Annotated in this window: 104 protein-coding genes (2 of these 104 running past the window's edge); 44 read left to right on the top strand and 60 right to left on the bottom strand. The window is 58.9% G+C overall.

Features of this window, described 5'->3' with window-relative positions; all coding sequences use genetic code 11:
• A protein-coding gene (locus C7H10_RS04810; RefSeq protein WP_106693964.1) for a DUF1631 family protein crosses the window boundary here: on the top strand, positions 1 to 3270 show its 3' portion. The gene continues 483 nt to the left of window position 1, outside the view; the window shows 3270 of its 3753 coding nt (coding positions 484–3753); its start codon lies beyond the left edge, outside the window; the stop codon is at positions 3268 to 3270.
• 18 nt (positions 3271 to 3288) lie between these two features.
• Positions 3289 to 4155 (top strand): phosphoribulokinase, encoded by an 867-nt coding sequence (locus C7H10_RS04805; RefSeq protein ID WP_072676143.1) that lies wholly within the window; start codon positions 3289 to 3291, stop codon positions 4153 to 4155.
• Positions 4156 to 4158: 3 nt separating this feature from the next.
• Here C7H10_RS04805 and C7H10_RS04800 read toward each other — a convergent pair whose 3' ends face one another.
• The 3 genes from C7H10_RS04800 to C7H10_RS04790 form a co-directional block, all read right to left on the bottom strand.
• Positions 4159 to 5019: a pirin family protein gene (locus C7H10_RS04800; RefSeq protein ID WP_106693963.1), complete on the bottom strand. Its 861-nt coding sequence runs from the start codon at positions 5017 to 5019 to the stop codon at positions 4159 to 4161.
• A 133-nt stretch (positions 5020 to 5152) separates the two neighbouring features.
• The gene (gene speD / locus C7H10_RS04795; protein WP_106693962.1) at positions 5153 to 5944 is read right to left on the bottom strand and encodes an adenosylmethionine decarboxylase; all 792 of its coding nucleotides are present in this window, start codon (positions 5942 to 5944) and stop codon (positions 5153 to 5155) included.
• Between the two features lie 144 nt (positions 5945 to 6088).
• Positions 6089 to 6511 (bottom strand): OsmC family protein, encoded by a 423-nt coding sequence (locus tag C7H10_RS04790; RefSeq protein WP_106693961.1) that lies wholly within the window; start codon positions 6509 to 6511, stop codon positions 6089 to 6091.
• 280 nt (positions 6512 to 6791) lie between these two features.
• On the opposite strand from C7H10_RS04790, the gene crp reads away from it, so the two are divergent.
• Positions 6792 to 7433 (top strand): cAMP-activated global transcriptional regulator CRP, encoded by a 642-nt coding sequence (crp, locus tag C7H10_RS04785; protein WP_007153756.1) that lies wholly within the window; start codon positions 6792 to 6794, stop codon positions 7431 to 7433.
• Positions 7434 to 7507: 74 nt separating this feature from the next.
• Here crp and C7H10_RS04780 read toward each other — a convergent pair whose 3' ends face one another.
• From C7H10_RS04780 to C7H10_RS04765, 4 genes are all read right to left on the bottom strand, one after another.
• Positions 7508 to 8398 (bottom strand): alpha/beta fold hydrolase, encoded by an 891-nt coding sequence (locus tag C7H10_RS04780; protein WP_425269115.1) that lies wholly within the window; start codon positions 8396 to 8398, stop codon positions 7508 to 7510.
• Positions 8399 to 8488: 90 nt separating this feature from the next.
• Positions 8489 to 9424 (bottom strand): alpha/beta fold hydrolase, encoded by a 936-nt coding sequence (locus tag C7H10_RS04775; RefSeq protein WP_106694077.1) that lies wholly within the window; start codon positions 9422 to 9424, stop codon positions 8489 to 8491.
• Entirely contained in the window at positions 9390 to 10364 is a 975-nt protein-coding gene (locus C7H10_RS04770) for a sterol desaturase family protein (RefSeq protein ID WP_106693960.1), read from the bottom strand. The genes C7H10_RS04775 and C7H10_RS04770 overlap by 35 nt, the downstream gene beginning before the upstream one ends.
• A gap of 126 nt (positions 10365 to 10490) precedes the next feature.
• A complete protein-coding gene (locus tag C7H10_RS04765; RefSeq protein WP_106693959.1) occupies positions 10491 to 11228 on the bottom strand; it encodes a glutathione S-transferase family protein in 738 nt (245 codons plus the stop codon).
• 109 nt (positions 11229 to 11337) lie between these two features.
• On the opposite strand from C7H10_RS04765, the gene C7H10_RS04760 reads away from it, so the two are divergent.
• A complete protein-coding gene (locus C7H10_RS04760) occupies positions 11338 to 11778 on the top strand; it encodes an META domain-containing protein (RefSeq protein ID WP_106693958.1) in 441 nt (146 codons plus the stop codon).
• A gap of 403 nt (positions 11779 to 12181) precedes the next feature.
• Positions 12182 to 13159: an META domain-containing protein gene (locus C7H10_RS04755; protein ID WP_106693957.1), complete on the top strand. Its 978-nt coding sequence runs from the start codon at positions 12182 to 12184 to the stop codon at positions 13157 to 13159.
• On the opposite strand, the gene C7H10_RS04750 is transcribed toward C7H10_RS04755, so the two are convergent.
• Positions 13132 to 13986 (bottom strand): substrate-binding periplasmic protein, encoded by an 855-nt coding sequence (locus tag C7H10_RS04750; RefSeq protein ID WP_106693956.1) that lies wholly within the window; start codon positions 13984 to 13986, stop codon positions 13132 to 13134. The two genes, C7H10_RS04755 and C7H10_RS04750, sit on opposite strands and share 28 nt — an antisense overlap.
• A 151-nt stretch (positions 13987 to 14137) precedes the next feature.
• Between C7H10_RS04750 and C7H10_RS04745 the strand changes: the two genes are divergently transcribed.
• The 4 genes from C7H10_RS04745 (at position 14138) to C7H10_RS04730 (ending at position 17288) form a co-directional block, all read left to right on the top strand.
• A complete protein-coding gene (locus tag C7H10_RS04745) occupies positions 14138 to 15238 on the top strand; it encodes a M14 family zinc carboxypeptidase (protein WP_106693955.1) in 1101 nt (366 codons plus the stop codon).
• A gap of 1 nt (position 15239) precedes the next feature.
• A complete protein-coding gene (locus C7H10_RS04740; RefSeq protein WP_106693954.1) occupies positions 15240 to 15977 on the top strand; it encodes an alpha/beta fold hydrolase in 738 nt (245 codons plus the stop codon).
• 74 nt (positions 15978 to 16051) lie between these two features.
• Complete coding sequence (locus C7H10_RS04735; RefSeq protein WP_106693953.1) at positions 16052 to 16669, top strand: glutathione S-transferase family protein; 618 nt, start codon at positions 16052 to 16054, stop codon at positions 16667 to 16669.
• A gap of 19 nt (positions 16670 to 16688) precedes the next feature.
• Complete coding sequence (locus tag C7H10_RS04730; protein WP_106693952.1) at positions 16689 to 17288, top strand: DUF4202 domain-containing protein; 600 nt, start codon at positions 16689 to 16691, stop codon at positions 17286 to 17288.
• A gap of 19 nt (positions 17289 to 17307) precedes the next feature.
• Here the strand turns inward: C7H10_RS04730 and soxZ are convergent, their stop codons facing one another.
• The 4 genes from soxZ to C7H10_RS04710 form a co-directional block, all read right to left on the bottom strand.
• Positions 17308 to 18039, bottom strand: a complete 732-nt coding sequence (gene soxZ / locus C7H10_RS04725; protein WP_167392877.1) for a thiosulfate oxidation carrier complex protein SoxZ — start codon at positions 18037 to 18039, stop codon at positions 17308 to 17310.
• Positions 18040 to 18121: 82 nt separating this feature from the next.
• Positions 18122 to 19186 carry a YeeE/YedE family protein gene (locus C7H10_RS04720; protein WP_106693950.1) on the bottom strand — a complete coding sequence of 355 codons (1065 nt, stop codon included), beginning with the start codon at positions 19184 to 19186 and terminating at the stop codon, positions 18122 to 18124.
• A 9-nt stretch (positions 19187 to 19195) separates the two neighbouring features.
• On the bottom strand, positions 19196 to 20518 hold the full coding sequence (locus tag C7H10_RS04715) for an FCSD flavin-binding domain-containing protein (RefSeq protein ID WP_244178180.1): 1323 nt from the start codon (positions 20516 to 20518) through the stop codon (positions 19196 to 19198).
• A gap of 28 nt (positions 20519 to 20546) precedes the next feature.
• The gene (locus C7H10_RS04710; protein ID WP_058091478.1) at positions 20547 to 20870 is read right to left on the bottom strand and encodes a c-type cytochrome; all 324 of its coding nucleotides are present in this window, start codon (positions 20868 to 20870) and stop codon (positions 20547 to 20549) included.
• A 224-nt stretch (positions 20871 to 21094) separates the two neighbouring features.
• Between C7H10_RS04710 and C7H10_RS04705 the strand changes: the two genes are divergently transcribed.
• The 7 genes from C7H10_RS04705 to C7H10_RS04675 all read left to right on the top strand — a co-directional run bounded on the left by C7H10_RS04705 (position 21095) and on the right by C7H10_RS04675 (position 28549).
• Positions 21095 to 21799: a response regulator transcription factor gene (locus C7H10_RS04705; protein WP_106693949.1), complete on the top strand. Its 705-nt coding sequence runs from the start codon at positions 21095 to 21097 to the stop codon at positions 21797 to 21799.
• Positions 21796 to 23142, top strand: coding sequence for a sensor histidine kinase (locus tag C7H10_RS04700; RefSeq protein WP_106693948.1), 1347 nt, complete (start codon positions 21796 to 21798; stop codon positions 23140 to 23142). Before C7H10_RS04705 ends, C7H10_RS04700 begins: the two co-directional genes overlap by 4 nt.
• 88 nt (positions 23143 to 23230) lie before the next feature.
• On the top strand, positions 23231 to 25204 hold the full coding sequence (locus tag C7H10_RS04695) for a TonB-dependent receptor domain-containing protein (RefSeq protein WP_106693947.1): 1974 nt from the start codon (positions 23231 to 23233) through the stop codon (positions 25202 to 25204).
• 8 nt (positions 25205 to 25212) lie between these two features.
• The gene (locus C7H10_RS04690; protein WP_106693946.1) at positions 25213 to 26361 is read left to right on the top strand and encodes an ABC transporter substrate-binding protein; all 1149 of its coding nucleotides are present in this window, start codon (positions 25213 to 25215) and stop codon (positions 26359 to 26361) included.
• Complete coding sequence (locus tag C7H10_RS04685; RefSeq protein WP_106693945.1) at positions 26358 to 27452, top strand: FecCD family ABC transporter permease; 1095 nt, start codon at positions 26358 to 26360, stop codon at positions 27450 to 27452. Before C7H10_RS04690 ends, C7H10_RS04685 begins: the two co-directional genes overlap by 4 nt.
• The gene (locus C7H10_RS04680) at positions 27449 to 28234 is read left to right on the top strand and encodes an ABC transporter ATP-binding protein (protein WP_106693944.1); all 786 of its coding nucleotides are present in this window, start codon (positions 27449 to 27451) and stop codon (positions 28232 to 28234) included. Before C7H10_RS04685 ends, C7H10_RS04680 begins: the two co-directional genes overlap by 4 nt.
• A 24-nt stretch (positions 28235 to 28258) precedes the next feature.
• On the top strand, positions 28259 to 28549 hold the full coding sequence (locus C7H10_RS04675) for a DUF2218 domain-containing protein (RefSeq protein WP_061330791.1): 291 nt from the start codon (positions 28259 to 28261) through the stop codon (positions 28547 to 28549).
• Here the strand turns inward: C7H10_RS04675 and C7H10_RS04670 are convergent.
• The 13 genes from C7H10_RS04670 to rpe form a co-directional block, all read right to left on the bottom strand.
• Positions 28525 to 29400 (bottom strand): sugar phosphate isomerase/epimerase family protein, encoded by an 876-nt coding sequence (locus C7H10_RS04670; protein WP_106693943.1) that lies wholly within the window; start codon positions 29398 to 29400, stop codon positions 28525 to 28527. The genes C7H10_RS04675 and C7H10_RS04670 overlap by 25 nt on opposite strands.
• Entirely contained in the window at positions 29397 to 30416 is a 1020-nt protein-coding gene (locus C7H10_RS04665; protein WP_106693942.1) for a DUF6005 family protein, read from the bottom strand. Before C7H10_RS04665 ends, C7H10_RS04670 begins: the two co-directional genes overlap by 4 nt.
• A complete protein-coding gene (locus C7H10_RS04660) occupies positions 30413 to 30682 on the bottom strand; it encodes a phosphopantetheine-binding protein (RefSeq protein WP_106693941.1) in 270 nt (89 codons plus the stop codon). The genes C7H10_RS04665 and C7H10_RS04660 overlap by 4 nt, the downstream gene beginning before the upstream one ends.
• Positions 30679 to 31980, bottom strand: coding sequence for an AMP-binding protein (locus C7H10_RS04655; protein WP_106693940.1), 1302 nt, complete (start codon positions 31978 to 31980; stop codon positions 30679 to 30681). The genes C7H10_RS04660 and C7H10_RS04655 overlap by 4 nt, the downstream gene beginning before the upstream one ends.
• A complete protein-coding gene (locus C7H10_RS04650) occupies positions 31977 to 33815 on the bottom strand; it encodes an IucA/IucC family protein (protein WP_106693939.1) in 1839 nt (612 codons plus the stop codon). Before C7H10_RS04650 ends, C7H10_RS04655 begins: the two co-directional genes overlap by 4 nt.
• A complete protein-coding gene (locus tag C7H10_RS04645; protein ID WP_106693938.1) occupies positions 33802 to 35634 on the bottom strand; it encodes an IucA/IucC family protein in 1833 nt (610 codons plus the stop codon). The genes C7H10_RS04650 and C7H10_RS04645 overlap by 14 nt, the downstream gene beginning before the upstream one ends.
• 74 nt (positions 35635 to 35708) lie before the next feature.
• Entirely contained in the window at positions 35709 to 37082 is a 1374-nt protein-coding gene (locus tag C7H10_RS04640) for an MATE family efflux transporter (RefSeq protein WP_106693937.1), read from the bottom strand.
• A gap of 27 nt (positions 37083 to 37109) precedes the next feature.
• Positions 37110 to 37922, bottom strand: coding sequence for an indole-3-glycerol phosphate synthase TrpC (gene trpC, locus C7H10_RS04635; RefSeq protein WP_106693936.1), 813 nt, complete (start codon positions 37920 to 37922; stop codon positions 37110 to 37112).
• 164 nt (positions 37923 to 38086) lie between these two features.
• Positions 38087 to 39115, bottom strand: a complete 1029-nt coding sequence (gene trpD / locus C7H10_RS04630; protein WP_061330782.1) for an anthranilate phosphoribosyltransferase — start codon at positions 39113 to 39115, stop codon at positions 38087 to 38089.
• A 15-nt stretch (positions 39116 to 39130) separates the two neighbouring features.
• Positions 39131 to 39709 carry an aminodeoxychorismate/anthranilate synthase component II gene (locus C7H10_RS04625; protein WP_106693935.1) on the bottom strand — a complete coding sequence of 193 codons (579 nt, stop codon included), beginning with the start codon at positions 39707 to 39709 and terminating at the stop codon, positions 39131 to 39133.
• 16 nt (positions 39710 to 39725) lie between these two features.
• On the bottom strand, positions 39726 to 41213 hold the full coding sequence (trpE, locus tag C7H10_RS04620; protein ID WP_106693934.1) for an anthranilate synthase component I: 1488 nt from the start codon (positions 41211 to 41213) through the stop codon (positions 39726 to 39728).
• Positions 41214 to 41449: 236 nt separating this feature from the next.
• The gene (locus C7H10_RS04615; RefSeq protein WP_061330779.1) at positions 41450 to 42139 is read right to left on the bottom strand and encodes a phosphoglycolate phosphatase; all 690 of its coding nucleotides are present in this window, start codon (positions 42137 to 42139) and stop codon (positions 41450 to 41452) included.
• The gene (gene rpe, locus C7H10_RS04610) at positions 42136 to 42822 is read right to left on the bottom strand and encodes a ribulose-phosphate 3-epimerase (RefSeq protein WP_072676164.1); all 687 of its coding nucleotides are present in this window, start codon (positions 42820 to 42822) and stop codon (positions 42136 to 42138) included. Before rpe ends, C7H10_RS04615 begins: the two co-directional genes overlap by 4 nt.
• A gap of 95 nt (positions 42823 to 42917) precedes the next feature.
• Here rpe and C7H10_RS04605 point away from each other — a divergent pair, with 95 nt between their 5' ends.
• On the top strand, positions 42918 to 43841 hold the full coding sequence (locus C7H10_RS04605) for a DUF3530 family protein (protein ID WP_106693933.1): 924 nt from the start codon (positions 42918 to 42920) through the stop codon (positions 43839 to 43841).
• A 4-nt stretch (positions 43842 to 43845) separates the two neighbouring features.
• Here the strand turns inward: C7H10_RS04605 and C7H10_RS04600 are convergent, their stop codons facing one another.
• From C7H10_RS04600 to C7H10_RS04590, 3 genes are read right to left on the bottom strand one after another with little or no spacing between them, the layout of a single operon-like run.
• Positions 43846 to 44601 carry a co-chaperone DjlA gene (locus C7H10_RS04600; protein ID WP_106693932.1) on the bottom strand — a complete coding sequence of 252 codons (756 nt, stop codon included), beginning with the start codon at positions 44599 to 44601 and terminating at the stop codon, positions 43846 to 43848.
• A complete protein-coding gene (murU, locus tag C7H10_RS04595) occupies positions 44598 to 45290 on the bottom strand; it encodes an N-acetylmuramate alpha-1-phosphate uridylyltransferase MurU (RefSeq protein ID WP_106693931.1) in 693 nt (230 codons plus the stop codon). The genes C7H10_RS04600 and murU overlap by 4 nt, the downstream gene beginning before the upstream one ends.
• Positions 45287 to 46333 (bottom strand): aminoglycoside phosphotransferase family protein, encoded by a 1047-nt coding sequence (locus C7H10_RS04590; protein ID WP_106693930.1) that lies wholly within the window; start codon positions 46331 to 46333, stop codon positions 45287 to 45289. The genes murU and C7H10_RS04590 overlap by 4 nt, the downstream gene beginning before the upstream one ends.
• 237 nt (positions 46334 to 46570) lie before the next feature.
• Here C7H10_RS04590 and C7H10_RS04585 point away from each other — a divergent pair, with 237 nt between their 5' ends.
• The 9 genes from C7H10_RS04585 to slmA all read left to right on the top strand — a co-directional run bounded on the left by C7H10_RS04585 (position 46571) and on the right by slmA (position 55108).
• A complete protein-coding gene (locus C7H10_RS04585; protein WP_106694075.1) occupies positions 46571 to 48892 on the top strand; it encodes an LPS-assembly protein LptD in 2322 nt (773 codons plus the stop codon).
• Between the two features lie 69 nt (positions 48893 to 48961).
• Complete coding sequence (locus tag C7H10_RS04580; RefSeq protein WP_106693929.1) at positions 48962 to 50305, top strand: peptidylprolyl isomerase; 1344 nt, start codon at positions 48962 to 48964, stop codon at positions 50303 to 50305.
• Positions 50302 to 51312 (top strand): 4-hydroxythreonine-4-phosphate dehydrogenase PdxA, encoded by a 1011-nt coding sequence (gene pdxA, locus C7H10_RS04575; protein WP_106693928.1) that lies wholly within the window; start codon positions 50302 to 50304, stop codon positions 51310 to 51312. Before C7H10_RS04580 ends, pdxA begins: the two co-directional genes overlap by 4 nt.
• Positions 51309 to 52142 carry a 16S rRNA (adenine(1518)-N(6)/adenine(1519)-N(6))-dimethyltransferase RsmA gene (gene rsmA, locus C7H10_RS04570; protein WP_106693927.1) on the top strand — a complete coding sequence of 278 codons (834 nt, stop codon included), beginning with the start codon at positions 51309 to 51311 and terminating at the stop codon, positions 52140 to 52142. The genes pdxA and rsmA overlap by 4 nt, the downstream gene beginning before the upstream one ends.
• Positions 52135 to 52938, top strand: a complete 804-nt coding sequence (locus C7H10_RS04565; protein WP_106693926.1) for a symmetrical bis(5'-nucleosyl)-tetraphosphatase — start codon at positions 52135 to 52137, stop codon at positions 52936 to 52938. Before rsmA ends, C7H10_RS04565 begins: the two co-directional genes overlap by 8 nt.
• A gap of 34 nt (positions 52939 to 52972) precedes the next feature.
• Positions 52973 to 53323: a DUF423 domain-containing protein gene (locus tag C7H10_RS04560; RefSeq protein ID WP_106694074.1), complete on the top strand. Its 351-nt coding sequence runs from the start codon at positions 52973 to 52975 to the stop codon at positions 53321 to 53323.
• Positions 53324 to 53340: 17 nt separating this feature from the next.
• Positions 53341 to 53541, top strand: coding sequence for a sulfur carrier protein ThiS (gene thiS, locus C7H10_RS04555; protein WP_058091456.1), 201 nt, complete (start codon positions 53341 to 53343; stop codon positions 53539 to 53541).
• 51 nt (positions 53542 to 53592) lie between these two features.
• Complete coding sequence (locus C7H10_RS04550) at positions 53593 to 54402, top strand: thiazole synthase (protein WP_106693925.1); 810 nt, start codon at positions 53593 to 53595, stop codon at positions 54400 to 54402.
• A 118-nt stretch (positions 54403 to 54520) separates the two neighbouring features.
• Complete coding sequence (gene slmA, locus C7H10_RS04545; protein ID WP_106693924.1) at positions 54521 to 55108, top strand: nucleoid occlusion factor SlmA; 588 nt, start codon at positions 54521 to 54523, stop codon at positions 55106 to 55108.
• Between the two features lie 520 nt (positions 55109 to 55628).
• Here the strand turns inward: slmA and C7H10_RS04540 are convergent.
• The 3 genes from C7H10_RS04540 to C7H10_RS04530 form a co-directional block, all read right to left on the bottom strand.
• Positions 55629 to 56453: an inositol monophosphatase family protein gene (locus C7H10_RS04540; protein WP_061330768.1), complete on the bottom strand. Its 825-nt coding sequence runs from the start codon at positions 56451 to 56453 to the stop codon at positions 55629 to 55631.
• A 50-nt stretch (positions 56454 to 56503) separates the two neighbouring features.
• Positions 56504 to 57799 (bottom strand): pyridoxal phosphate-dependent aminotransferase, encoded by a 1296-nt coding sequence (locus C7H10_RS04535; RefSeq protein WP_106693923.1) that lies wholly within the window; start codon positions 57797 to 57799, stop codon positions 56504 to 56506.
• Between the two features lie 130 nt (positions 57800 to 57929).
• On the bottom strand, positions 57930 to 59246 hold the full coding sequence (locus C7H10_RS04530) for a substrate-binding domain-containing protein (RefSeq protein ID WP_244178179.1): 1317 nt from the start codon (positions 59244 to 59246) through the stop codon (positions 57930 to 57932).
• A gap of 207 nt (positions 59247 to 59453) precedes the next feature.
• On the opposite strand from C7H10_RS04530, the gene C7H10_RS04525 reads away from it, so the two are divergent.
• A complete protein-coding gene (locus C7H10_RS04525) occupies positions 59454 to 60116 on the top strand; it encodes a response regulator transcription factor (protein ID WP_106693921.1) in 663 nt (220 codons plus the stop codon).
• On the opposite strand, the gene C7H10_RS04520 is transcribed toward C7H10_RS04525, so the two are convergent.
• From C7H10_RS04520 to C7H10_RS04500, 5 genes are all read right to left on the bottom strand, one after another.
• On the bottom strand, positions 60085 to 61440 hold the full coding sequence (locus C7H10_RS04520; RefSeq protein ID WP_106693920.1) for a sensor histidine kinase: 1356 nt from the start codon (positions 61438 to 61440) through the stop codon (positions 60085 to 60087). The genes C7H10_RS04525 and C7H10_RS04520 overlap by 32 nt on opposite strands.
• A 74-nt stretch (positions 61441 to 61514) precedes the next feature.
• Entirely contained in the window at positions 61515 to 62609 is a 1095-nt protein-coding gene (locus tag C7H10_RS04515; RefSeq protein ID WP_106693919.1) for a lipase secretion chaperone, read from the bottom strand.
• Positions 62610 to 62616: 7 nt separating this feature from the next.
• Entirely contained in the window at positions 62617 to 63543 is a 927-nt protein-coding gene (locus C7H10_RS04510) for an esterase/lipase family protein (protein WP_061330763.1), read from the bottom strand.
• A 116-nt stretch (positions 63544 to 63659) separates the two neighbouring features.
• Positions 63660 to 63971: a DUF3301 domain-containing protein gene (locus tag C7H10_RS04505; protein ID WP_058091449.1), complete on the bottom strand. Its 312-nt coding sequence runs from the start codon at positions 63969 to 63971 to the stop codon at positions 63660 to 63662.
• A gap of 67 nt (positions 63972 to 64038) precedes the next feature.
• Positions 64039 to 65670 (bottom strand): methyl-accepting chemotaxis protein, encoded by a 1632-nt coding sequence (locus tag C7H10_RS04500; protein ID WP_106693918.1) that lies wholly within the window; start codon positions 65668 to 65670, stop codon positions 64039 to 64041.
• A gap of 230 nt (positions 65671 to 65900) precedes the next feature.
• Here C7H10_RS04500 and C7H10_RS04495 point away from each other — a divergent pair, with 230 nt between their 5' ends.
• Together C7H10_RS04495 and C7H10_RS04490 are read left to right on the top strand one after the other, a co-directional pair.
• Entirely contained in the window at positions 65901 to 67559 is a 1659-nt protein-coding gene (locus tag C7H10_RS04495) for a putative bifunctional diguanylate cyclase/phosphodiesterase (RefSeq protein WP_106694072.1), read from the top strand.
• 136 nt (positions 67560 to 67695) lie between these two features.
• On the top strand, positions 67696 to 68655 hold the full coding sequence (locus tag C7H10_RS04490) for an AraC family transcriptional regulator (RefSeq protein ID WP_106693917.1): 960 nt from the start codon (positions 67696 to 67698) through the stop codon (positions 68653 to 68655).
• Between the two features lie 58 nt (positions 68656 to 68713).
• On the opposite strand, the gene C7H10_RS04485 is transcribed toward C7H10_RS04490, so the two are convergent.
• Both C7H10_RS04485 and C7H10_RS04480 read right to left on the bottom strand, forming a co-directional pair.
• Positions 68714 to 71809, bottom strand: a complete 3096-nt coding sequence (locus C7H10_RS04485; RefSeq protein WP_106693916.1) for an efflux RND transporter permease subunit — start codon at positions 71807 to 71809, stop codon at positions 68714 to 68716.
• Positions 71809 to 72906, bottom strand: coding sequence for an efflux RND transporter periplasmic adaptor subunit (locus C7H10_RS04480; protein ID WP_061330759.1), 1098 nt, complete (start codon positions 72904 to 72906; stop codon positions 71809 to 71811). Before C7H10_RS04480 ends, C7H10_RS04485 begins: the two co-directional genes overlap by 1 nt.
• A 321-nt stretch (positions 72907 to 73227) precedes the next feature.
• Here C7H10_RS04480 and C7H10_RS04475 point away from each other — a divergent pair, with 321 nt between their 5' ends.
• A complete protein-coding gene (locus C7H10_RS04475) occupies positions 73228 to 73728 on the top strand; it encodes a DnaJ domain-containing protein (RefSeq protein WP_106693915.1) in 501 nt (166 codons plus the stop codon).
• Here C7H10_RS04475 and C7H10_RS04470 read toward each other — a convergent pair whose 3' ends face one another.
• On the bottom strand, positions 73729 to 74514 hold the full coding sequence (locus C7H10_RS04470) for a secretin N-terminal domain-containing protein (protein WP_106693914.1): 786 nt from the start codon (positions 74512 to 74514) through the stop codon (positions 73729 to 73731).
• Between the two features lie 363 nt (positions 74515 to 74877).
• Here C7H10_RS04470 and C7H10_RS04465 point away from each other — a divergent pair, with 363 nt between their 5' ends.
• Entirely contained in the window at positions 74878 to 75930 is a 1053-nt protein-coding gene (locus C7H10_RS04465) for a 3-deoxy-7-phosphoheptulonate synthase (RefSeq protein ID WP_106693913.1), read from the top strand.
• On the opposite strand, the gene C7H10_RS04460 is transcribed toward C7H10_RS04465, so the two are convergent.
• Positions 75875 to 76546, bottom strand: a complete 672-nt coding sequence (locus C7H10_RS04460) for a LysE family translocator (RefSeq protein WP_082780480.1) — start codon at positions 76544 to 76546, stop codon at positions 75875 to 75877. The two genes, C7H10_RS04465 and C7H10_RS04460, sit on opposite strands and share 56 nt — an antisense overlap.
• Before the next feature lie 153 nt (positions 76547 to 76699).
• Between C7H10_RS04460 and C7H10_RS04455 the strand changes: the two genes are divergently transcribed.
• The gene (locus tag C7H10_RS04455) at positions 76700 to 78139 is read left to right on the top strand and encodes a dihydrolipoyl dehydrogenase (protein WP_106693912.1); all 1440 of its coding nucleotides are present in this window, start codon (positions 76700 to 76702) and stop codon (positions 78137 to 78139) included.
• A 46-nt stretch (positions 78140 to 78185) separates the two neighbouring features.
• On the opposite strand, the gene C7H10_RS04450 is transcribed toward C7H10_RS04455, so the two are convergent.
• Positions 78186 to 78452 (bottom strand): DUF2061 domain-containing protein, encoded by a 267-nt coding sequence (locus C7H10_RS04450; RefSeq protein WP_197463799.1) that lies wholly within the window; start codon positions 78450 to 78452, stop codon positions 78186 to 78188.
• 224 nt (positions 78453 to 78676) lie between these two features.
• Between C7H10_RS04450 and C7H10_RS04445 the strand changes: the two genes are divergently transcribed.
• The 3 genes from C7H10_RS04445 to C7H10_RS04435 all read left to right on the top strand — a co-directional run bounded on the left by C7H10_RS04445 (position 78677) and on the right by C7H10_RS04435 (position 82401).
• Entirely contained in the window at positions 78677 to 79150 is a 474-nt protein-coding gene (locus C7H10_RS04445) for a Dps family protein (protein ID WP_072676187.1), read from the top strand.
• A 164-nt stretch (positions 79151 to 79314) separates the two neighbouring features.
• Complete coding sequence (locus C7H10_RS04440) at positions 79315 to 81216, top strand: choice-of-anchor I family protein (protein ID WP_106693911.1); 1902 nt, start codon at positions 79315 to 79317, stop codon at positions 81214 to 81216.
• Positions 81217 to 81393: 177 nt separating this feature from the next.
• Positions 81394 to 82401, top strand: coding sequence for a porin (locus tag C7H10_RS04435; protein WP_244178178.1), 1008 nt, complete (start codon positions 81394 to 81396; stop codon positions 82399 to 82401).
• A gap of 58 nt (positions 82402 to 82459) precedes the next feature.
• On the opposite strand, the gene C7H10_RS04430 is transcribed toward C7H10_RS04435, so the two are convergent.
• From C7H10_RS04430 to C7H10_RS04405, 6 genes are all read right to left on the bottom strand, one after another.
• Entirely contained in the window at positions 82460 to 83584 is a 1125-nt protein-coding gene (locus C7H10_RS04430; protein WP_106693909.1) for an NAD(P)/FAD-dependent oxidoreductase, read from the bottom strand.
• Positions 83584 to 84897, bottom strand: coding sequence for an SAM-dependent methyltransferase (locus C7H10_RS04425; protein ID WP_106693908.1), 1314 nt, complete (start codon positions 84895 to 84897; stop codon positions 83584 to 83586). The genes C7H10_RS04430 and C7H10_RS04425 overlap by 1 nt, the downstream gene beginning before the upstream one ends.
• 162 nt (positions 84898 to 85059) lie before the next feature.
• Positions 85060 to 86358, bottom strand: a complete 1299-nt coding sequence (locus tag C7H10_RS04420; RefSeq protein WP_061330750.1) for a TRAP transporter large permease — start codon at positions 86356 to 86358, stop codon at positions 85060 to 85062.
• Entirely contained in the window at positions 86355 to 86900 is a 546-nt protein-coding gene (locus C7H10_RS04415; RefSeq protein WP_106693907.1) for a TRAP transporter small permease subunit, read from the bottom strand. Before C7H10_RS04415 ends, C7H10_RS04420 begins: the two co-directional genes overlap by 4 nt.
• Positions 86901 to 87000: 100 nt before the next feature.
• On the bottom strand, positions 87001 to 88077 hold the full coding sequence (locus C7H10_RS04410) for a TRAP transporter substrate-binding protein (RefSeq protein WP_061330748.1): 1077 nt from the start codon (positions 88075 to 88077) through the stop codon (positions 87001 to 87003).
• Between the two features lie 171 nt (positions 88078 to 88248).
• Positions 88249 to 88707, bottom strand: a complete 459-nt coding sequence (locus tag C7H10_RS04405) for an ATPase (RefSeq protein ID WP_106693906.1) — start codon at positions 88705 to 88707, stop codon at positions 88249 to 88251.
• Positions 88708 to 88803: 96 nt separating this feature from the next.
• Between C7H10_RS04405 and C7H10_RS04400 the strand changes: the two genes are divergently transcribed.
• The gene (locus tag C7H10_RS04400; RefSeq protein WP_106693905.1) at positions 88804 to 89613 is read left to right on the top strand and encodes a motility protein A; all 810 of its coding nucleotides are present in this window, start codon (positions 88804 to 88806) and stop codon (positions 89611 to 89613) included.
• Positions 89606 to 90325: an OmpA/MotB family protein gene (locus tag C7H10_RS04395; protein WP_106693904.1), complete on the top strand. Its 720-nt coding sequence runs from the start codon at positions 89606 to 89608 to the stop codon at positions 90323 to 90325. The genes C7H10_RS04400 and C7H10_RS04395 overlap by 8 nt, the downstream gene beginning before the upstream one ends.
• Here the strand turns inward: C7H10_RS04395 and C7H10_RS04390 are convergent.
• Positions 90297 to 91460: an acyltransferase family protein gene (locus tag C7H10_RS04390; RefSeq protein ID WP_244178177.1), complete on the bottom strand. Its 1164-nt coding sequence runs from the start codon at positions 91458 to 91460 to the stop codon at positions 90297 to 90299. The two genes, C7H10_RS04395 and C7H10_RS04390, sit on opposite strands and share 29 nt — an antisense overlap.
• Positions 91461 to 91532: 72 nt before the next feature.
• On the opposite strand from C7H10_RS04390, the gene C7H10_RS04385 reads away from it, so the two are divergent.
• On the top strand, positions 91533 to 92600 hold the full coding sequence (locus tag C7H10_RS04385) for a beta-N-acetylglucosaminidase domain-containing protein (protein ID WP_106693902.1): 1068 nt from the start codon (positions 91533 to 91535) through the stop codon (positions 92598 to 92600).
• A 7-nt stretch (positions 92601 to 92607) separates the two neighbouring features.
• Here C7H10_RS04385 and C7H10_RS04380 read toward each other — a convergent pair whose 3' ends face one another.
• Genes C7H10_RS04380 through C7H10_RS04370 form a run of 3 tightly spaced genes read right to left on the bottom strand, consistent with a single transcriptional unit; the run spans position 92608 to position 94562 of the window.
• Positions 92608 to 93315 (bottom strand): SIMPL domain-containing protein, encoded by a 708-nt coding sequence (locus C7H10_RS04380; protein ID WP_106693901.1) that lies wholly within the window; start codon positions 93313 to 93315, stop codon positions 92608 to 92610.
• A gap of 29 nt (positions 93316 to 93344) precedes the next feature.
• Positions 93345 to 94364, bottom strand: a complete 1020-nt coding sequence (locus tag C7H10_RS04375) for a ChaN family lipoprotein (protein ID WP_106693900.1) — start codon at positions 94362 to 94364, stop codon at positions 93345 to 93347.
• 9 nt (positions 94365 to 94373) lie between these two features.
• Positions 94374 to 94562, bottom strand: a complete 189-nt coding sequence (locus tag C7H10_RS04370; protein WP_072676199.1) for a CopG family transcriptional regulator — start codon at positions 94560 to 94562, stop codon at positions 94374 to 94376.
• A 98-nt stretch (positions 94563 to 94660) separates the two neighbouring features.
• Between C7H10_RS04370 and dauA the strand changes: the two genes are divergently transcribed.
• Positions 94661 to 96406 (top strand): C4-dicarboxylic acid transporter DauA, encoded by a 1746-nt coding sequence (dauA, locus tag C7H10_RS04365; protein WP_106693899.1) that lies wholly within the window; start codon positions 94661 to 94663, stop codon positions 96404 to 96406.
• 5 nt (positions 96407 to 96411) lie between these two features.
• Here the strand turns inward: dauA and C7H10_RS04360 are convergent, their stop codons facing one another.
• A complete protein-coding gene (locus tag C7H10_RS04360; RefSeq protein WP_146136797.1) occupies positions 96412 to 97590 on the bottom strand; it encodes a hypothetical protein in 1179 nt (392 codons plus the stop codon).
• Positions 97591 to 97715: 125 nt separating this feature from the next.
• Between C7H10_RS04360 and C7H10_RS04355 the strand changes: the two genes are divergently transcribed.
• The gene (locus C7H10_RS04355; protein ID WP_106693897.1) at positions 97716 to 99662 is read left to right on the top strand and encodes a CASTOR/POLLUX-related putative ion channel; all 1947 of its coding nucleotides are present in this window, start codon (positions 97716 to 97718) and stop codon (positions 99660 to 99662) included.
• A gap of 20 nt (positions 99663 to 99682) precedes the next feature.
• Here the strand turns inward: C7H10_RS04355 and C7H10_RS04350 are convergent, their stop codons facing one another.
• From C7H10_RS04350 to C7H10_RS04340, 3 genes are read right to left on the bottom strand one after another with little or no spacing between them, the layout of a single operon-like run.
• On the bottom strand, positions 99683 to 100072 hold the full coding sequence (locus C7H10_RS04350; protein ID WP_106693896.1) for a CBS domain-containing protein: 390 nt from the start codon (positions 100070 to 100072) through the stop codon (positions 99683 to 99685).
• A 13-nt stretch (positions 100073 to 100085) separates the two neighbouring features.
• Entirely contained in the window at positions 100086 to 100436 is a 351-nt protein-coding gene (locus C7H10_RS04345; protein ID WP_106693895.1) for a transcriptional regulator, read from the bottom strand.
• A complete protein-coding gene (locus tag C7H10_RS04340; protein ID WP_106693894.1) occupies positions 100433 to 101920 on the bottom strand; it encodes a DUF1538 domain-containing protein in 1488 nt (495 codons plus the stop codon). The genes C7H10_RS04345 and C7H10_RS04340 overlap by 4 nt, the downstream gene beginning before the upstream one ends.
• Positions 101921 to 102227: 307 nt before the next feature.
• On the opposite strand from C7H10_RS04340, the gene C7H10_RS04335 reads away from it, so the two are divergent.
• Positions 102228 to 103820, top strand: a complete 1593-nt coding sequence (locus tag C7H10_RS04335) for an isocitrate lyase (RefSeq protein WP_106693893.1) — start codon at positions 102228 to 102230, stop codon at positions 103818 to 103820.
• Between the two features lie 122 nt (positions 103821 to 103942).
• On the opposite strand, the gene C7H10_RS04330 is transcribed toward C7H10_RS04335, so the two are convergent.
• Together C7H10_RS04330 and C7H10_RS19405 are read right to left on the bottom strand one after the other, a co-directional pair.
• A complete protein-coding gene (locus C7H10_RS04330; protein ID WP_244178176.1) occupies positions 103943 to 105391 on the bottom strand; it encodes a phospholipase D family protein in 1449 nt (482 codons plus the stop codon).
• A gap of 88 nt (positions 105392 to 105479) precedes the next feature.
• Positions 105480 to 106082, bottom strand: coding sequence for a TetR family transcriptional regulator (locus C7H10_RS19405; protein WP_106693891.1), 603 nt, complete (start codon positions 106080 to 106082; stop codon positions 105480 to 105482).
• A gap of 168 nt (positions 106083 to 106250) precedes the next feature.
• On the opposite strand from C7H10_RS19405, the gene C7H10_RS04320 reads away from it, so the two are divergent.
• Positions 106251 to 107417, top strand: coding sequence for an efflux RND transporter periplasmic adaptor subunit (locus tag C7H10_RS04320; protein WP_106693890.1), 1167 nt, complete (start codon positions 106251 to 106253; stop codon positions 107415 to 107417).
• Positions 107417 to 110530: an efflux RND transporter permease subunit gene (locus tag C7H10_RS04315; protein ID WP_106693889.1), complete on the top strand. Its 3114-nt coding sequence runs from the start codon at positions 107417 to 107419 to the stop codon at positions 110528 to 110530. The genes C7H10_RS04320 and C7H10_RS04315 overlap by 1 nt, the downstream gene beginning before the upstream one ends.
• A gap of 13 nt (positions 110531 to 110543) precedes the next feature.
• Here the strand turns inward: C7H10_RS04315 and C7H10_RS19175 are convergent, their stop codons facing one another.
• Positions 110544 to 110702, bottom strand: coding sequence for a hypothetical protein (locus C7H10_RS19175; RefSeq protein ID WP_167392876.1), 159 nt, complete (start codon positions 110700 to 110702; stop codon positions 110544 to 110546).
• Positions 110703 to 110785: 83 nt separating this feature from the next.
• Here C7H10_RS19175 and C7H10_RS04310 point away from each other — a divergent pair, with 83 nt between their 5' ends.
• Positions 110786 to 112132: an SUMF1/EgtB/PvdO family nonheme iron enzyme gene (locus C7H10_RS04310; RefSeq protein WP_106693888.1), complete on the top strand. Its 1347-nt coding sequence runs from the start codon at positions 110786 to 110788 to the stop codon at positions 112130 to 112132.
• Here the strand turns inward: C7H10_RS04310 and C7H10_RS04305 are convergent.
• Together C7H10_RS04305 and C7H10_RS04300 are read right to left on the bottom strand one after the other, a co-directional pair.
• A complete protein-coding gene (locus C7H10_RS04305; RefSeq protein ID WP_106693887.1) occupies positions 112125 to 113060 on the bottom strand; it encodes an alpha/beta fold hydrolase in 936 nt (311 codons plus the stop codon). The genes C7H10_RS04310 and C7H10_RS04305 overlap by 8 nt on opposite strands.
• A 127-nt stretch (positions 113061 to 113187) precedes the next feature.
• On the bottom strand, positions 113188 to 114091 hold the 3' portion of the coding sequence (locus C7H10_RS04300) for a TonB-dependent receptor family protein (RefSeq protein WP_106693886.1). It continues 1283 nt past the right edge of the window; the window shows 904 of its 2187 coding nt (coding positions 1284–2187); its start codon lies off the right edge, out of view; it ends in the stop codon at positions 113188 to 113190.

Genomic DNA, 114091 nt, shown 5'->3' with positions numbered 1-114091 from the left:
GCCCAGAAGGCTCCCAGCGATCAGTTGGCCAACGAGTATATGGACGCCTCAGGGCAGCTCCAGGCACGCCAGAGGATTCTTTGGCACCATATGGCGAGGTTTCTGGAATCCCCTCTGAAACCAGCCCAGAAGGGGGTGCCGGGGGCTGAGTTGTCTGTGGTCGACAAGAACGAGTTCGAAGACTGGCTGACCATCCGGGTAATGGTCACCCGGGCCGATACCCAGTACCGGGGCGACCTGCTTCAGCTCAAGCTGCGACTGGACAAGCTCGGTATCGCCAATCGCACCGGCCACCACAACCCGCTTGGGCCAGCGCTGGTCTGTGAGGCCTTCCATCATGCCCTGTTACAGCTCAAGGCAACCAGAGAGGTGGAGAAAGTCTGCCTGAAGACCTTTGAGCAAACCGTGCTTAAACAACTAGCGCCGCTGTACCGGGAACTGAACAACATTCTTATTCGTCATGGCGTGCTGCCAGACCTGGACTTGTCCAAATACCTCAGTGAGCAGGCACCGCCAAAGGACGAGCCCACGCCCGCGCCGGCAGTCACCAGGCCAGAAGAGACCCCAGCCGAGAGCCCGGCCCAGCCCGCCGAGGAATCCCGCGCCACGCCCGCAAGCCGAGCCCTCAAAAGCCGGTTATCCGGTGAATTCCGCGGCTACGCCCAGGCCGCCCAGACGGCGTTTTCCACCGTTCGTAATCTGCTCACAACCCTGCAGGCAAGCCGGGTTTCCCGAGGGGAAAGTCCCCGGGAGGACTTTGCCCCCAATGCGCGCCCACTGTCGACCGGTGAACTGCACCGGGAATTGCAGGAGTTGCAGGTACGCGCGGTGGGCCCGGAAGAATCCGCCGCCCCGCTGAAAGAGCGGGTGGTCGAGAAGATCAAGGAAATCGGCGAAGCCCGGCTGGATGACGAGCAGCAGCAAACCCTGGATGTCGTTGATCGCTTTTTCAAAAGTGTCGTGGAAAGCCCCAAACTCAGTGACTATGTGCAGGCCCGGATGCGTCAGCTGGAAGTGCCGGTGCTCAAGGTGGTGATGCGGGATCCGGCGTTTTTTGAGGATCAGGACAGCCCTGTCCGCGGCGTGATGAACCGTTTGGCCCAGCTGGGGGTCAAGGGTGGCCGCCTGAACCCGGTGGTCCAGCGACGGGTCGACGAGCTGGTTCAGCGCATTGCCACGGATTTCGAGCAGGACACCGGCGTGTTTGAACAGACAGTGACCGAGCTGGACACCTTGATTGACCGGCAGAATCTGGTCTATCGCCGGAACGTCGAGCGGGTAACGGCAGCGGCCGAGGGTGCCCAGAAGGTGTCTGAGTCCAAGGCGGCGGTGAGCGCTGCGATTGATCAGCGCATCGCCGGCCGAAAGGTGCCCCGGGCGCTGGTCAGTTTGCTGGAAGGCGGCTGGCGGGACCTGTTGTCACTGACCTGGATTCGCCAGGGGCCAGACAGTCAGCTCTGGCAGGACTACCTGGCGGTGATTGATTCGCTGCTGGCCTTTGCCGATGATCCGGAGAGCAGTATCAACCTGCCGGAACTTTTGCGGCTGATCCAGGACGGCCTGGCGTCGATATCCAGCAATCACATGCCGTCATCCCAGATTCGCGATGAATTGAAGCACTTCCTGGTTCGCCGGCCCGACAAAACCCCTGAGATGGTCGAAGTGCCGCCTGCAAAACCAGCCGAGAAAGACCCGCAAACCCTCAACGAGCGGGAACAACGCAGCCTTCAGCGCTGGATCAACCGGTCACAGCAGCTGCGTACCGGGGACTGGCTGCGGGACCAGACCCGGCCTGATGAACCCCAGTATATTCGGCTGGTCTGGATTGCCCGGGGCTTTAGCCGATTTGTCTTCGTCAATCATCAGGGCATGCGAGTGGTTGAGCTGGAGCTGGACGCGTTGGCCCGACAGATGCGCAAGGGCATCATCGTGCCTGATAACCAGTACGACCGACCGCTGGTGGATGAAAGTATCGACCGCATGGTTCGCAACGTTTATGACCAGCTGTCCTGGGCATCCACCCATGACGAGCTGACCCGTTTGCTCAACCGCCGGGAGTTCGAACGGATGCTGGAGCAGCAGCTGGCCCGTCGTGAAGACAGCCGCACTCTGTTGCATCTGGACCTGCGTGGCTTCCGGTTGCTCAATGATACCGCTGGCTACCAGGCTGGTGATGAAACCCTCAAACAGGTGGCAGAGCTGTTGTGCCGCCATGTGGGTGATGGCATGCCGGTGGCGCGCCTGGCCGGCAATGAGTTCGCCATGCTGGTTGCGGAAGAGCAGGGCCAGGATGTGGCCGCGGCCCTGATCGAGGCCATTGAATCGGCAGAGTTTGCCTTTGGCGGCCGCCAGTATACGTTGTCGGCGAACGTTGGCCTGGTGGCCGAGTTGCCGGCTCTGGTGAGTGCTGAACGCTGGCTGAGAAGTTCGGAGCAGGCGTTATCCCAGGCCCGGAAAATGGGGCCGGGCAAGATCGCCGAATATACCCTGGATGCCGATGACCAGGCCCGCCAGGAGCAGATCGCTGCGCGCGTCGCCAGCCTGTCGGATCCGGATGAAGATCGCATGCTGCTGCGCTGCCAGAAGATCATACCGCTTCATGCCGAGGCCCGGATGACGGCCCAGTATGAGATTCTGATCAGCATGTACGATGACAGCGGCGCCCTGATAACCGGCCAGGATTTTGTACGCATGGCTGAGCGCTATGATCGCATGCAGGCGGTGGACCGCTGGGTGGTCGGGCATATGCTGGACTGGCTGAGGGACCAGGCACCGGACCCCCGACATGTCGGGGGCGTGTGTATCAACCTGTCTGGGTATTCGTTGAATGATCAGAGCTTGCTGGAATTTATCTATGAGAAGCTCAGTGAAAAAGACGCGCCCATCGAACGGCTGTGGTTTGAGCTGACCGAGGCGTCTGCCATCAGCGACGTGCAGGCGGTGGCCGATTTCATCCTGGAAATGAAAGAACTGGGCTGCCGGTTCTGCCTGGGTAATTTCGGCAGTGGCCCCAGTTCGTTCCAGTTCATGCGTTCCCTGCCGGTGGATCTGATCAAGATTGACAGCGCCTTCACCAGCCAGCTGGTGTCGAGCCAGACTGATCAGGCAATGGTGAGATCCATGGTGGATATGGCGCACTACATGAACCGGGAAGTCATTGCCTCCCAGGTTGAATCCCGAGACGTTCTGGATATGCTCAGACAGCTGGGTGTGGACTATGCTCAGGGCTTTGTTGTTGAAAAACCACGCTTGCTTACCAGCCTGACCTGATCCGGGAAATTGCTCATTATGTCCAAACGCCACCCTATCATTGCGGTGACCGGCTCCTCCGGGGCCGGCACGACCACCACCGGCCAGATTTTCAGGCGGCTGTTTGCCAGTGAGGAGTTGAACGCCGCCATGGTGGGTGGTGACAGTTTCCACCGGTACACCCGGGAGCAGATGGCCAGGCTGGCGGCCAAGGGGCAGTTTGGCGAGCGTAACCACTTCGCCCTGGAAGCCAATCATATCGACCGTCTCGAAGCCTTGTTCTATGACTACAGCCATACTGGCAACGGACGATACCGCCAGTACGTTCACGATGAAGATCGCCAGCTGGTTGAGGCCGGTCATAAACCGGGGACATTCACCGCCTGGGGACCACTACCGGCAGACACGGACCTGCTGTTCTACGAAGGGCTACACGGGGGAGTGATCAGCGAAAGTTTCAACATTGCCCAGTACGTTGACCTGCTGATCGGCGTGGTGCCCATTGTCAACCTGGAATGGATCCAGAAAATCCATCGGGATACCAACCAGCGGGGGTACAGTCAGGAGGCCGTGGTACAGACCATCATCAACCGCATGGAAGACTACGTGCACGATATCGTGCCCCAGTTTTCCCATACCCACATCAACTTCCAGCGGATACCGCTGGTGGATACCTCCAACCCCTTCATCGCCCGGGATGTGCCCAGTGAAGATGAAAGCATGGTGGTGATCCACTTTCGCGACTCCAACGAGGTGGACTTTTCCTGGCTGTTGCAGGCCATTCCCCAGAGCACGCTGTCACGCCACGACACGCTGGTGATTCCGGGGCCAAAGATGGCGTTGGCCATGGAGCTGATCATCCGCCCCATGATCCAACGCCTGATGGCGGGCCGAACCTTCGCCTGATGTTCAGGCGGCGGTTAAGCGCCCGGTCTGGTAATCCCTCAGTGCCTGCTCGATTTCCTCACGGGTATTCATCACGAACGGCCCGTACTGAACAATCGGCTCACCTATCGGGCGGCCTGCAATCAACAGCAGCCGGGCACCGGATGGGCCAGCCGCCAGCAGGATCTCATCGCCGTCATCCAGCAGGTTGGCGGCGGATAGCCGAAGTTGGGTTTGTGCCTCACCAGTCACCAGGCTCGCGTTGCCCTCGTAGAGGTACAGCATGGCGTTCAGGGGCGGTGCCACGGGCAGCGAAAGCTGGGCATTGGGCTCAAGATGAATGTCGGCGTATAGCGGTTCGGTAGTACCGCCGGTCACGGCACCGGATACCTGCACGCCGCTGACGTTCATCTCGCCGGCAATCAGCTTTACGGAGGCTCCGGGCTGATTGAACACTGGGATGTCTTCGGGCTGAATATCCCGGTAGCCGGCTGGCTTCATTTTCTCGGCTGCCGGCAGGTTCAGCCACAACTGGAAGCCGCGCATGACACCGGATTCCTGTTGCGGCATTTCAGAATGCACGATGCCCCGGCCGGCGGTCATCCATTGCACGCCACCATTACGAAGGTTGCCACGGTTGCCCAGGTGGTCTTCGTGCAGCATGTGCCCTTCGATCATGTAGGTGACCGTCTCGAAGCCCCGGTGCGGGTGTGCAGGGAAGCCGGCGATATAGTCCTGGGGCTGGTCGGAGCCAAACTCATCCAGCATCAGGAAAGGGTCCATGCGAATGGCCTGGCTTTGACCCAGTGAGCGTTTGATTTTTACGCCGGCGCCATCAGAGGTGCCCAGGGCGGGAATGATTTGTTTCAGGGAGCGAAGCGTCATGTCGTCCTCCTCTCGTTGATGATGATTCTATTAAACCGGGGAGAGACGAAGGATGAAAACGCAGAATTCTGGCGGGGCAGATCAAAAAAACTGAAGAAGTTCAGCGGTGGCGCGATGCCACCGCTGAGCGAGCTTATTCCACGTTGCGGGAATAGAAAATTTCCAGCATTTCGCGCCGCAGGCGGTCCTCGATGGACTGGGCTTCGGCCGGGTCCAGTTCGTTGGCGTTCACGCCAAAGACATAGTTATCCAGGTTGAACTCTTTCAGCATCATCTTGGTGTGGAACAGGTTTTCCTGGTACACATTCACATCGATCATCTGATAGGCGTTCTGGGTGTCTTCGGTCAGGTAGTTCTGGATCGAGTTGATGTCGTGGTCGATGTAGTGCTTGGTGCCATCGACATCACGGGTGAAGCCGCGCACCCGGTAGTCCACGGTGACCACATCGGAGTCAAAACTGTGGATCAGATAGTTCAACACCTTCAGGGGTGAAATCAGGCCGCAGGTGGACACGTCGATATCGGCGCGGAAGGTGCTGACGCCATCGTGGGGATGGCTTTCCGGATAGGTGTGAACGGTCACGTGGCTCTTGTCCAGGTGCGCCACGATGGTGTCGGGCAGCGGGCCCGGAGATTCCTCATTGTTGGCTTCGCTGTCGGTGAGTTCATGCTCGGCAATCAGCATGGTCACAGAGGCGCCGTGGGGCTCGTAGTCCTGGCGGGCAATGTTGAGGATGTTGGCACCGATGATTTTGACCACGTCAGACAGAATCTGGGTCAGACGCTCGGCGTTGTACATCTCGTCGATATAGTCAATGTAGGCTTCACGCTGTTCTTCGGTCTGCGCGTAACAGATATCGTAGATGTTGAAGCTCAGGGATTTGGTCAGGTTGTTGAAACCGTGCAGCTGGAGTTTGGTTTCCATAATAATTGCTCACCTTTTGCGCAGACCTGCGGAGAAAGTTGCGTATTATGCATACCGTGTGTGTCAATGAATAGTATCTACAATGACATTTTTGGTTACGGTGGCCCCACTGGCGGCATGGGGCGCGCTGGCTACGGAAATCGCTTACTCTGCGGCGCGGATTTCGTGACTGTGAGTGATCTCTACGCCGGCTTTTCCGAGCATGATGGACGCTGAGCAGTATTTTTCAGCAGACAGGCTGACCGCCCGCTCGACCTGCTTCTCTTTGAGGTTGTGGCCGCTGACCACAAAATGCAGGTGAATCCTGGTAAAAACTGCCGGTACGGCATCGGCTCGCTCTGCTTCAAGCTCGGTATGGCAGGCAGTGACCTCCTGCCGGCTCTTTTTCAGGATGCTCATTACGTCAAAGGCCGAACAGCCACCCACACCCATCAACAGCATTTCCATGGGGCGTGGCCCGAGGTTTTCGCCGCCATGATCGGGCGGACCGTCCATCTGCACACTGTGGCCGCTACCGCTGGTAGCCCTGAAACTGGCGTTGCCGGTCCAGTCGACGGTTGCTTTCATCGGGTTCTCCCATGGGTGATGGTTTATGTCCGGATGTGATCAAGGTTGCTCCGGAGCCTGATGGAGGATGCTAGCACAGTCTGATAGTGGCGACAGCTACCGCTTGCGACCAAAGAGGCATTGATCCCAGATACATCTTGTATCCGCTTTCGAGTTGCCGAAAGATGACCTTCTTGTTATAAGTTGCGCTGCAAACAATAAAAATCGCGAAACCCGCAAGGAAATGCGGGGCAGAAAAACATCAGGAATCGCCAGACTCTGAGGAGGCATGTCCCGCACTATGGCTACCATCGTCAAGCCGGTTGAGCAGAAAACCAAACACCTGGATTATTTCCTTTCCCAATGCCACCGTCGGCGTTACCCCGCCAAAAGCACCATTATTTATGCCGGTGACAAAAGCGACTCCCTGTTTTACATCGTCAAAGGTTCCGTCACCGTCATCATTGAAGACGATGATGGCCGCGAGATGATTATGGCCTACCTGAACGCCGGAGACTTTTTCGGCGAAATGGGCCTGTTCGACAACATGGATTCCCGCAGTGCCTGGGTCAAGGCCAAGACCGAGTGTGAGGTGGCGGAGATCAGTTACACCAAGTTCCGTGAGATCGCCCAGCAGGACCCGAGGGTGCTCTATTTCATCGGCGAGCAGATGGCTTCTCGCCTGCGCCAGACCACCCGCAAGGTTGGCGACCTGGCGTTCCTGGATGTGACCGGCCGGGTGGCGCGCACCCTGCTGGACCTGTGCAAGGAGCCAGACGCCATGACCCATCCCGATGGCATGCAGATCAAGATCACTCGCCAGGAGATTGGCCGTATTGTTGGTTGTTCCCGGGAGATGGTGGGCCGCGTTCTGAAAACGCTGGAAGACCAGGGTCTGGTTCGGGTCAAGGGCAAAACCATGGTGGTGTACGGCACCCGCTGAACGATTCCCACCTGGCAACTGCCCAAAAGGCCGCTGAATTTCAGCGGCCTTTTGCGTTGTGGTGGTCGCCCTTATCAGCGATGGGCTTCGACAAACTCCCGCACAGACCGTGATACGGCCGCCGGTTCGGTGATGGGCGCCCAGTGCGTGGTGTCCAGTTCCTGCAGGGTCAGCTTGCCGGTCCAGCGGGCCAGGTTCTCGGTGAGTTGGCGGCCCACATAGGCATCGCGGGTGGGGATGATCACCTGCACCGGGCAGCCTGCCAGTCGCGGTTCTGGTCGCAGCAGCTTGCGGATAAAGTTGGCCCGGTAGAGTTTGACGCCATAGTGGCCGTCGGCTTTCTGGTATTCGCTGAACTGGGCATCGGCAATCTGTTCGTGTTTGCGAAGATACCCCGGCCACAAGCAGTCGAGGCCGGCCTTCCACAGGGTTTCTGGCAGCACCGGCAACTGGAACATGAACACATACCAGGAGCTGGCCAGCTGCTTCAGGACCTTGGTGGTGCCCCCGGAGCGGGGTGCCATGATCTGGTCCCGCAACCAGTAGCCCACGTGATCCAGGCAAGGTCCCGAAATGGCGGTGTAGGATCGAATGCGCCCATCCAGGGCTCCGGTGGTCACCGTTTCCCAGCTCTGGATAGAGCCCCAGTCGTGGGCCACCAGGTGGAAGCTGCGATCCGGGATCACCGCGTTAGCCACGGCCTTGAGGTCCTGCGCGAGCCACTTCATGCGATAGGCTCTGGTCCTGGCAGGCTTGTCGGAGCGGCCAGCGCCCCGAACGTCATAGCGGACGACCAGATAATCCTTTTTCAGTTGCTCGGTCACCTTATCCCAGACACTGTGGTTGTCCGGGTAGCCGTGTACCAATACCAATGGCGTGGCCTGGGGATTACCTTCGACTCTGGCGTACAGGAGCAGGTCACCGCTGGTCACCCAATGTTCTTGTTCGATACTCACGCTGATCATTACCTTGTGGTGGCGTTGAAGTCTGATCAGGTTAGCGGTATCCGGTGGCAGGCTCTGCGGCCAAACAGGCCAGAAACCATGCCGGTGATGTCAGCCTGCCAGGGCCTTGTCGCGCCTGAGGCCCTGGCTTCGGCCTGGCAAGCATTGCAGCAGATGCTGCCAGACCACGTCAGCATTGGTTTCGTTCAGCGTTTCGTGACGCCCGCCCTCAAACAGCCGGAGGGTGACTTGTTGCACGCCGGCCTCCCGAATGGCCTGAAAGTGGCGGCGTATGCCTTTGCCCATTTCGCCCACCGGGTCATCGGTGCCGGCGAACAGGTGAACGGGCAGGTCCGGGCGCCACCGGGCGGGATTGATCGACAGCATACCCTGGATAAAGTCTTGCCATAGCCCGGTGGTGCATTCGAATCCACACCAGGGGTCGGCCAGGTACAGATCCACCTGATGTGGGTCCCGACTGAGCCAGTCACAGGGCGTGCGGTTGGGTTTGAACATTCGATTAAATTTGCCAAACGTCATCCGGGCAATGGTCTTGCTGGCGTGCCGCTGCCCACGCAACGCCCGTATCAGGCGCACCAGTAGCAGCGAGAGCCGAAGTTCAGCTGTGTGGATTCGGTTGGTCGCGCTCAGGATCAGCGTATCCAGGTTCTGGCCGTATTCCTGGGCGTAACTTTGGGCAATGAACGAGCCCATGCTGTGGCCCAGCAGGGCGACTGGAATGCCCGGCATCTGTTCCCGGGCGTAGTGGACCACCTGGTTCAGGTCGTCCACCACTTTCTGCCAGCCGTCCGAGTCTGCGTAGTGTCCCGGGTGACCACTGCCCGGGCCATGGCCGCGATGGTGATAGCTGATGACCGCCACGCCCTGGCCGGCTAGCCAGGAGGCCAGGGCCGCATAGCGGTCGCCATGTTCGGCCATGCCGTGACTGATGATCAGGCAGCAGTCGGGTGACGGCTCTGGCTCAAACAGGGTCGCGTTGATCTGATGGTTGTCAGGGGTTGTCAGTAGCAGGGTCTGTTTGCGCATGGTCCTGGCCGGGTTCCTTTGCGGCCGGGCGTTGCCACTCCGGCGGTTTCCACAGGTGTTTGAGTCGAGACAATAGTCCGCCTGGCTGTTGCATGTCGCGGAACAGGTCCACGTATTCGTGGGTCCACAGCACAATCAGGTTATTTGAGGCCACCGGGCGGGTGATGCCGTACTCGGGCGGGTCCTTGGCATCTTCGTCCACGAAGGTGCCAAACAGTCGATCCCAGATGATCAGCGTGCCGCCATAATTACGATCGATGTAGCCGGGGTTGCGACCGTGATGGACCCGGTGATGACTTGGCGTGTTGAATACCGTTTCGACCCAGGCGGGCAGTCTCCCAACCAGCGTGGTGTGGATAAAAAACTGGTAGACCAGAGAAAACGCATAGGCCACGCCAATCCAGACAGGATTGAAACCGACCAGTGCCAGCGGCAGATAGAACAGCCACATGCCGTTGAAAATATTGGTGGCGTTCTGGCGCATCGCGGTTGAGAAGTTCATCCGCTCTGACGAGTGGTGCACTACGTGGGCGGCCCAGAACCAGCGCATCCGGTGACTGGCCCGGTGCATCCAGTAAAAACAGAAGTCGACACCCAGGAAGGTCAGAAAGGCAGTGAGCCAGTTGAGCTCGAGGTCGAACAGTCGGAAGTGATAACACAGGGCATAAACCGGAAAAGCGATCATGCCTGCGAACAACAGCTCTGTGGTCTGGTAGCCAGCGCCCAGGGCGAAATTCCGGACCGCCTCGCGGGTATCCATCAGCGCCGGGTCGTGGCGGATTTTCAGGTATTCCCACAGGGTAACGCTGACGAAAATCGGTGTGGCTACCACAAAAATAAGCTGGCGCTCATCCAGTGCCAGCCAAGGGGCTACGGTTTGCCAGAGTGCCAGCAGGCCGCTGTTTTCCAGCACCGCCTGCATCATGTCTATCAGTACCATTAAGGAACCCGGTGTTGTTCTTGTTCAGGGTCTATCTTGGCACAATCATCGCCTTGGCACAATCATCGCCAAACACGCTGTCCTATTACGTCAGCGCAAGTGGCGGTTTCCGACACACGAACACCGTCAGCGATGCTTCTGGTACACGGCTTCGATCGGCTCGAGTTTGGGGCGCCACTCTTCCAGCCAGCTTTGTACCGGTTTGGGAATACGGGCGGGTTTTGGCCAGGGCACTGGATATTGGGGCGGTTGGAACAGCGGCGCCAGCAGGGCTGCGGCGGCCAGATCTGCCCGGCTGAACCGGTCGCCCACCAGGTAGGGCCGCTGGCGGTAGATGTCCGCCAGTTCGGTGACTAGCTGCTCCAGGGTCTGTTGCGCCGCATCTGCCGTTTTCTGGTTGATCTTCATCCACTTACGCATGATCTCGTCCACCCGGCTGAAGGCCAGGCTGAGCAGAATCCGGTTATAGAACGGGGTGCCGGCGGCGAGCAAAGGAACCACCACTTTGGGCCGTTGCAGAAAGTAGTGATAGACCCAGGTGCGAATCGCTGGCCCAACTTGTTCATCCAGCTTTTTTTCCCATTCCAGGGCCTGTTCACGAAGTACTGGGTCTTCCGGTGTCAGAGGGTTGTCGGGGAACATCTGGTCCAGATAATCCACGATCTGCGCTGAGCCCTGAATGATCTGGCCGTTATGGTCCAGCACCGGCACCGAGGAATCCGCCCTGGTCATTTGTGTGATGGTTCGCGCGTGTTGGCCCGGGAGCAGGTTGATCGGCTTGTAGTTGACGCCTTTGTAGTCCAGTGCCCAGCGGGCTTTCTCCGAATAGTGGGAAATACAGAACTGGTAGAGCTTGACAGTCATGGGTGTGCTCCCGGTGTTTTGATGACGCAAGATTAACGCTTCTGTCAGCGATTTCCCACCAGGCGAGGCGTAGACTGTGAAGGTTGTTCCATAAATTTCAGGGGGTTATATGAGTCTTGCAAAGAATATCCTCGCTATGTTGTTGGTCACCGGGTCGTTATGGGGATGTTCCCTGTCCCAGGAGCGGGCGACGGGAAAAACCATGAACCTGGCAGGGAGTCAGTGGCAGGTCGAGGAAATTGACGGCGACCCGGTGGCAGAAGGCAGTGATGTCACCATCGCCTTTACTGACGAAGGGCGGGTTTCCGGAAGTGCCTCCTGCAACCGCTACCAGGGGGGCTGGGATGCCAATGGCACCCAGCTTGAACTCTCTCGCATGGCGGCCACCCGCATGGCGTGCCCTGAACCTCTGATGCAGCAGGAAAACCGGTTTCTGAAGCTGCTGGGGGATGTACAGCATTATCAGTTCGAGGCTGACGGCCGATTGGTGCTTGAAACGGCCGATGGAACAAAAATGACTGCGGTACCACAGTCCAGCGGTCGGGAGTAATCCGCTCCGCTGGTTGTCTGAGACACGTCGAAGGTTGTTTTCCGGGATGCAAGGTTCCCGTGACCGCAATGATGGTTAATCGCGCCGGGAATCTCTAAACTAGTGTCCCGTCTGGCTAATTCCTTAATCTACTGAGCTCCTGAGAAGCCGAAGAGCTAGGCGTGCTGGTGAAGGTTTGGTGGTTCCAAATCGAGACAGCAGAACGACGCTTTTCGGCTTCTCAGGAGCTCCCGAAGGGCTTGCCTCTGAGGACTCTGAGCCGGTGTTGTCAGTCCTTGATGTGGAACCACCACATCTGCAGACTGACGCCTTGGTCAGAGTCCTCAGAGGCAAGCAGTAGATTAAGGAATTAGCCAGACGGGACACTAGCGACCTGTAGTATGGAACAACAGAGGATGTGTTCATGTTTTTGCGACGAGTATTGCCGTTGTCCGTCGTGGCGCTGACGGGCCTCACCCTGGCAGCCTGTGCCTCCCATCCACAAACCGAGGGCTTGTCCGATTTTGGCCAATATCGCTGCGGTCAGCTGGATGTCCGGATGACCAGCTCCGAAGGCAGTGATCTGGTGGGGCTGGAATACCTGAACAAGCGGGTACTTCTGAAGCCGGCAGTGGCTGCCTCCGGTGCGCTCTACAAGGCGCCGGGCGACCCGGATACCAGTTTCTGGGGCAAGGGAGAGCGGGGCACACTGACATTGCGCGGACAGGTCTATCCCGAGTGCCTGGAGCCGGGGGCCATCGAAAGTTCGTTTCGTGCCATCGGTACCGAGCCCTTCTGGTCGGTGCAGATTGAGCAGAACCAGATGACCCTGAGCCGTCCATACGATCAGCAGCTCAGCGAGCAGATCGTGTTGAATGAAACATTGGCCAACCGGCACGGGCGAACCTACGAGGCACGGTTCGACGGTCAGGCACTGGAATTCCGCATAGCCCACCAGCTGTGCGAGGACGACATGGCCGGGGCCCAGTATCCGGCGCAGGTTCGGTTGACCCTGGACGGTGAAACCTTCATGGGCTGCGGTGGTGACCGGGAACGTTTGTTCCGCGGTGCGGAATGGGTTGTTGAGGATCTTGCCGGCAGCGGGATCATCGACCGGTCCCGGATCACGATCGAGTTTCTTGACGAAGGGCGGGTTGCGGGCCGGGCCTCCTGTAACCGCTATTCCGGTGGTTTCCGGCTGACCGGAGAAGGCCTGAGCTTTACGCCGCCGGCCACCACGCTGATGGCCTGCGCGCCGGCGTTAATGAACCAGGAACAGCGGTTTCTTGACCTGATGTCAGAGGTGGTCGATGGCCGAATTGGCCGCCATGGCGAGCTGCTGTTGCGGACCGCGGCCGGTGACACGATTACCGCCTATAAGTCCGGGTCAGAGAGCCTGTAAGCCGACAGGATGGCGGCGAGCCTGCCATTGGCCGTCAGCCGGGCGAGGCCGCTGTCCAACAGGTTTGCCAGTTCGGCTGCGTCAGGGTTTTCCGGCGGGAAGGCAATAAACAGGGGCGCCTCGTAGGCCAGCCCCGCGTTTCTGGGGGCGGCAATGGACGTGTTTTGAGCCAGGAACCAGGACATCACGGCGCTGTCTTCAACAAACACGTCGGTGCGTTCGCGTTCCAGAAGCTGGAGGGCTCGGGCCAGCGGTGCCGGGCCAGACAGAATCCAGATCCGCTCGGAATCATCCGTATATTCGCTGATATAGTGATCAAGTTCCGGAGAGTAGGCGTACCCGTTAATCACCAGTAAGGTCTTGCCCTGCAGGGAGTCAATGCCGTCATACTCCCATTGACTTTGCGGGTGGGTATATAGCGTAATTCGGGCTTCGCCAAGGCCGGTCTCGGGGAAGATGAAGTCCGGTGCATCGCCCTTCAGCGCGCCAACCACTCCGTCAATCAATTGCTCCCGCGCCAGCTGCAGCGAGCGTGCCCAGCCGAAATTCTGGTAATCGAATTCGTAGCCCGCCTCCGCGAAGATCTCCCTGGCAATATCCACCATGTAGCCCTCCTGCAGCGCGCCTGCCAGGCAGTTGTGTGGGCACCATGGGTCTGCGGCGAGTATCACGCGCCGAATGGCGGCACCGGCGGCTGTCGCCTGCTCGGGAGCGGCACTGGAAAGGTCGGCTTGGTTCGGAGCGTCGGTTTCTGGTGAATCCGTCGGCGTCTGGTCAGAACAGGCCGAGAACAGGAAAAACACAGAGAGCAACAGGGTTCTGAACATGGAAGGTTAAACCGCCATCAGTATCGGGGCAGACACCTTAATCATATCGCTTCCTGAATAGTTTGTATTGCATATTTGGGGCTGTAACGCTGTCAATCTATTGCAGCATTCCGGAGGTAAACTCCGGGGCTCAGCGACCAGAGATTGCACCATGACCGAACTACGGGCACTGACTCCCCACAGCGTCATTCCGGCTGAGCAGGCCAGCCGGGATCGTCATCAAAAACGACTGCTCAGAACCTTTCTGCCGGAGCTGGTACAGCTGGAGCGACAGTTGGCCGAAGCACCGGATTTCGTCAGCACTCAGGTGGCTGGCCGAGTGGCTGTTGGTCCCATGGGGTTGCCGATCTATCGGGTGGACCTTGGCACGCCCGCGACGGATGTTCCGGTGGTACTGATTGTGGGTGGGGTGCATGGGCTGGAACGTATTGGCAGCCAGGTGGTGATGGCCTGGCTGGATTCCCTGTTGGCTCGCCTGGGTTGGGACCAGCATCTCAAGGCCCTGCTTGAGAAAGTCCACATTACCCTGATACCGATTGTGAACCCCGGTGGCATGTATCTGAACCAGCGCAGCAATCCCAGCGGAGTGGATCTGATGCGCAACGCGCCCATTACCGCGCAGGATGGCAGTGCCTTTTTACTGGGCGGCCAGCAATGGTCGTCTCGACTACCCTGGTATCGGGGCCGGCCAGAGCAGGGGATGGAAGTGGAAAATCAGGCGCTGGAAGCGGTGATTCAGGACCTGTTGCCAAACCGACCGTTCAGTCTGGCACTGGATTGCCATTCCGGTTTTGGCTGGCAGGACCAGATCTGGTTTCCTTATGCCTATCGCCGCCGCCCGATGCGACGTATTGATTCGGTTATGGCGCTTAAACTGATCTGGGAGCAGGCCTACCCCAATCACAACTACCGGTTTGAGCCCCAGTCTGCCCACTACCTGACCCATGGCGATCTGTGGGACTATTTCTACAAACAGGTAAACCGGGAAAACAGCGGTGTGTTTCTACCCCTGACCCTGGAAATGGGGTCTTGGCGCTGGATACGCAAACGCCCACGGCAACTGTTCCGGCTGGATGGATTTTTCAACCCGCTGGTGCCACACCGGCATCAGCGCGTACTGCGCAGCCATCTGACCTGGATGGACTTTCTGATCAGTGCGGCGGCCAGTCACCTGAACTGGTTGCCCACCGGTGAGCAGCAGTCCATGCTGAGAGAAGCGGCCATCATGCACTGGTACAGGGATACCCGATGATATGCACTGGATACTGCTCAGGGGTTTGACGCGTGAACACGGTCACTGGGGCCCCTTTGTCGAGCAATTGCGGACGGCAATGCCGAATGACCAGGTGCATCTGGTGGATCTGCCCGGTACCGGTATTCACTATCGGGACGACAGCCCCTGCACCATTGCCGGTATCCGTCAGAAGGTGCTTGAGCAGGTTGGTCATATCCCGCGCCCGTTCTCCATCGTGGCGTTGTCCATGGGCGGAATGGTGGCGCTGGATTGGGCGCAGCATGCTGAGCCCGGTGAACTGCAGCATCTGGTTCTGATCAACACCAGTTCAGGCTTCAGCCCGCCCTGGCGCAGGATGCGGCCGGGCATCTGGCCCCGGGTACTTCGATTGCTGGCCAGGCGGGAGCTGTTCCACCGGGAGCGGGATATCCTTGAGCTGACCTCCAACCGCGAGGTGCCGTTGTCTCTCTGCAAAGCCTGGTACAGCATTCAGCGTCAGCGCCCGGTGTCGTTCCACAATGCGATACGGCAGTTGGCAGCAGCAGCCCGCTATAAGCCTCAAACCAGGGCACCGATGGCCGATGCCTTGCTGTTGGCCAGCAAAGGGGACCGGATTGTGCACTGGCAGTGCAGTGCGGAGCTGGAAAAGCGCTGGTGTTGGACCCTGAAACTGCATCCGGATGCGGGTCACGACCTGCCCCTGGACGAGCCCGCCTGGGTTATCCGGCAGATTCGGGAATGGGTGCCGGGGCAATAGCAGTTGCTTGACGCAACCGTTTTTTCCGTTCACTCTCAAGGCCTTGATGTCAGATCAACGGAGCCAATAACAATATGAAAATCTTTGAGACCAAGTCTGCCCCCAATCCTCGTCGCGTACGCATGTTTATGGCGGAAAAGGGCCTTCTGGACAAGGCCGAGTTTGTACAGGTGGATATCGAAAAAGGCGAGAACCTGACACCGGAATACGTAGCCCGCAACCCGATGAAGAAAGTGCCGGTCATGGAATTGGACGATGGCACCTGCATTGCGGAAACCATGGCCATCTGCCGTTACTTCGAAGAAGCCTACCCGGACACGCCCAAACTGCTGGGGCAAACCCCGGTCGAAAAAGCGCTGGTGGAGCAGTGGCTGCGCTGGCTGGAATTCTATTTCTTCATGCCCACCGGCATGTGCTTCCAGCATACCACCGGATACTTCAAGGACCGGATGAACCCGATCAAAGAGTGGGGCGAGGAATGCGGGAAGGGTGTTGAGAAATTCATGCACTTCCTGGATAAGCACCTGGAAGGCAACGAGTACATCTGCTGCGACCGCTTTACCGCCGCCGACATCAATGCCTTCACCACCATCGCCTTTGCCCGGGTGGTGAATATCCGCATCAAGCCGGAACAGGCCAACCTGCAAGCCTGGTATGACCGGATCAAGGCCCGGCCCTCCGCCCAGGTATGAACCAACAATAAAGGTAACCATGAGCCAGAAACTGGATTGCACCCTGAGCGCCATTGATCAAGCTAACCTGGCCGATCCGAATCGGGAGTTGGTAGAGGGGGAACCACTGCCCAGGGAATATGCCTACAGCCTGCATATGACCCGCTGGTTGTTTGAGCTGGAACCGGCGCCATCCGAGCGTATGCAGATTGCCTGCCGGGCCCAGCATATCGAGCGCTGGACCATACCCCGTAGTGATTACGGGGAGGGCCGGCAAAATTACTACCAGTGGCGCCAGGCCTGTGGCCGCATGCATGGCCGGCGGGCCGCGGAAATCATGGCCGAATGTGGTTACCCGCCGGAGGAATGCGAACGGGTGGAGCTGATTCTGACCAAGCGCAAGCTGCGGGAGGATGAAGACACCCAATTGCTGGAAGACGTGGCGTGCATGGTGTTTCTGGAACGCTATTTTGCGCAGTTGTTCGAGGAAAAGCCGGACTACGACAAAGAGAAGTGGCTGCGCATCGTGCGCCGCACCTGGGGCAAGATGACACCCCGGGGCCACGAGGCGGCCCTGAATTTGGCCGGCAATCTGCCAGACCACCTTCAGGCATTACTGCAGGAGGCCCTGGCCGAATGACGCCGGCTGCGGGTGCGGTTCAGAACTTGATAGCCTGGCTTGCTTCCATTTGTTCACCCTTCTGATCCTGCCAGGCCAGCTTCAGTTCGCCTTCCTCTTCCGGCGTCAGTTGGAATTGGAGGTAAGGGTTGGCGGAGGTGCCCGTGAAAAAGCGGGCGGTCAGTACCGGCTCGTCGTTCAGGGTGGCGGTCAGCGATTCAACCAGTTGTTGTTCAATGCTGTCGTCGGCCTGACCATCCGGCCGCAGTCCGGTTTCCATCGGATGATTGATCAGCGAGCGCACGGTAACCGGTTGCCCCGGGCGAGCACTGCCAGCCAGCGCCAGGCGCGGATTGGCCATGGCCATCGCAGACGCATCACCGCCCCCCACCAGACAGCCGCTGACGGTCACTCTTACATCCCGGGTTGTGAGAAAGGCGCGATCCTGGTTGGTGATGGCCAGGGCCACCACCTGCTGGGTTTCGCTCAGGCGAATTCGGGTGGCAATGTTGGCGGGTGAAGCCAGCGGGCCCAGGGTAATATCGGCTACCTCTGGGCGTGGATTGCCGGGGGCGAACAGGCGGATCTTTTCGATGTGTTCGCCATCTTCCAGGCTACCGGTAAACGACACGGACAATGAAACGCTGCTGCCGTCTTCCGCCACCAGGGGAAGCTCAAGGCTTAGGCCCTCCAGTTCCGGAACCCGATTGTCGAGTGCCTGGGTCACGGCTTCTACCCGTTGCCATCGCTGATCCGCGGTGGCGGTACTCATAACGAACATCAGGGCAAGAGCGGCGAGCAGGGAGCGGAATATCATGACGACCTCGAATCAAACAGAACCAATGGCTGTGGGCCTAGTGGCTGGCAGAACTGCCGACACTGAAGCGCAGCGCCAAGCGTGAGCCTGCTACTATACCGGCAAGGGCCAGAAAACTGGAAATTGCCAGGGTGGAAAAGCCACTGAGCCCCTGGCCCAGTGTGCAGCCTATCGACATGATGCCGCCCACGCCCATCAGGAATCCGCCGACGATGGCACGGCCATTGTGGCCCGGGCTGGTGAAGCTCTGCCAGACGAATTCCCGGGTGAGCAGCGCCACCAGAAAGCTGCCCGCCACAATGCCCGCCACCACGGTAACCCCGAAGCGCAGTGATGTGCCGGTGGAGAGCATCAGGTACTGCAGGCTGTCGCCAACCGGTGCGACAAAGGTGAGAGACGCCAGCCGAACCGGGTCAAAGTCGTCTGCGCCCAGCACCCCGGTGATCCACCAGCCGGCGGCAACCAGAAGCCCGATCAGCAGCCCACCCAACCAGTCCCGGGGCGAGGTTCGGAATGCCCGGGAAGACAGCGCCCAGGCAGTCAGCGCCAGAGAAAGCAGGCCCGCCAGAACCAGGCGACCGGTCTCTGTGTCGAGCCCCAGGGGCGCCGTCACAAGGGTTAGATCGGTGGCAGGAAGGGTGGGGCGGTACAGATCTTCCATCCATAACCGGAATTCAGCCAGCACGCCGGACATGGTCATATAGGCAGCAATGCCAAGCACCAGCAATACCAATAGCGACCGCAGATTGCCGGTGCCCAGTAACACCAGCGAACGGGCGCCACAGGCGTTGGCCAGGGCCATGCCATAGCCAAACAGCAAGCCGCCGACAATCAGCGCGACCACCGGCAGGTTGCCAGGGTGGTAGGGGGTGCGGGTGAGGTTGATGCCTGCCTGCCAGGCCAGCCATTGGCTGCTGACCAGCGCGACCGCCATGGCCAGGGCGAAGGCCCTGAGCCGGCGGCTGTCGTTCTGCTGCCAGCGATTAAACAGGCCCCGCAACAGGCAGAACCGGCTCCACTGGGCGATCATGCCGTATACCACGCCGAGCAGGGCGCCGGCCCAGAGCACGGCGCTCAGGTGGTCTGAGAACAGGTTGCCCATCGTCCCGGCCTAGCGGCGCGTGCCCCAGGTGTCCTGGGTGATAGCGCTGTACCAGCCCGACGCGTAATCGGCTTCCAGTTTGCGGAAGGTGGCATTGGCATCGCTGGGGCTGACACCGCCGGAGGACTCGTGAATCAGGCCTTCCTGAATCCGGTACACCGCAGCCACGGAAATGCCGTATTCCGGGTTGATCAGGCTGTAACAGGTGTTGGCCCAGGACGGCTCCAGCGGCCGCTGACCTTCCAGGGCGGCAATGATGGCCGCGGCGGCCACCTTGCCCTGGGCGTTGGCAGCAAAGCCGGACTTTGGCATCGGGGCGGCAATGGTGGCGTCGCCCACCACGTAGATATCTTTTACCTGGGTGGATTCGAAGGTAACCGGGTCCACCGGCACCCAGCCGGATTCGTTGGTTACGCCCGCCCGGTCAGCAATAAAGCCGGCCTTCTGGGGTGGCACCACGTTCAGCACCGAGGCCTTGTGAATGGTGCCGAATTCGGTTTCCACTTCCCGCTTGCCGGCATCAACACGAACCACCTTGCCGTCGCCAGATAGCCCGACCCACTCAATGCGGTCGCCGTGCACGTCTTTCCAACCCTGCATGAACAGGCCCTGCTTGGAGAAGTTGTCCTTGGCATCCAGGATCAGCACCTTTGAGCGGGGTTTGTGCTGGCTCAGGTAATGGGCTACCAGGCTGGCGCGCTCATAGGGCCCTGGCGGACACCGGAACGGGTTGGCGGGGGCGGTCAGTACGAACACTCCACCATCATCCATGGCTTCGATCTGGCGACGCAGCAATCGGGTCTGGTCGCCAGCCTTCCAGGCATGGGGCGCCTGTTCTGCAGCAGCCTGGTCATAGCCTTCGATGGCGTTCCAGCGGATATCAATGCCCGGTGATAACAGCAGTTTCTCATAACGGATACTGCTGCCATCGCCGAGGCTGACCGTGCGGGAAACCGGGTCAACGTCCTGGGCCGTGGTGTGAACGACCCGGACACCCAGCTCACGTAGCTCGTTGTAGTTGTGGCTGATGCTGTCCATGGTGCGCATGCCCGCCAGTACCAGATTCGAGAACGGGCAGGTGTAGAACACCTTGTTGGGTTCAACCAGGGTAACGTCCAGATCCGGTGCGTTGCGCTTCAGGTACTTGGCGGCGGTGGCGCCACCAAAGCCGCCACCCACTACCACGACCCGTGCCGACAGATCTTTGCTGGCGGGCCCGCCAAGGCTGCTGCAGGCGCCCAGCAGAGGCAAGGCAGAGGCCGCGCCCATCAACTTGAGCAGATCACGACGGGACGAGTTCAGGCCCTGATTCTTGAAGTTTGATTTGGTCATGGTCTCGATTCTTCTGTCGTGGTGATAATCAGCGCTGCTGGGCGGAGCCGATGCGCGAGAAATACTGGGCCAGGGCTTTCAGTTCGTCATCGGAATAGCCCTTGGCAATCCGCGGCATGACGGTGGCCCGGGTGGAGTCACTGTGCTTGAACTCCATCAACTGGTTTTCAAGCGCCGTGGCGGGCCGGTTGGCGATGGCCGGGATAACGCCGGCCAGCTTGCCATCGGTACCGTGGCAGTTGGCGCAGGAAGCGGCGAGCAGCGCGGTTTGCGCGGCGTTTGCCTGGTCGTCAGCCAGCGCCGGCAAGGCCGGCAGCAGCAAGGCAAAGGTCAGAGCGAATCTTGTTTTCATGGAGTGGTCTGCCCGGATTAACTGGATGATAGAACAGCTAATTTACTGGGCCAGACCTCGGGTAGGCCAATAATATGGCGGTATATGATATTCGCTTTGGTTATTAGAATTCCTGGTTATTTCGGGTTCTCGGGAATAAGTCTCAACGTTGGCAGCCGCGTGATTGATAAATGATAATCAACTGCATATGATAGGGTGAACTGATAAGTCAAGGTTGCCCGGTAATGTCCTCTGGTACCCAGTCACGTCCAAGAATCCTGATTGTTGAAGACGACCAGACCCTGAGTGATCAGCTATCAGGGCTGCTGACCAGCAAAGGGTATCAGGTTCAACAGTGCTTTGAGGGCGACCAGGCCCTGCTTGATGCGCTCAGCCTGCGGCTGGACCTGATCCTGCTGGATGTGTTGTTGCCCAGGATGAACGGGTTTGATGTCCTGGAGCGCCTGCGAAAGACCCGCCAGACGCCGGTCATGATGTTGACCGCCTGTGGCGCGGAGGAGGAGCGTATCCTGGGTTACCAGCAGGGTGCGGACGATTATCTGCCCAAGCCGTTCAGCTTTACCGAATTGCTGCTCAGGATCGAAGCACTGCTCCGGCGCACCCTCAAGGCAGGCGACCAGCGTGCCGACCCCACGGAACTGGTGGTTGGTAATCTGACGCTCAATCGCGCAAGTCTGTCGGTGGTTTGCAACGGCGAGGCAATTTGCCTGACGCCCATCCAGTTTCGACTGCTTTGGATGCTGGTTCTGCACCAGTCGGAGACTCTCAGCAAACCCTATCTGTACCAGGTGGTTCTGGAAAAGGAGTTCAGCCGTTACGACCGGAGTCTGGATATGCATTTGAGCCGGGTGCGCCGCAAGCTGGTTGAGGCCGGCATGGCGGCGGACCGCCTGCAGACTGTCCATGGCCGGGGGTACTGTTTTCTGTGAGCCGCAAACTCTGGTGGCGCCTTTGCGGCACCCTGGCCCTGGGTACGCTAGTGCTGGTCTGGGTGATCTCCTTTCTGGGGGCCACCACCGAACAGCAGATGAGTTTTATCGCCAAGCACCATCAGGACACTCTGAAGCAATGGGGGCGAACGGCCGAGCGGCTATACCTATCCGGCGATGAACGGGCGCTGGCAGACTGGCTGGAGAACCTTCAGGTGCAGGAGGATACCTGGGCGGCGGTGGTGCGGTCGTCGGTGCAGCCCCTGGCTGGAAGTGAGTTGTCCGGGCAGTTTATGGAAGGCTTTCGTCTTGGCCGGAACGTAGAGTGGAAAATCCATCTCTACTTCGCGGACAACCCGATCATGGACATGACCTTTGCCGATGGCCATACCCATTTTCTGATTACCCTGCCGCAACGGATGCGCCCGGGCACCTACCTGCCGGAGATGAAGCTGTTCCTGAAAGTGGCCTTGCCGTTAGTGGTGCTGTTGGTGCTGTCACTGGTCATTTACCGGCATGTGATGAATCCCATCCGGCAATTGGAACTGGCTACCCGTCAGTTCAGTGAAGGTAATCTGGGAACCCGGGTGCGTGCCCTGCTGGGCAATCGTAACGATGAACTCACCGCCCTGGCAGATACCTTTGACCGTATGGCGGAGCGTATTGGCGATCTGATCCTGTCCCAGCGCCGTCTGATTGCTGACCTCTCTCACGAGTTGCGAACCCCGTTGACCCGGATCGATATGGCCGTCAGTTGCGTTGAGGAAGGCATTGATACTCATCATTTCCTGCCGCGTATCCGGCGGGAGTGTGATCTGATGCGGGCGTTGGTGGAAGATACCCTGACCCTGGCCTGGCTCGAGAACGAACAGCCGGACCTGGGCAACGAAGACCTGAACCTGACCGACCTTGTGGACACCATCGTTGAGGATGCCCGCTACGAGAACCCCAGCCGCAGGATTGTGGCCGAATTGCCTGATCAGGCCATGCTGGCGGGGAGCAGTCACCGGGCCATAGCCCAGGCGGTTGAGAATGTCGTGCGCAATGCCTGTCACTACACCCCGGCGGAGGGCTGTATCCGGATCGTGCTGGAGCCCCAGGACAACGGATACCGGCTGTCGGTCAGCGACCAGGGGCCGGGCGTGCCGGCCGAGCAGCTTGAGCTGATCTTCAAGCCATTCTTTCGGGCCTCCCGCACGGGTCAGTCCGGGCCTGGCGGGCATGGACTGGGGCTATCCCTGGCTCGTCGTCAGGTTGAGGCCATTGGTGGCTGGATTCAGGCCCGGAATCGGCCCGGCCGGGGGCTTCAAATGGATCTGTGGTTTCCTGCGTCACGTTTGTAACAAATGTAAAAGTCGTTCACTTCCTCGATTTTCTAATCGAGAATGCGCCCCAAATAGGAATCATTTTCAGTATTGGAGCGCAGTACCCATGGCAAATCTAGGAACTGAATCTCGAGTGGGTGGTTTTCGTCGCAACGCCTTGTGGCTTGCCCTGGCCGCATCCCCCCTGGCCCATGCAGACCCGGTGTCCCTGGAGGCGATACAGGTGACCGCTGAGCGGGAAGCTGCCAGCGATATCGTCATTGACCGGCAGAACCTGGATCGTTACCAGGCGGATGATCTGAACGATGTGTTTGCCGGGCGCCCGGATGTCAATGTGGGTGGTTCGAACAGCATTGCCCAGAAAGTCTATGTGCGGGGCTTTGAAGATCCCCTGCTGAACGTATCAGTGGATGGCGCCACCCAGGCCGGGGCGCTGTTTCATCATTCCGGCCGTCTGTCGGTGGAGCCTGAACTGCTCAAGCAGGTTGAGGTCAACGCCGGGGCCGGTCGGGCGACGGACGGCGCCGGTGCCCTGGGTGGTTCAATCCGTTTCGTGACCCGGGATCCGGAAGATCTGTTGCGACCGGGAGAAAACGCTGGCGCCCTGGTCAAGCTGGGTTCTTTCTCCAACACCGACGGCTACAAGGCAAGCGGAACAGCCTTTGGCCGCCTGAGCGATAACTGGAGCACCCTGGTGTCTGTCAGCCAGAGTGATCACGAGCCCTTCAAGGATGGGAATGGTGAGCGTGTTGCCGGCAGTGATGCCCGCCAACAGCTTGGCTTTGCCAAACTGGTAGGCCAGTTGCCGGCCGATCAGACCCTGAAACTCAGTCACGAAGTCCGCACCGACAAGGGCGAACGGCCCCAGCGCCCACAGTGGATCGTTAGTGGTTTCAATCGCCTGTACGACCTTGATGGCCGCCGGGATACCACCACACTGAATTACGGATATGCACCCTCCGGCAATGCCCTGGTGGATTTGGAAGCAACCGTTTACCACACCGAGTCCGACATCGAGCAGAACGTTGAGGACCGCTGGGGTCGCTACTTCGGGTTCAGCAAGAACACCGGCGGCGACCTACGCAATACCAGCCGTTTCGGCGAGCACAGCCTCACCTACGGCCTGGACTATCGGGAAGACAAGGTCAATGCCGGCTACGAGGACGACAAGAAGGCCGAACAGCAGACCGGTGAAGTGCTGGGTATCTACCTCCAGGGTGATGTATGGCTCACTAGCCGTCTGCTGTTCAGTGCCGGTGCCCGCTATGATGACTACCGGCTCAAGGACAACAATGACCAGCGCTTCAGTGAGGATGAGGTCAGTCCGAACGCCAACCTGGCCTGGGAGGTGGTCGACGGTTTGACCCTGAAAGCCGGCTATGCCGAGGCATTTCGTGGGCCCACCACCCAGGACTCCTTCAAACTGGAAGGCTCGGAAAACGATCCCGATCTGAAGGGGGAAAAGGCCCGCAATACCGAAGTTGGTTTCGACTACCGCTATGACCGCTTCCGCCTGTCTGCGGAGGTGTACCGTTCCGAGATCAAGGATGCGATTGCCGACCCGCTGCTGCCTTTCCGGGAGTCCATCTACAAGAACATCGGTGACCTGGAGTCCGATGGTTACCTGATTTCAACCGGTTACCAGTGGCAGGCGCTGTCCGCCGGACTCAGTTTCCACAGCAACGATGCCGAAGTGGATGGCCAGCCGTTGACCGTTTACGAGCATAACCTGCTTGGCAACACCATGGGCGACACCTGGATTGCTGATCTGGCCTACCGCTGGGACCGCAACCTGGAGTTTGGCTGGCAGGGCCGGTTCGTCAAGGGTATTGATGGCCTGGAAACCTCTGTGGGTACCATCGACAAGCCCGGCTACGGCGTACACGACGTGTTTGTCCACTGGCTGCCCACCGGCAGTGAAGATCTGAGACTGACCCTCACGGTCAAGAATGTGGGTGACAAGCAGTACCTGGATCATGCCAGTAACGCCGATTACCAGCATATCGAGGACTACGAAGGCATTGTTGGTATGCCTGAACCCGGTCGTGACATTCGCCTTGGCCTGGCCATGCGGTTCTGAGGTCGCTGATGGCATTGTCACAGTTTGTCGCCGCCCTGCTGGGCGGCGTTCTTCTGATCCAGGCAGGCGTGGTCCAGGCGGCGAGAACCGTCACGGACCTGGCCGACCGGCAGGTGACCATTCCCGAGACCGTGGACCGGGTAATACTGGGTGAGAGCCGCTATATACCGGCGCTGGCCATTCTGGACGGCGATGCAACGATTGATCGCCTGGCCGGCATATTGCCGGATTTCGAACAGACCGACCCCGGTGGTTATGCCCAGTATCTGGAACGCTTTCCCGCATTGGCGGAGGTGCCCAAGGTGGGGCATGCATCTGCCGACAGTTTCAGTCTGGAATCGGTGCTGGCCATCGGGGCCGACCTGGCCATCTTCAGCCTGGAGGGCCATGGTCCCGGAGCCCACAACAGGGCGTTGATTGAGCGCCTTGAGCGGGCTGGCGTGGCGGTCGTGTTTGTCGATTTCCGGCAGCAGCCCCTGGTCAATACACCCCGAAGTATGGCCCTGCTGGGAGATGTGCTTGGCCGAGAGCAGGAGGCGCAGAGGTTCAACCGTTTCTACCGGGAGGAGCTTGCACGGGTCAGTGAGGTGGTATCTGACATCCCTCCGGACAACCGGCCCAGGGTGTTTCTCCACAGCCGGTTAGGCCTGCATGACAGCTGCTGCGAAACCATGGTCCGGGGAATGATGGGGCGCTTCATTGACGCAGCGGGCGGGCGCAATGTGGCGGCAGACCGGGTGCCCGGGGTTTCCGGTGTGATGAATCTGGAGTACCTGCTCAGTGACCCTCCCGATCGCTACCTGGCCACGGCCATTGGTTCGCGCAAGTACCAGGTGTCCGATGCCGATCAGCCCTATGTGATGCTGGGGGCAGGTGTTGATGGGCCGATGGCCCGCGAGTCGTTCCGGCGAGCGACGGATCGGCCCGGGCTTCGGGCCCTGGAGCCAATCCGGGAGCTGCGGGCCATGGCGATCTGGCATCACTTCTATAACACGCCGATGAACGTAGTTGCGGTTCAGGCGCTGGCTCGCTGGCTGCACCCGGAGGAGCTGTCTGAACTGGACCCGGAGCAAACCCTGGAAACCTTTTATCGGGAGTTTCAACCGGTGCCCCTGGATGGTCGTTACTGGATCACGCTTGGCGAGGAAACGCTATGACGTCGCCGAGTGCAGGCGCTGCCGCCAACCGGGCAGGCACACCGGCGGATGGCGGGCTGGCGAGCCAGTACCGCCGTTTTGTGTTCCGGCGGGTACTGTGTCTGGCTGGTCTGGTAACTGCGGCGGTGGCTGCATTGCTGGTAGACATCGCCTCGGGGCCGGCCATGCTGGGTTTGCTGGACGTGATTCGCGGGCTGTTGAATCCTGAAAGCCTTGATGCCGGCACCCGGGTGATCATTCAGGACATCCGCGTGCCCTACGCGTTGATGGCGGTGGTGGTGGGCGCCTGCCTGGGCCTGGCCGGGGCCGAGATGCAGACAGTACTGAACAACCCCTTGGCCAGCCCGTTTACCCTGGGCGTCGGCGCGGCTGCCACCCTGGGGGCGTCGCTGGTGATCGCCTTCAATATCTCGGTATTGGGGCTGGCGGCCCATGTGCTGTTGCCTCTGTCGGCCTTTGTGTTCGCTGCGGCCGCCTCGCTACTGATTCTGGTGCTGTCACGCAGCCTGGGCGCTTCGGTGCATGCGGTGGTGCTGTTCGGTATTGCCCTGTTATTCGGTATCAACGCGGTGGTGGGCCTGATCCAGTTTATGGCCGATGCCGAGTCGGTCCAGCAGATTGTGTTCTGGACCATGGGCAGCCTGGCCAGGGCCAGTATGGACAAAGTGGCTATCGTGGCCCTGGTGCTGGCGGTGTGTCTGCCGTTTTCCCTTCGTAATGCCTGGGCCATGACCCTGCTGCGCAGTGGTGAAGAGCAGGCCCGCAGTCTGGGCATCCGGGTGGAGCGCATGCGCCTGGTGGTGCTGATGCGGGTGAGCCTGTTGACGGCGGCGGCCATGTGTTTCGTTGGGGAAATCGGTTTTATCGGCCTGGTGGCACCCCACATTGCCCGCTTGATGCTGGGGGAAGATCACCGTTTCCTGCTGCCGGGCAGCGCCCTGGCCGGGGCCGTCCTGCTGTCGTTGTCATCCATCGCCAGCAAGCTGCTGGTGCCGGGAGTGGTATTGCCTGTGGGTATTGTGACCGCACTGGTGGGTATCCCGCTGTTCATCACCCTGATCATTGGCCGCAGCAGGAGGGCCGCGTTGTGACCCTGAAGCTGCAATCCGTGACCGCCGGCTACCGGAATCGATCCGTCTTCACCGGCCTTACCCTGCCGGAGATACCCGCGGGCTCATTGGTGGCCGTGGTTGGCCCTAATGCTGTGGGTAAGTCCACGCTGCTGAAATCCATCGCCGGCCTGCTGCCGATTGCCGGCACCATGACCTTTGCCGGGGAGAATCTGGCGGCGATTACTGCCCACCAGCGCATTCGTCGTGTCGGCTACCTGCCCCAACCACTGCCCCAGGCCATTCCCCTGGTGGCCTACGAAACTGTGTTCAGCGCCTGCCGCTCTGCCCGCAGCGACTGGTCCCGGGAAGAGACCGAGCTGGCGATCGAAGAGATTTTCGACACCCTGGGTATCCGGCAACTGGCGCTTCGGCGACTGTCGGAAATGTCTGGTGGTCAGCGCCAGATGGTAGGGCTGGCTCAGGTACTGGTACGCCAGACGCCATTGATGCTGCTGGATGAGCCTACCAGCGCCCTGGACCTGCACTGGCAGCTCAACGTACTCAATGCGGTGCGTGACGCCACCAGCCGGACCGGCTCGATTGCCCTGGTGGCCAGCCATGATCTCAATCTGGCCCTGCGCTATTGCGACCAGGTTCTGGTGTTGTCTCCCGGCGGCCAGGCCGTGCTGGGCTCACCGGCACAGGTACTGACGCCGGAGCTGCTGGCCGAAACCTATGGTATCGAAGCCAGAATCGAACAGTGCTCTCGTGGACACCCCATCGTGCTGGCGGATCGTCCGCTATCCGCCAGTGTTAATTGACCCACTGATGTCTAGGAATCTGCCATGCCAACCATGAACGCCCAAGTGGCCACCACCGATCCCGGTCGCCTGATCAATCGCCTGTGCAAACACTTTCGCCACAAGATTGAGGCTGAGTGGACCGGGACCGATGGCAGGCTGACTTTCTCCATCGGTGAATGCCGGCTCGAAGCAGCAGACGGTAAGTTGCTTATGCGGTGCCAGTCACCCACCGAGACGGAGCTGGAGGAGCTGGGCCAGGTGGTAGCTTCCCACCTCATCCGCTTTGCCGGCGATGAGGTGGATAAGGTTCACTGGCAGGCCGCCAGCGACTGAGGTTGATCGCCGGTTTCCGGAACCCGCAGCCTCAGCTGGCGAAGGTCGCTGGATAGCACCCGGTAGCTGTCCGGGCCGAACCATTCCAGGGAGATGTCCAGAGGGGCCGGGTTGGCCAGCGACTGTTGCCAGTTTGCCAGCGTGTCCAGCAGTGGTCGGTAATCACAGGCGCCCTCCATCACCGGCACCATGCCTTGCCTTGAGCCTGCCGGTGAGTACACATTGGCCGGGGCAAACACGCCAAGCTGATCCCGCTGGTGGATATTCTTGAAGTGAAAATGCCTGACCCAGGGCGCCATCTGTTGCAGGGCAAGCTGTGGGTCCGCACCGGCCTCCCAGACATGCAGGACATCGAAGTTGATGCCCAGCGCCGGATGGTCAATGTCTGCCAACATTTCCAGGGTAGAGTCAACCGTATCGGCCAGGGTGCCGGGGTGTGTTTCCACCACCAGGGTCAGGCCTTCGTCCGCGACGCAACGGGTGAGCGTCTGCAGGCGTCGGGTCAGTGCCTTGCGCTGCCCCCGGTCAAGCTCGGCGCTGCCCTGATGGCCGGCAAACGTTCGCACTTTGGGTGCCTGCCAGTGCCGGGCCAATTGGCAGAGGTCGCGGGTGTAGCGGGTGGCCTCCTGTTCACCACCCTCCAGTGGCAGATAGTCGCTGACCATGGGAATGCCCAGTCCCTGGCTTTTCAACCAGCGGCCATCCAGCCCGGGTTGCTGTAACAGGTGCCGGGCATGCACGCCCCAGAGTTCAATGCCGTCGAAGCCGGTGGCCCCGGCCCAGGTGGCCAGTTCCGGTAACGACACCAACTGGTGGCGGAATGAGATGGTACACAGGTGGAAGCGGATCATGGCAATACCTCCAGGTCGGACATCCGGGTGTCGGCGGTGGCGCCGGTGAGGTCGGGGTGTTGCTGCTGCCATTCCTGGAACAGCCCCTGCAGGCTGTCCTTGATGGCGAACTCCCTCTGATCCTGTTCGTCCAGCAGCTGCTCGACCCCGGCCAGCAGGGCAGGGTTGCCTGACATCACCAGTTTCAGCGCCCGGTACTGGATTTGGGTGTAGGTTTTCACCAGCCGGTCAATGTCCTCGCACAGGGCCTCGAACCACGGATCGCCCTCGGCGGTGCGGCCCTGATCCTCCAGAAGCCAGGCAAAGGCGTGCTCGTAGGCGTACTTACGAATCGCCATCACCGGAATCTCCCGAAATGCCCGGGGCAGGTTCGCCAGTGGTTGTCTGGCATCGGGCCCGGTATGGGCGCGCAGAATCTGCCGCAGGGCATCGGTAAACGGATTGGTATCCGCTTTCATGCACTGGGCAAAGTAGGCGGCAACCGTTTCCGCGGGCGTATGCCGGATTTCCAGACCGTCGAAACAGAAACCACCGGCAGCGGCCGGGGATCGGACCGATTCCAGAATCCGGGCTTTGGGCAGCACACCCTCCCAGCGAAAATCCGGGTCCGACATGAACCACTGCTCCGGGTCGTCCGTGGCTTCCAGCATCACGTAGTGGGGAAACGGGTTCTGGTGAAACTTGTTCTCCCGTTCCGGCAACCGGTAAAGGTCCAGCATGACCATGACCTGACGATCGGCAGGGCGCGTTTCCACCAGTTCAATCAGCCGGTCGATGTTGGCCTCTTTCGATTGCTGGTGGTTGTACCAGGGCTCAATGGTGACGCCATACAGCAGCCGGTACCACTCCCGGAACTGGTCGTGGCGGGTATGGGGCGAGTGGTAAGACAGAACCTGCTCCTCACTGACCGAGAAGTCCGCATCCCAGACGCCAAAGTAGAAGGGGCGGTGGTCCACACCCGGTGTGCGTTTGATGATCTCGCAGACACAGCTGACAAAACAATGCACTTTGATCACAGGGAAACCTCCGGATTGCCGGTGGCGACCAATAGCGCTTCCAGATCCTCAACGGTCTCGAGCTGATGGGTCAGCAGCGCTTCCTCCGGAACATGCAGGCTGTGCTCAAGTTCCAGGTGCACAATCAGTTGCAGCAGCATGATGGAATCAATCGCCAGGTCGGCGTTGAGGCGGGCCTTGGCCGAAAACACCGATAGCCGGGCGTCAGGTAGATGGTTTCGAATCACCGTTTCAATGGCGCTTCGGGTCAGGTTGGTTTTGCTCATGCCCGGACCTCCCGCTGACCCTTGTCAGCGAGGGATTCGCTTAACAGCCGGCGGCTGACCTTGCCGTTCGGGAGCCGGCTGATGCTTTCCACCTGTTCGATCAGTGACGGCACCTGGTGAGGTGACAGTCGGTCGCGGCTCCATTGTCGAAGCTGGTCGGTGTCGATGTCTGAATCCGCCACAAAACGCAGGCAAACCCGCTCACCGGCAAAGGCATCGGGTTGCTTGAAAGCCACCGCCTCGCGAATTCCTGGGTAGCCAAGGAACACGTCTTCCACCGCGCCCGGGTAGACGTTAATGCCGGCGACATTAATGGTGTCATCGGTGCGGGCCAGGAAGTGCAGCTGGCCCCGGTGGTCGAAATAGCCCAGATCCTTACTGTGGATGCGCTGTCCGGTGGCTTTTACCGTGATCAGGATTTCATCCGGTTGCCCGGCGGAGGCACCGGCCTGCACCGACAGGTGAGGCAGCGGCTGGCCCAGCAGGCCCGGCTCAGACACGTCCGCGCTCACAGCCACGCATCCGGCCTCAGAGCATCCATACTGCTGACACAGCCGCAGACAGCGGTCCCTAAGCTGAGTCAGCACCGGCGCGGGTAAAGGAGCCCCGGAAAGCATGACAGCATGCAGCATTTCCTGTTCCGGCAGCATCCTCATCAGCAGGCTAATCAGGGTGGGTGAGGCATAGAGCAGGTGCTCAGGCACCGCACGCAGTCGGGCAATAATGAATCGTGGGTTCAGATTGGTGACCACATGGGGTGCGATGCCCCGCTCCCGGGCAGCCAGCACACCACAGATCAGACCGTAGGAGTGGGTGACCGGACAGGCGACCACCGGCGTTAAGGCCCGGGCCTCAGTAAAATGGGCGACATAGGCGACCAGTTCCCGGTCTATGTCGCGCCAGGGCCGGGTGATGGTCTTGGCCTTACCCGTGGTGCCGGAGCTGAGCTGAATCAGCTCACCACCCTCGGCCGAAGCCGTCCGTGTCACCCCGCCAAGAGTTTCCGGCGTTACCTCCTGCAGTTGCTCGCCGAACAGCAGGTAGCTGCAGCCGGTGTCCTCGGCCAGGGCTTTGGCGGCAGGGTAGGGTGTGCCGGGGTGAATGGGCAGTACGCTGGCGCCAAGGGGCTTCAGCCAGAGACACAGGGCCAGCCAGTGGGCGGTGTCTTGCAGGCAGACCGCAAATCGGCAACCGACCGGCGACTGGAACTCGGGCCGCTCCGCCAGGCCCCGGACAATATGATCACAGTCGGCCTGGCTGTAGGGGGTGTTGTCGACGTAAAACAAAGGTGCAGTCACGGTAACCTCTCGTGATGGTGATCGGTAGGGGGCATCGATGTGGAATCCGGTCCCGAAGCCAGGGGGTTGGTTACCCGGAGGCAATGGCTTTGGTTGTCTGGCTGCAGCTTGCGGCGCAGCAGGGATTCGGTCTGAAGTGTTGACTGGTCCCAGGCCAGCCTGTGCAAGCGGGAGGTCAGATACGGGTGTTGCCGTGCGTAATCGGTCAGGATCGTCCTGACCCGGTCCCAGAAGCGGGTTTCGTTAAATCCGTAGGCCTCATCCAGCAGCAGCGCCAGCTCACTCAGATTGAAGATAAACAGGGTATCCATGACCAGTTCCCGCAGGGCTTCCGGGCCGCTCATACGGTAGTACTGGTCGTCTGGTGCCTGATCGTAGAGCGCCTGTCGGGGGCCAAAGTCTGGTTCAGGAGTGGCCGGGGGCAGGTAGTCACGGGCGTACTCGACGCTGTCGTGGAAATCCCGAAGCATCAGCGCCCTGGGCCAGCCGTCGCGCACCACCAGCAGACTGTTCTGGGCATGGGCCTCGAGGCCGACACCGTGGGCCGCCAGCATATGCCAGACCGGCAGGATGACGGCTTTGAGCGTGGCTTCCAGCCAGGGGCCCAGGCCGTAGTGCTCTACCCACGGGTGGATGAACGGCATGCCGTCAGGTTGCCACTGGAACAGGGCGTTCAGGGGGATGGCCTGCTCACCGTCATTAAGCCGGGAGCTGATGCTGGCACGCCAGATGGCGGCCAGTTCTCCTTCAAGCCCTGCACTGCCTGTGCCCCGGTCACGCCCAGTGTTAACGCCCAGGCTGGCATATTCGGGCAGCAGGCGGAGAGGGTAGGCAGTGTCGAATTGCGAGTCAGCGGCCAAAATCGCTTCAAGCCAGCGGCTGATGGCCGGCGCTGAAGGCACCGAGTGGGGTTCCAGGTGCCTGCGGGACGAGGTGTTATGGATGCCCAGTGGCAGTTTGATGCAGGCGTTCGCCGGCCGGCTGACGTTGAACAGGGACCGCAGTGACTGCCCCGGCCGGTAACGGTCTCCCAGGGGCCCCAGGCTTCTGATGCCCAGTGCGGAAAGCCGGGAGGCCTGGGGCCCCTGGCAGAGTTGCTGCCATTGCCAGGGGTGGGTTGGCAAGGCACCGCAGTGTTGCCAGTCAACGCCCGCCCGGTGGAATGCGGCCCGCAGCAGATAGGCCTGTTCCCGACCGAGTTCCGACTGCCAGAACGCAAGGTCCGGAGCCAGCAACTGCGAATCCAGATAGGGTCGGGGAACCGCCACCCAATGGAGACGGAACCCGATGCTGGTTTCCGGGCTATAGCGCACCAGGTCATCGCCCTGGAATCCCAGTCGGCTCTTGTAACAGGGGTGGTAGGGGTGACCCTCGTGCAATGCACAGTCCAGCGCTTCGCCGTGCAGGGCCCGCCGTTCCCGCGGGCCACGGGCCCGATACAGGGCGTCGAGTCTTTCGGTGTTTCCGATGGTGGCGACAAGTTCTTTTAACAGCGCTTGCTGCTGCGTGCTCGCGGCCGGCAACTGGCCGACCAGCCTGGCCAGCGACGTTGAGGTTGATGGTTGTTCCTGCCCCAGGGTCAGGGTGCTCATATCCAGCCGCAACCGGCCAAAGCCACGAACCCGAGCGCGGCAGCGCCCGGGCAGGCTGCCGATCCGGAACGACAGCCATTGCCAGCCGGAGCGGTTGTCATTGCATGGGCGGTAGGGGATCAAACGCTCAAACAGCAGGGCTTCCAGCAGTTGCCGGAGCACGCGCTGTGTTGGCGACTCGGTCAGGGAGATGACCGGGCTTAGCCCTGTCATCGGTGACGGTGTTTGCTCACGCAGCGCCATGATCTGCCCCAACAGCCTGAACTGGAAAACTTGGCTGCGGCGCTGCGTGCGCCAGACCGCGAAGAGGATTGGCAATACTGGTGTACACCGCCATTTCCAGCTCGGCATTCAGCTCATCAACATCGTGTACTCGAGTCAGCAGGTTGCCCTTGTACGGCAGGCGACTGTCCTCGAGCAGGAGATTGACCAGTGCCCGGGCCGGGCCATGGAGCCGGGTGTGTTCGGAGCGGAGAAACTGCCGGAACTGCCGGATCAACACCGATTCCGGAATCAGGCCGTCCAGGCCGAACCGGGCGATCACGGAGAACACCTGGTTGACGATCAGGTAGTAGCAGAAGCGGTCCCGAATCATGGCATCCCGGTAGAACAGTTCCGGGGTTTCCGACAGGTCCGGGCACTGCTCTGTCAGTTGTTTGCGAAACGTTTCCGAAAGGTAGTAACCCTGATTGTCCCGGTAGTAATAGCAGCGAGGATAGCCACCACCAATATCCAGCAGGCTGTTCTGCTGGTGTGCCTCCAGGGCAATACCGTGGTCGTCATAAAGCCGGAGCGCCGGGCCAATGGCGCAGGCAAGATAGTGCTGGAACCAGTCCAGACTGACCGCGGCCATGCTTCGACTCTCGTTCAAAGCCAGGCCCTCGATCAGATCCATTAACCGGGAATTACGGCCGGGCATTGGATCCTGGGTCAGAGCGGCCATGCTGATCACACCCTGGTCCTGGCCTGGAGTGAAGGGATTGTTCCGGAAAATGACTTCAAAGCCGCTCTCGGCCTGCCCGGGTAGGGAAACCGTCAGATAGGCCGGGTCCTGCAGGATCCGGAAGCCGGGCTCAGACTCCGCGAACCCGGTCTGTCGGATCAGTCTGGACATCACCACACCCGCTTTCAGCTCGTGAGCCTTATTGACCCGGAGCGAGTTGGTCACTTTCACCGGAATGGAAAACTTCAACATCCATTCTGCCTGTTCACTGTAAACCGTGCGCACGGAAGACGTGGCAGAGAACTCCGGCCCCAGAGCGCCGAGCGGATGAATCAGCCCCTGCTCGATGGCGACCAGCACCGACGGCTGTGCAAGTAACCACTGCGCTTGAAGTGGGTGTGCCGGAACCAGAGTATGATTGTCTGGCAGGTTCAGGGAGGCATGGCCACTGTTCAACAGGGTTTCCGCCATGGTGCTGGCGGGCAATGGACCGTCCGAGTCTTGCTCCACGTAGTCTTGATGGACCAGAAAATAATGAAGCCGGAATCGCCCGCTTAGCTCGGGCGCATAAGCCGTTTGCTGCCATTCCGACATGCCCTGGCGGCTTTTGGGGGTGGGGTGAGTGGCGTGGCCAAACAACAACGACTGTTCTGAATCGATGAATCGGTTGGTCAAAAGCCGGGGGTCGTGGCGGCGCTGTTCCAGGTAACGGGTCATCACCCCGTAGCTATCTGTTAGTCGGTGCAGGAACTCCAGTTCCCGGAGTTTACGAAGCTCCGGAACCATACCGCCGGAAAGTGCATAGAGCTCGCGTACCAGAAGACACATGGCCTGGAACGGTTCGATGTCTGACCAGCAATGACGACCGTTTAGCCACTGGCGCACCTTGCCATAGCGGTGCCGGCCGACGGGGGAACGGTAAAGGATATCGACAGCAAGCCGGGCCCGCTGGGTGTTCAGGGGCAGTTCGCACACCCATGAGCCGGAGAAACAGCTGCCGGGGTCATGAAGGCGTTGGCTGGCGGCCAGCCAGTGGCCGGGATCAATTTCCTGAAGATAGCCATGCAGGAAGGCCTGAAAACTTGCCTGTTCGGCAATCGCCCGGGCAGACGGTCCCATGTCGACACTCCGATTCCAGAATTTGGAGTAAATCTAAATGAGAATCGAGTGCAGGTGAAATATTTTTACATTTTTTACATTTGGTTTGGTGCGTTGATCACCCTCTGAGGACGGAAACGCAAAAACAGCGCCACGGCCAGCCCGAACGTGAGCCATTCGGCAAGGGGCAGTGCCACCAGTAGCGGCCACTGTGGCGCGAACTGGGCAATGCCTATCAGTAACAGCGCAGGAAGAATCAGGCTTCGGGAAAAGGCCACCAGGGCGGAGGGGATGGGTTTGTGCATGGCGGTCAGGTAAACCGACAACAGTACGTTAATACCGTTGACCAGGAATAACGGCCAGAGGATGGTCAGGAACCGGTCGGCCAGTTCGGCGGTGGCGGGGTCTGCGGCGGTGTCGAGAAACAGCCGGACGACCTGGTTTCCGAACAGCCAGACCGTGGCCACCAGCGCCAGTGCCAGGCTCAGGATGACGGTTGCCCCACAGCCCATGAAGCGCCGGATACGCTCGGCGTTGCCGGCCCCCAGGTTGTGGCTGATCAGCACATGCATGGCATCTGAAATGCCGTAGAACACCATCAGGCTCAGGAAAATCAGATAGTTCACGACGGTGAAGGCGGCTACCCCGGCCACACCCTGAGTGGTCATCAGCAGCCAGTTGATCAGCAGCATGACCAGCCCCACCGAGAGCTCGTTGATCCACTCCGAAACGCCATTGGCAAATGCCTGGGGCACTTCCCGCCAGTGTTTTTGATAAAGCCCGAAGCGCAGCTTGCGCTCCGGCTTGAGAAAATAACGGGCCAGAACGCCGAACTGCAGCACCTGGGCCAGGCCAGTTGCGATGGCGGCGCCACGCAAACCGTAATCCAGATAGCCCACCAACAGGGCGTCGAGCAGGATATTGGCGGCGGCCCCCGTTACCAGGGCCGTGGTTGCCAGCCCGGGGAAACCGTCCACCCGCACGAAGTAATACAACACCATGGTGACAAGCTGAGCCACCAGCACCCAGATGATCACCAGAAAATACTCGGACATCAGCGGGTAGATGTCCGGGGAGGCACCCAGCACTCGATAGATCGCATCGTGGAACAACAACCCCGCCAGGGCCCCGGTTATGGCGAGGGCCAGCGTGGCCATCAGGCACTTGCTGAAGATCGCAGACGCGGCTTCCGTTCTGCCTTCGCCCAGATACCGGCCAGCCCGAACCGTACCACCAATGGCGAGGGCCAGTGCCATGCCAAACAGAAAGGTAAACCAGGGAATCAGCAGGTTCAGCGCCGCCAGCGCCTCGGCCCCGGCAAAGTTGCCAATAAAAATGCCATCAACAATGTTGGCGGTGGTCAGCGCCAACAGCCCCGCCACCGAGGGCAGGGCATAGCGGAAAAACACCGGCCAGAAGGGGCCAGTCAGTATAGGGTTGTCGGATTCCTTACCGGTATTTGCGTCCATCGTTCGCTTGCCCGTTACCTCAGTGAATCAGCCAAACAGCTCCTGCAGTTTCTCACCTGGATCTGGCGCGCGCATGAACGACTCGCCCACCAGGAACCCGTAGATGCCCCGGCTGGTCATGGCGTCCACGTCGGCGCGGGTCATGATGCCGCTCTCGGTGATGGTCAGCCGGTCGTGGCCAATGCGCTGGTGCAGGTCAAACGTGGTGTTCAGCGACACCTCGAAGTTGTGCAGGTTGCGGTTATTGATGCCTACCAGCGGCGTGCTCAGGGTCAGGGCGTCGTCCAGCTCCTCGCCGTCGTGCACTTCCACCAGAACATCCAGCCCAATCTCGTGGGCAATGCCTTCGAGTTCCTGCATCTGCGCTTTGGTCAGGCAGGCGGCGATCAGCAGGATGCAGTCAGCACCAATGGCGCGGCTCTCGTAGACCTGATACGGGTCCACCATGAAGTCCTTGCGGATCACTGGCAAGCTGCAAGCCGCGCGGGCGGCTTTAAGGTAGTCCTCGTGGCCCTGGAAGAAATCTTTGTCAGTAAGCACGGACAAGCAGGCGGCGCCGCCTTTTTCGTAGCTTTCGGCAATGCGTTCCGGTTCAAACGGATCGCGAAGGATGCCTTTGCTAGGCGAGGCCTTCTTAATCTCGGCGATCACCGCTGGCCGGTGAGCCTCGATGCGTGTGCGCAACGCGTTGGCAAACCCACGTGCCGGCGCTTGATCACCCGCCATAGCCTTCAGGTCGGCCATGGAAATCTTTGGTTTTCGCTCGTCGATCTCTTCCCACTTCCGGTCAACGATTTTTCGAAGGATGGTGGGAGTTTTGTCTAAATGTCGTTCAGTCATATCAGGCCCGTATAAAGTTTGCGAGAGCCGGTGGGGACTCCCTTCCGAAACTGTCTGCAGCCATGGATGGCTGCAGCCAAGCCCTACAGGGACGTATTCACGGGCGTGTTTCGGAAGGGAGTCCCCACCGGCTCGTCCGGCTCAGTAATAAACAGGCCGGGAGATCAAAAGCACTGTGAAAAATCCGCCAGCTCCGACATCTTGCCGGCAGCCAGGCCGGAACCCATCGCGTCCAGTGCCATGTCGACGCCCTCTTTGGCGGTCCTGGCCAGGCCGGCGACATAAATGGCTGCGCCGGCATTCAGGGCGATCATGTCTCGGGCTTTTTCGGTGGTTTCGTCGTGGCTGCGGCCGAAAGCGGCGCGAATGAGTTTCAGAGATGCATCGGCACCATCCACAGACAGACCCACCAACGACTGGCTCTTGATGCCAAGGTCTTCCGGGGTCAGATCGTACTCGGTGATTTCGCCGCTTTTCAGCTCCGCCACATGGGTGGACGACGCCAGGCTGATTTCATCCAGGCCATCTTTGGAATGCACCACCATAATGTGCTCTGCACCCAGGCGCTGCAGCACTTCCGCCATGGGCCGGCACAGTTCCCGAGAGAATACGCCAATCAGCTGACGAGTCACGCCCGCCGGGTTGGTCATGGGGCCAAGAATATTGAAGATAGTCCGGCAGCCCAGTTCCCGGCGTGGGCCAATGGCGTGTTTCATGGCGCCGTGGTGGGCCGGGGCAAACATGAAGCCGACGCCGATCTGCTCTACGCAGCGGGCGACTTCTTCTGGTTTCATGTTCAGATTGATGCCGGCTTTTTCAATCAGGTCGGCGCTGCCACTCTTCGATGACACGCCCCGGTTGCCGTGCTTGGCCACATACCCGCCAGCGGCGGCCACTACAAACGACGCGGCAGAGGATACGTTGAACAGGTTAGCGCCGTCGCCGCCGGTGCCGACGATATCCACCAGCGGGCTGGCGTTGACGGCGACCTTGGTGGCCAGCTCGCGCATCACTTCGGTGGCGCCGGTGATTTCATCGATGGTTTCGCTTTTCAGGCGCAGGCCCATCAGGAAGGCGCCGATCTGGGCGTCTGTGGCCTCGCCGTTCATCACGATGCGCATCACATCTTTCATCTCTTCCCGGGACAGGTCCAGGTTGGAGGCAATGCGGTTCAGGGCTTGTTTCATGTCCATGGGGAGGGCCTCTTGTTATGTTCTCAGGAAGTTGCGCAGCAGTTCGTGGCCCTGCTCGGTCATGATCGACTCAGGGTGGAACTGCACGCCTTCAATGGGCAGGGTCTTATGGCGCACGCCCATGATTTCTTCAACGGAACCATCGTCGTTGCGGGTCCAGGCGGTGACTTCCAGGCAATCGGGCAGGGTGTCCTTGTCGATCACCAGGCTGTGGTAACGGGTAGCCTGCAAGGGATTGTTCAGGCCCCGGAACACGCCCACGTCATTGTGGTACACCGCCGACACCTTGCCATGCATCACCTTGCCCGCGCGGATGATGTCGCCGCCGTACACCTGGCCAATGGCCTGGTGGCCGAGGCAGATGCCCAGGATTGGCAGTTTGCCGGCGAAGTGGCGAATGGCGTCCATGGAGATGCCCGCCTCGTTCGGTGTACAGGGGCCCGGGGAAATCACCAGTCGCTCCGGTTTCAGGACTTCAATCTGCTCAATGGTGATTTCGTCGTTCCGGTATACCTGCACGTCTGCACCCAGCTCCGCCAGGTACTGCACCACGTTGTAGGTGAAGGAATCGTAGTTATCGATCATCAGCAACATAATCTGTTCCTCCGCCTCAATGGTCGTAGTCGTTGTAGGTCATGGCCACGGCACGGAAAATCGCGCGGCCCTTGTTCATGGTTTCTTTCCATTCGAGGCGGGGAATGGAGTCTGCCACCACGCCGGCGCCGGCCTGGATGTGCAGGGTGTTGTCCTTGATCACCGCAGTGCGGATAGCGATGGCGGTGTCCATGTTGCCGTTGAACGACAGGTAGCCCACGGCGCCGCCGTAGACGCCACGCTTCACCGGTTCCAGTTCGTCGATGATTTCCATGGCGCGGATTTTCGGGGCGCCGCTGAGGGTGCCCGCTGGCAGGGTGGCGCGCAGTACGTCCAGGCAACTGGTGCCCTGTTTCAGGCGGCCGGTGACATTGGAGACAATGTGCATGACGTGGGAATAGCGCTCGACGATCATCTTGTCGGTCAACTTCACGGTACCGGTTTCCGACACCCGGCCAGCGTCGTTGCGGCCCAGGTCGATCAGCATCAGGTGCTCGGCGATTTCTTTCGGGTCGGCCAGCAGCTCTTTTTCCAGGGCCTTGTCTTCGGCATCGGTGGCGCCGCGTTTGCGGGTGCCGGCAATAGGACGAACGGTGACTTCCTCGTCTTCCACCCGGGCCAGGATTTCCGGAGACGAGCCGACAATGTGGAAGTCTTCCAGATCCAGGAAGTACATGTATGGCGATGGGTTGAGCACGCGCAGCGAACGGTACAGGTTTAGCGGCGGTGCCTCGAACGGGATCGACATGCGCTGGGAGATGACGGTCTGCATCACGTCGCCGTCCAGTACGTAGCCCTTGATCTTGTCCACCGCCGCTTCGAATTTGTCCTGGCTGAAGCCGGAGATGAAATCGCTTTCGTCCACCACCTTGCCGCGCAGATGTTCCGGGGTGCGGGGCGCGTTGGCCGTCTGGCGGTGCAGCTGGCTTTCCAGGTCGTCGATGCGGGCCTGGGCCTTCTGGTAGGCACCTTCAACCGATGGGTCGGTGTGCACGATCAGGTGCAGCTTGCCTCGCAGGTTGTCGAACACCACGATTTCATCGGACACCATCAGCAGGATGTCCGGGGTGCCGATTCTGTCGGGCGGGCAGCTGTGGCGCAGGCGTTTCTCGATGTAGCGCACGGTGTCATAACCGAAGTAACCCACCAGGCCACCATTGAAACGGGGCAGTTCCGGCAGGTCCGGGGCGTTGAACCGTTGCTGGTAGTCGTCCACGAAAACCAGGGGGTCGTCCACTTCGGCCTGTTCAACCACCTCGCCGTGGCGGCTGACCTCAATGCGGTGGTCAAAAACTTTCAGCACTTCCCGGCTCGGCAGGCCAATAATGGAATAACGGCCCCATTTCTCTCCGCCCTGTACCGACTCGAACAGGTAGGAGTAGGGCCCACTGGCCAGTTTCAGATAGGTGCTGAGGGGCGTGTCCAGGTCCGCCAGTACTTCGCGGTATACGGGGATACGGTTGTAGCCGGCTTCAGCGAGCTCGTGGAATTGCTCGGGTGTCATGGTTCGGTTTCCTGAAATCTGATCTGCGTTTTGTCAGAACGGTGTTACACCGCTGTGACCGGTGGTGCGGGCAAGCAGGCATGCGCCATGGGCCCTGTGGCTTGCTCAGCCGGTGCGCCATCGCCACCATCGTGTTGCGCGGGTTGTCAGGATGCCTCGCGCTGCAGTCAGATTCAGTCCCTGCACGGCAGGAATCTCCCGAATGGATGTGTTCAAAGTAAAACGTCCTTGCGAGATTACAAAAGCTGGGCCAGCGAATCAACAACAGCGTCTGCGCCGAGGCTGTCTACCGGCCCGCCAAAATTGTAGCCATACCTCACGGCTACGCATGGGATGCCCGCCGCCAGGGCAGCTTTTACGTCGGCTTTGGAGTCACCGACCATCACCGTGGTACCACGGGTGCCGCCCAGTTGTTCCATGGCGTGCAGCAGCGGCGCTGGGTCTGGTTTCTTCACTGGTAGGGTGTCGCCGCCAACCGACAGCTCAAACCACCGGTCCAGGCCGGTTTTCTCCAGCAGTGGCTGAACGAACTGGTCCGGCTTGTTGGTCACCACGGCCATCCGGCAGCCCAGGCCTTTCAGGTGCTCAAGGCATTCGTTGACGCCGTCAAACACCACCGCATGGCGGCCGTTCAGTTGTCCGTAGGCGTGGTAGAAGATCGCCAGCGCGTCTTTAAACAGTGCGTCATCTTTGGGCGCGGCGGGTTCCCAGTCGGTTTTCCCGGCAAGGGCACGGCGCACCAGTACCGGGGCGCCATTGCCAACCCAGTTGCGTACTTTCTCAAGCCCGGCCGGGCTCCTGCCGAGGTGTTCCAGCATCTGGTCTACCGCAGCGGCCAGGTCGGGGGCGCTGTCCACCAGGGTGCCGTCCAGATCAAACAGGGCCACGCCCGGCCAGCGGGCGTTGAACAGACCTTTCAGGCTCATCCGCCAATCACCTTGCGGGCCTGCTCCAGTTCCTCGCGCATGGCGTCGATGGTGGCCTTGTAATCCGGGGTGTTGAATATGGCAGAGCCGGCCACGAAGGTGTCGGCGCCGGCTTCGGCGATTTCCCGGATATTGTCGGTTTTCACGCCGCCGTCGATTTCCAGGCGAATGTTGTAGTTGCTGGCATCAATCTTCTTGCGGGCTTCCTTGAGCTTGTCGAGGGTGCCGGGGATGAACTTCTGGCCGCCGAAGCCCGGGTTCACCGACATCAGCAGCACCATGTCGAGCTTGTCCATCACGTAATCCATGTGGCTCAGGGGCGTGGCGGGGTTGAACACCAGCCCGGCCTTGCAGCCGCCGTCGCGGATCAGTTGCAGGGAGCGGTCTACGTGGTTGCTGGCTTCCGGATGGAAAGTAATGTAGCTGGCACCGGCGTCAATGAACATGCGGATCAGGTCATCCACCGGGGAGACCATCAGGTGCACATCGATGGGTGCAGTCACACCGTGCTTGCGCAGGGCCTCGCACACCATGGGGCCGATGGTCAGGTTGGGGACATAGTGATTGTCCATCACATCAAAGTGAACCACGTCGGCACCAGCGGCCAGAACGTTGTCGACTTCCTCGCCCAGGCGGGCGAAATCAGCGGAGAGAATGGATGGGGCAATCAGGTAAGGGTTCATCAAAGGCTCTCTTGATCAGGTGAATTATCGGCGGCACAGGAACCCTGCTAGTCTATCAGTTTGCCAGGCATTTTCGCAGCGTGAGGTAAGCGGTTTTGATCACAGGTCGAGCAGGTATTGGGGTTCTCTGGTTGCTGTTGGTCGGTTTGGCGCTGACGGTATCGGCGCAGGAGAACGAGCCGGAAGCGGACCAGGGCGCGCCCCACGCTATGGAGCGCAGGGCGACGGCGCTGACGGGCCTGGGTGAGTGGTCGTTGGCCCGACAGTTCCCTGAGCGAACAGTATGGCTGGATCTGGATGACGATAGCCGGGCACTGGCGTTGTTCCAGCCAGAGTTGAAAACACCGGCACGTGGCGCGCTGATTGTGCTGGCAGACGAGGGGCAGACAGCGGCTGAAGGTCTGGCCGGCGGGCTTCTTGATACCCTGGCGGAGCGTGGCGTGGCAGTGATGACACTGGGGCTTCGGCCGCCTCCGGAAAGTGTGGTTCGGCGCCGGCAACAACGGCTAGTGCCAGAGCCGCAGGAGACAGCTCCGCCTGAGGATGACCCGCTGCAATCCTCGGTGATGATTGACGTGGCTGAGGAAGAAGCCCTGGAGGAGGTGATGTCAGACTACCGCAACGCTATCCGCGAGCTGCTGGATGCTGCCGCCGGTGAGCTGGAGCGGCGCGGATACGAGCGGCCGGCGGTGTCGGGTATTGGCTGGTCGGCCGATTATGTGACGGCCTGGGCACTGGGCCAGGGGGCGTTGTCCGGGGTGATCTGGCTGGCGCCACGTTTCTCCGGTGACAGGTTGCCGGAATTGCCAGCCATGTTGTCGGCAGACAGGCCCTGGCGGGTTCTCGATCTGCACGCCATAGATGATGCCGGACGGCATCCGGCGGTCGCGCGGGCGGCTGCCCTGGCGCGGGAGCAGGTCAGTGGTTATCGGCGCCAACCCATGGCGTTGTCAACTCCGCCGCAGCGGGCCGATGCAGAGCGGGTGGCAAGCCGGATTCAGGCCTGGATGGATCGCTGACGGCCTACAGTGGGCGGTGGCGTTGTTTGATCAGTTCCCAGGCCTGCTGGTAGCGAAGCAGTCGGTCCTTGGCCATGGCTAGCTCTGATGGTGTCAGTTTCTGCTGGGCCAGTTTGTCCGGATGACATTCCGATACCTTCTTTCTGTAGGTCCGTTTGATGGATTCCAGGTCGTCCCGTCGGGTCACACTGAGGATCTGGCAGGCCTGTTCATAGGTATCCGGTTTGGCGATAGCGCCGGCGTTACGGATCCAGACTTTGCTGGCGTAACTTTCAAAGATGTCGTCGCTGACCGCCACCGGCAGGCCTATGTGGTCGATGGCATCTTCGCAGCGGTAGCGCCGGGCTTTGCCGGGCTGGCCCAGTACCTGGGCACCGTGGCACAGGCAGATGGCGGTCTTCAGGGCTGGTCCGGGCCATATCGCTGCCAGCAAACGGAACAGCAGGCCCAGCCTCAGGGGTAGCTGGCTGGCGGCCTTGCCCCGCTGGAACTGATCAATCGCTTTCTTGCGTTGGCGGTTGGAAAGGCCAAGGGCTTTCATCAGGGCCTCGGCGTAACGGATGTCTGCTTCCATCACCTGGCCGTCGGCCTTGGCAATGTAGCCGAGGAAAAAGAACAGGGGTTTGCGGCACCAGCGCGGCAGCCTTGCTCTCTCCATCAGGGTGCTGGCCTGGTGTCCGCAACTGGACAGCTCCTTGAGCAGGTCGGAGAACACCGACTCCAGTCTCGCGGGTAACGGTGGCGTGCTGGGTTTGCTCATGCCTGATGCCTGCCGTCGGCGAGTTGCCTGTCCAGCTTGGCCAGTCTGGCAGGGGTGCCAACATCCACCCAACGGCCACCATGATACAGGCCCCTAACCTGATGGCTTGCCATGGCCTTGCGGAGCACCGGGCCCAGCTTGCCGGACGTGTCATCCAGGCCATCGAACAGCTTTCGGTGCAGCAGGCTGATACCGGTGAAGGTGAGTTTGCTGCCGCCGCTTGTGGTCAGGGCGCCATCGGCGTCAAGGTGAAAATCCCCCTCCGGGTGGTGCTCGGGGTTATCCGTCATCACCAGAACGGCAAGGCAGTTATCCTGTTCCGGAGGCTGCAGGTCCGATAACGAGACATCGCTCCAGATGTCGCCATTGATCACCAGAAACCAGTCGTCTCCCCGGTCGGTAAGCAACGGCAGCGCCCGGACGATGCCGCCGGCGGTTTCCAGTGGCTCGCCCTCGGCCGAGTAGCGAATGCTCAGGCCAAACTGCTTGCCATTGCCCAATTGCTGCTCTATCTGCTCACCCAGCCAGGCGTGGTTGATGACGACGTCGCGGAAGCCCGCGTCACGCAGGTGTTCCAGGTGATGAACGATCAGCGGCTTGCCGCCGGCGACCAGGAGTGGTTTCGGGGTGGTCAGGGTCAGCGGGCGCATGCGTTCGCCCTTGCCGGCGGCCAGGATCATGGCTTTCACAGCTGGCTGCTCTCCTGCCCGGGAACGGGGCCAATGCGCTGTTCAATGGCGGGCAGTACGCGGTCGCACAGCCATTCATGGAAGTGTCGGAGCGCCGGTTGCCGGGCGCTGGCATCTCGCAGGTAAGAAACGGTGCGGGGGATGTCGTCCAGGTACCCGGTTTTGCCATCCCGGATTGCCAGGCGGGCAAAGATACCGGCGGCCTTCAGGTGCCGTTGCATGCCCATCAGCTCAAACCATTGCCGGAAGGTATCCGGGTCTGCGCGATGCAGGCCGGCCGCGAGGCCGGCTGTGCGGAAATATTCGAGCCAGTCGGCGATCTGGTGTTCGGGCCAGCGCACGTAGCAGTCTTTCAGCAGGGAAACAACATCGTAGGTGACCGGTCCGCGCACCGCGTCCTGGAAATCAATCACCCCTGGGCGCTTGCTGCCGGCCAGTACCAGCAGGTTCCGGGAATGGTAGTCCCGGTGAACGGTGACCTCGGGTTGCGCCAGGGCGCTCTCTTTCAGGAGCGCAAAGGTGGTGTCCAGCAGTGCCCGTTCCTGGTTGCTCAGTGTCAGTTGCAGGTGTTGCTCCAGCAGCCAGTCGGGGAACAGCGCCATCTCCCTGTCCAACAGGGCTTCATCGTAAGGTGGCAGCGGGTAATCGCCCGGCGAGGACACCTGACCGATCTTGACCAGCTCATCCAGTGCCTGCCGGTACAGTGTCTCGGCGTTGGCCTGGGCCAGGGCCGGCAGCATCAGCTGGTCGCCAAAGTCTTCCAGTAGCAGGAAGCCCAGGGCCAGGTCTTCAGCGGCAATGGCGGGGACCATAATGTCCTGCTGGCGCCAGTGTCGGGCGATGGCCACAAACGGCCGGCAGTCTTCGTGCTCGGGCGGGGCATCCATAACGATAAACGGCACCGGGGCTTTGCCAGTGGTGCTTTGCCAAACCCGGAAGTACCGGCGGAAGCTGGCGTCACCGGAAACCGGCTCGGGGCTGGCAGTTTCAAAACCGGGTATGTGCCTGACCCATTCGGTCAGCCGTTGCAGGCGGATATCCATGATGATGCTGCGCTTCCTGAGTTCAATGACTGAGTGCAAACGTTAGCAGAGCAGTATAAAGAGCGTAAAACGGATTTGCAGCGGTGTTTCCGTTAACAAGCCCGTGGGGCGCGTGTAAACTAGGCAGCTGTTTTTCTTCAAGCCCCATTCACCCGGAACAGGAACTTCGCTACCGTGCCCAGCCGTTACCGTTACCTGTCGTGGCCCCAGCACTGGTTCGCCAGGCTCCTGTTGGCAATGGCGCTTTTGCCTGTTTCCGGAGTAGCAAACGCCCAGGAGCAGGCTCCCAGTGCGGCGGAAATCGACTGGCGCCCCCGTAGTGAGCTGCCGCCCGAGGTGAGGGACCGATTGCCGGTATTTTGTGAAGGCGGATACCTGCCATCGTCGTCGGCTGGCGGCCAGGTGCCTTTGCTGTCCGGAGCGGAGACCGGCGGGGCACCGCTGGAGGCCAGCGCCCTGAACGCCCGCTATGAGCTGAATTCCGAGTTGTTCCTGCAGGGCGATGTGCGCCTGCGCCAGGGTGAATTCCAGGCTACAGGTTCTGAAGCCCGTTATAACCAGCAAACGGGGGAGCTGGACCTTGTCGGTCCGCTGGTCAGCCGTGGCGACGGGTTTTTACTGACCGGCGACAGCGCCCGTTACTCGGTGGAGTCCGGGCAACTGGACATCAACACCGCCACCTTCCTGCTGCATGACGCCGAGATGCGGGGCCGGGCATCGTCGTTGTCCCGGGTGGGGGAGCACCAGGTGCTGATCACCGATGGCATGCTGACCACCTGCGGGCCCCATCAGAACGACTGGTCGATAGTCGCTTCCGATATTGCCCTGGATCAGGAGGAAGGATTTGGCACCGCCCGCCACGTTCGCCTGGAAGTGTTGGATACCCCGGTGTTCTACTGGCCCTACATCACCTTTCCCATTGATGACCGCCGCAAGACCGGTTTCCTGTACCCCCAGTTCGGTTCCTCCAGCGCCGGCAGTGGCGGCTATCTGGCCTTACCGTATTACCTGAACCTTGCACCTCATTACGATGCCACCCTGACACCCCAGTACATTCATGGTCGTGGGCTGTTTACCGAAGTAGAAGGGCGTTACCTGAGCCGCTTTGGTGAATCGGTCCTGCAACTGGGTTATATCGACAACGATTCCGCCTTCAAGGCTGACAATCCAGGCGAGGGTGGCGATCGCTGGGCACTGGATTTCACCACCCGGGCCCGGTTTGGCGGGGGTTGGACCGGTTACGGGGACTACTCGGTGGTCTCTGACCAGGACTACCTCAGTGACCTCAACCGCTCCCTGGAAATCGATCAGGCAACGCACCTGCAACGTCGCGGGGGTGTGCGTTATTCCGGCAATAACCAGTATTTCGATGCCTACCTGAACGGTTACCAGACCATCCGGGACCGGATCGCCGATGTCGACAAGCCCTACGCCCAGTTGCCGGAGATTCTCTACGCCGGAACCGGCGAATTCGGGCACGTCGAGGCCAATCTCGAGAGCCAGTACACCTGGTTCTATCGCGACAACGAGAATCTGACCGGCCTGGACCGGGCCAACGGCCAGCGAGTTCGGGCCATTCCGGAACTGGCCCTGCCTGTGCGCAGGCTCTGGGGTTTCACCCGGCCGTCGGTCAGCCTGGATTACACCCGCTATGACCTGGAAGATTACACTCAGGGCAGCGGCAGCTTTGACCGAACGGTGCCGGTGTTTGAGTGGGATAACGGGCTGTATTTCGATCGCCGCTCCAGCCTGTTCGATGTGCCGTACAATCAGACCCTGGAGCCCCGGCTTTATTACGCCTGGGCCGATGCCGATGCTGACCAGAATCACATCCCGGACTTTGATACCGGGCTCAAGAGTTTCCGTTTCAATCAGTTGTTCGAGCGGGATCGCTTCACCGGCGGTGACCGGGTGGGTGACGCCAACCAGTTGACCGTCGCCCTGACCAGCCGGTTCAATGACCTGCTGACCGGGGCGGAGCGTGCCAGGGTCAGCATCGGGCAGGTACGCTATTTCGATGACCGGGAGGTGGACCTGTTCGGCCAGGGCGCCTCCGACAGAAGCCGCTCACCGCTGGCCGGCGAGCTGGTATTGAATCCGTTGGAAAACCTGGAAATTCGCAGTGCTGGCCTGTGGGATCCGGACACCCAGCAAACCGAAGAAGGCCGAAGCCAACTGACGTTCCATTCCCGGGACTACCGCTACCTGGCCACCCTTGGCCACACCTACAGCCGGCCGGATGAGCTGGAACAGAGTGATGTCGGTGTTGTTTTCCCGGTGACCAACCGCGTCAGCGGGATCGGCCGCTGGGTTTATGATTCCGGCCTGGACCGGACGGTTGGTACCCTGGCGGGTATTGAATATAACAATTGCTGCTGGAGTGTTCAGGTGGTTCACCAGAACTACCTGACGGACGATGAACAGCTGGATAACCGTGTGCTGTTCCGCATTGAACTGAAAGGGCTCGGGGGTAGTGGTGGCGCTTCCGACAATATTTCTGATGCCATCTACGGCTATGACGAACGCGAGCGCCGCCGTTTTGGAACTCCGCGCCGTTAAAACGAACCAATGTCATCAGCCAGCCTGTTCCGAAGGCCTGGCTGGGAATGTACACATCAAGAGGTGATTATGAAGGCGACGTTACGCCACGGACTGACAGTGCTGCTGACTATGGCCATGCTGGCTGTGTCGGTTTCTGCCCACGCCGAGCGACAAGTGCTGGACCGGGTGGTTGCCATTGTGGATGACGATGTCATCCTCCAGACTGAACTGGATGCGCGGGTGAATACCATTGTTGGCCGTCTCAGTGCCCAGGGGACTGGCCTGCCGCCCCGCGAACTGCTGGAAGAGCGGGTATTGGAACAGCTGATTTCCGAATCTCTTCAGTTGCAGATGGCGGACCAGATGGGGATGCGCATCAGCGATAACGAGCTGAACGAGACCCTGGCCAACATTGCCCGTAGTAACGGCTTGAGCCTGGAGCAGTTTGAAGAGCAACTGGCGGAAGAGGGTGTTACCTACCAGCAGGCCCGGGAACAGATACGTAATGAAATGTTGTCTGGCCGGGTGCAGCAGCGCCGGGTTGGCAACCGGGTCCGTATTACTGACCGTGAGGTCGAGAATTACCTGCAGGCACAGGCTGGCCGAGGGCCAGATGCTGAGGAATATCGCCTGGCTTATATCTTCATCCAGGTAGACGATCCCGGCAACGAGGATTCGGTTGAACAAGCCCGCGCCAAAGCCGAGAACCTGCGCCAGCAGATCATCGATGGTCGCGATTTCAGGGAAGTGGCGGTTGCCGAATCGGATGCCGGTAACGCCCTCGAAGGCGGCGATATGGGCTGGCGTACAGAGAGCCAGTTGCCATCCCTGGTTGCGCCGGTGGTGCCGAACATGGAAGTAGGCGTGCCCTCAGAGGTGCTTGAGAACAACAGCGGTTTTCACCTGGTGACGGTGATGGACAAGCGTGGTGGCGAACAGCTGACGGTGATCCAGCAGCACCGGGTGCGTCATATCCTGATTCGTCCCTCCCAAGCGGTAACCGAAACCCAGGCTGAAAACCGCATTCGCGATATCTACCAGCAATTGCAGGACGGCGCGAACTTTGCGGCCTTGGCCCGGGAGTTGTCGGATGACCCGGTGTCCGGCTCTGATGGCGGCAACCTGGGTTGGGTCAGCCCCGGCCAGATGGTTCCGGCTTTCGAGCAGGCCATGATGGAGGCCGATGTGGGCGAGATTTACGGGCCGGTGCGGTCCCAGTTTGGCTGGCACATTCTTCAGGTAGAAGAGCGCCGGCAACAGGACGTGACTGCTGAAAACCGGGAGTCCCAGGCCCGGCAAGCTATCTACCAGCGCAAGTTCGAAACCGAACTTCAGAACTGGCTCAGGGAAATTCGCGATGAAGCCTTTGTCGAGTTCAAAGGGGACTACGCCGATCTGAACCCGGCCAGTGAGGAAAACAACGCGTCATGACGACACCGGTGATTCTGGCTTTGACCGCCGGCGAGCCAGCGGGCATCGGGCCGGAACTGTGCCTGCAACTGGCGCTTGAACCGCGCCAGGCTGGTATCGTGGTGGTGGCTTGCAAAACGCTGCTGGCAGACCGTGCCCGGCAGCTTGGTCTGGTCGTAGAGTTACACGACTGGCACCCGGGCCAGACGCCGGACACCCGGGCTGGCCATGTGTCGGTGTGCCATGTGGAAGGCTGCGCGTCTACAGTCGCGGGCCGGTTACACGCCGGCAACAGTCAGTATGTGCTCGATACCCTGACCACCGCCGCCAGGGGCTGCCTGAACGGCGATTTTGACGGTATGGTGACCGCGCCGGTTCACAAAGGCGTGATCAACGAAGCCGGAATCGCGTTCAGCGGCCACACCGAGTTTCTGCAGGAACTCTGCGGTGTTGAACGGGTGGTGATGATGCTGGCTACTGAGGAATTGCGGGTGGCGCTGGTAACCACCCACTTACCCCTGAAGGACGTATCTGCGGCCATCACCCCCGAACGGTTGACCCAGGTAACGCGCATTCTCAACGCCGACCTGAAAACCTTCTTTGGCATTGAAAAACCACGGATCCTGGTGGCGGGGCTGAACCCACATGCCGGCGAGGGTGGCCATCTGGGGCGTGAAGAAATCGAGGTGATCGAGCCGACCCTGGATAAACTCCGGGCCGAAGGTATTAAACTGACCGGCCCGCTGCCGGCCGATACCCTGTTCACCCCACACTGGCTGGATAACGCTGATGCCGTGCTGGCCATGTACCATGACCAGGGCCTGCCGGTACTGAAATTTCAGGGCTTTGGCCGGGCCGTTAACATCACCCTGGGCCTGCCTATTGTCCGTACCTCGGTAGACCACGGCACCGCCCTGGACCTGGCCGGCACCGGCAAGGCCGACGCCGGCAGCCTGCACACCGCCATTCGCGTAGGCGAACACATGGCCCGCTGCCGCCGGGCGGCTATTGCCGGAGAGTCATCATGAGTAACCATCCGGGCCACAAGGCCCGTAAACGCTTCGGCCAGAACTTCCTTCATGATCCGGGCGTGATCGAGAAGATTGTCCGGTCGATCAATCCGAAACCGGACGATGCCATTGTCGAGATTGGTCCTGGCCTGGGTGCGATTACCGAAGAGATCCTGACGGTCAATCCGCGCTTGCAGGTGGTGGAGCTGGACCGGGACCTGATTCCGGTGCTGCGCACCAAGTTCTTCAATTATCCGGAGTTCCGGATTCACGAAGCCGATGCCCTGAGTTTCGATTTCAGCCAGCTGGTGGTCGATGGTCGCCCACTGCGAATCGTCGGCAACCTACCCTATAACATCTCAACGCCGCTGATCTTCCACCTGCTGGCGCAGTCCGGGGTGGTTCAGGACATGCACTTCATGCTGCAGAAAGAAGTGGTGCAGCGGCTGGCGGCCACGCCGGGCGACAATAATTATGGCCGACTGGGTATCATGGCCCAGTACTTCTGCAAGGTGCAGCCGCTGTTTGAAGTGGGCCCGGGGGCTTTCCGGCCGGCTCCGAAAGTGGATTCCGCCATCGTCCGGCTGGTGCCTCACAAAGAATTGCCGCACCCGGCCAAGAACCTCAAGACCCTTCAGGCCGTGGTGCGCACCGCCTTCAACGCGCGCCGGAAAACCCTGCGCAAGGCACTGGCGGCCCTGGTGACGGTGGAACAGTTGCAGTCTGTGGGCATCAACGACGGCCTGCGGCCGGAAAACCTGAGCCTGGCCGACTACGTCAAGATTGCCGACTTGCTGGCGGACTCCGGCCCGCTTAACGTCGAGGTAGATGAGGTAAGTAATGACTGACTACGCCATTGGCGATATTCAGGGTTGCTATGAGCGGTTGCGGGATGTTCTGGCGAAAGTGGATTTCTCGCCCTCCCGGGACCGGCTCTGGGTGGCGGGCGACCTGATTAATCGCGGGCCCGCCTCACTGGAAACCCTGCGTTACATTGAAAGCCTGGGCGACGCTGCCGTGGTGGTGTTGGGGAATCACGATTTGCACTTGCTGGCGGTTGCCCTGGGGGGACACAGCCCGAAGCGCAAAGACACCCTGCACGATATCCTGGATGCACCGGACCATGACCGCTTGATCCATTGGCTGCGTCAACAATATCTGTGCGTGCACGACGAGAAACGTAACCTGGTTATGGCCCATGCCGGGCTGCCTCATATCTGGAGCGTGGACCAGGCTGTGGCCTGTGCCCGGGAAGTAGAAGCGGTGATCCGGGGCGACCAGGCGCAGGAATATTTCAGCCAAATGTATGGCAATCAGCCGGAGCGCTGGTGTGATACCCTCACCGGTATGGACCGTTGGCGGGTGATCACCAACTACTTCACCCGGATGCGCTTTATCGCCGAAGACGGCAGCCTGGAGCTGGCCACCAAGGAGTCGGCGGATAATGCACCTCCGGGCTTCGCACCCTGGTTTACCTACCCCCGGCAAGATGACGTAAAGGTGATCTTCGGCCACTGGGCTGCGCTGGAGGGCAACACCGGCAGCGACCGGTTTATCGGCCTGGATACCGGCTGTGTCTGGGGCGGCGCCTTGACGCTGATGAACCTGGATTCCGGGGAGCTGATTCACTGTGACTGCGCTTAAACCCTCAGAAGCGGTGATTCGCTGGGCTCTGGTGATGGGTGCTGTGGGCGGCCTGTTGGCGGTGATGGCGGGTGCCTTCGGAGCCCACGGTTTGCGCCAAGTGGTGAGCGAGCGGGGCCTGGAAGTGTTCCAGACCGCCGTCAGTTACCAGATGTATCACGCCTTGATACTGGTGGCGGCGAGCCTGATGCCGGCCCTGGGCTTGTCCCGGCGACTGCTGGGTATTGCTTGCGGCTTCTGGCTCGCAGGCATTGTGCTGTTCAGCGGCAGCCTGTATCTGCTGGTGTTATCCGGCCATCACTGGCTCGGGCCGGTTACGCCCATTGGCGGTGTCTGCTTCATGATTGGTTGGGCCCTGCTGGTTGCTGCGGCCCTGAAAAAGTAACGGAGGTGATCCGAACCATGCAGGTTCAGGTAAATGGTGAGCACATGGAACTCCCCGGTGGAGCAACCATTGCGACCTTGATTGAGCATCTCACGCTGGCCGGAAAACGGGTCGCGGTTGAGGTCAACGAAGATATTGTGCCCCGCAGTCAGCACCCGAGTTTCACCCTGAGCGATGGCGACCGGGTGGAAGTGGTGCACGCCATCGGCGGCGGTTAAGTTTGCGTTCAGCTGAACGCGCCCCCTCTTTTCACTGAACTCAGGTAGGTTATGACAGATACCCCGGAAATCCAGCTCCCCGAAGACAAACCCCTGGAAATTGCAGGCAAGGTGTACCAGTCCCGCTTGCTGGTGGGCACTGGCAAGTATCACGACCTGATGGAAACCGGCCACGCCATCGAAGCCAGTGGTGCCGAGATTGTGACCGTGGCGGTGCGCCGTACCAACCTCGGCCAGAACCCGGACGAGCCGAACCTGCTGGATGTCATTTCCCCGAGCACCTACACCATCCTGCCCAACACAGCCGGCTGCTACACCGCCAAAGACGCGGTACGCACCTGCAAGCTGGCCCGGGAGCTGCTGGACGGCCACGACCTGGTGAAACTGGAAGTGCTGGGTGAACACAAAACCCTGTACCCCAACATGCCGGAAACCCTGACCGCCGCCGAAGAGCTGATCAAAGACGGTTTCAAGGTGATGGTGTACTGCTCCGACGACCCGCTGCTGGCCATGCGCCTGGAAGAAATGGGCTGCGTGGCCATCATGCCCCTGGGTGCGCCCATCGGCTCCGGCCTTGGCATCCAGAACCGCTACAACATCCGGCTGATTGTCGAGAATGCCAAGGTGCCGGTGCTGGTCGATGCGGGCGTAGGCACCGCCTCGGATGCTACCATCGCCATGGAACTGGGCTGCGACGGCGTACTGATGAACACCGCCATCGCCCAGGCCAGAGACCCGATCAAAATGGCCAACGCCATGCGCCTGGCCATCGAAGCCGGCCGCGAGGCCTACCTTGCTGGACGTATGCCAAAGAAGCTGTACGCCAGTGCGTCGTCACCGATTGACGGCACGTTTTTCTAAAAGAATATAAAACGTTAGCCACGGACGGCACGGACTGACACGGATAGAAAGATAATCCCAGTGTCCGAGCAGGTCCGTGTTGTCGGTGGCCAAAAAAACAGAGCGCTGTAGTACTGATATGACCACTCAAAAAACCAGCCGGCGGGAGACCATCCTGCAGGCCCTCGTTGAATTGCTGCAAAATGACCCCGGGGCCCGGATCACCACCGCCGGCCTGGCGAAAACCGTGGGCGTCACCGAAGCGGCTTTGTACCGGCACTTTCCCAGCAAACGCAAAATGTTCGAGGCCCTGATCGAGTTTGCCGAGGAGGCGGTGTTCTCCCGCTGCCAGGTGGTGCTTCAGGAGCAGGAAGGTGTGCGGGTTCGCCTTCAGCAGCTGGTGCATCTGGTGCTGGTGTTCGCAGAGCGTAACCCGGGTTTGTGTTGCGTGCTTACCGGCGATGCCCTGATGGGCGAGGATGAGACACTGCGCAAGCGTGCGTCCCAGTTCTTCGAGCGTTTGGAGACCCAGTTTCGCCAGACCCTGAAAGAAGGAGAGATCCGCCAGAGCTTGCGGCCTCGAACCAGCGCGGCTCGCGGTGCAGATTTTGTGATGGTGTTCCTCGAAGGCCGCATACAGCGGTTCGTTCGTTCCTCGTTCTCCCGCTTGCCCTCTGCTGATTTCGACGAGGCTTGGAGCTTGGTTTCCGAGGCTGTTTGGGGTTGAGGCTTGGTGTTCGTCTACCCCTAGCCTGATCTGTTTGGTGGTTAGGCATTGGCTGGGGGCCCTTTCCCGAAAACGCTACGAGCACCCGCAAGCGGGTCCAGCCAGCAATCACAGATTGCTGTCGTTCGGCTGCGCATGAAGCTTCGCTTCATAAACGCTTGCCTCACCCATGTGCGCTTCGCTCCGGCCATCCCTGGCCTTCGAGATTCTGCGAAGGCAAACCCCGCCCACAACGATCGGATTTCGGTGATATACCCAATTCACTGAAACCGAACTGGATTTATCGCTGGTTTACAGAGAAAAGTGGCGCTGTTAATGCGATTCCCGTGAAGTTCGAAAGGCACTGGCTGGAGGCCCTTTCCCGAAATCTCGGAGGCCAGGGATGGCCGGAGCGAAGCGCACATGGATGTGCTCGTAGCGTTTTCGGGAAAGGGCCTCCAGCCAGTGCCTAACCGCGCAAAATCGCAGGCTAGGCAGATCTAAACTCCCAACCCAAACCGGCAGAAACAAAAAAACGGCCTCAGTCATAACCCGAAGCAGAACGGAGTATGGACCGCACGGGTTCCCATACCGCCGGGGCGGAGATGAGGATGTCGCGGCCCCAGAGATCGGCCGGATAGCCATCGGGCACGTCGCCGAAGTGGCCGACGGTGGCGCCGGCTTCCCAGGCAATTAGGCGGGCGGCGGCGAAGTCCCAGGGGCTGACGTTCTCGTAGTAGATATCCAGACGGCCACAGGCCACCCAGCAGATGTCCAGGGCCGCCGAGCCAATGCGGCGCAGGTCCCGGCATTGGTGAATCATCGCATCCAGTCGGCGCACCAGCGGTTCCAGATTGTCCTTGGTGTAGGGGAAGCCCGTGGCAAACAGGCTTTGCCGGGGTTCGGTTGCGCCGCTGTGGCGAATGGGCTGGCCGTTTAACGTAGCGCCTTCGCCCTTGGTGGCCCGAAAGGTTTCGCCCGGAAAAGGCGCGTGCACCACACCCACCTGAACCTGGCCGCGCTCCGCATAGGCAATGGACACCGCCACCTGCGGGTGACCGTAGGCGTAGTTTACCGTGCCGTCGATGGGGTCGATGATCCACAGCGGCGTGTCCAGCTCTTCTGCCTGGGACAGGTCCGGCATGGTTTCTTCAGACAGGATGCGGTGATTGGGAAAGCGTTCGCGGATGGCGCCGGTGATGAATTCGTCGGCCATCACATCGGCGTGGGTAACCAGTTCCGTTTGCTGCTTGTAGTCGGTGCGCAGGGTGTTTTCCTGGCGCTCGTGGCGGATCAGCTCGCCGGCCTCCCTGGCCAGGGCTTCGGCAAAATCGGTGATTTCGCGCAGAGAAACGGAATCAGACATGGCACCCCCAGTTGAACAACGTGAGGGTGCCAGTTTAGCACGGCGCGGCTTTACAGGCTGCTCAGCCACTTCTCCATCTTGTCCATGGCCAGCACAATGCGCGGGCAGGCTTGTTTGACGAAATCGTCACCCAGCGCCTGCTCGGCGTAGTCACCACCGGCCAGGCCCAGGGCCCGGGTGCCGTCGAAGTCGACGAACGCCAGGCGCGCGCCCAGGTGGTCCGGCACAAAGCCGAAGTCACTGGAGGGCAGGATGGCCACGCCGGTGTCTTCCAGCAGAGCGGTGCAGAACGCCTGGGCGGTCTTGATATCCCTCCTGGCCAGTCTGTCGCTGAAGCTGGAGAAATCCGGGAACAGGTAGAAGGCCCCCTCCGGCTTTTGCACCACGGCACCCATGGCGCTCAAACGGGTGTAAACGTATTCCCCCACCACTTTCAGCACCCGACGGGACTGTTTCAGGTACTCGTCGATGTCTTCGCCACCGTCAAAGGCGGTGATGGCGGCATGCTGGATGGGCGCTGCGGTGGAGGTGAAGGTCTCACTGGCAATGATGGCCATGGCATCCTGTAGCGGGCGCAGTTCCGGCGGGAAGATGAAGGCACCAAGGCGCCAGCCGCCGGCACCCAGCCACTTGCTCATGCCGGTGCTGATGATGGTGCCTTCCGGGTAATAACGGGCGATGGATTTATGCTTGCCCTCAAAGTGCACTTCACCGTAGATCTCATCCGATAACAGTATCAGGTTGTACTTGCGCGCCACGTTGGCGATGGCCAGCAACTGGTCGTCGGTGTAGGTGCAACCGGTAGGGTTGGACGGGTAATTCAGGATCAGGATACGCGGGCGCGACGGGTCGTCCCGGCAGATGATGTCCAGTTCTTCCGCCGTCAGCTGCCAGTTGTTTTCCGCGTGGGTGGGCAGCCAGTGTACCGAGCGGCCGATGATTCGCGCCTGAGGCGCATAGGATACCCAGCTCGGGCGCGGAATCAGCAGGTCACCGTAGTAGGCCAGCTGCAGAATAAACAGCAGCTCTTTCGAGCCCGGGCCGATCAGCACGTCTTCCCAGGTGCAACGCATGCGCTCGGCCCGGTTAATGTAACCGGCAATGGCCTCGCGCAGGCCCTTGAGGCCTTTCACCGGCAGGTAATCTTTCTCGTGGGCGTGCTCTTTCAGGGCATCAACCACGCGCTCGGGCACCGGGAATGGCGACTGGCCCAAGCCAAGTTTGATGATGTCCTTGCCCTCAGAACGTAGCTGGTTGCTCAGCTCGTTGATCCGCAGGGTGGAAGAGGGCTGAATGCCCCGAACGTTCAGGTTGATGGCGAAGCGGTGGTCTTTTTTGATGTCCATTGTCCCGGTCTGTTGGTTGGTGGTGACAACGGCAGTATAGGAAACCCAAACATATCTGTGATACCAGTGCGGATAGGGGATTGCCGAAGGCTTGGGCGAAACTTTCGTCGAACCCCCTGTCTATCCGGTGCTATCGGTCTTTGATCCAGACTTCCACTCGGCCGTTACGTTGATTGCCGGTGCCGCCCACCGGCATATAGTGTCCATAACCAGTGTAGGCGACCCGGGGCAGGCCTGTCTCGTTTAACGCCTTGCGTACAGAGAGCGCCCGCAGTTCGGAGATCATCTGGGCCCTCAGTTCATGGCTCTGGGTGTCGGCGAAGCCGATCAGCAACAGGTCTTCCGCTGAGCGTCCTTGCGCTTCGAGATAATGCTTCACTCGCATCAGGTCCCGTTGTGCCTTGTTGTCCAGTTTGGTGCGGCCCTCGGCAAACCGGAAGTTTACGGTCAGCCGTTGGTAGTTCTCGGTCAGGCGACGGAAGGTGAGCGGCACGGAGGCATCGAAGTCCGGCTTCACCGCAATCGGGTTCTGGGAAATAAACCCGGATTCGGCCACCAGGGCCTGGCCGTTGGTGCCCAGGGCAAACTCGATCAACTGGGCGGCCAATTCCGGCGTGCGATCACCCATGGTGTACATGAACAGCCGCCTGGACAACGGGTAGTCCTCACTGGCGACGGTCAGTTGGTTCGGTTTCAGGGCCGGTGCGTTGCCGTCGGAAACTGCCAACAGCTTGCTGTTGCGTACCGAGGCCAGGCCTGAGAAACCGATTCCACCCGGGTCTCGGGACACATCATCAGAGAGCTGATCATTGGATTCGTAACGCATTGCCGAAGGATCCAGCGGGTATTTCTTGCCCAGCACGAGGGATTTGAAGGTGTCCCAGGTGCCGGAGCGGTCGTCCCGCGCGTACAGGGTGATAGCCCGGTTACTGCCTCCGAGCTCTGACCAGTTGCGAATCTCACCGGCAAAGATCTGGCCAATGGTGTCGATGCTGAGTTGATTGATCGGATTGGATGGGTGCACCAGGATGGCGAGGCCATCAATGGCGATCACATGCTCGCTTTCCAGCGCGGTGAGATCGGCTTGCGCGCGCACTTGGTCGGCCTCGGATGGCTTCACCGGTCGGGACGATGCCCAGATGCCGGCCCGGCCGCTGGCGAGGGTTCGAAAGCCGGTGCTCGAGCCATGCGCCGCCACCAGAACACTGAGATTGCGGCCGCCGGCGTTGGCACTGAGGATCTGTTCATTTTCCTCACCCGTGGGCCGGCTGCTGGGGTTGTCGTCGCCCAGCTGCTGTAGATACCCGGAGACCAACATGGGGGCCAGTGTGGCGCCAACGGTGTTCGACCCGTGAATTTCAAGCTCATGGGCGGATGCCGGAGACAGCATGACCGCCGCGAGAACGAACAGGCAGAGAGTGAAAAACTTCCTTGGTGGTTTCGCCATTAGTTGAAAAACCTATTTATAACAGATGGTTGAATAAGGGGAAGCATGCTTCAGAATTATGACATTTGTGTTTCAGTCGGTTGCAGTGAGCGGATAAGAACAGGCACCTATGTAATAAAGTGTTAAGCAGGCCGCTGAGTGATTGGTCTGGCTGGCTTATAGTGGCGTATCCCCGGAAACAAAAATAAACAGTGCGGGAGACTGTGAATGATTGCGACAACGCTTGGTCGGGGTGCCGAATCCGCCCCGGCATCGGCAGTATCACTCTTCGGGAGGGTGCTGTTGGTGGACGACCATGCGCTGTTTGCTCAAGGACTGGCGGGTCTGATTCAGCAGGAGATGCTGGCAGCGCAGGTAAACATTGTCTCGTCGGTTGAACAAGCTGCCGATGCCCTCAGGCACGATGACAACATTGATCTGGTGCTGCTGGATGTCGCCCTCAACGGTGAGGTGGGGCTATCTCTGTTCGCCCGGCTGTCTGGTCAGAGTGCCAAACCGCCCATTGTCATCATTTCCAGCAGCGATGACGAAGGGACGGTGCGGGCCGCCAGGGCCGCCGGTGCCAAAGGTTTTCTTGCCAAATCCGCAAGCAGGGCATCACTGGTGCGAATGATGCGAGCAGTGGGACAGGGGCAGAGCTACTTCCCCGGTGGCCTGACGGCTTTCGCTACTGACGACCTTCCCCTGACGCCAAGGCAGCGGGAGGTATTGGCCCTGCTGGCTCAGGGTTTCCCCAACAAACGCATCTGCCAAAGCCTGGACCTGACGGAGCACACCGTGAAAACCCACCTGAAGGCGATCTTCACCCAGCTCGGTGTTCACAACCGGACAGAGTGCGTTAACAAGGCCCGGGCGCTTGGCTGGTTGTAGTGGCCGGTAGCTCAACCCAAAACACGCTACCCTGTTTAGACCGGGAGTTGACACCGCACCGGCCATTCATCAGGCCGGTGAATTCCCGGACGATGGTCAGCCCCAAACCAAGCCCCGGGCAGGGCGCCGGGCTGGTGCCACGAACGTAGGGCTGGAACAACTGCTCCCCCAGCTCCGGCGCCACCCCTTTGCCGTTGTCGGCTACCTGTAGCCTTACCCTGTGGTCCTGGCATTGGCTGCTGACGGTGATGGTATTGCCACCGCTATGGTCGGCCGCATTGATCACCAGATTCTGCAGTATACGCAGCAACAGGCCCGGGTCAGCCAGAACGGGATAACCGGCAGGCTGTGGTTCAATGGTCAGAGTGATATTGCGTTGGCCGAGCGTCTCGTTCATCAGGTCGTGTAGTTCCTGAACCATGGCTTCGAGGCTGACCGGCACTATTTCTGGTTGGATCATTCCTTCACTCAGGCGAGCGCTGTCGAGCACGGTTCCGAGCAGGCGGCGTAGCTGGGCCACCATATCTTTGACTTGAGCAATGACCGAGCTCTGATGGCCATCCTGTTCGCCTGGTTTCAGATTTTCCAGGGTGATGTAAATAGCATTCAATGGCTGGCGCAGATCGTGGCTGGCGGCGGTAATCAGTTCGGTCTTCCGCCGGCTTTCAGCTTCAGTAGCCTGGTGCATCAGGTCCAATAGCTGGCGGTCCAGAAAGTGCGCGCGATGCCGGTATTCACTGACCCAGGAGCCAATCATGCCGATGGCGTTTGCGGTCAACAGAAAGAAGCCATTGCTCAGGACGGCGGGGGTGGGCGTGCCGGCAAAGGCCTCTGTGCTCAGATAGGCGATGACCAGCAGGCTGGAGGCCACAGCGGCAGTTTTGAAAGGAAGGCCCATGGCGAAATAGCCAAACATGAGCATCAGGATCATGCCCTCATAGGGCAGCGGATAGTCCTGTTTTCGGGCCGCAAGGATGATGGCGATCACGCCGACACCACCAACAAGGTAGGCGGCGGTATACAGTTTCTCGAACGTCTGGTCTGAAGGCTTGTCCTGATAGGCGAGGATGAGCACCAGGATGATTATCGGACAGACCACGGCCAGGCGAACCCCGGCGGTTATACTGGCCAGCTCCGGAGGCAGGGTGAGAATGTCTACGATCGCATAGACCAGGTACAGGGCCAGGCCGGCAATTGACACCGGCCTTGCCCGTTGCCGAATCATGGCTGACCTGGATTCCCGGTAAACGGGCTCCAGCCTGGGGGTAAAGTTCAGAGACCTGAAGCCCAGCGCTTGCTGTTGTTGGATTTGTTCAGCGTTCATATCGGGTCCTACTGCGTCTTCGCCCGATTGTAATACGCGGCAGCGCCGAGTTCAGGCGCTTCCGCACATTATGATCAGCTTTGATCCAGCAGCTTCAGTCTTGCCCAGGTCTGTTCCTGTTCATCCTGGAAGTGTTGCTGTAACAATTGTTCCTGATGTTGCTGTTGTTCGGCGTCCACGAGACCGCCGGCAACGCTGCTTTGCAGGTCCTTCCGGAAGCTTTCGAACCGAGCCTGGAAGGCTTCCTGTTGCTGGAGGTAACTGACCACGCCGTCAACGCTCTGGCGATCAAGCCCCAGCTCGGTGAGTCGTTGTCCCGCCGCTTCCGGGGAGGTGGCCGACTCCACCGCGAGAACCCGTTCCTGGTGCTGTTGTGCGCTGGCTTCCAGCCGTTGTTCGGTGGATTTCAGGGTGTCTGGCAGCTGGTTGCGGTGCCATTCCACCAGGGCCTGTTTACCCTGATCGGTCAGGTCGGCCCGCTGCTGAATGGCAAGCGTGGCCAGGGTATATTCGCTGTAGGCTTCTTCCATGCCGAAGAAGGCTTGATGAGCGTCGGGTGCGAAGGTTTGTTGCCGCAGACCCTTCAGCTGAGCCAGGGCATTACCCAGCGCAGAAAGCTGATAGGCTGGTTCATGCTGGCGGGCCGGGTCCAGTTCGGTTTGCATGACTTCCAGCGAAGCCTGTTTGTAAGCCAGATATTGATCCAGCAGGGCCAGGGCTTGCTGTGCGGCGGGTTCTGGCAGGTGTTGGCGGGCCATTTGCTGAATCTGGCCGATGGCGGTTTCGGGTGATACCTCGCCGACGGTGCTCAGGAAATAATCGAAGAAATCCCTGACCTCCAGATTCACCACCAGCTGACCGTTGTCGTCGGCCTGTAGAACGCCATCTATATCAGTGCCCTGCAACGACGGCGCAAACGGGTTTGGTCCGAGCGACTCGGGAGTTCGGGTTCCAGTAACCGATGGGGTGGGGGCGTCAACGGGTGCCCCGTCATGGCTGGCTGAACCAGACGGCTGAGCGGTCTTTTCAGTTGCCTGCTGAGGTGTTGTGTTGGCGGTGACCATGTTTGCTTGCGGCGTCAGTGCCCACCAGAGGCCACTGCCGGCCACAACGGCCAGCAGCGCCCCGGGAAGCACCCATCGACGCAATGCGATGGGTTTGTTCGTCATACTGTTCTCACAATCCGCGGTTCTTCAAACGGTTGGCGTGGCTGCGGTACAGGCTGACCGGATTGGTCCAGAGTGAGCGTGCACCCAGCAGGTGGTTGATGGCATCGACATGGTTCATGTCGTAGTGGGTGCCGATCACATTGCCCATCATGGTGGAGCAAACGCCCACCAGGCCATCACTAGGCTCACTGCCGAAGGCGAGAGAGGTTACGCCCAGGAACGGATCGGTGATGTCGAACACGTTGGTCCAGATGCCGCGCCCGGTCCAGGAGAAGAACTTCACCCGGTTGCCGTTGATCCAGACGTCCTCATCGGTGCCAGCGCAGGCATTTCGGTTAACCCCTTTCCAGCCCAGGGCGTTGTTCAAGCTGGTGGTGCCCGGGGTGGTGAGGGTTTCCAGCGCGGCCACGCCATCCTGCGGGTTGTTGGAACCGGACAGAGCGTTGATCAGTCCGCCGAGAGCATTGGCGATGGCGTCCACCCCACCTTCCACGTAGCTGCCGGGAGGCAGTATGCCCCGGATGACATCGGCGACTTTCGACCCCTTGTTAACACCATTGATGGAGGTAACAGAGGCAATGCGGTGGGGAATCAGGGAGGCGGTTACCCGGGAGGTGGGCGCGCCCTGGCTGTGGGCCATCAGGTTGACCTTGGAGTGACCAAGACTGTTGACGTAGTTGGCCAGCTGTTGTCCGCGCTGTTCACTGCTATTCACAAACGAAACACTGGCGGTGTAGACCTTTGCGCCACTGCGCTCAAGGTTCCAGGGGATGGTATGGAAATAGTTGACCAGACCACCGATGGTGTTGAAACCGGTCACACCGTGAACCAGCACAATCGGGTGGCGGGTCTGGGTGTAACTGGCGTGGCTCACCATTGAGAATACCAGCATGAGGGCCGCGGCCATCAGCCGGAAAGGCATGGCAATTCGCATAAAAGACTCCTGTTGTTTTTGTTGGTTGTCGTAATGCAACGAGGAGTATTGCCCGGCGGTCGGGTCTGGCGTAATCGCCCATTTGGGTGAGGTGAAAGGGTGTACGTGTGCTGGGCTCAGAACCGGTGGGGTTCCAGTTCCATGTGCTCAATCTGTCGGCCGAGCATGATGATGCGACCGGTATAGCGCTCTTCGCCAGTGGTGGTGAAATCAAACAGGAAGCGGCGCCATACCCGGAGTTTTCCGTTGCGGTCGCGTTTGAACCAGAGCCCGCGCAGGTAAACGGCATCATCCAGTAACAGCACATCCATGGTCTTACAGTAACGGTGTGCGGCCTGTAGCACGAAGTCTTTGATGTCCTTGGCTTTCCACCAGTACCAGATGGCAAAACCGGCGACAAACAGCCAGAAAAGATTTCCGAGGGTCAAGGTGCTGGCGATCCTGAGCTTTTGTGGGTTGGGCTGGTTTCACCAGCCGACAGATCGCCAGACTACCCTATTGCGCCGCCTCGGGAAATTGCTGTTTGACCTGCCTGGTCTGAGCGGGCAGCAAGCGATCACAAAGCATCTTTAGAAAATGACTGGTCAGCAGCTGTGCCTGGTCCACGTTGTTGCCCAGTTGTTCCGATTCCTGGTGGGCGCTTTCGCTGCTTTTGACAGACTGATTGCCCAAATGCAGCAGGTTTTCAGCTTGCTGCTCTACCTGCAGTGCCAGGGCCGACTGCTGCTCGGAGGCTCCGGCCACTTCCCGGGCACAGTCATCGATAATGTCTATGTCTTTCAGGGTGGTGCCCAGTGCCTCGCTTGCCTCGCGGGCCATCGTGGCGGTTTGCTCACAAGCCTCGCCACCTTCCATGATTACCCCGACTACCGTCCGGGTTTCCGCCTGCAGGTTTTCTATCATGGTGTCGATACGGCGGGTGGATTCGTGGGTGCGTTGGGCCAGCCCGCGTATTTCATCGGCGACCACGGCAAAGCCTCGTCCGGATTCACCGGCTCGTGCTGCCTCGATAGCGGCATTCAGAGCCAGTAAGTTGGTTTGTTCCGCAATATCGGAGATCACTTCCAGTACCACACTGATGGTGTCGCTTTGCCCGGCCAATTTATCCATTTCCTGATTGGCGTCGGCCAGGCGGTTGCGAAGCCTGGATATCGACTCGTTCACGCCTTCCATGCGGCTCTGGCACTGGTGCGCTGATTTCCGGGCATCTGCGCTGGCTTGTTGAGTGCGGCAGGTCATTTCGTTAACCCGTTGAACGCTCTGGGCCAGCTCTTCGAAAGCTCGGGTAATGTTCTCGATATCCGTTTGCTGGCTGCGGATGCTGCTGACCGAGCTGGAAACCCACTCCATGGTGCGCTGCTTGCGCCCATGCAGCTTACCGATGTTGGCGTGCATTCGGGCAGAGACCGCCCGCAGGGTGCTATCCCGCTTTTGCCGGTCGAATTCTATCCAGGCGCCTTCATCCCGCCGGCCGGTATAGATCCAGGGCATAACCGGGTGAGCTTCGCAGCAGGTATCGCGGGCGGTTTGCATCATTGGAAGGGTCAGCCAGAACAGCACGCCGAAAACGCCCAACACTAATGCCTGCAGTGTCAGCATATGGGCAAGCGTCAGCTCGGCCAGCCCGAACAGCAAAAGGCCGCCAGCCAAAGAGCCATACAGGCAAGCGAGCTTGGACATCAGCGGAGGACTGACGGCCTGGAAACGGCGCGGTAATTTGCCTTCATGCCAGGCGGCATAGGCCTTCTCGGCGCGATGAATCTGGGCCCGGGTAGGCCGTGAGCGCACGGACTGGAACTCAACCAGTTCACCATTTTTCATGATCGGAGTGACGTAAGCATCTACCCAGTAGTGATCGCCGTTCTTGCAGCGGTTCTTGACGATTCCGCGCCAGGACTCACCACCGCGGATGGTGTGCCACAGGTTCGCAAAGGCTTCCGGGGGCATATCCGGGTGGCGAATCATGTTGTGGGGCTGGCCGATCAGTTCATCAACAGAGAACCCTGCTACTTCGGCAAATTCATCGTTGGCGGCAGTGATCTTGCCTTTAAGATCCGTGGTGGTGATCAAGTGGTATTGAGCGGGAAAGTCGCGCTCTTTGCCGGTGACCGGTTCATTCCTGCGCATGGATCGCTCCTGGGATCTTTTTATCGAACTCGCTGGAACACTATCGACCTGTCGCCGTGTGCGGGGTATCCCAATATTGCAAATCGCCAAATACGAGTCACATTTTTCTACTCCTTTGGTCAAAGGCTGGTTTCTTTTGCAGGATATGGATAGGTTTACGACAGTTTGTCCCTATGCTGGAAACAAACGTGTTTGGTTTCGGCGGGCCCGGTATGGATGGGGGACAGACAATGCAGGTGTTGAAAGAACAAGACTTCAAGGCCCTGGTGGACAACCACCCGAGGGCCATCATGCTGTCAACACCCGATGCCCGGATTGCCTACGTCAACCTTATGTTCCAGGCGGTGACCGGCTATCTGGCAGAAGAAGTCGTGGGGCAGAAGCCATCGGTGCTGAGCTCCGGGCTGCATTCGCACGAGTTCTATCAGACCATGTGGCGCAGCCTGAACCAGACCGGATGCTGGGAGGGACTGATCTGGAACCGGCGCAAAAATGGCGAGAACTATCCGCAGTGGCTCAATATCTACCCGGTAGACTACCAGGGACAGAGGCTGTTTGCCGGCGTTTTCATGGATGTTGGTGAGCTGACTGCCAGTAACGAGCGTCTGGCGTCTCTGGCTTACTATGATCCGCTCACCGAGCTGCCAAATCGCTCGCTGTTCCAGGAGTTTCTGAAAGCAAGGGTCGGACAACGCAAGGCAGGCAACGGCTGTTTCGCCGTAGTTTACATCGATCTGGATTTCTTCAAAGCAGTCAATGATCTGCATGGCCACGACTGTGGTGATCGAGTGCTTCAGCAGGCGGCGGCCTGCGTGAAGAGTGTGCTTCGAGATGGGGATGTAGTTGCCCGGCTATCCGGAGACGAGTTCGCAGCCATTGTTGAGCTGGAGGATGAGTCTGAGTTACCCGTGGTTTGCCAGCGCATGAGCGGGATATTCCAGGCGCCAATGCTGGTGGAGCACCGGGAGCATTTCCTGTCGGCCTCTGTGGGGGCTGCGGTGTTTCCAAAGCATGGGAAAACGGCTTCGGCTCTGCTGCAAAATGCTGATCGTGCAATGCACGCGGCCAAGCTCTCAGGCCGCGCCTGTTATCGAATCTACAGCGCCGTGGACGGTGAAGAGGGGCAGTTCCATCAGCGCTTGTCTGAAGCATTGATTGCTTCGCTCAAGGTCGCTCCGGAGGAGTTCTCCGTGGTGTACCAGCCCCAGTACGACCTGGCAAGCGGCTCCATGGTGGGGCTGGAGGCCCTGTTGCGCTGGCACCACCCTGAACTCGGCGCAGTATCGCCGGCGGATTTTGTCCCGGTGGCAGAGCAGCGTGGCCACATACATGAGCTTACGGAACAACTCGTACGGCACATCATAGAGGACCTTCAGCAATGTGAAGTCGGTTGGGGTAGTGGGCGTCGGCTAGCGATTAATATTTCCGCCCGGCAGATTTCGGACGGGCGGCTGGAGCCGATGCTGGAGCCGCTGTTCTCAAGCCTGGAGGCCCGGGGGTGGTGCCCGGAAATCGAGATTACCGAAACCAACCTGATGAATCTGTCGCGCCGCTGCCTCGCCAAGCTCCAGTCGTTTGTGGACCGGGGCATCATGGTCGCCATTGATGACTTTGGTACCGGCTACTCATCTCTGGCTTACTTGCATGCCTTGCCGGTCAATGTTCTGAAGATCGACCGTCAGTTTGTCCAGCGTCTCGGGCCGGATGGTCGCGACTCGCGCATCGTGTCAGCCATTCTAGCCATAGCCGAGGCGCTGGATCTGGAGGTCGTTGCCGAAGGTATTGAAACGGAAGAGCAGCGCCGCAGGCTGCGGGAACTGAACTGCCATCGTGGTCAAGGCTTTCTGTTGGCAAGGCCGACGCCACTGGCCGACCTGTCATTGGCCTGACTGCTTCTGCAGTTTTGACAACTATCAATAAAAACATAACTTTTGTTCAGCTTTTGCGCATTTTGCAAGATTTGGCTAGGGCTTTGTCCGCAGCTACTTTAAAACGGCAGGCTCATTAATTGCCTTTTTGAGCTATATGCGAACTCTGAATGCCAAACCGGAATTGGAAGCCTACCTGCGATTGAGCGGTGCAGGTTGTGGAGAGTGGCTGGCCGCCATGACAGAACTGCTCGGGTGCCGGGGAATAACCTGTGGCCTGACTCGTCCCCAGGGATTGGTGGGTTCGTTGTCAGCCCTTGATGTAGAGGCTGGTTTGGTCTGTGTACTTGATGTCGCTCAGGATATGCTGCTTGCCGACTGCTGTATGCCTCAGAGGCTTCTGGTAGCCACCATTCACGGGTCGGCGCAGATATCGTCGGAAGGTGGCCCTGGTGTATCCGCCTTTCCGGTGATCATGATTCCCGCTGGCCAAACATTTAGCTTGAGAATCAGTAAGAACAGTCGGCTGGTACTGGTGTATCCGGTGAGTGAGCTGGTTCCAGTATGGCCCCGGCCAGGCCTGGACGTGGCGTTGGCTGGTCATATCCATCGTTTTCTAATGAAGGCGGACTATTTTCAGGATCATCAGGATGCCAGCCGGGAGACACTCGCTCTGTTTGAACGCCTGGAACGGCAACTGGCAACGGGCAGGGTAGAACTGCCCGAAGAGCTGCCAGTACTGGACCGGAGGCTGGCGAGGGTGATTGAGAAAATTCGTAGCGAACGGGACTGGGATTTTGATCTGCAGGAGCTGGCCAACCATTCCGGGGCCAGCGAACGTAACCTGTATTACCTGATGAAGCGGGAAACCGGCATGACCCCTTATCGCTTCTATCAGCGCTGTCGTCTGATACGCGTGCGCAAACGCCTGGTGGATTGCCAGTGCGACGTGCCACACATCTCCTGGTATGCCGCTGACGAGGGCTTTACCCATCTGGGCCGCTTCGCCGCGCTGTATCGGGAACACTTCGGCGAGCTACCCAGTGAAACTGTGCAGTGGCGACGGCGGCTGCTGGTTGAGCCAGTGATGGAACCCGCCGACTTTGCCATGACCTGACGCCACATAGCCCGCAGCGGATGACCGGTGCGGGCTATGTGTTAACATCAGTCAGCGTTTAATGGCTGCTGGATGTGGCCGGAGCCCCGTCGTTGTTGTCAGCTTCCGTATACTCATCGGCCGCAGTTCCATGATGGTCTCGCGCCAGCAGAATGTAGAAGGCCGGCAGTACGAATACGGTAAACAACGTGCCGATACCCAGTCCTGCACTGATGGTCAGGCCAATCGCAAACCGACTCTCGGCCCCCGGGCCCACCGCAATCAGCAGCGGCACCATGGCGAAGATCAGGGCCAGGGAGGTCATGATGATCGGGCGCAGACGAATGGCCGCAGCCTCAATCACCGCATCCACCTTGTTCAGGCCTTTCTCTTTCTGCAGCAGGTTGGCGAACTCCACGATCAGGATGCCGTTCTTCGACACCACACCAATCAAGGTAATCAGGCCCACCTGGGTGTAGATGTTCATGGAGGCAAAGCCGAGCACGATAAACGCCATGGCACCGGCGACGGACATGGGCACCGACACCAGGATGATGAACGGATCGCGCCAGCTTTCGAACTGTGCCGCCAGTACCAGGTAGATAACCAGCAACGACAGGAAGAAGGTTACCATCAGAGCGCTGCCCTGGGTGGCCAGCTGCCTCGACTCGCCGGTATAGTCAAAGCTGAAGCCTTGCGGGAATACCTCGGCTGCGGCCTGCTCCATAAAGTCCATGGCGGAGCCAGCCGCCACGCCGGGCATGATAACGCCCTCGAGAGTCAGCGAGTTCAACTGGTTGAACTGGGTCCGGTTGGAAGGTTCCACCTCTTCACTGAAGCTGACCACACTGGATAGAGGCACCAGTTGGCCATTGCCGGCGCGGATGTAATAGTCGTCCAGTGCTTCACGGCTGGCACGGAATTCATTACCCACCTGCGGAATCACCTGATAGGAGCGGCCTTCCATATTGAAGCGGTTGATGTATCCGCCGCTGAGCATACTGGCGAGCGACTGGCCGACATCACGCATGGATAGGCCCAGGTCTGCCACCCGGTCCCGGTCTACGTTGATGCGGGTAACGGGCTTGTCGAAGTTGATGGACTTCTGCAGGAACATGAAGTTGCCACTTTGCATGGCTTTGCCAAGAAGCTCGTCGGCGACTTCATTCAACTGTTCGTAGGTGCCTCCGGTGGTCACTACAAACTGGAACGGCAGGCCGCCACCCGAACCAGGCAGGGCCGGTAACGGGAACACCGCCGTCTGCAATCCGGTTACTTTTTTGAGTTCGGAATCCAGCAGGGGCTGTACCTCGAACTGGCTGATCTCCCGCTCACTCCACGGTGCCAGCTTGAAACCACCAAACACGGCGTTCGGGCTGGTGATACCAAGAATCATGAAATCCTCGTTGTAGCCGGGCACGCCGGACATCCGCTCCTGAACCTCCTGGCCATGATCAAACAGATACTCCAGCGTCGAGGTCTGCGGCCCCAGCCCCTGGTAAAACAGGATGCCCTGGTCCTCGGTGGGTGCCAGCTCATTCTGGCTCATCATCACCATAAAATAGATAGAACCCAATACCACGACGGCGAAGAACACCACCACCGACTTGGTCTGCATCAACGAGGTAAGCGCAGCTTTGTAGGCATTGGCGAGGCCATTGAAGGTTTTTTCAACCAGCACCTCGAAGCGTCCGGGATTGCCATGGGGTTTCAGCACCTTGCCGGAGAGCATGGGTGAGAGTGTCAGGGCAACAATGCCGGAGATCACAACCGTACCCGCCAGGGTGAAGGCAAATTCAGTAAACAGCGAGCCCACCAGACCGCCCATAAACCCGATGGGCGCATACACCGCCACCAGCGTCGTGGTCATGGCGATGATCGGTGTGGCCATTTCACGGGCGCCATTGAGGGCAGCGTCAAACCGTGATTCACCCTGCTCAATGTGCCGGTGCACGTTCTCCACCATGATAATGGCATCGTCCACCACCAGCCCGATGGCAAGCACCAGGGAGAGCAGGGTCAGCAGGTTCAGGGAGAAACCGAAGATCAGCATGATAAACGCGCCGCCAATCAGCGACAGCGGCACTGCCACAGACGGCACGATGGCCGCTCGAATCGAGCCGAGGCAAAGGAACACCACCACCAGAACAATCAGCATGGCTTCCAGCAGGGTACGGATGACTTCGTTGATGGAATCTTCAATGAAGTCGGAGGCATCGTAGGCCAGGCGCACATTCAGGCCGCTGGGTAGCTGGCTTTCGATGTCCGGTAACTCGTCTTTTACCAGGCCGGCGACGGTCAGCGGATTGGCCCCCGGGGCCAGTTCGATGGCGACATAGGTGGCTGGCTCGCCCTTATAAAGCGCCAGCTGATTGTAGGTTTGAGAGCCAAGCTCCACCTCGGCAATGTCCCGCAACCGAATCAGGGTGCCGTTTTGCTGCTTGACCACCAGGTTACGGAAGGCTTCCGGATCGGCAATGTCGGTATCACTGGTCAGGGCAATCTCGGTGTACTGGCCCCGGGTAGTGCCGACAGCGGCCTGATAGTTGTTGGCTCGCAGCTTGTCTGCCACTTCGACCGGAGTCAGATCCACCGCGGCCAGCCGCTCCGGGTCCAGCCACACTCGCAGGGCGAAAGTACGCCCCAGCAGCTGGGCCTTGCCAACGCCAGACAGCGCCTGCAGCTTGGGCTGAACCACGCGGGTCAGGTAATCGGTAATCTGGGGGACTTCCAGCTCGGTACTGTAGAAAGCAATATACATCAGGGCCGTGTCGTCACCGGTGGTGGAGGTGATCACCGGGTCTTCTGCATCGCCGGGCAGCACGTTGCGCTGGCTGGCAACCTTGGCCTGAATTTCAGCGAGGGCGTCGTTGGCATCGTAATTCAGAACCATCTTGGCCTGAATCGTTGACACGCCCTGGGAACTGGTAGAGGTCAGATAGTCGATGCCGCTGGCCTCAGCAATGGCCTGTTGCAGGGGCGTGGTGATAAAGCCCTTGATCAGGTCAGAACTGGCCCCAGGGTAAGCGGTTGTGACCGTTACCGTGGTGCTTTCCAGTTTCGGGTACTGGCGGACTTCCATTTCCATGGCTGCCCGGGCACCGATCAGCAGAATCAGCAGGCTGACCACGGTGGCCAGCACCGGCCGGTGGACAAAAATGTCGGTGAATTTCATTACTCAGACGCCTCCTGCCCGGACTCGTCCTGGATTTCTACCCGCTGGCCTGCCCGCAACCGCAGCAGACCCTTCGAGACCACGGTCTCGCCGGGTTCAAGGCCTGAAAGAACCGCAGCCCGTTCGTTCCGGACCTCGCCCGTGGTGACGGTACGGCGCTCAACGACCAGTTCGCCGTCATCATTCTCCTTCACGGCGAACACAAAGTTGCCGTAAGTGTTATAGGAGATGGCGGTCCTGGGGACCGTGACCACTTCGTTGTCCCTGGGCTGGCCTGTTTGAATCGTTGCGAACATTCCCGGGCGCAATTTGCCATCTTCGTTGTTGAGGGTGGCGCGGATGCGAACCGTACGAGTCTCCGGGTTGACCGATGTGTTGATGGCACTGACTTCACCACTGAATGCCTCATCCGGCACCGCGGCCACCGTGACCGTTACCGGGTAACCCCGGTCAACCTCGGGCAGGTACTTCTCGGACAGAGTGTAATCCACGTAGATCGGGTTCAGCATATTGATCTCGACAATCGGCGTACCTGTAGGGATGTACTGACCCTGGTCGACCATGCGGATACCGAGGGTGCCGTCAAACGGTGCCCGGATCACCTTTTTGCCCAGTTGTGCCTCGGCTTCGTTTACCCGCGCCCTTGCGGCGTCGTAGTTGGCTTTGGCCTCATCGAACTGTGATTGTGATACCGCGCGTTTGGGCAGCAGGTCAGACACCCGCTTGAACTCCTGCCCAGCCAGTTGGGCTTCTGCCCGGCGGGTACGTAGCGCCGCCTCGTCGATGGCGGCATCCAGGCGAATCAGTACGTCACCTTTCTGCACGGTATCGCCGGATTCAAAGTTAATGGACTCAATGACCCCCGGCACCTCGTTGGCCACCTCGATACCGTTAATGGCGTTCACACTGCCCACGGCCTTGATACTCGGCTGCCAGTTTTCAGTGGTGGCGTCGGTCACGGAAATGATGGCTGGGGGCTGTGGCTGGGAGAACATCTCCTGCATCTGGCCGAATTCATAGAACTTGTAACCGAAGATGCCGCCGAGGACGACACCCAGAAAAATGATGACGATGACAAAACGGGATGCGGTACGCATAGGTCTGTTCCTGGGCTAGGTTTCTTTAAACGGATAACGTCGCCGGGATGGGAAGGCTGACAGCTTTCCTTGCGCATCAGGGGGCGGCGACAGGCGGACGCTTGTTGAGAATGCGTCGGCTTAACGATAACCAATAGGATGCTACAAAAAGCGCTCCTGTTTGTCACCAGTTTGCCTTGAAATCTCAGTATATATACTGCGATGAAACTACGATGACGTTGCTGGTCCTTTACGGATGTAAAACCGCAGTTTCACATACATAATGGCGCGGATGTGTATCTGTTATGATCCAGTCAAGATAGAAACGGGTGAGAGGATGGAATGCAGCTAATTCTCGGCCTGGCCCTGGCGGCTGCCGTGTTTGTCATCTTGAAAAAATGGGGTGCCCTGTCACCGGAAGGCCAGAAAGCCGCCATATGGAAGGCCGTTCTGGTGGTGGGTGGCGCCCTGTTGTTGTTTATGGTGCTGACCGGTCGGGTACATGTGCTGACGGCGGCGGTAGCGGCGATCATTCCGTTGCTGCGCAAGCTGCCGGCGCTGTTGAAGTTTGCCCCCCTGGTTCGCCGGGCGATGGGTGATAACGAAGGGCCAGCGCCGGGTGGAACGTCAAATGCCGGAGCTCAAGCCGTGGCTCAGGGCCCGATGACCGAACAGGAAGCCTGCGACATCCTCGGAGTAAAGCCCGGCTGCAGCCGGGAGGAAGTGACCGCGGCCCACCGGCGGCTGATGCTCAAGGTACACCCGGACCGGGGTGGTAACGATTACCTGGCGGCCAAGCTCAACGAGGCCCGGGACCTGCTGCTCGGTAAACGGGCAGCGTAATCAGGGCAGAATATCCACTTTCACGTCCACCGACTGGTTTTCAGAGCGGTTGCCGGTTACCCGGTAAGTAATGCCATCCTGACGATGACTCTGGGACGTGCTGGTGCCGCCCAGGGTTACCCACTGGCCAGGTTCAACCCGGCGAATGGTCATCAGGGCTTCGGTTTCATAGCCTTGAATACTGGCTGGATCTTCTTCAAACGATACGATGTTCAGTTCCACGGTCTGGTCTGAGATGGCCTGGGGCGTCACGATAAAGCCGCTGCGGGTTTCCACCTGCTCCAGAATAGCCGCCGGGTTGCGCCCGCCCTGTACCGCAAACGGTATGGTGCGCACATTGCCGGAGGTGATGTGGGCGGACTGGCCATCCTGGACCACCAGTTGCCGTTCAGTGCTGGAATTGGTGCTTATGGTGCGGCGTTCGACATTGGCGCCGGCCCGGTTGTCGGAAATCGTCACGCCACCGCCGGACTGCTTGCCGCCGATGTCCTGCCGGTAGCGAACGCTGATACGCATCTGCACGGGTGGTACGTCGATGGATTCAATCAGCATGCCAATCTCATCCAGCAATCCCGGCTCACCACGAACCACCAGTTGCTGTCCCCGGGCGGAGACTGAGACGGGAGCCTGCTGATAAAGTTCTTTAATCTGGTTGGCAACGTCAGCAGAGGTGCGGTTGTTGAGCTGGTAAACGCGAGACTCCTGGGCGAGGGCAAGGGTTGAAAACAGGGCAAACACCAGTGCCAACAGGCTGGTTGTGATGGAGTGGGTCGTGCGTTCAGTCATCGGGGCCTCCGGAGCCGTTACACATACCCGCCAAAAATATTCCGGATTGCGGGTTGCCAATCTGAAAACCGCGGGGTTATAGTGAAAAGCATGAAGACCACACACGCAGCCTGTCAATTGAATGTTTTGAAAGCTTTCGGTGCGAAACTGAAGGCCGCAGGTTCTGCTGTGTATTTTTGGTGGTTTGGTTATGGCTTTTATTTTAGCCAGAGCCCGGGCCGCCCATAAGATCTTCATCGACCGAATTTAACGAGGAAGGCAGCCCGGCAAGCAACCCAGGCTGCCACCGGACTCGAAAAAGCCCCGACTGGTAGCCCAGCCGGGGCTTTTTTGATTCTGACACAGGGAAACGGGAACACAGACATGAACATGCCGCTGAAATCCGAAACGCTGGGCGAGCAAATCGCAAGTGCCTACCAGCACCGACAGGAAGCCACACTGCCCACCGCGGGCGAGTTGCGCCAGCAGTTTCCTGCCGGTGAGCACCTGGTTCGGGCCATTGCCAGTTACCGTGAGCAGATCCGCGCCGTACTGCACGGTCAGGACGACCGAACCCTGATTGTGATGGGTCCGTGTTCGATTCACGATGAACAGGCCGCCCTGGATTACGCTACCCGTCTGAAAACCCTGACGGACGAGGTGAGTGATCGCTTCCTGATAGTAATGCGCGCCTACCTGGAAAAACCACGCACCACGGTGGGTTGGAAGGGCCTTTTATACGATCCCGAGCGCACCGGCCAGGGCGACCTGAAGCAGGGCCTGGAACGTTCCCGCAAGCTGTTGCTGGCGCTCTCTGAGCTGGGTTTGCCGCTGGCGACGGAAGCCCTGAGCCCGTTCATGATGGATTACCTGGGTGACCTGGTGAGCTGGACCGCCATCGGTGCCCGCACCACCGAATCCCAGATCCACCGGGAAATGGTCAGCGGCCTGCCCATGCCCACCGGCTTCAAGAACGGTACCGATGGCGGCATTACCGTGGCCAGCCATGCCATGAAGTCTGCCTCGCACCCACACCACCATATGGGTATTTCCCATAACGGCGCGCCGGTGATGATCTCTACCTCCGGTAACCCGGACACCCACCTGGTGCTCCGCGGTGGCCGGGGCGTGACCAATTACGATGAGTTGAGCATCGCTAAGGCGGTGGCGGAACTGGAGAAAGCCGGCTTGTCGACGGCAGTGATGGTGGACTGCAGCCACGACAACGCCTGCAAACAGGCTGAGCGGCAAGTGGATATCGCCCGGGAGGTGATGGCCCAGAAGCGCAGCGGCAACCGGCACATCAAGGGGCTGATGCTGGAGAGCTTCCTGGAATTCGGCAGGCAGGATGACGGTGAAGAGCTGATCTACGGCTGCTCGATTACCGATCCGTGCCTGGGCTGGGAGCAGACGGAGGCTCTGATCCGCTCACTGTAGACAGCAACAGCTGCCCGGCCAGCAGCACCAGGATGCCCCCCATGGCCCGGTCGAGCCAGTGTCCGAACCGGTTGAAACCCCGGCGGACACGGGGGTGGGTAAAGAATATCGCGACCAGGGCAAACCAGAGGCCGGTGGCGAAAGCCATATAAAGGCCGTAGCCCGCCTGCAGCAGCACCGGGGTGCCGGGGTTAATGATGACCGAGAATAGAGATACGAAAAACAATGTGGCCTTGGGGTTCAGCACGTTGGTCAGGAAGCCGAGCCGGAACGCCGCCCAACCGGTTTGCTCGTTGCTACCCCTGGCATCCACATGAATGCCGCCGGGTTTTGCTCGCAGGCAATGCCAGGCAATCCACAACAGGTACAGGGCACCCACCACCTTCAGTACGGTGAACAGCATCACCGACTGCTGAATAATGAAACCAATGCCCAACAACGAATAACCCACATGCAGCAAGATACCAATGCCAATGCCGGTTGCGCTCAGCAAGGCATTACGTCGGGACTGGGTGAGCGCCTGGCGCAAAACGATCGCGAAATCCGGGCCCGGGCTTGCCACCGCAAGTAAGTGAACCAGTGCCACCGTCATAAATTCCAGCCAGTAATTCTGCACCTGAGATCTCCGGGTATAGTCATTGCCAGACGAACGTACTGAAGGTAAACCTGCACACTGCTGAGGATTTTTTGCCAGCTTCACCTGTCAGGCAATGATAAGGTTTCTATACTTTCAGTTTAACTGCCGAATTCTAGCTTACCGGGAGGCAAAATGAACAAGCGTGAAGTGGATGTGGCCATTATCGGTGCCGGGACTGCCGGCATGGTGGCATACCAGCGGGTTCGTAAAGCCACCGACAATGTGGTTTTGATCGAGGGAGAACGGTACGGCACCACCTGCGCGCGGGTGGGCTGCATGCCCAGTAAACTGTTGATTGCCGCTGCTGAAAGAGCCCACGACCTGAAAACCGCCGATGAGTTCGGTGTACTGGCGGGTGATGTACGGATTGATGGCCGGCTGGTGATGGAGCGGGTGCGGGCAGAGCGGGACAAGTTTGTGGCACCGGTGGTTCGGTCCATGGAAAAACTGCCGGAGGAACACCGATTGATGGGCCATGCCCGGTTTGTCGACAGCCACCGGCTGGTGGTTGGCGAACACACCGAAGTGCATGCCGATCGCATCATCATTGCCACCGGCTCCCGACCTAACGTGCCGGGCATCCTGAAAGAAGCCAAGGACCGGTTAATCGTTAACGACGATGTGTTTGACTGGCAGGATCTGCCGGAATCTGTAGCGGTATTCGGCCCTGGTGTCATCGGCCTGGAATTGGGCCAGGCACTGAGCCGGCTGGGCGTGCGGGTTCGGCTGTTTGGGGTCAGCGGTGGTATTGGCGGCCTGCGGGACGAGAAAATCCGTGACTATGCGAAGGGCGTGTTTGGTGAAGAACTGGCATTGAGCCTGAAGGCGGAGACTCGTCGGGTCGAGCGCACTGGTGAAGGCGTTCACATCACCTGGCTTGAGAATGGCGAGGAGCATCAGGAAACCTTTGGCTACCTGCTGGCGGCCACAGGCCGTCGCCCCAATGTGGATAACCTGGATATCCAGAATGCCGGCATTGAACTGAATGACCGGGGCATGCCGGAGTTTGATCCCTTCACACTGCGCTGTGGCGACAGCCATATTTTTATTGCGGGTGATGTGAATAACCACCGGCCCTTACTGCATGAGGCGGCAGATGAAGGCCGTATCGCCGGGGATAACGCCGCTGCCTGGCCCGATGTACGCACCGGCTTGCGCAAGACGCCGTTGGCCGTGGTGTTCTCTGACCCACAGATTGCCTCGGTCGGGCTGACCATTCATCAGGTGGACGAGAAGGGTCAGGGTTGCTTTGCAATCGGGGAGGTCAGCTTTGAGGACCAGGGCCGTAGCAAAGTGATTGGCAGGAATCGCGGTTTGCTGCGTGTGTATGGTGAGCATGGCAGCGGCTTGTTCATGGGCGCGGAAATGTTCGGGCCGGCGGCGGAACACATTGCCCACCTGTTGGCCTGGTGTGCCCAGAAGCGAATGACCATCAGTGAAATGCTCGAAATGCCTTTCTACCACCCGGTGATTGAAGAAGGGTTGAGGACCGCCCTGAAAAACCTCAACAGAAACCTCAGGCTGGGGCCGGAACCTGCTGAGGGTTGTATGGATTGCGGGCCTGGCGTCTGAGCCGGCCCGCTTCTGTTATATCCGTAATTGATCTGAATCAGCCGTTTCAGGGCGTGTTGTGCCGTACGATCAAGGGCCTGGCGGTTGCATTTCTCTGATACCGTGCCCATATCTTCTCATGGAAGAAGTAGGCAACGGTGTTGATGGTCGGCTCAACCATGGCGATCAGGCTGCCGATCAGAATGTCGCCGGTCAGCAGATAGGCTACGGAGAACGCCACCACGAAGTGCGTGATTGCAAAGGTGATGGTTTTTAACAGTGACTGGTCACCGTTGGCACTGTGGTTGTGAACGAACAGTTTCAGTGCGCTCATGATCAACTCCGTTTTCGTAGGGTCTATGGGTGTATTGAAGACCAAACGAGAATTATTTCCAAATAGATCTTGTGATTATCGTCGATAGCATCGGCCTATGGGTTTCTGGTTTTTGATATAATCTTATGCTATCGCAAGTATTGAAGAACTAAACTTCAGCTATAGCCGACGACTGAGTAGAGTGGTTGGCAGATAAACCCAAAACGCGAATCAGGAGGTTCAATATGGGTAAGAACTTTATTGGTCTGGACACGGAAAAGACCCAGAAACTGGCAGACTCGCTTAATGAGTTGCTGTCCAACTACCAGATTTTTTACATGAACGTTCGTGGCTATCACTGGAACATCAAGGGCGACAATTTCTTTGAGCTGCACGCCAAGTTCGAAGAGCTGTATGACGACCTGTTGCTGAAGATTGATGAGATTGCCGAGCGTGTTCTGACCCTGGGCCACCGCCCGGCGCACGCCTACAGCACCTACATTGAGAAGTCCGATGTGCCTGAGCGCAAGGATGTGTCTGATGGCAAAGAAGCCGTGGGCAACATCGTAGAGAGCTTCGGGAAACTGATCGCCAAGCAGCGTGATCTTCTGAATCTGGCCGGCGAGGCTCAAGACGAAGGCACCGTTGCCCTGATGAGTGATTACATCTCCCAGCAGGAAAAAACGGTGTGGATGTACCGGAGTTACCTTGGTCAGTAGATTGTCTTAATACGTCTGTAAGGGCACATGGTGGCATCAGGCCGCCATGCGCCTTTCATTAATATGTCATTGTCCTGTCTTATTTCCTTCCCGATCCTGTAACAGCGGTGAAATAGGTTTCTTTGCTACCGAGTTAGTTTTCTAACAAAGCAAAGGAGCGTTCCGTGCAAAACCCAAAAACCATTTTCAAACCATCACTGCTGGCTATCAGTGTCTCGGCTGTCTTGTTGAGCGGCTGCCTGTCATCCGATAACGACAGTACGCCGCCAGTAGAGGCACCCCCTGCAGTCACCGGCCTGACCCTCGAATTCGTAGGTCGCTATAGCTCTGGTGTATTTGGTGAAAGTGCCGCAGAGATAACGGCGTTTGACTCTGCCAGCCGCAGAGCGTTTGTGGTGAACGCTCTGGAAGGATCGCTGAACGTGCTGGATATGAGTGACCCATCAACACCAACGCTGATTGATACCCTGACGGTTGGTGACATTGCTGATAATGCGGTTGTTAACAGTGTCGCGGTCCGGAACGGACTCGTTGCCGTCGCGATCGAGTCTTCTCCGAAGACAGAGCCGGGATTCGCTGCCATATACGATGCTGCGACGCTGTCCCTGCGCGGCTTTGTAGAGGTTGGTGCTCAGCCGGATATGCTGACGTTCACGCCTGATGGCAAATACCTTTTGGTCGCCAATGAGGGCGAACCGAGTGACGACTACCAGATTGATCCGGAAGGCTCTGTTTCAGTCATTGATGTGACTGACCCTGACAACCTGCAGGTCAGAACGGCAGATTTTACCGCCTTCAATAGCCAGAGAGCGCAGCTGGTGGCGGATGGTGTTCGGGTATTCGGTCCGGGTGCCAGTGTCGCCCAGGATATGGAGCCGGAGTACATCACAGTGAACGCCGACAGCACCACTGCATGGGTGGCGTTGCAGGAGAACAACGCACTCGCGAAAGTGGACATCGCCTCGGCCACCATCACTGAGATCCTGCCGCTGGGCTACAAGGATCATGGTGCTGAAGGTCAGGGTCTGGATGCCAGCGATAGTAACGATGCCATCGACATCAAACCCTGGCCGGGGATTCTCGGTATGTACCATCCGGATGCCATCGCCAGCTTTAGCAGCAACGGCGAGACATACATCCTGACCGCCAACGAGGGCGATGCCCGGGCCTGGGGTGAGGATAACCCAGCCTATTGGGGGCCTGAAGATTCGGAAGACCCTGCCTTTGGTGGTGATGCCAATCAGGGCTTTGTCGAGGAAATACGATTCAAGCACTTGTTCCACAGGAACGGTTTTGAGCGCCGCCTGGGCGATGACATGCCGCCACAGCTCTACGATCTGGCCAAGGGGGCGTTGCTGAACCCTGAGGTGTTCGACTACTGCGGCGCCAGTGCCGGTGAGCCGGGCGGCTGCCGGGAAGATGAACAGTTGGGCCGCCTCACGGTGACCTGGACCATGGGCTACCGCACCGATGAAAACGGTGACCCCGTGATGTTCAACACCGCCGGTGTTGAGGACATGGATGGTGACCGCCTGATGTACGATGCGGTTTACGCATTTGGTGGCCGTTCCATGGCGATCTGGTCGGCTGATGGTGATCTGGTGTGGGATTCCGGCGACATGGTTGAGCAGTATCTGGCCAGTGATGCCTGCCTTGCCGGGTCGCAGCGAGATATCCCCTGTGCTGAGTTCTTCAACTCGAACCACAGTGCCGGTGATTCGTTCCTGAACCGTTCGGATAACAAGGGGCCAGAGCCGGAAGCGGTAACAGCGGCCACCTTTGGTGATCGCACGTTCGCCTTCCTCGGTCTTGAACGTATGGGTGGTGTCATGGTGTTTGACATCACCAATCCGCAGTCGCCGTCGATTGTGGACTACCTCAACACCCGAGAGGAATGGGTGTTGGACCCGGAAACCAACCTGGCTATCGCCGGTGACCTGGGGATTGAGGACATCACTGTGATACCCGCGAACCAGTCACCAAATGGCGACGTGCTCTTGCTTACCGGTAATGAAGTGAGTGGCACAACTGCTGTGTATAAGGTGGTCCTGCAATACGCCGAGTAATCCGCCAAAGCAGTCTGTTAAAACAACCCCGCCGTGAGGCGGGGTTTGTCTTTGTGCATCGCAACCCTTTGCTGAAAGTCAGGTTTCACACAACTGACATATATAGTTAACAAATCGTTCATAAACCATCGCCATAGTGACATCACGAAATTCAACACCGATCAAGAATGATCACTGATGGAGAAGAACGTAATGAAAAAGCAATTGCTGGCACTGGCTATCGGTTCCATGGTTGTCGCGCCGTCTGTGGCGATGGCTGACAAGGGCCCGACTGTTTACGGTAAAGTGAACGTTTCTTACGAAAACTTTGATAATGGCACCGACGACGCATGGCGTCTGCAGAGCAACTCTTCACGCATCGGTGTCAAGGGTGATCTGGACCTTGACGTTGAGAACCTGAAAGCGATCTACCAGGCTGAATTCCAGATCGCCGTAGACGATGGCGACAACAGTGGCCAGACTTTCAGCCAGCGTAATATCTTCGGTGGTTTCCAGCACAAGCAGCTGGGTACTCTGAAAGCTGGTAAATTCGACACCCCGTTCAAGGTGTCCCAGGGCAAGATTGATCAGTTCGGCGACCTGGAAGGTGATATCAACAAGATCGTTCGTGGCGACGTTCGCGCCAACAACATCGTTCAGTACACCACTCCGAAGCTGGCTGATGCCTTCAGTGTGAACCTGGCACTGATCCCGGGTGAGGCCGCTGGTACTGATCGTGACGGCGTTGCCGACAGCATCTCTTCCTCTCTGGTATTCGACAACGGCTCTATCTACGCTTCTATCGGTTATGACTCAGAAGTGAGCACTACCCTGAACGACCTGGGCAGCTCAACTCTGGTTGATGCCTTCCACATCGCCGCCAAAGCCAACATCCAGAACTTTGAACTCGGCGCCCTGTTCCAGCAGTCCGAGAACAGCGATTCCATCGGTGGCATGGACTATGAAGACACCACCTACATCGTCAGTGCAGCCGTCAAGCTGGACCGCTGGAAGCTGAAAGCCCAGTACGGTATGACTGATCTGGATACGTCTGATGACGACCTGACCCTGATGGCTGTCGGCGCAGACTACAAGGTTGGCAAGAGCAGCAAAGTGTTCGGTTACTACGCCAATGTTGAAGCGGACAAGGGTGCTAAAGACGACACCACTTTCGGTATCGGTTTCGAGCACAACTTCTCCATGTAATACCCATTTCATGTAGCGTCACTTCGCCGGGCCCCGCAAGGGCCCGGCTTTTTGCGTTTCAGCCGACGGCTTTAAGTGGCGGCACATCCTGGTGCAGGAACCATTTTTCGGTCACTACCTTTCGGGTAAACCAGTGCGAGCGCATCAATGTGCTGGCGAGGGGCTGCTTCAGCCATTCCGGTAGTTCCCAGCCAGCTGCCGGTTCACTGGCACGGTTGCCAAAGCGTTCTGCAATGCGCTCACCGTAGCGCTGTAGCGCGGCGGCAGAAAAGTCGGGGGCGTGAAGAATCACGTCGGCCGCCATCAAGGCAGATTCAATGGCAGGGCGGATACCCTCACCGCTCTGGGTGTAAGCCAGGCCCGCTGCATCTCCGATCAGTAGTACGCCGTCGTCTACCAGTGGCCGATCGGCATGGGCGTACAACAGATAGGCATGACCCTTGAACCGGCCTGGCATGTCCGCAGGGATTCGCCCTTCCTGCTTCATATCATCCACAAATGCTTCCAGGTGATCCGTTAGCCTGTGGTTGTCTTCCCGCCCCAGGCCAATGTTCAGGAAATTACCTTTGCGGAATACCCAGGCATAACCCTTGAGATCCCGGCAGAACCAGAGCTCCGGGGTATCCCCCCGGGCTTCGCAGGTGCTGGCCTGTTCCGGTGTCATCTCGAATTCGACTTCCTTGGCGGCCACCACCGTTTCGTGTTTGCCGGGGCCATTGCCCAGCAGCTTGGCAACCGGGCAGAAGTGTCCCCCGGCACCGACTAATAGCGGAGCCTGCCATTGTTCGTTGATGGTCCAGTTGCCGTTGCTGCGCACGATGGATTTGACCGTTGTGCCCAGTTGTTTGGCACAGGTTGCACGGTTCAGCAGAAAGGCATCGAACTCACAACGGCGGATGCCGTAGCTGACGATACCCTGGTGATCATTTTCCACCGCAGGCTGGTCCATCATGCCGATGCGGAAACGACGAATGGGCTGCAGGGTCCGGCCATGGCCGTAATCGTCCGGATCGATGTCCAGGCTGTCCATCACGGCCGGCGTTACCCAGCCGGCGCAGGTTTTATCACGCGGGAAGTCGGCTTTGTCGATGACCAGCACATTCTTCCCGGCCTCCTCCAAACTGCGTGCCAGGGTGGAACCGGCGGGGCCGGCACCTACGATAATCGCGTCGTAGTATTCCATCAACTGCCCTCCGGTGTTGCTGGGAAGGCATACAGGTCCTGCCGGCTCTGGGGCAACTGATTGTTATCACCATGGGTGAACACCACCTGGAACAGCTGCAGCGACCCGGCCCGGAATGCCGCAATCGAGCCCGCCAGATAAAGCCGCCAGGCGCGGGTGAAGTGTTCGTCGTACATCTCGGTCACGCGCTCGGCATTGGCCTCGAAGCGCTCCGTCCAGTGGCTCAGGGTCTGGGCATAGTGCAGCCGCAGGTTCTCCACATCCAGCACCGAGAAGTCGCCGTGCTCACAGATTTCCATAAACTCGCCGATACTGGGAGGGTAGGCGCCGGGAAAGATCCGCTTCTCTATCCAGGCATTCATCAGCATGGGCCGGTTGCGCCCGATGCTGTGGAGCAGAGCTATGCCGTTGGGTTTCAGGCTGCGCTTGATCAGCTCCGACAGGGCTCGATAGTTTTCTTTGCCAACGTGCTCCAGCATGCCAACCGAGACGAATGCGTCATACTGGCCGGTGATGTTGCGGTAGTCGTCCTCCACATAGGTAATAAGACCATCGAGCCCCTGGCGTTCAGATTCGGCCTGGGCGTATGCCAGTTGCTCACGGGATATGTTGTAGGAGTGAACTTTCACGCCGTAGTTGCGGGCCATGTAACGGGCCAGGCCGCCCCAGCCACAGCCGGCTTCCACCACCGTCATGCCGGGCTTCAGGCGCAGCTTCCGGCACACGTGCTCCAGCTTGGCCAGTTGTGCCTGCTCCAGTGTGTTACCGGGGTGTTCGTAATAGGCACAGGTGTACTGCATTTCTGCGCTGTCCAGCCAGAGCTGGTAAAACTCGTTGCCCAGGTCGTAGTGGTGATGAATGTTTTCCTTGGCCTCGGAAATGCCGGTTGCTCTGGGGTTGTGATTCTTCCAAAGCGCATCCAGCCATTTTGGCCATTTCTGTCGGGCGGCGTGGACTGATCGGTAAAGGCTTTCCATCAGATCAGGCAGGTCGCCATCGATCTCCAGGCGGCCAGCGCTGTACAGATCGCCGAAGGCGAGGTTGGGGTTGGCAACGAGGGAGTAGAGTGCCTTGTGATCCTTCAGGTGCAGGGTGAAGCGGGCGGGCCCTTGCTCTGGCTCGATGACCTCGCCATTCCATAGCTGGAAGCGTATGGCGGGTGAGCCGGCCATTCGCATCAACTTGGCGATCAGCCAGCGTTCATAGCTGTGTGGTTCGCGATCAGCCTGACTGTTTTCCAATGGCAGGCTAAGAACATGTGCTTTGGTGTTGCTGTCAGAATAGTCCGTCTTTGGAGCTGTGCCCTGTGCCATGAAACTTCTCTCCCTTCGCGTTAATTCTCCGGCGTTTTCCCGAATGCATCACTGAGAGTCGCGTTTCTGACTTAGTATAGAAAATGATCAGGGTTTGTCAGGTTTGGGGGCAAAAAGGACAGGAGGCAGGGGCGGGTTGCATACCCGACCCTGCCTGAAAGCTCAGTAGGTGGAGCTCATGCCGAACCATTCCGGGAAGATGACGATCAGCGCCAGCACCAGAATCTGGATCAGTATGAATGGCACAATGCCTTTGTAGATATCGATCGTTCGGACATTCGGTGGTGCCACCCCTTTAAGGTAGAACAGTGAGAACCCGAAGGGTGGTGTCAGGAAACTGGTTTGCAGGTTCATGGCCACCAGAATGGCAAACCACAGCATGTTGATGCCCAGCGCTTCCGCCACCGGCGCCAGGATGGGCACGATGATGAACGAAATCTCCACGAAGTCGATGAAGAAGCCGAGAATCAGGATGACCAGCATGGCCAGAATGATGAAGCCCCACTGCTCGCCCGGCAGCATCAGCAGCCACTCTTCAAGCAGGTAGTCGCCACCGGTGTAACTGAACACCATCGAGAATGCCGTGGCCCCAATCAGAATGGCAAAGACCATGGCGGTCACGCTGACCGTGTCCTTTGCCGCATCCCAGACCATCTTGAACGAGAACTGTCGGTAGATCAGCGCCAGTACCACCGCGCCGATACCGCCCAGGGCTGAAGACTCAGTGGGGGTGGCAATGCCGGTGAAGATGGAGCCAAGCACCACGATGATTAATGCAAGCGGAGGGATAATTGCCAGCAGGGCATCGCGTATCTCTTTGCCCCGGCTAATGCTGTCGTCATCCTTGGGCATTGCAGGTGCGGTCTGCGGCTTTAACCGGGTAAGGATAAGTATGTAAACAATGTACAGGCCGATAAGAAGCACACCAGGTCCCACGGCAGCCCTGAACAGGTCGCCAACGGGCAGCCCCAGTACATCACCTAGAATGATCAGAATGATGGAGGGGGGAACTATCTGCCCCAGGGTGCCAGAAGCGCAAATCGTGCCGGTTGCCAGCCGTTTGTCGTATTTGTGCGCAAGCATGACCGGGAGTGATATCAGGCCCATGGCCACTACGCTGGCGCCAACCACGCCGGTCGAAGCGGCCAGCAGCGCGCCCACAAGAATGGTGGAAATGGCCAAACCACCCGGCAAGCCGCCAAACAAGCGACCCATGGAGGTGAGCAGTTGCTCAGCCAATTTGGTGCGTTGCAGCACCACCCCCATAAAAATGAACAAGGGCACCGCCATCAGAACCGTATTCTGCATCACGCTCATGATGCGGTACGGCATGAAGGCAAACAGATCCATGCCCTCGGCATAGATACCGAACACCAGGGCCACACCACCAAATGTAAAGGCCACGGGGAAACCGAACATCAGCATGATCAGGGCCACGCCGAACATAATCATACCGATCATGCCAGGCCTCCCGCGCTATGCTCGCCCACGTATTCCTTCTCGCCTGCCAGCACCCGAATGGCATAGGTCACCATATTCAGGCCGGCGGTGGCCATGAATACGGCACTCAATGGTATCACCGCTTTGATCACCCAGCGGTGAGGCAGGCCACCTGGGTCACCACTGCCTTCGCCCATCTGGTAGGAATCCAGGGCGAAGCTGTAACCGTAACGGCCGATCAGGTAGGCAAAGGGAATGACAAAAATCAGCGCACCCAGAATATTGACCCAGGCCTTGGTCTTGTTACTCCAGCGGGTATAGAACACGTCTACCCGAACGTGGCCATCCGTGCGCAGGGCGTAGGGAATACCCAGCAGAAAAACCACGGAATACAGATGCCATTCCATTTCCTGCATGGCGATGGACACATCGTTGAAGACGTAACGGGCAACGACATCGTAGAAAACGTTCACGGCCATCAGGATCATGGCCAGGCAGGCAATCACGCCGCACAGTTTCGAGAGCCAGGCCAGGCTCTTGTCGAGTTTGATTATCCAGTACATGGAACTTCGTCCTCCGCAAAGCGGATGCGTATCTGTGAAACGAAAAAACCGGGATCACTGCGTTGAGCGATCCCGGCTCTGTTACTTGAAGGCCTCAATTTTACTCGATTTCAGCCATGGTATTGAGATAGGCGTTATCAGAAATGCGAGTGTACGCTCGGGAATCCCGTTGGTAGTCCTCAAGAGACTTTACGATACGCGCAGCCTGCTCATTGTTGCCGGCGGCTTCCTTGAGCAATTTCTGATTGGCGTCATACATGGCCTGGAAAACATCGTCTGGGAAATTCTTGATCTGTACGTTGGGGTAGTCTTGCTTGATGTTAGCCCACGCCTTGGCGTTTTCATGCTGAGAATGAATCAGCATATCGTAGGCCGCGGTGCGCATGGCAACGCGCAGGATTTCCTGCAGGTCTGCTGGCAGCCGCTCCCAGACACGCTTGTTGATCAGGAACTGCAGTTCGGTGGCAGGCTCATGCCAGCCAGTGTAGTAATAGTCCGCGATCTGGTGGAAGCCCAGACGGAGATCGAGTGCTGGACCTACCCACTCCAGGGCGTCGATGGTGTTGCGCTCAAGGGCTGTATAGAGTTCGCCGGGAGCGATATTGGTGGGGTTAACGCCTACTTCCGCAAACACCTCTCCGGCAAAGCCTGGAATACGCATTTTCAGACCTTTCAGGTCGTCCAGTGATTTGATTTCCTTGCGGAACCAGCCGCCCATCTGGTTGCCTGTGTTGCCGCCGGGGAAGGACAGCATGTTGTGAGGTTCGTACACCTCCTGCATCAGGTCCATGCCATCGCCATAATAGAACCAGGCGTATTGCTCAAGGGCTGTCATGCCAAAGGGCATGCTGGTGAAGAATAGTGTGTTGGGTACCTTGCCTTTCCAGTAATAGGAGGCAGAGTGACCCATGTCGTACTGACCGGCTTTGACCATGTCAAAAACGCCGAGCGGGGCCTTGTGCTTGTTGGCAGAATCGATCCGGATTTTCAGCCGGCCGTTGGACATTTTTTCCGCCATCTGGGCCATGCTTTTGGTGGCATCTCCAAATATCGGAAAGTTAGGTCCCCAGGTTTCTGCAAGTTTGAGGGTGAAGGTGTCTTGGGCGAGCGCCTGAGTGGCGGCAAAGGTAGTTGCCACAGCCAGCACAGCCGCGGAAAGAACAGAACGGATCTTCATTGCTCTTCTATCCTCTGGTTTTATTGTATTTGTCGTTTTCGATGGACCCGGTTCCCTGTAGGAAACCACCGTCCGGACAGTCTAGTTCAGATTAGCAACTACCGCGGCCGTTCTACAGCAAAAAATAACCTATGTACGACATAGGTCTAAGGTCGTTGGGAGGTGAGAAGTTCACACATCCTGCATGCGGCCGATCTGGCTGGCCATGCGCATGGCCTCGTGTTCCTCGAGGGATTTCAGGTCTTCCAGCAGGGTTTTGGCCTCGGGAATCTCGGCTTTACCGATCAGGTTGTCATACAGGTTCATTACCTGATCGTGGAAATCGAAAATTTCCCGCGCAATGCCGGCAAAATCCAGATCGTTGTAGTGCGTGTCGCAGGTGCGTTCATTCTCGATAGGTTTGTGCACGCCATAGTCGTAAAGGCGGGTGTTCATGGCTTTCGAATCGGCCTGCTTTTCGTATTCTTCCACGGCTTTTGCCAGCAGTTGCTCGTGACGACTTATGTAATCAAGCAGGGCACTGGCCCGTTCGTCTTTGTTCAGGGCGGCCGATTCGTGCAGGCAGCGGCCCAAATGGGCGTGCAGTTGCCGGGTCCAGTCGATCAGGTCGGCAAAGGTTTTGATTTCCATGTTGTTATACTCCGATCAGAATTTGGATTGCCTTTGTCTTTCTATCCTATCAGTCTAGACCGGGTTGGTGATGATGTGTGTCATGCGGAGATGTAAATGAACCCCTCTACTCTTATCGGCATGGTTGCCGGTCTGGCGGTACTGGCCAGTGTGCTGGTGTGGTCGGCACAGGACCCGATGCTGTTTCTCAATCTGCCCGGCCTGGCGATTGTGATCGGGGGTACCCTGGCGGCGACGTTTATTTCCTTTCCACTGAAAGAGGTTCTGAGGGTTTTCAAGTTGCTGGGCACGGTGGTTCGAAACGAAAAACTCTATACCCAGCAAGACATCGACGAACTGGTGCGGATTTCCCGGTTGTGGATTGATGGCAAACTGCCCCAGGTGGAACGGGAGCTGGAGCATGTTCGCAATCCGTTCCTGCGTTCCGGCGTGCAGCTGGTGATTGAGTTGAACCCGGAAGAGGACATCATGGATTTTCTGGAGTGGCGGGTGGCCCGGCTGCGCGCCCGGGAGCATGCCGAAGCCCAGCTGTTTCGGGTGATGGCCAGCTTTGCCCCCGCTTTTGGCATGATCGGAACCCTGGTGGGACTGATCAATATGATGTTCCTGCTGGGGGATGGCAACATGACAGTGATCGGCCAGCAGCTGGCCATAGCACTGATGACCACCTTTTACGGCATTCTGTTGGCGAACCTGATCTTCAAGCCGGTGGCGGTCAAACTGGAACGCCGCACCGAACAGCGCATTATCCTGATGCGAATGGTGATGCAGGGGATTTCCATGATGTGCAAAAAGCGCAGTCCGTCGTTGATGAGGGAAACCTTGAAGTCTTTTGTGGCCAGCTACGAAGACGAAATCCGTGATTCGCGCGGGGTTATGGCTGCGGGTGGCACAGCCGATGTCTGATCTGGACCACGCTACCTCCGGTGTCGCAAAACGGGCCGATTGCCTTCGCATCCCGCTGACCCACAGCACCGAGGAAGAAAGCTGGCTGATCACTTACCTGGATGTGATTACTCTGTTGCTGGTGATGTTTGTGGTTATGCTGGCTTTGTCTGGTGGCCCTTCGGGGGTTTCTGACAAACGGATGACCCTTACCCCAGCGGTGATTGAGCCGGCCATAACGGGCCTGGAATCAGCAACAGAACAAACCCCGGCAGGCAGTGAGCCTGAGGCCTTTGCCGATCGAGCAAGAGCGACCCTGGAGGCGGCTGGCCTGGGGGATGACATTACGGTGATACCGCAACAGGATGGCGTCCGTTTCCGGATCAGTAACGATATTTTGTTTGGCTCCGGCGAAGCGGTTCTGTCGACAGAGGGAGTACGCCAGCTTGAGAATCTGTTACCACTGCTGGCGGACTCCGATTATCAGGTTACCGTTGCCGGCCATACCGATAGCCTGCCGATACAAACCTCGCGTTTTCCTTCCAACTGGGAGCTGTCGTCAGCCCGGGCCGGCAGCGTGGTGCGCCTGTTTGAGAATGCCGGCGTACCTCGAAATCGCTTGCAGGCCGCGGGCTACGCAGACACCCGGCCGCTGTTCCGTAACGATACCGAGCAGGGGCGTTCCCGTAATCGCCGCGTCGAAATCATTCTTGAGGGCGCTCCGTCGCAATGACGGTGCGTGCTGTCGGTGTCGGCCGCTTGGCGCGCCATTGCCGGTAATAAGCCAGGGCGGGCTTCTCGATGCCGTAGTGCAGGACAGCGGCCAGGGCAATCGCCACAGCCAGTGCCAGCGCTACCCCCAGTTGTCCCGGAAGGCCCGCCTGATAGGTCAGGTCGATCAGCCCATAGCCAATGTTCTGATGAACCAGGTACAACGTATAGGAAATGCTTCCCAGCCAGAGCAGGCTGGGGCGTGACAGCCCATTCAGGTAGCCGGCGACCGCCAGTGCGAAAATGCCGTAGCAGGCCAGCACGAAGATACTGAATGGTGCTTTGTAGGCGACCAGGCAATGGCCGATGCTCAAGGCCAGCAGGGCGATATCGAGGGCGGGCAAGCGGCGGTCGCGATAGGCCCGGTAGATCAACATGCCGCTGATAAACAGTGGCGCGTAGCGAACAAAGAGCAAATCTTTCAGCAGAAAATCCAGGGCGTCCGGAATGGCCTTCCACCAGATGACACCGGCATAACTGATCAGCACCCAGGCCCAGAGTACCGTCCGAATCCTGCGCCAATCGCCCAGGCCATAGAACAGCAAGGCAATCCACACGTAGAAGGTCGCTTCAATCACCAGGCTCCAGTAGGCGCCGTCAACGTGGGGGTAGCCCAGGTACTCATGCAACAGCGTCAGGTTCATCAGTGCCGCATCGAAGCTAACCATACGATCCTCCGGCCCGAGCCAGTGGACCATCAGATAGGTGAGCGCAATGCCTGCCCACAAGGCGGGTAGAAGTCGGAAGGCGCGCGCCAGGGCGAATTGACCGGAAGTGCGCGTGCGTTCCAGGGTCATGAAAATGACGAAGCCGCTGAGCATGAAAAATAGGTGCACACCGTAGCGCCCGAAATCCAGGAAGCCGGGACTGCTGAAAGAGTGGTCATACAGCCGGTCGTAATAGGGCAGGTAATGGAACAGGACAACGCCCAGAGCCGCAAGTCCACGTAGTGCGTCCAGGGCGGTCAGGCGATTTTGGGCATCTGGCATGATCAGCCGGGTTCCGTTGTGAGCGAGCGGACAGTCTATCCTGCCCGCCGTCAGTCGCCTATCGCCGGAGTATACGATTGCCTTGCCGGCCACTGACGTTTCGTTCATGGTGATTCGCCCGATCCGGAGTACACTTGAGGATACGAAGAGAGAACGCAGTAATCAGGGAGCGAGCAGGTCATGACAGTTGAGCTGGGTGTTATCGAAGGTTTCTATGGTCCAATGTGGAGTTGGGCAGAGCGGGGGCGCCTGATGACCTCGCTGGCCGCCCATGGCTACAGCTTTTACCTGTATGCCCCGAAGGCGGACCCCTACCTGCGCCGTCGCTGGCAGGAACCCCATCCGGCAGACCAGGCCGCCGAGCTGGAATCCTTTGCCCGGTTGTGCCGGCGCGATGGCGTACGTTTCGGGGTAGGCCTGAGCCCGTTCGAGATTTTCAACCGGTTTGACGATGCCGCCCGGGAGGCACTGGCGGCCAAGCTCCGGATGCTCGACAAGGCGGGTATTCAGGAGCTGGCCATCCTGTTTGATGACATGCGCTCTGAAGTGCCGGAGCTGGCCGGCACCCAGGCGGAGATTGTCCGCTGGATTCGGGATAACTCCAAGGCCACCACCATCAGCATGTGCCCTACCTACTATTCCGACGACTCGGTGCTGGACCGGGTGTTCGGCGAACGCCCGGCGGACTATCTGGAAACCCTGGGCGCCGAGTTGCCGAAAGAGGTCAGGGTGTTCTGGACCGGAGAGGAAGTCTGTTCCCGGGAAATCTCGCCAGGGCACCTGAAGCGTGTTGGGGACCGCCTGGGCCGCAAACCGGTGCTGTGGGATAACTACCCGGTGAATGATGGTGACCGGATGTCCCGGCATCTGCACCTGCGGGCCTTTACCGGCCGCCCGGCGAACAATGCAGCACATCTGGCCGGCCACGCCATCAATCCGGCATTACAGCCGGCGTTGACGGCGATACCCGCGCTCACTCTGGCGGAATCTTACCGGCAGGGGCCGAACTATCAGTATGGCCAGGCGTTTCATCATGCCGCCCGGGAACTGTTGGGGGTAGACCTTGCCAATCAGCTACAAACCGATCTGCTGGTGCTGCAGGATGCCGGGCTGGAGCGGATCAGTGATGAAAAGAAGCAGGCACTGATCCACACCTACGATGCCTTTGATCACCCGGCCGCCAACGAGATTCTGCGCTGGCTGGCCGGTGATTATCAGGTGACGGACGAGATGGTTCAAACCCAGTAGGCGGACGTTACTCGAGGTAATAGTCGACGGTCGATACAACGCGTACCGTTTTCACGGGCTGCTGTTGCTCAGAAATCCCCGGTGCCTGGTCCCGGGCCAGAATCTGGAACACCCCCTGATTGGCCCGGCGCAAACCGCCAACACTGGCGTTGGCATCCCGGGCGAACTGCTGGGCAGCTTCCCGCGCGGCGGCGGTGGCTTCGGCAATCATCGCTGGCTTGATATCGTTCAGGCCACTGAACAGGTAAGTGGGGCCGCCGGGGCCGTAGTCGGTGGTCAGCAGTACGCCGGAATCCACCAGTTCACTGACGTTCTGGGCCGCCTGGCGAATGCGGTCTATCTGGGTGCTGCGTACCATCAAGGTCTGGTTGATGATGAACTTCTGTTCGCCCTCGCCCTGATAGGGGTTGGCGCGAGTGTCGGTGACATCCAGCCGTTGCAGCTCAACGGCGTTCTTGTCGATCGCCTGTAACTCCAGAAACGCATAGATGGCTTCGCGGCTACTGCGTGCTTTTTCCTGCGCTTGTTCCAGGGTGTTGCCCGTGGCGACAAATCGGATCGGCCAGAGTGCCAGATCGGCCTGCACCTCCCGCTCGGCAACGCCTTTGACGGTGACGTATCGATCCGACGTTTTCAGGCCGGTGAGCCCTTCTTTCAATAACGACGCAGAGAGAATCAGGCTTATGCCCAGGATAATGGCAACAACAACTTTCATGGTTCAGTCCCTTGTGTGAATCAACGTGCCTATTCTGTGATGCACTGGACCGCTGGTCCACTGCTAAAACGTTCCCGCATGGCGTTCTGCCGCCGATCCGTGTCCCGGAATTCCGGCGGCAAGGGTTGGATCAGATACAGGTAATCGCCCTTGTCGAGGTTGTCGGCAAACGGTGCTTGTCGTTCCTCGTTTGGCCAGAACACTGGACTGATCACCACCACAGAAAGCTCCGGCGCCTGTTGTTTGAGCAACGCCACGGTGCCCAGCCCCTGCTCACTGTGGAAGGTGCCGGTCAGGTGCACTACCTGGTGGTCCGGGTGTTGTTGATGGGCTTGCAGGATGCGCATGGCCATGGTGTTGTCGCGCAGTAGTTGGGCGTTGTAGGTGTTATCCATGCGCTCGGCCATGGAGGGATCGCCCTGGCCGTGGCTGCCGCTGATGGCCTCGACAAACTTTTCCCGGTAGGCCGGCGTGTCCCGGAAGGGCTGCTCAGGCAGCGTTTGCCGCTGGTCGGTGGGCAAGCGCTCGAGGTAGTCCGGGCCGGTGCGGCCCACGCAGCGAACCACATCGGCAGGGGCATTGGCGGCAACAACGGGAAGATCATGGCGCCGGGCAAATTCCACCAGCGGCCGGTAAGAAGCCCGGTAGTTGTCCCAGGCATTGGCGTCTTCGATCATTTCGGTTTCGCCGGTGATGCCCGCCAGATAACTGTCCAGCGCCGGCTGATAATCCAGGTTGAACTGCTCCAGGGTCAACACCTGGCGCGGACGCTGTTGGTAAAGCCGTTGTTGCAATTGGGCCTGCAGGAGGTGCGAGGCCTGGTGGCCATGATACTCGCCAATCACCACCACATCGGTGCTGGTCAGTGCTCGTGCCAGGTTGTCGATGGTGACTGGCTGGCTTGAATGGCTGTCGACCAGTACGCTGTCATACAGGGTTTGTGGTTGCGCGGGCTCTGTGCCGGACGGTTTGGGTAGCTGGGCACAACCGGTCGTTAGCGCCAGGCTGAGCGCCAGAACAGGGAGGCGAAAGCGTTCGGGTGAGGCCATCGGCGATGCTCAGTCAGGTTTGTCGGTGCGCCGTTCGCGCCAGTCTTCGCCCAGTCTCTGCTCGACGTATTCGCGGATAAACTGGCGGACTTTCTGTGACGGAGTGACATCCTCTGCTTTGCACAGTTCCTCAAAGACCGCTTTCTTCTCCGGATCGATCAGTAGCGTCAATCGGGCTGTTCGGTTTTCCTTAGTCATAAGTGGTAGTGCTCATGGCATGTTAATCAGGTTAACATTGAATGTAATCGGCGTGAGCATATAATGACTGAGCTATAGCCGCAACCGGGAAGTGCCTCATGTCGCACCGCGCTCATCTGTTTTCTCTGAGGATTGCCCACGCCTTCCGTGAAGCCTGTGTGGATGAGCGTTATACCGGCGGCCGCTTCCTGAAAGACCTGATGGCCGGCGTCACCGTCGGTATTATTGCTATCCCCCTGGCCATGGCGCTGGCCATTGCCAGTGGCGTTGCCCCCCAGTATGGCCTTTATACCGCCTTCATTGCCGGTTTTGTGATTGCCCTGTTCGGCGGCAGCCGTTACAGCATCTCCGGCCCCACGGCGGCGTTCGTGGTGATTCTGTACCCCATTGCCCAGAGCTACGGACTGGGTGGCCTGCTGCTGGCCACCCTGATGTCCGGGGTGTTGCTGGTGATTATGGCGGTGATGCGCCTGGGCCGCTTTATCGAGTATATCCCGGAATCCGTCACCCTGGGGTTCACCGGCGGTATTGCGGTGGTGATCGCCACCCTGCAGGTGAAAGACTTTTTCGGCCTGTCGGTGGAGACCATGCCGGAGCATTACTGGGACAAGCTGGCGGTGCTGGCCCAGCAATTACCGGCCCTGGATTCCATGAGCACACTGATAGCCGCCACTACCCTGGCGGTTATGTTGCTCTGGCCCAGGCTGAAAACGCCGGTGCCGCCGCACCTGCCTGCGGTGATTATCGGCAGCCTGCTGGCGATCTGGTTCAATGCCAATGGGGCTGCGATAGAAACCATCGGTTCCCGGTTCAGTTACCTGTTGCCTGATGGCAGTACCGGTGCCGGCATTCCCCCCTTCCTTCCCGAATTTGCCTGGCCCTGGCAGCAACTGAATGCCCAGGGCGAGCCAGTGGGGCTTTCCTGGAACATGGTCCGCGAGCTGCTGCCGGCGGCCTTTGCCATTGCCATGCTCGGGGCCATTGAGTCCTTGCTCTGTGCGGTGGTGCTGGATGGTATGACCGGCAAACGCCACAGCGCTAACAGTGAACTGATGGGGCAGGGCATTGGCAACATTGTGGTGCCGTTTTTCGGCGGTATTACCGCCACCGCCGCCATTGCCCGCTCAGCTGCCAACTATCGGGCCGGAGCCCAGTCACCGGTGGCCGCCATGGTGCATGCCCTGGTGGTTTTGCTGGCGCTGGTGTCGCTGGCCGGTGTTCTGGCATACCTGCCCATGCCGGCCATGGCTGCCCTGTTGATTATGGTGGCCTGGAACATGAGTGAAGCCCCCAAAGCGGCGCACCTTCTGAAAACCGCGCCGCGTAGTGATGTGTTGGTGTTTTTGACCTGCTTTGGCCTGACCGTGGCGCTGGATATGGTCATTGCCATTACCACCGGCGTGTTATTGGCGGCGGTGCTTTTCATGCGTGAAATGGCTCAGATGACCAAGGTGACAGACATCAGCGAAAACAAGCGGGTAGTGCAGGCCGGGCTGCCGAAAGGCTGGCGGGTGTTCAAGATCAATGGCCCACTGTTCTTTGCCGCCGCAGACCGCGTATTCGGTGAGCTGGCAGATCTCTCCCGGGAGACCCGGGGCTTCGTCCTGTATATGGACGGCGTGACCGTGCTGGATGCCGGCGGCCTGGCGGCGTTGAACAAACTGATTGACCAGTGCCGGAAAAACGGTACCGAAATCATGATCGCTGACCTTCAGTTTCAGCCCCTTCGGGCCCTGGCCCGGGCTGGGCTCAAACCGGAACCGGGGGTCAGCAGTTTTTATCCATCGCTGGCCTCGGCTCTTGAAGCCCTCAGTGCCCGCCGCAGTGCCCCGCAGATGGTCTGATCCGCTCACAGCGGCCAGTGCAGTTGCAGGTTGCCGCCGCCAAACCCGAATTTGTGCAGGTAGAAGGTGGGGTTCAGGGTTAATACGGCCTGGTTGCTGGCGCTCAGTCGGGTTTCAATAGGCACGGCCAGCTTGCCGGTAAAGCCGGTGTGCCGGCGTTGTTCCTCCTCCTGTTCAAACGTTTGCCGGATCTCGGGCGCACTCAGGTAAATGCCCGGGCTGACGCTGGTGTTCTGGCTGGCGCTCAGGGTGATCTCGGCGAAGACCGTGGGTTCCCGGCGCCGAATACGTCCCTCATCGTTCAGCTCTCGTCCGAAATATCCGGTTTCGTCCAGTTGCAGCCAGGCCACTCCAACCGTAGGGGAGAGGCGGTGCGGCACCAGGGTGGCGGAGCCCCGGGCCTTCAGGTGATCCCGCTTGAATCCGGTGGCCCTGTTTTCATCGCTCCGCTGCAGCGTGTAATCCCGCCGTGTGCGCTCACCTTCCAGGTGTAACCCGATCAGCCAGTCTCCGGTTTGCTGGCGGTGGCTGATGGCTCCGCGCTGGGTTTCGTTGCTGACAGCCAGCTCCTGGCGCTGGCTGATGAACCGGGAATCCGGGGACAGGTTGAGCGATACCGTCGTACCCTCCACGGCAGTGGATCCTTGGTGATGCCACTGCAGAAAATAGGACTGCGGCTTTTTGCTGAAACGGTCGGCGGTATCGGTTTTTTCGTTGAAGTAGTAATCCGGTAGTATCACAGAGGCGTGCAGCCAGCTCTGGCTGTCGAGGTGATGGCGCGCGCTAAGATAAATGTCCGATTCCGCTTTGTCGGAGAACACATCGCCTTGCAGCCACACTTCTGTGCGCTCGCCAATGTTCTGGCGGAAGCCTACCAACTGCCGCTGATAGGGACCGTCCAGATCCTCCGCCCGCTGGATATCGAGCAGAAAGCCGTTCTGATCATCGCGAAACCCGAAATCCTGGCGGTAACGAAAATTGAAGTACAGCCGGCGGCTGCTGACACTGCCGCCGGTACCGCGGATGCCGTTGTCCATGGCGGTCGGTAACGCCTGACGGTGATCAAACGTCAGCTCGTGAAGGAAGCGCTCGGTGTCATAGGCTTCATCCCGACCTGAAACCACGGCGTCCGAGCGCCAGGGTTGGGGAATATGAGCCGTGCTGGCATTGCTCGTAGATGCCAAAACGGATGCCAGAACTAACCAGTGCGTGTGGCGAGTCATGGTTTTCTTCACGATTTGAGCGCACCTTGCTGCCGGAGTTTGTTCTATCCTATGTGCAACCATGACCATTCGCAAAAAGGAGCCTTATGCTGCCATTCAGGGTTGTAGATCGCCTCAAATTTATACTTGAGCGCCAGCTTGTCAAAGGGGCGGGCTTCCAGCTCGTAGTGGTTGGTTTCTTTATCGGCCTGATATCACTGATTGGCGGATTGCTGGTGGTGCCCCAGGGTGGAGAATTCGATGACCCAGGCTCGGCTGTCTGGTGGGCCTTTCTTCGGCTGACCGACCCAGGCTATCTGGGTGACGATGTTGGTACCTGGCAGCGAATCGTGTCTACGTTGCTCACGGTACTTGGGTACGTGGTGTTCATGGGCACGCTGGTGGCCATCCTCACCCGTTGGTTGATCGCCAAGATGGAGGAGCTGGAAAGGGGGCTTACGCCGGTCACCCTCAAGAACCACTTTGTGGTACTTGGCTGGAGTGCACAGACACCGCCGCTGGTGTCCGAGTTGTTCGGCTCTACCGGGCGAATGCAACGTTTTCTGGAAAAGCACGACACCCATAAACTCAGAATGGTTGTGCTGGCGCAGGAGGCCAGTGCGGCGCAGGTTCATGAACTGATGAGTGAGCCCGGTGTGGGTCGCCGTGCCCGAGAGGTTATTTTGCGGTCCGGCTCTCCGATCCAGCCCGAGGCCCTTCATCGTGTGGCCTGCCTGGACGCGGCGGCGGTGATTGTGCCGAGCCATGTTCATGATGTTGGCAGCCTGGTGACCTCTGACGTCGAATCCGTGAAGGCGCTGTTATCCATCGCCGCTCAAGCCCGTCAATTGAGTGCGCCCTTGCCCTTTGTCGTGGTTGAAATTCAGGATATGCGCAAGTTATCAGTGATTGAGCGTGCCTATCCTGGGGCCGTCGAGGTGGTGGCAGGTGATGCGACGATCAGTCGTTTACTGGTTCAGAACGTGCTTCACCCTCATCTCTCCGAGGTCTATAACGAGCTTCTGACGGCGGGCGACGGCAATGAAATTTTCGTTCGCGGTGGAGAAACGGCTGAAGGGCAAACCCTGGCAGAACTGGCGGCGAACCGGCCGAAAGCCATTGTACTTGGCCTGCTCCAGCCCAGACCTGAGGGTGGCTGGCATGTAAACCTTCTGGCACCCACCGACACCATAATACGCAATGAAGACAGGGTGGTTTTGATGGCCAGGGATTACGAACACACAGGGCCCGATGCGAAGGCCGAGCCCATGGGTGTGATTGAGCGGGCGGAGTCGGTGCCTCGCTCTCAAAGCGTCCAGGCAAGACAGCGGATACTTGTGTTGGGTTGGAGTCGAAGGGTGCCCAGCCTGGTGTCGGAATTCGGCAGTTATCCGGGGCGCCGGTTTGAATTGGATCTGGTATCGGTGGTGCCCGTTGAGGAGCGACGCCGTGAGATCAGCCGGTATGGTGCGGACCTGCTGGCGGTCAATGGCCGTCTGCTTGAGGCAGACTACATGGTTGAGGAGGACCTGCGTCGCCTTGACCCTGCCAGCTATGACGCGGTCATGCTGCTCAGCAGTGATCGGGTTGGTTCTGGTGAGGAGGCCGATGCCAGGGCCATGGTGGGCTATCTGCAACTTGAGGATCTGCTGGCGGAGTCATCCCGCCGGCCGCAGGTGATCATGGAACTCAGCGATCCCGATAACCGGCATCTGTTGTACGGAAACCGAAGTGAGATGCTGATTACGCCCATGGTGCTCAGCCATGTGCTCGCTCAGGTAGCGCTGCGCCGCGAGCTCCGGGTAGTTCTGGATGAACTGTTTACGGTCGGGGGCGCGGAGATTCAGTTTCGCGATCCTCACGATTATCCTTTGCCCGCCAGTACGGATTTCCAGCTACTTGAGAAAATCGTTGCGGACAAAGGCGAGATAGCGCTGGGCCTCTATCGCGCGGTTGCCGATGAGCGTGGTCGTCACCTGTTGATGAATCCGCCAAGGGATTGCTATCTGGATCTGAAGTCCGGTGACCAGTTACTGGTGCTCTCCAGAAACTGACACCGTTGCGGTGGCTTATGTCAGTCGATGGTATCCAGTAATGCTTTCATGATGTCGTCCATCACGACAAAGCCCTGCAATTCGTTGTCAGCCAGCACCAGTAGGCGCTTTACCCGATGATCGGTCATCAGGCTGGCAGCATGCCTGAGCGAGAGGCTTCCACCGACACTGATGACCGGTTTGGCACAAACGTCATAAACGTTCAGAAGATCGATGTCGCCGTCTTCAGCAATAACGGCTTTCAGGACGTTGGTGTAGGTGATCAGCCCCCAGGCATCGTGGTCGCTCTGGCGCTCAACCACAAGAGACTTCACGTTATGGCGTTTCATTAACGACAATGCTTCTCGCAGAGTTGCGAAGGGTGAAATCTTGATGATCTCGGTGACCATCACATCTTTGACCAGTTTCATGGTGCTGCTCCGATCAGAGTGAATCTTTCAGATGTTGTTCAAACTTTTCAACCTGGGCCAGGTCGATGCCCCCCAGGTGTTCCAGTGGGACAGTAAAAATCAGGCCTTGCGAGTCCTTCGGGTCGGGCATGACGACCTTTTGCAGAGCTTTGAGTATCTCCAGCGATAGTCCTTTTTCCAACACCATCAGCAACACGCTCTGGCTGCCGTCATAGGTGAGCCCGAAAAACGTCTTTTTGGCCGTATTGCTTATCCCGCGGCCAGACATCACGGTGATACCACCGGCCCCCAGTTCGCGGGCTTCATCAATGCACTCCTGTTCCAGATCTTCCGGAACGATTGCGACCAGTACCGAAAATTTCATTGGATTGCCTTCCTGTGATCTGAAATATATTGGGAAACGATGGCATAGGCCATCACCGTAACGATGGGGAAAATGGATGCGAATGCAATAAGCCCGAAGCCATCAATCAACACGTTACGGCCGTCGATGCTCGAGGCCAGGCCAATGCCCAGCGCCGTCACCAATGGAACCGTCACTTCCGACGTGGTTACGCCGCCAAGGTCGAAGGCCAGGGCAACGATGTACTTTGGAGAGAGTACGGTCAGAAGGATAACAAGAACGTAGCCGCCCATAATGTAATAGTGAATGGAGTCGCCGGTAATGATCCGATGCACACCGATCGTAATACCAATGGCAACGCCAACGGCCACCAGAATTCGGATAACGTTACCGTTCAGGGCGCCGGCCGCGGCTTCTTCTGCCTGTTTGCCGATGGCGATAAGAGCCGGTTCGGCCATGGTGGTGGCAAAGCCGATCAGCAGGGCGAACAGGTAGACATAGGTAAAATTATCACGAGCGGTGAGTTGCTCCGCCATGCTGGTGCCGATCGGGAAAAGCCCCATCTTCAGCCCCACCACAAACGCGTACAGACCGAGAATGACCAGCACAAAACCGAAGATGACTTTGCGCGGGTTGCTCAGTTTTCTGCGCAGCACCAGGTACTGGAAAACAATGACGGTCAGAATGATTGGCAGGACATCGCGCACCATTTCCAGGAGGTCTACCAGCATCGCCAGCGGGCCGGAGGGCGCTTCGGTGTCGCTGTCAGTGGTCAGCAGCAACTCTCCGCTCTCAGTGTTGCCGCCGTAGACAATCATTCCGTAGATCTGAACGGTGATCATCGGCACCATCACCGCAAGGGCAACCAGGCCAAAGCCATCTGTCAGTGGGTTTCGCCCCCGAATGGACGCGGCCAGTCCGATCCCCAGTGCCGCAATAAGCGGCACAGTAACCACATTGGTGGTGACACCCCCGGAATCATAGGCGAGCCCCACGATCTCTTCCGGCGCAAACCAGGTTACGATCACGACCGTGACATAGCCAACGATCATGAACCAGTGCAAGGGGTATCCGAAAATGGTGCGGAATATCCCAAGGGCCACCACCAGCCCGACGGACAATGCCACCAGCATCCTGAGAGTGAAGGCATCTATCCGGCCTTCACTGATGCTCTGGGCCTGCTCGGCAACCGCAATCAGGGCTGGCTCGGCGACCACGGCGGAGAACCCCATGGCAAAGCCAAAACTCAACAATATGATGATGGAACCGCGCTTGGCGAATTGGTTGGACAGGCTTTTACCAACGGGAAAAATGCTGAGTTCAAGGCCCTGAAGAAAGAGGGCAACACCCACGGCAACGATCAACAGGCCAATGGTCATGCTGGCCAGGTTATCGGGTACCTGTTGCAGAATGACCAGCTGGAAAAATACGACGACAACGACGATAGGCAGCAGGTTCTTGAGAGCGTGCAGCAGCGAGTGGCCAAAAGAGGTCAGGTAGAACACAAATGAATCCTGTTGTCCCGAGCTGGTCAGGGCGAATGACAAATATCATGGATATGCTGAATGTTAGCATTTCCCGGAACAGCAACCATGATCCTGCTCAACTTGAGGTATTCATGGTGTGGACTTGGTATTCACCAGAAAAATGCCGAAAATACACCATATAAATTTCAATTATAAATCGGAAAGCACTAAAGTTACGCCCAACGTCATCCCCTGCCGGGTTGTATGAGCAGGCGGTTGGCTCCGGAGGCTGCTGGCAGCAGCGTTTCCGACCCTTTTGAACACTAACGTAGAAAGGATAGAGACCATGCCCTACGCACAAGACGTCGACCAGATTGCTTCCATCCTGAAGCAGAACCCGACCTGGAATGCCATCAACCCCAAGCACGCTGCCCGCATGCGCGCCCAGAACAAATTCAAGACTGGTCTGGACATCGCCAAGTACACCGCCAAGATCATGCGCGAAGACATGGCTGCTTACGACGCCGATTCTTCCCAGTACACCCAGTCTCTGGGTTGCTGGCACGGTTTCATTGGCCAGCAGAAGCTGATCTCCATCAAGAAGCACTTCGGTACCACCAAGCGTCGTTACCTGTACCTGTCTGGCTGGATGGTTGCTGCCCTGCGTTCCGAGTTCGGCCCGCTGCCTGACCAGTCCATGCACGAGAAGACTGCGGTTTCTGGCCTGATCGAAGAGCTGTACACCTTCCTGCGCCAGGCTGACGCATGGGAACTGAACCACCTGTTCCGTGCCCTGGAAGAAGCTGAAAACGCCGGCGACACCGCCAAGGCTGCCGAGCTGATCAAGCAGATCGACAACCACGAAACTCACGTTGTGCCGATCATTGCCGACATCGACGCTGGTTTCGGTAATGCCGAAGCAACCTACCTGCTGGCCAAGCAGATGATTGAAGCCGGTGCTTGCTGTATCCAGATCGAAAACCAGGTATCTGACGAGAAGCAGTGTGGCCACCAGGACGGTAAAGTAACCGTTCCGCACGCCGACTTCCTGTCCAAGATCAACGCGGTTCGTCTGGCGTTCCTGGAACTGGGTGTGGACGACGGTGTTATCGTTGCCCGTACTGACTCCCTGGGTGCTGGCCTGACCAAGCAGATCGCTGTCACCAACGAGCCGGGTGACCTGGGTGACCAGTACAACAGCTTCCTGGACGGCGAGTACATCGAAGACGCTTCCCAGATCGAGAACGGCGACGTTGTGATCAAGTCCAACGGCAAGCTGCTGAAGCCGAAGCGCCTGGCCTCTGGCCTGTTCTGCTTCAAGCCGGGCTCTGGCGAAGACCGTGTTGTTCTGGACTGTATCACCAGCCTGCAGAACGGCGCCGACATGCTGTGGATCGAGACTGAAAAGCCGCACGTTGGCCAGATCGCTGCCATGGTTAACCGCATCAAGGAAGTGGTACCCGACGCCAAGCTGGTTTACAACAACAGCCCGTCCTTCAACTGGACTCTGAACTTCCGTCAGCAGGTATTCGATGCCATGCAGGAAGAAGGCAAAGACGTATCTGCCTACGACCGCGCCAAGCTGATGAGCGCCGAGTACGACAACACTGAGCTGGGCCAGCTGGCTGACGAGTGGTGCCGTAACTTCCAGCGTGATGCGTCCCGTGAAGCTGGTGTATTCCACCACCTGATCACTCTGCCGACGTACCACACTGCAGCCCTGTCTACCGACAACCTGGCCAAAGGCTACTTCGGTGACGAAGGCATGCTGGCCTACGTTGAAGGTGTTCAGCGCAAGGAAATCCGTCAGGGCATCGCGACTGTGAAGCACCAGGACATGGCCGGTTCCAACATCGGTGATGACCACAAAGAGTTCTTCGCTGGTGAAGCGGCTCTGAAGGCCGGTGGTAAAGACAACACCATGAACCAGTTCGGTTAATCGACCGGTTCCGGTTGTCCGGCAGGCACTCATTGCCTGCCAGCTACCAGAAACCCCGCAAGGCTTTTGCTTTGCGGGGTTTTCTTTCAGATGCTTGAACTGTATCGCAATTCAGTTTCTGATCAGAGGAGCGGTTCAAGAGGAAGTAGTGACATCAGGAATACCAGTGTGCGGATGCCTGCCGATGTATAGGGTTCTTTGGTGTGAATGGTTTTGCCATCCGGGTTCTGTTCAACCCAATACAGGCGGTCGCGGGAATCAAGTCGCACCCGGTAGCTGCTGCTCGGCAGCAATGAACTGATCTCCCGTTCCATATTTCCAGCGAGTTTTTCACTTTCAATGACAAAGCCAAGTTCAGTGTTGAGGTTAATTGACCGGGGATCGAAGTTAAACGAGCCGATAAACACGTCTCTGTGGTCCACAATGAAGGTCTTTGCGTGAAGGCTGGAACCTGAGTTGCCAAAGGGCCTTTTAGATTCGTGGGGTTCTATGGAATCGCTGCCCAGTTTGCGCATTTCGAACAGCTCCACTCCGGCCTTGATCAGTGGTTTACGGTAGCCTGCGTATCCCGAATGAACAGCGGCAACATCGGTCGCCTCCAGGGAGTTGGTCAGGATGCGGACCCGAATGCCCTGTCCGGCCAGATTCCGAAAATAATCCAAGCCTTCGGCGGTCGGAACAAAGTAGGGTGAGATCAGGGTCAGGGCGGTTTTCGGCTCGCCAATGGCATTACGTAGCTGATGGCTGAGCATGGCTCTTTGTTGGGCTTTGTCTGCGATTTTCCCGGGTGGATCACTGATCATGCGGGTTGGTGCCCACAATAAAGAGAGATTGCCATCAACTATTTGTTCCGTTAGTTCTGAGTTTTCAATGGCTTCCAGGTAATGTTGGGCCCTGGCGGCATTCTGTTGTTGCTTGAGCCGGTGGAGCATGTGTTTTGCGCTCCCACTTGCTTTCGGTAGCAGTGTTTGTGCCGGATAACTGAACGGACTGTTCCAGTATTTATCGAAGTCGGCTGAGACCTCGTCCACGACCGCGCCCGCAGCCAGGACATCAAGATCTGAAAATAGCAGGCCGTCTGTGGCGCCGAAGTATTCATCGCCGATGTTACGGCCGCCAATAATAGTAACTTGGTTGTCGGCGGTAAAAGATTTGTTGTGCATTCGCCGGTTAAGTCGTGAAAAATCGGTGATATAGCCAAGCCATTTGGGCGAGCGAACCACAAAGGGGTTGAACAGCCGGATGTGTATGTTGGGTTGTTCAGCCAAGGCCGCGAGGGCGTCATCCATGCCTCGAATACCGTTGTCGTCAAGCAGCAGGCGGACGCGAACACCGCGGTCAGCTGCGGACAACAAAGACTCCAGCAATAACGTGCCGGTAATGTCGGCACGCCAGATATAGTACTGAATGTCTAGCGTCTGCTCGGCAGCCCCCGTGAGAAGAATTCGGGCCGTGAAGGCGTCGTGAGCATCGGCCAGCGGGTGGATGCCGGATAAATCGGGGTTGGTCTGGCGCTTGGAAAGCCAGGCGCGGCCCAGGCGGGTATCAGTGGTAACATGATCAGGGGCCACATAATGTTGCGTTTTTTGTTCGAGAACTGGCAGGGCGCAGCCTGCCAATATCAGCAAGGAAAGCGCAAATGCGCAGGTTCGTAAGGGTTCAGGGCCGTAACAGCAGGCCACGGAAACTACTTTCGACAAATATGGGGGCAATGTCATTTAGCGGCCACTTTTCCGGATCTGCCAGCCAGTCAAAGAACAGACCCAGCATCTGTGTGTGGAGCAGGTAGGCGGCTTGCGCCGGAGTCAGTTCAGGGTGTAGTTTTGCTCGGTTGCTCGGGCGCTCCAGGATTTCGGTCAAAAACTCGGTGGCTTCCAGGGCCAGTTCCCTATGCTTGGCGATGGCCTGGTCAGATTCGTTGCGATGGAACAGGATCTTGTATACCCGAAAGTAGCGGGTATCTTCGGCTAGCTTGCGCAGAGCGATAATGCACAGGTTTTTCAGGCTTTCAAGCCCCTGATCTGCTTCTGCGGTTTCATCCATCATCTTGCTCAGCGGCGCCCTGACCCGCTCGAGCATGGCGTCCAGGACGTCTGCCTTGTTACGAAAATGCCAGTACACGGCGCCTCGGGTAACACCAGCCTTGCGGGCAATTGTTTCCAGTGAGGTTTTTGCAACCCCTTTGTCCATAAAGATGCATTCAGCCGCATCAAGAATCGCTTCCCGCGTAGCTTCGGCTTCGGCTTTTGTTTTACGGGCCATGGTAAATCACAGTCATCTAATTGTGGAAAAACGAAGTATAAAGGAATCTTGTTTGCTTACATACATGATTGGATGTATTTTGGCACGACGTTCAGGGTATAGGAAATCCGCCCTCCTTTCATAGTTGGGGCGTTTAACATAGTCAACCGGTTTTCAGGAGACACCGCCATGCGTATTGATAACGCATCCGGGCCATGGGCCCGCACCGCAAAGGTTTGTGCAGTATTGTCCTCTCTGTTGATTGTCAGCGCATGCAGTAACGACGATGCAGGAGACCAGCAGGGCGATGGTATGCCCCCGGCGGCTGTTGTAGTTGAGCGGGCGAAGGCGTCAGACATCAGTGTACGGCAAGACTACGCTGGCCGCGCGCGTGGAGCGCGGGAGGTCGAAGTTCGGGCGCGTATCCAGGGTATTCTTGAAGAGCGCCTTTACGAAGAAGGTCAGATGGTGCGAGAGGGTGACTCGCTGTTCCGGATCGATCCAAAGCCTGCGGAGGCTGCGCTGCAGGGGGCTAAAGCTCAACGCCAAATGGCCGAGGCAGATTTGCGCCAGGCGGAGCGCGAGTGGAACAGGATATCGTCTTTGTTCCAGCGTAATGCAGTCAGTGAGCGTGAAAGGGATGCTGCCCAGTCAGCGTTGGAACTGGCTCAGGCTAACCTCGCGGTTGCCAGTGCCGGGATTTCTCAGGCAGAGCTGGATGTTGGTTATACCTCGGTGAAAGCCCCGATCAGTGGGGTCACCAGCCTTGAGGATTTTCCGGAGGGCAGCCTGATCAGCACGGGTACCTTGCTTACCACGATTGTTCAGCTGGATCCTATCCATGTGCGGTTTGCTTTGCCGGAGAACGATGCCAGCATTCGCCGAGCTGCGCGCGAAGGCATGCGCGATGCGATAGAGCAGGAAGTGGCTGCCCGCCTTGTCCTCGCTGACGGCCAGGAGTATGAGCTGGATGGCCGGATAGACTTTACGGCATCCACTCTGGACCCTCGAACAGGCACGGTGTCGGCGCGGGCAATCTTCCCCAATCCTGAGAATGAGATTGTGCCTGGCCAGTTCGTGCGTGTGCGGGTTGAATTGCAGAATTTTGAAAATGCCGTCGCTATTCCTGAGAAGGCGGTGACTCAGGGCCCTGATGGCCCCGTGGTATTTACGGTAAGTGATGAAAACACCGCTCAGGCTCGTCAAGTTGAGCTTGGTCCGGTGACTGGCGGCCGCCAGATCATACTGAGCGGATTGGAAGAGGGCGATCTTTACATCGTAAGTGGTCTTGTTAACCTGCGCGATGGCTCCCGGGTTGAGGTGACCAACCCGGACGACGAGGGAGGTGCTGGCTGATGCTTCGTACTTTCATTGATCGTCCTATCTTTGCTTCAGTTGTTTCTATCATCATCACCCTCGGCGGCCTTCTGGCACTGATCGGATTGCCTGTAGAGCAGTACCCCAATGTGGTGCCGCCTCAGGTTGTGGTTGATGGGCGTTTTCCGGGCGCCAGCGCGGATGTGATTTCTGATTCGGTGGTGGCACCGCTGGAGCAGGAAATCAACGGTGTGGATAACATGATCTACATGGAGTCCAGCGCCACCGACTCAGGCATTTTCCAGATAACAGTGTCTTTCGAGATCGGAACGGATCCTGACCAGGCAACCATTAACGTCAATAACCGCGTTCAGCAAGCGCTGGCGCGCTTGCCGCAATCGGTACGTGACCAAGGGTTGAAGGTAGAGGCGCGTTCCACATCGATCCTCCAGGTTGTTACCCTTTCTTCGCCAGATAACAGCATGGATGTGGTGGAAATCTCAAATTATGCCCTGCTGAATGTCCTCGACGAGCTGGTGCGTTTGCCAGGCATTGGTGATGCTTCTCTTTTCGGTGCCCAGGATTACTCCATGCGAGTTTGGCTGCGTCCCGACAAGCTGGCTCAGTTCGAGCTGACTCCTGACGATGTGGCCAATTCCTTGCGCGCCCAGAATGCCCAGTTTGCCGCTGGCCGTATCGGAGCGGAACCGGCACCGGAGGGGCAGGCATTTACCTTCAGCGTGTCGGCCCCGGGTCGCCTGACCACTCCGGAAGAGTTTGGCGAAGTTATTCTGCGCAGTGATGAACAGGGAGCATCCTTGAGATTGAAGGATGTTGCCCGCATCGAGTTGGGTGCGCAGAATTATGATTTTTCGGCCACCTACAATGGCGGTGCGACGGTGCCCATTGGTGTGTATCTGCAGCCCGGGGCCAATGCGTTGGATGCTGCTGAAGCAGTGAATGCCGCTATGCAAGAAATTTCGGGACGTTTCCCGGAAGGGCTGGAATACGACGCTCCTTACGATACGACCCTGTTCATCGATATCTCCATTCAGGAGGTGATCTCTACCTTTATCGTGGCGGTATTACTGGTGGTGCTGGTCACCTTCCTGTTCCTGCAACATTTCAACGCGACCCTGATTCCGTTAATTGCCATCCCGGTATCCCTGATCGGCACGTTTGCCGGCATGCAGGCCCTTGGGTTCTCGGTCAACCTGCTGACGCTGTTCGGGCTGATACTGGCCATCGGGGTGGTGGTGGATAACGCCATCATCATCATGGAAAACGCCGAGCGCCTGATGAAAGAGCAGGGCATGTCCTCCTACGACGCGGCGGTGGAGACCATTCAGCAAGTATCGGGCGCGGTGGTCTCATCCACCCTGGTGCTGGTTGCCGTGTTCGCGCCGGTGGCCTTCCTGGGGGGGCTCAGTGGTGAGTTGTACCGGCAGTTTGCCATCACCATTGCTGTCTCGGTGGTGATCTCAGGCGTGGTGGCGCTCACGCTGACCCCCGCAATGTGTGCTCTGTTGCTGGGTCACGAGGGCAAACAGTTGACCGTATTCCGCTGGTTCGATGCCGGTTTTGAAAAGCTCACCAAGGGCTTCTCCGCCGTAGTGGACTGGCTGCTGAGGCATGCCGTTATAGGCGTGCTACTGTTTGTAACGATGATTGGCGGCACTGCCTTTCTGCTGAACAAAATGCCCTCGGGCCTGGTGCCCCAGGAGGATCAGGGGTTTGTGCTGGCGGCCTACTCGTTGCCTCCTTCATCGGCCCTGAGCCGAACAGCCAATACCCGAGACGAGCTGGCTGAGCAGATGATGCAGTTGCCGGAAGTGAAAGATGTGGTGTCTTTTGCCGGCTTTGACATCATCTCCAGCGCCTTGCGCACCAACAGCGGTGTCGCCTTCGTGACTCTGGAGGATTGGGCCGAGCGGGAAGGCGAGGGACAGAAGGCCGCCGATATTGCCAATAAAATCATGGGCATCGGCTTTGGTATGCCGGAAGCCTTCGTGATTGCCTTCACTCCGCCGCCTATTCAGGGCTTGTCCACGACCGGTGGCGTCGAGGGCTACATCCAGGCCCGGGGTGGTCGGACGTCGACCGAGATAAAGGCTATCGCTGATCAGTTCACTCAGGCTGCCAATGCCCGGCCAGAGCTGCAAAACGTGCGGGTTACTCTCGACACAGGCATTCCCCGTTACCAGGCCAACGTGGATCGGGAAAAAGCCCAGGCAGCTGGCGTGCCAATCGATCAGATCTTCACCACCATGCAGAGCACCTTCGGTGGCCTGTACGTGAATGACTTCACTCTGCAGGGCCGTAACTGGCAGGTAAACCTGCAGTCGGAGGGTGAGTTCCGCAGTCATCCGGACGATCTGCGCCGGGTGTTTGTCCGTTCGGGCTACGGCGAGATGATTCCACTGAGTTCCCTGGTGGAACTGGAACGGGTCAGCGGCCCGGACATCCTGAACCGGTTTAATGTGTATCCGGCGGCCAAGCTGTTGGCTGACCCGGCGCCCGGTTATACGACCGGTGATGCCCTGACAGCCCTGCAGGCAGTTGCTGCTGAACAGTTTGATCGCAATACCCTGCTGGGCTGGACCGGTGAAGCCTATCAGCTGCAGGATTCCGCCGATTCCGGCATTCTCGCCTTTGGCATGGGCCTGCTGCTGGTGTTCCTGATACTGGCGGCGCAGTACGAGCGCTGGGGCTTGCCGGTAGCGGTGGCGACGGCTGTGCCGTTCGGTGTCTTTGGTGCTGCTCTGGCATCGTTACTCCGTGGTTTCCCCAACGATATCTATTTCCAGGTGGGCCTGCTGGTGTTGATTGGCCTGGCTGCGAAAAACGCCATTCTGATCGTGGAATTTGCCGCCCAGAACCGGAAAAGTGGCATGAGTTCCTTTGATGCTGCCAGCACCGCTGCACGGCAGCGTTTCCGGGCCATTATGATGACAGCACTGACGTTCATCGTGGGTTCCATGCCGCTGGCCTTCAGTACCGGTGCGGGTGCGGTTTCCCGTCAGGAAATCGGTACCGTAGTGGTGGGCGGTATGCTGGCTGCCAGTACCCTGGCGCTGTTCTTCGTGCCGTTGTTCTACAAGCTGATCGAAGATCTTGCCGATTGGCGGCGTAACCGCAAGAAGGCTGCCTGAGGTGGCCTGATTTTCAGCGCCTATCGTATTGATAGCGACTAAACCGCCGCGGGTTTCCGACCTCGGCGGTTTTTTCTTTGTTATCCTTCATTGGAGTGCGAAGCCGTGTCGGGAAGGCCTGTCCAAAAAACGCTCCTTGCGGCACATCCATGTGGCGCTTCTGCTCCGCCATCCATGGCTCCGCAAATTTTTGGACAGGCCTTCCCGACACGTCTTCCCAGACTTTGGGAGTGAGACGCTTTGGAGTTAGGGCTTATGGTTGCCGAGGACAATAAGATTCAGCTGCTGGAAGAGTTAGAGTTAGCCAGATCCCGCACGGAGCAACTGATCCGCACGCTGGCGGAGCAGCAACTCGATGTTCCCTACCATCCCGGTGTGAACCCTCCGCTCTGGGAAATGGGGCATTCTGCGTTCTTCTATGAGGTCTTCGTGTTTAACCTGCTGGATGGCACGCTAAGTTATAATCCTGCCATGGACGACCTCTGGGATTCCTTTCATGTGGATCACACGGATCGCTGGCGCCGGGATTTGTTTCCCGGCCGTGAGGAAACGCTCACGTACTTCAATGCCATTTACGATCGGGTTGCAGAGCGCATCAAGAACCGGGAGTTGACCGAGCGGGAGTTGTATCTCTACCGCTACGCGATTTATCACCAGAACATGCACATCGAGTCGCTGATCTGGTGCCGGCAGACGGTGGGGTATCCGGCGCCTGCAGATTTCAAAGGCGACCGGCCGGCACCGGGTGAGGCCATAGCGGGTGATGCGGAAATCCCAGCCGGGCGCTGGGTAATTGGTATGCCCGGCGAGTCTCAACACTACGCAACCGACGACTTTGCCTTCGATGCCGAGAAACCCCGCTTCGAGATTGAACTGCCGGCGTTTGCCATCAGTCGTACGCCGGTGAGCAACCGCGAGTTTCAGGCGTTTGTGGACGATTGCGGCTACCAGCGGCCAGAGTTGTGGTCTTTCGGGGGCAGGAAATGGCTGGAGTCCGAGCAGGATGTCAGCCTGGTGCATGGTGTGGGTGAGCCCCTGATGCATGTGCCCCGGCACCCGTTGTACTGGCGCTGGCATGACGGCCATTGGCAAGAGCGGGTGTTCGACCAGTGGCTGGCCCTGGAGCCGGATGCGCCGGTTACCCATGTCACCTATTGGGAAGCGGAGGCGTACTGCAAGTGGGCGGGACGTCGGTTGCCGACGGAGTACGAGTGGGAAGTGGCGGCGCTGGGCAACAAGCCCGGGGAACCGTTCCGCCGTTATCCCTGGGGCAATGAAGCCCCGGATAGTTCAAGGGTGGATATGGACAGCCGCACCATGGCCCGGAATCCGGTGTGGGATTATCCCGCCGGGGACAGTCGGTCTGGTTGCCGGCAGATGATCGGTGCGGTGTGGGAGTGGACCACCAACGACTTCTTGCCCTATGATGGTTTCAAGGTAGACATGTACCCGTTTATGTCCACCTTGCAGTTTGCCACCCATAAGGTCACCAAGGGTGGCAGCTGTGCCACGTCAACCAACCTGATTCGTGGCACTTACCGGCAGGCTTACCTGCCGTTTCGCGGTGATGTGTATACCGGGTTCCGTACCTGCGCTATTTGACGCTTTCTGCCAGAAAGTCCCGGAATAGCTGAGCAGATTCCGCAGGTGTTTCAACCATGGGCGCATGGCCAATATCGTCCAGAAGCACTTTTCGGGCATTGGGGATGGCTTCCACAAACACATCGGCGTTGCGGTAGTCGATTACCCGGTCCAGCTTGCCCCAGATCACCAGTACCGGGGCTTCGATGTGGGTGATGGCGTTGCGGAAATCTGGTTCAAAGCCGGTGTCTCGAATGGCCGCAAAGATCACTTGGTTCACTTCCTGATTCGCAATGGCCTTTTCCTCCATCACATCGAAAATTGGCCAGGGCACGAACGGGCGCTTCTCCAGGGCGAAGTCCAGTAGCTTGTCAAAATCACCTTTCTTCGTCGGGATCAGCGGGTTGTCACCATCCAGCACCCGATCTACCAGTTCGCTTTCATACTCAAAGATTCCGGCGGGATCGAACAGTACTGCGGTCTGAATCTGATCCGGATGGGTGGCGGCGTAGAGCGCGGTGATCGCGCCCCCCATGGAGTTGCCCATCATATGGAACTGCTTTACGCCGAGTTCAGCCAGGATCTGGTTCAGGTAGTTCACCTGGTCTTCAAACCGGTAGCCGATGTCCAGAGGCTTGCTGCTGTCGCCATGGCCGGGCAGGTCGATGGCGTAGACGTTGAACTCGCCCTTGAACTCCTTGGCCAGCCGCGTCCAGTTATCCTTGTTGGCGCCGAAGCCGTGTATCAGGACCAGGGTGTCACCTTCTACAGCCTCTTTGCTGCGCAGATAGGCAATGTCCAACTCGCCGACTGTGACTTCCGCTGTCTCAAGGCCGGCGCTGGAACGCTCCCAGCCGATGGCGCTGTCGTAGATGCCCTGTTTGGAACAGGCGCTGACAAGAAGGGTGGTGACAAGCAGCAGGGCAAGGTTGAGTGCGTTTCGGGGCACGGAGAACTCCTTTTCATTGTGGTCGTTGTGAACGCTAACACTACCCCAGAAAAAAGCCCGGTCAATGGCCGGGCTGAAGTTTTCCTGAGTCAGGCTGGTCCGTCAGCCTTTTGCGTGGAGACTTCGATCAGAAATCGACGGTAACGCCCACAGATGCGGTGCGAGGCAGGTTCGGCCGGGCGCCATCCGGTGAGCGAGCGATGATTTTTTGGGTATCGAACACATTATCGAGCTTGGCAAAGACGCGGGCGCCTTCGGCAACGCGGTAGCTGCCGGAAAGATCAACTACAGTGAGAGATTCGGTCTTTCTGAAGGTGTTGTCGGTGCCGCTGCGATCGCAGGTATTATCGATACACATCTCGTCGACGTATGACACGTTCAGGTAGGCGTCCCACTGGTCCCCGGCGCGCAGCCCGGTGCGCAGGTTCAGGACGTTCTCCGGCAGGTAGACAAGGTTGTCGCCCTTCAGAACGGTACCGGAATCGCTGTCTTTGGTGACCTCGGCATCGGTGTAGGTCCAGGTGGCTTCAACCGGAACCGACAGGCCGTTGGTCAGAGCGAACTCGTAGCCTGCCAGGGCTTCAATACCCTGAATGCGGGCTTCACCCTGACTGACCGAGCCAGTGTCCTGGCCGCCAGCGCAAGGGGTGGCCACGGAGCAGTTCTGGACCGTGTTTTCATAGTCACTGTAGAAGCCGATCAGCTCGTAGCGACCGGCGCCACGCTGAATCCGGGCGCCGAGCTCGTAGTTGGTGCTGAGTTCGGGTTCAACATCGGTGCTGCCTGCGCCCGCCGGGGCCATGCCCCGATGAATACCGGCCAGGAGGGTTACGCCGCCATCCAGTTTGTAGGTTGCGCCCAGGCCAGGTAGCAGTTCACCGGTACTGTTTGAGGCGCGGTCTTGCACATCGGTCCGGGCTTCTTGCTGATAGCGAACACGACTGGTTTCAATATCCTCGTACCTGAGCAGGCCGGTGACGGTAAGGCGATCGTTAACCTCAACGCGGTCGGCAATGTAGGCACTCCAGGCC

Origin of the sequence: Marinobacter shengliensis (genome assembly GCF_003007715.1) — a bacterium.
Classification (GTDB): domain Bacteria; phylum Pseudomonadota; class Gammaproteobacteria; order Pseudomonadales; family Oleiphilaceae; genus Marinobacter; species Marinobacter shengliensis.
This window is presented reverse-complemented; position numbering and strand designations above follow the sequence as displayed.

What these genes read in the sequence shown, in the direction of transcription:
- C7H10_RS04690 (WP_106693946.1), top strand. Translation starts at nt 25,213, where the DNA reads ATGGCATTGTCACAGTTTGTCGCCGCCCTGCTGGGCGGCGTTCTTCTG.
- C7H10_RS04560 (WP_106694074.1), top strand. Translation starts at nt 52,973, where the DNA reads ATGGGTGCTGTGGGCGGCCTGTTGGCGGTGATGGCGGGTGCCTTCGGA.
- C7H10_RS04455 (WP_106693912.1), top strand. Translation starts at nt 76,700, where the DNA reads ATGAACAAGCGTGAAGTGGATGTGGCCATTATCGGTGCCGGGACTGCC.
- C7H10_RS04450 (WP_197463799.1), bottom strand. Translation starts at nt 78,452, where the DNA reads ATGAGCGCACTGAAACTGTTCGTTCACAACCACAGTGCCAACGGTGAC.
- C7H10_RS04550 (WP_106693925.1), top strand. Translation starts at nt 53,593, where the DNA reads ATGACAGATACCCCGGAAATCCAGCTCCCCGAAGACAAACCCCTGGAA.
- C7H10_RS04645 (WP_106693938.1), bottom strand. Translation starts at nt 35,634, where the DNA reads ATGGGACCGTCTGCCCGGGCGATTGCCGAACAGGCAAGTTTTCAGGCC.
- dauA (WP_106693899.1), top strand. Translation starts at nt 94,661, where the DNA reads ATGTCGCACCGCGCTCATCTGTTTTCTCTGAGGATTGCCCACGCCTTC.
- speD (WP_106693962.1), bottom strand. Translation starts at nt 5,944, where the DNA reads ATGGAAACCAAACTCCAGCTGCACGGTTTCAACAACCTGACCAAATCC.
- C7H10_RS04430 (WP_106693909.1), bottom strand. Translation starts at nt 83,584, where the DNA reads ATGGAATACTACGACGCGATTATCGTAGGTGCCGGCCCCGCCGGTTCC.
- C7H10_RS04540 (WP_061330768.1), bottom strand. Translation starts at nt 56,453, where the DNA reads ATGTCTGATTCCGTTTCTCTGCGCGAAATCACCGATTTTGCCGAAGCC.
- C7H10_RS04585 (WP_106694075.1), top strand. Translation starts at nt 46,571, where the DNA reads ATGGCGCTTTTGCCTGTTTCCGGAGTAGCAAACGCCCAGGAGCAGGCT.
- C7H10_RS04740 (WP_106693954.1), top strand. Translation starts at nt 15,240, where the DNA reads ATGCACTGGATACTGCTCAGGGGTTTGACGCGTGAACACGGTCACTGG.
- C7H10_RS04380 (WP_106693901.1), bottom strand. Translation starts at nt 93,315, where the DNA reads ATGAAAGTTGTTGTTGCCATTATCCTGGGCATAAGCCTGATTCTCTCT.
- C7H10_RS04535 (WP_106693923.1), bottom strand. Translation starts at nt 57,799, where the DNA reads ATGGACATCAAAAAAGACCACCGCTTCGCCATCAACCTGAACGTTCGG.
- C7H10_RS04410 (WP_061330748.1), bottom strand. Translation starts at nt 88,077, where the DNA reads ATGAAGATCCGTTCTGTTCTTTCCGCGGCTGTGCTGGCTGTGGCAACT.
- C7H10_RS04400 (WP_106693905.1), top strand. Translation starts at nt 88,804, where the DNA reads ATGAACCCCTCTACTCTTATCGGCATGGTTGCCGGTCTGGCGGTACTG.
- C7H10_RS04480 (WP_061330759.1), bottom strand. Translation starts at nt 72,906, where the DNA reads ATGCGTACCGCATCCCGTTTTGTCATCGTCATCATTTTTCTGGGTGTC.
- C7H10_RS04375 (WP_106693900.1), bottom strand. Translation starts at nt 94,364, where the DNA reads ATGGCCTCACCCGAACGCTTTCGCCTCCCTGTTCTGGCGCTCAGCCTG.
- C7H10_RS04485 (WP_106693916.1), bottom strand. Translation starts at nt 71,809, where the DNA reads ATGAAATTCACCGACATTTTTGTCCACCGGCCGGTGCTGGCCACCGTG.
- C7H10_RS04625 (WP_106693935.1), bottom strand. Translation starts at nt 39,709, where the DNA reads ATGTTGCTGATGATCGATAACTACGATTCCTTCACCTACAACGTGGTG.
- C7H10_RS04475 (WP_106693915.1), top strand. Translation starts at nt 73,228, where the DNA reads ATGCAGCTAATTCTCGGCCTGGCCCTGGCGGCTGCCGTGTTTGTCATC.
- C7H10_RS04615 (WP_061330779.1), bottom strand. Translation starts at nt 42,139, where the DNA reads ATGAGCCTGAAAGGTCTGTTCAACGCCCGCTGGCCGGGCGTGGCCCTG.
- C7H10_RS04670 (WP_106693943.1), bottom strand. Translation starts at nt 29,400, where the DNA reads ATGATCCGCTTCCACCTGTGTACCATCTCATTCCGCCACCAGTTGGTG.
- C7H10_RS04425 (WP_106693908.1), bottom strand. Translation starts at nt 84,897, where the DNA reads ATGGCACAGGGCACAGCTCCAAAGACGGACTATTCTGACAGCAACACC.
- C7H10_RS04315 (WP_106693889.1), top strand. Translation starts at nt 107,417, where the DNA reads ATGCTTCGTACTTTCATTGATCGTCCTATCTTTGCTTCAGTTGTTTCT.
- C7H10_RS04590 (WP_106693930.1), bottom strand. Translation starts at nt 46,333, where the DNA reads ATGGATATCCGCCTGCAACGGCTGACCGAATGGGTCAGGCACATACCC.
- rpe (WP_072676164.1), bottom strand. Translation starts at nt 42,822, where the DNA reads ATGAACCCTTACCTGATTGCCCCATCCATTCTCTCCGCTGATTTCGCC.
- C7H10_RS04735 (WP_106693953.1), top strand. Translation starts at nt 16,052, where the DNA reads ATGAAAATCTTTGAGACCAAGTCTGCCCCCAATCCTCGTCGCGTACGC.
- C7H10_RS19405 (WP_106693891.1), bottom strand. Translation starts at nt 106,082, where the DNA reads ATGGCCCGTAAAACAAAAGCCGAAGCCGAAGCTACGCGGGAAGCGATT.
- soxZ (WP_167392877.1), bottom strand. Translation starts at nt 18,039, where the DNA reads ATGAGTACCGCCACCGCGGATCAGCGATGGCAACGGGTAGAAGCCGTG.
- C7H10_RS04800 (WP_106693963.1), bottom strand. Translation starts at nt 5,019, where the DNA reads ATGACGCTTCGCTCCCTGAAACAAATCATTCCCGCCCTGGGCACCTCT.
- C7H10_RS04445 (WP_072676187.1), top strand. Translation starts at nt 78,677, where the DNA reads ATGGGTAAGAACTTTATTGGTCTGGACACGGAAAAGACCCAGAAACTG.
- C7H10_RS19175 (WP_167392876.1), bottom strand. Translation starts at nt 110,702, where the DNA reads ATGGCGGAGCAGAAGCGCCACATGGATGTGCCGCAAGGAGCGTTTTTT.
- C7H10_RS04310 (WP_106693888.1), top strand. Translation starts at nt 110,786, where the DNA reads ATGGTTGCCGAGGACAATAAGATTCAGCTGCTGGAAGAGTTAGAGTTA.
- C7H10_RS04495 (WP_106694072.1), top strand. Translation starts at nt 65,901, where the DNA reads ATGCAGGTGTTGAAAGAACAAGACTTCAAGGCCCTGGTGGACAACCAC.
- C7H10_RS04350 (WP_106693896.1), bottom strand. Translation starts at nt 100,072, where the DNA reads ATGAAACTGGTCAAAGATGTGATGGTCACCGAGATCATCAAGATTTCA.
- C7H10_RS04715 (WP_244178180.1), bottom strand. Translation starts at nt 20,518, where the DNA reads ATGACCAAATCAAACTTCAAGAATCAGGGCCTGAACTCGTCCCGTCGT.
- C7H10_RS04370 (WP_072676199.1), bottom strand. Translation starts at nt 94,562, where the DNA reads ATGACTAAGGAAAACCGAACAGCCCGATTGACGCTACTGATCGATCCG.
- C7H10_RS04675 (WP_061330791.1), top strand. Translation starts at nt 28,259, where the DNA reads ATGCCAACCATGAACGCCCAAGTGGCCACCACCGATCCCGGTCGCCTG.
- pdxA (WP_106693928.1), top strand. Translation starts at nt 50,302, where the DNA reads ATGACGACACCGGTGATTCTGGCTTTGACCGCCGGCGAGCCAGCGGGC.
- C7H10_RS04750 (WP_106693956.1), bottom strand. Translation starts at nt 13,986, where the DNA reads ATGTTCAGAACCCTGTTGCTCTCTGTGTTTTTCCTGTTCTCGGCCTGT.
- C7H10_RS04660 (WP_106693941.1), bottom strand. Translation starts at nt 30,682, where the DNA reads ATGAGCAAAACCAACCTGACCCGAAGCGCCATTGAAACGGTGATTCGA.
- rsmA (WP_106693927.1), top strand. Translation starts at nt 51,309, where the DNA reads ATGAGTAACCATCCGGGCCACAAGGCCCGTAAACGCTTCGGCCAGAAC.
- C7H10_RS04470 (WP_106693914.1), bottom strand. Translation starts at nt 74,514, where the DNA reads ATGACTGAACGCACGACCCACTCCATCACAACCAGCCTGTTGGCACTG.
- C7H10_RS04580 (WP_106693929.1), top strand. Translation starts at nt 48,962, where the DNA reads ATGAAGGCGACGTTACGCCACGGACTGACAGTGCTGCTGACTATGGCC.
- C7H10_RS04780 (WP_425269115.1), bottom strand. Translation starts at nt 8,398, where the DNA reads ATGATCAGCGTGAGTATCGAACAAGAACATTGGGTGACCAGCGGTGAC.
- C7H10_RS04435 (WP_244178178.1), top strand. Translation starts at nt 81,394, where the DNA reads ATGGAGAAGAACGTAATGAAAAAGCAATTGCTGGCACTGGCTATCGGT.
- C7H10_RS04405 (WP_106693906.1), bottom strand. Translation starts at nt 88,707, where the DNA reads ATGGAAATCAAAACCTTTGCCGACCTGATCGACTGGACCCGGCAACTG.
- C7H10_RS04490 (WP_106693917.1), top strand. Translation starts at nt 67,696, where the DNA reads ATGCGAACTCTGAATGCCAAACCGGAATTGGAAGCCTACCTGCGATTG.
- C7H10_RS04525 (WP_106693921.1), top strand. Translation starts at nt 59,454, where the DNA reads ATGATTGCGACAACGCTTGGTCGGGGTGCCGAATCCGCCCCGGCATCG.
- C7H10_RS04385 (WP_106693902.1), top strand. Translation starts at nt 91,533, where the DNA reads ATGACAGTTGAGCTGGGTGTTATCGAAGGTTTCTATGGTCCAATGTGG.
- C7H10_RS04390 (WP_244178177.1), bottom strand. Translation starts at nt 91,460, where the DNA reads ATGAACGAAACGTCAGTGGCCGGCAAGGCAATCGTATACTCCGGCGAT.
- C7H10_RS04760 (WP_106693958.1), top strand. Translation starts at nt 11,338, where the DNA reads ATGAGTCTTGCAAAGAATATCCTCGCTATGTTGTTGGTCACCGGGTCG.
- C7H10_RS04420 (WP_061330750.1), bottom strand. Translation starts at nt 86,358, where the DNA reads ATGATCGGTATGATTATGTTCGGCGTGGCCCTGATCATGCTGATGTTC.
- C7H10_RS04520 (WP_106693920.1), bottom strand. Translation starts at nt 61,440, where the DNA reads ATGAACGCTGAACAAATCCAACAACAGCAAGCGCTGGGCTTCAGGTCT.
- C7H10_RS04530 (WP_244178179.1), bottom strand. Translation starts at nt 59,246, where the DNA reads ATGGCGAAACCACCAAGGAAGTTTTTCACTCTCTGCCTGTTCGTTCTC.
- C7H10_RS04770 (WP_106693960.1), bottom strand. Translation starts at nt 10,364, where the DNA reads ATGGTACTGATAGACATGATGCAGGCGGTGCTGGAAAACAGCGGCCTG.
- C7H10_RS04705 (WP_106693949.1), top strand. Translation starts at nt 21,095, where the DNA reads ATGTCCTCTGGTACCCAGTCACGTCCAAGAATCCTGATTGTTGAAGAC.
- C7H10_RS04650 (WP_106693939.1), bottom strand. Translation starts at nt 33,815, where the DNA reads ATGGCGCTGCGTGAGCAAACACCGTCACCGATGACAGGGCTAAGCCCG.
- trpE (WP_106693934.1), bottom strand. Translation starts at nt 41,213, where the DNA reads ATGACACCCGAGCAATTCCACGAGCTCGCTGAAGCCGGCTACAACCGT.
- C7H10_RS04775 (WP_106694077.1), bottom strand. Translation starts at nt 9,424, where the DNA reads ATGCGCAAACAGACCCTGCTACTGACAACCCCTGACAACCATCAGATC.
- C7H10_RS04565 (WP_106693926.1), top strand. Translation starts at nt 52,135, where the DNA reads ATGACTGACTACGCCATTGGCGATATTCAGGGTTGCTATGAGCGGTTG.
- C7H10_RS04695 (WP_106693947.1), top strand. Translation starts at nt 23,231, where the DNA reads ATGGCAAATCTAGGAACTGAATCTCGAGTGGGTGGTTTTCGTCGCAAC.
- C7H10_RS04720 (WP_106693950.1), bottom strand. Translation starts at nt 19,186, where the DNA reads ATGGGCAACCTGTTCTCAGACCACCTGAGCGCCGTGCTCTGGGCCGGC.
- thiS (WP_058091456.1), top strand. Translation starts at nt 53,341, where the DNA reads ATGCAGGTTCAGGTAAATGGTGAGCACATGGAACTCCCCGGTGGAGCA.
- C7H10_RS04745 (WP_106693955.1), top strand. Translation starts at nt 14,138, where the DNA reads ATGACCGAACTACGGGCACTGACTCCCCACAGCGTCATTCCGGCTGAG.
- C7H10_RS04805 (WP_072676143.1), top strand. Translation starts at nt 3,289, where the DNA reads ATGTCCAAACGCCACCCTATCATTGCGGTGACCGGCTCCTCCGGGGCC.
- C7H10_RS04710 (WP_058091478.1), bottom strand. Translation starts at nt 20,870, where the DNA reads ATGAAAACAAGATTCGCTCTGACCTTTGCCTTGCTGCTGCCGGCCTTG.
- C7H10_RS04600 (WP_106693932.1), bottom strand. Translation starts at nt 44,601, where the DNA reads ATGAGCAAACCCAGCACGCCACCGTTACCCGCGAGACTGGAGTCGGTG.
- C7H10_RS04755 (WP_106693957.1), top strand. Translation starts at nt 12,182, where the DNA reads ATGTTTTTGCGACGAGTATTGCCGTTGTCCGTCGTGGCGCTGACGGGC.
- crp (WP_007153756.1), top strand. Translation starts at nt 6,792, where the DNA reads ATGGCTACCATCGTCAAGCCGGTTGAGCAGAAAACCAAACACCTGGAT.
- C7H10_RS04355 (WP_106693897.1), top strand. Translation starts at nt 97,716, where the DNA reads ATGCTGCCATTCAGGGTTGTAGATCGCCTCAAATTTATACTTGAGCGC.
- trpC (WP_106693936.1), bottom strand. Translation starts at nt 37,922, where the DNA reads ATGACTGAACGACATTTAGACAAAACTCCCACCATCCTTCGAAAAATC.
- C7H10_RS04395 (WP_106693904.1), top strand. Translation starts at nt 89,606, where the DNA reads ATGTCTGATCTGGACCACGCTACCTCCGGTGTCGCAAAACGGGCCGAT.
- C7H10_RS04515 (WP_106693919.1), bottom strand. Translation starts at nt 62,609, where the DNA reads ATGACGAACAAACCCATCGCATTGCGTCGATGGGTGCTTCCCGGGGCG.
- C7H10_RS04790 (WP_106693961.1), bottom strand. Translation starts at nt 6,511, where the DNA reads ATGAAAGCAACCGTCGACTGGACCGGCAACGCCAGTTTCAGGGCTACC.
- C7H10_RS04685 (WP_106693945.1), top strand. Translation starts at nt 26,358, where the DNA reads ATGACGTCGCCGAGTGCAGGCGCTGCCGCCAACCGGGCAGGCACACCG.
- C7H10_RS04510 (WP_061330763.1), bottom strand. Translation starts at nt 63,543, where the DNA reads ATGCGAATTGCCATGCCTTTCCGGCTGATGGCCGCGGCCCTCATGCTG.
- C7H10_RS04500 (WP_106693918.1), bottom strand. Translation starts at nt 65,670, where the DNA reads ATGCGCAGGAATGAACCGGTCACCGGCAAAGAGCGCGACTTTCCCGCT.
- C7H10_RS04345 (WP_106693895.1), bottom strand. Translation starts at nt 100,436, where the DNA reads ATGAAATTTTCGGTACTGGTCGCAATCGTTCCGGAAGATCTGGAACAG.
- C7H10_RS04465 (WP_106693913.1), top strand. Translation starts at nt 74,878, where the DNA reads ATGAACATGCCGCTGAAATCCGAAACGCTGGGCGAGCAAATCGCAAGT.
- C7H10_RS04415 (WP_106693907.1), bottom strand. Translation starts at nt 86,900, where the DNA reads ATGTACTGGATAATCAAACTCGACAAGAGCCTGGCCTGGCTCTCGAAA.
- slmA (WP_106693924.1), top strand. Translation starts at nt 54,521, where the DNA reads ATGACCACTCAAAAAACCAGCCGGCGGGAGACCATCCTGCAGGCCCTC.
- trpD (WP_061330782.1), bottom strand. Translation starts at nt 39,115, where the DNA reads ATGGACATGAAACAAGCCCTGAACCGCATTGCCTCCAACCTGGACCTG.
- C7H10_RS04640 (WP_106693937.1), bottom strand. Translation starts at nt 37,082, where the DNA reads ATGGACGCAAATACCGGTAAGGAATCCGACAACCCTATACTGACTGGC.
- C7H10_RS04335 (WP_106693893.1), top strand. Translation starts at nt 102,228, where the DNA reads ATGCCCTACGCACAAGACGTCGACCAGATTGCTTCCATCCTGAAGCAG.
- C7H10_RS04765 (WP_106693959.1), bottom strand. Translation starts at nt 11,228, where the DNA reads ATGACTGTCAAGCTCTACCAGTTCTGTATTTCCCACTATTCGGAGAAA.
- C7H10_RS04730 (WP_106693952.1), top strand. Translation starts at nt 16,689, where the DNA reads ATGAGCCAGAAACTGGATTGCACCCTGAGCGCCATTGATCAAGCTAAC.
- C7H10_RS04320 (WP_106693890.1), top strand. Translation starts at nt 106,251, where the DNA reads ATGCGTATTGATAACGCATCCGGGCCATGGGCCCGCACCGCAAAGGTT.